This is a genomic window from Paraburkholderia sp. GAS206C, from assembly GCF_050435645.1.
Lineage (GTDB): Bacteria > Pseudomonadota > Gammaproteobacteria > Burkholderiales > Burkholderiaceae > Paraburkholderia > Paraburkholderia phenazinium_B.
Genome location: NZ_JBNDKR010000018.1, coordinates 1 through 115,343 on the forward strand (window position 1 = coordinate 1; position 115,343 = coordinate 115,343).

General features: G+C 61.5%; 97 protein-coding genes and 1 tRNA gene (1 of these 98 running past the window's edge). 38 read left to right on the top strand and 60 right to left on the bottom strand.

The features are described 5' to 3' along the window. Positions 1–57: 57 nt before the first annotated feature. From P3T20_RS35825 to P3T20_RS35835, 3 genes are all read left to right on the top strand, one after another. Entirely contained in the window at positions 58–492 is a 435-nt protein-coding gene (locus P3T20_RS35825) for a DUF1275 family protein (RefSeq protein WP_429289391.1), read from the top strand. Between the two features lie 407 nt (positions 493–899). After that, the gene (locus P3T20_RS35830; RefSeq protein ID WP_429289392.1) at positions 900–2,258 is read left to right on the top strand and encodes an MFS transporter; all 1,359 of its coding nucleotides are present in this window, start codon (positions 900–902) and stop codon (positions 2,256–2,258) included. A 153-nt stretch (positions 2,259–2,411) separates the two neighbouring features. Next, positions 2,412–3,494 carry a porin gene (locus P3T20_RS35835; protein ID WP_429289393.1) on the top strand — a complete coding sequence of 361 codons (1,083 nt, stop codon included), beginning with the start codon at positions 2,412–2,414 and terminating at the stop codon, positions 3,492–3,494. A gap of 67 nt (positions 3,495–3,561) precedes the next feature. Here the strand turns inward: P3T20_RS35835 and P3T20_RS35840 are convergent, their stop codons facing one another. The 7 genes from P3T20_RS35840 to P3T20_RS35870 all read right to left on the bottom strand — a co-directional run bounded on the left by P3T20_RS35840 (position 3,562) and on the right by P3T20_RS35870 (position 9,438). Then, complete coding sequence (locus P3T20_RS35840; RefSeq protein ID WP_429289394.1) at positions 3,562–4,275, bottom strand: chorismate--pyruvate lyase family protein; 714 nt, start codon at positions 4,273–4,275, stop codon at positions 3,562–3,564. A 60-nt stretch (positions 4,276–4,335) separates the two neighbouring features. Continuing rightward, positions 4,336–4,992, bottom strand: a complete 657-nt coding sequence (locus tag P3T20_RS35845) for an isochorismatase family protein (RefSeq protein ID WP_429289395.1) — start codon at positions 4,990–4,992, stop codon at positions 4,336–4,338. 11 nt (positions 4,993–5,003) lie between these two features. Further along, a complete protein-coding gene (locus P3T20_RS35850; RefSeq protein ID WP_429289396.1) occupies positions 5,004–6,047 on the bottom strand; it encodes a 2,5-dihydroxypyridine 5,6-dioxygenase in 1,044 nt (347 codons plus the stop codon). Positions 6,048–6,090: 43 nt separating this feature from the next. After that, entirely contained in the window at positions 6,091–6,918 is an 828-nt protein-coding gene (locus tag P3T20_RS35855; RefSeq protein WP_429289397.1) for an alpha/beta fold hydrolase, read from the bottom strand. A 27-nt stretch (positions 6,919–6,945) separates the two neighbouring features. Beyond that, the gene (locus tag P3T20_RS35860) at positions 6,946–7,698 is read right to left on the bottom strand and encodes a maleate cis-trans isomerase family protein (RefSeq protein ID WP_429289398.1); all 753 of its coding nucleotides are present in this window, start codon (positions 7,696–7,698) and stop codon (positions 6,946–6,948) included. A 34-nt stretch (positions 7,699–7,732) separates the two neighbouring features. Next, complete coding sequence (locus P3T20_RS35865; RefSeq protein WP_429289399.1) at positions 7,733–8,944, bottom strand: FAD-dependent monooxygenase; 1,212 nt, start codon at positions 8,942–8,944, stop codon at positions 7,733–7,735. A 266-nt stretch (positions 8,945–9,210) separates the two neighbouring features. Further along, on the bottom strand, positions 9,211–9,438 hold the full coding sequence (locus P3T20_RS35870; RefSeq protein WP_429289400.1) for a hypothetical protein: 228 nt from the start codon (positions 9,436–9,438) through the stop codon (positions 9,211–9,213). Between the two features lie 1,093 nt (positions 9,439–10,531). On the opposite strand from P3T20_RS35870, the gene P3T20_RS35875 reads away from it, so the two are divergent. Continuing rightward, a complete protein-coding gene (locus P3T20_RS35875) occupies positions 10,532–11,887 on the top strand; it encodes an MFS transporter (RefSeq protein ID WP_429289401.1) in 1,356 nt (451 codons plus the stop codon). A gap of 177 nt (positions 11,888–12,064) precedes the next feature. Here the strand turns inward: P3T20_RS35875 and P3T20_RS35880 are convergent, their stop codons facing one another. Together P3T20_RS35880 and P3T20_RS35885 are read right to left on the bottom strand one after the other, a co-directional pair. Further along, positions 12,065–12,574, bottom strand: coding sequence for a flavin reductase (locus P3T20_RS35880; RefSeq protein ID WP_429289402.1), 510 nt, complete (start codon positions 12,572–12,574; stop codon positions 12,065–12,067). A 17-nt stretch (positions 12,575–12,591) separates the two neighbouring features. Continuing rightward, positions 12,592–13,185, bottom strand: a complete 594-nt coding sequence (locus P3T20_RS35885; protein WP_429289403.1) for a cyclase family protein — start codon at positions 13,183–13,185, stop codon at positions 12,592–12,594. A gap of 100 nt (positions 13,186–13,285) precedes the next feature. Here P3T20_RS35885 and P3T20_RS35890 point away from each other — a divergent pair, with 100 nt between their 5' ends. The 4 genes from P3T20_RS35890 to P3T20_RS35905 all read left to right on the top strand — a co-directional run bounded on the left by P3T20_RS35890 (position 13,286) and on the right by P3T20_RS35905 (position 16,612). Beyond that, positions 13,286–14,056 carry an AraC family transcriptional regulator gene (locus tag P3T20_RS35890; protein WP_429289404.1) on the top strand — a complete coding sequence of 257 codons (771 nt, stop codon included), beginning with the start codon at positions 13,286–13,288 and terminating at the stop codon, positions 14,054–14,056. Positions 14,057–14,464: 408 nt separating this feature from the next. Beyond that, positions 14,465–14,698: a hypothetical protein gene (locus P3T20_RS35895; protein ID WP_429289405.1), complete on the top strand. Its 234-nt coding sequence runs from the start codon at positions 14,465–14,467 to the stop codon at positions 14,696–14,698. Between the two features lie 315 nt (positions 14,699–15,013). Continuing rightward, positions 15,014–15,367 (top strand): hypothetical protein, encoded by a 354-nt coding sequence (locus P3T20_RS35900; RefSeq protein ID WP_429289406.1) that lies wholly within the window; start codon positions 15,014–15,016, stop codon positions 15,365–15,367. Positions 15,368–15,385: 18 nt separating this feature from the next. Further along, entirely contained in the window at positions 15,386–16,612 is a 1,227-nt protein-coding gene (locus P3T20_RS35905) for an alpha/beta hydrolase family protein (protein WP_429289407.1), read from the top strand. A 41-nt stretch (positions 16,613–16,653) separates the two neighbouring features. On the opposite strand, the gene P3T20_RS35910 is transcribed toward P3T20_RS35905, so the two are convergent. From P3T20_RS35910 to P3T20_RS35945, 8 genes are all read right to left on the bottom strand, one after another. Then, positions 16,654–17,652 (bottom strand): glycosyltransferase family 2 protein, encoded by a 999-nt coding sequence (locus tag P3T20_RS35910; protein ID WP_429289408.1) that lies wholly within the window; start codon positions 17,650–17,652, stop codon positions 16,654–16,656. A 287-nt stretch (positions 17,653–17,939) separates the two neighbouring features. Continuing rightward, complete coding sequence (locus P3T20_RS35915) at positions 17,940–18,797, bottom strand: methyltransferase, TIGR04325 family (protein ID WP_074266543.1); 858 nt, start codon at positions 18,795–18,797, stop codon at positions 17,940–17,942. A 443-nt stretch (positions 18,798–19,240) separates the two neighbouring features. Next, a tRNA-Ile gene (locus P3T20_RS35920) sits at positions 19,241–19,328 on the bottom strand. Between the two features lie 165 nt (positions 19,329–19,493). After that, on the bottom strand, positions 19,494–21,878 hold the full coding sequence (rpoD, locus tag P3T20_RS35925; RefSeq protein WP_074266545.1) for an RNA polymerase sigma factor RpoD: 2,385 nt from the start codon (positions 21,876–21,878) through the stop codon (positions 19,494–19,496). A gap of 81 nt (positions 21,879–21,959) precedes the next feature. Continuing rightward, positions 21,960–23,825, bottom strand: a complete 1,866-nt coding sequence (gene dnaG / locus P3T20_RS35930) for a DNA primase (RefSeq protein ID WP_074266546.1) — start codon at positions 23,823–23,825, stop codon at positions 21,960–21,962. A gap of 93 nt (positions 23,826–23,918) precedes the next feature. Then, a complete protein-coding gene (locus P3T20_RS35935; RefSeq protein WP_074266547.1) occupies positions 23,919–24,365 on the bottom strand; it encodes a GatB/YqeY domain-containing protein in 447 nt (148 codons plus the stop codon). Between the two features lie 224 nt (positions 24,366–24,589). Then, the gene (rpsU, locus tag P3T20_RS35940; RefSeq protein WP_074266548.1) at positions 24,590–24,802 is read right to left on the bottom strand and encodes a 30S ribosomal protein S21; all 213 of its coding nucleotides are present in this window, start codon (positions 24,800–24,802) and stop codon (positions 24,590–24,592) included. Between the two features lie 68 nt (positions 24,803–24,870). Beyond that, positions 24,871–26,088 carry an NAD(P)/FAD-dependent oxidoreductase gene (locus P3T20_RS35945; RefSeq protein ID WP_074266549.1) on the bottom strand — a complete coding sequence of 406 codons (1,218 nt, stop codon included), beginning with the start codon at positions 26,086–26,088 and terminating at the stop codon, positions 24,871–24,873. Between the two features lie 79 nt (positions 26,089–26,167). On the opposite strand from P3T20_RS35945, the gene tsaD reads away from it, so the two are divergent. Further along, positions 26,168–27,196 carry a tRNA (adenosine(37)-N6)-threonylcarbamoyltransferase complex transferase subunit TsaD gene (gene tsaD / locus P3T20_RS35950; protein WP_074266550.1) on the top strand — a complete coding sequence of 343 codons (1,029 nt, stop codon included), beginning with the start codon at positions 26,168–26,170 and terminating at the stop codon, positions 27,194–27,196. A gap of 85 nt (positions 27,197–27,281) precedes the next feature. On the opposite strand, the gene folE2 is transcribed toward tsaD, so the two are convergent. The 4 genes from folE2 to P3T20_RS35970 all read right to left on the bottom strand — a co-directional run bounded on the left by folE2 (position 27,282) and on the right by P3T20_RS35970 (position 31,442). Then, positions 27,282–28,088, bottom strand: a complete 807-nt coding sequence (folE2, locus tag P3T20_RS35955) for a GTP cyclohydrolase FolE2 (RefSeq protein WP_074266551.1) — start codon at positions 28,086–28,088, stop codon at positions 27,282–27,284. Positions 28,089–28,265: 177 nt separating this feature from the next. After that, positions 28,266–30,173, bottom strand: coding sequence for a 1-deoxy-D-xylulose-5-phosphate synthase (gene dxs / locus P3T20_RS35960; protein WP_074266552.1), 1,908 nt, complete (start codon positions 30,171–30,173; stop codon positions 28,266–28,268). 85 nt (positions 30,174–30,258) lie between these two features. Next, positions 30,259–31,140, bottom strand: a complete 882-nt coding sequence (locus tag P3T20_RS35965; RefSeq protein WP_074266553.1) for a polyprenyl synthetase family protein — start codon at positions 31,138–31,140, stop codon at positions 30,259–30,261. Further along, the gene (locus P3T20_RS35970) at positions 31,137–31,442 is read right to left on the bottom strand and encodes an exodeoxyribonuclease VII small subunit (protein WP_074266554.1); all 306 of its coding nucleotides are present in this window, start codon (positions 31,440–31,442) and stop codon (positions 31,137–31,139) included. The genes P3T20_RS35965 and P3T20_RS35970 overlap by 4 nt, the downstream gene beginning before the upstream one ends. A gap of 287 nt (positions 31,443–31,729) precedes the next feature. Here P3T20_RS35970 and P3T20_RS35975 point away from each other — a divergent pair, with 287 nt between their 5' ends. Continuing rightward, positions 31,730–32,836: an aromatic ring-hydroxylating oxygenase subunit alpha gene (locus P3T20_RS35975; RefSeq protein WP_074266555.1), complete on the top strand. Its 1,107-nt coding sequence runs from the start codon at positions 31,730–31,732 to the stop codon at positions 32,834–32,836. Between the two features lie 217 nt (positions 32,837–33,053). Further along, a complete protein-coding gene (locus P3T20_RS35980; RefSeq protein ID WP_074266556.1) occupies positions 33,054–33,923 on the top strand; it encodes a sulfurtransferase in 870 nt (289 codons plus the stop codon). Positions 33,924–34,004: 81 nt separating this feature from the next. Here P3T20_RS35980 and P3T20_RS35985 read toward each other — a convergent pair whose 3' ends face one another. The 3 genes from P3T20_RS35985 to polA all read right to left on the bottom strand — a co-directional run bounded on the left by P3T20_RS35985 (position 34,005) and on the right by polA (position 39,303). Then, on the bottom strand, positions 34,005–34,874 hold the full coding sequence (locus tag P3T20_RS35985) for a dienelactone hydrolase family protein (RefSeq protein WP_429289409.1): 870 nt from the start codon (positions 34,872–34,874) through the stop codon (positions 34,005–34,007). A gap of 154 nt (positions 34,875–35,028) precedes the next feature. Further along, positions 35,029–36,384 (bottom strand): NAD(P)/FAD-dependent oxidoreductase, encoded by a 1,356-nt coding sequence (locus P3T20_RS35990; RefSeq protein ID WP_074266558.1) that lies wholly within the window; start codon positions 36,382–36,384, stop codon positions 35,029–35,031. A gap of 165 nt (positions 36,385–36,549) precedes the next feature. Beyond that, positions 36,550–39,303, bottom strand: coding sequence for a DNA polymerase I (gene polA / locus P3T20_RS35995; RefSeq protein ID WP_429289410.1), 2,754 nt, complete (start codon positions 39,301–39,303; stop codon positions 36,550–36,552). 1 nt (position 39,304) lies between these two features. Here polA and P3T20_RS36000 point away from each other — a divergent pair, with 1 nt between their 5' ends. Next, the gene (locus P3T20_RS36000) at positions 39,305–40,048 is read left to right on the top strand and encodes a TIGR00730 family Rossman fold protein (RefSeq protein WP_074266560.1); all 744 of its coding nucleotides are present in this window, start codon (positions 39,305–39,307) and stop codon (positions 40,046–40,048) included. Positions 40,049–40,058: 10 nt separating this feature from the next. Here P3T20_RS36000 and P3T20_RS36005 read toward each other — a convergent pair whose 3' ends face one another. Next, complete coding sequence (locus P3T20_RS36005) at positions 40,059–40,967, bottom strand: transcriptional regulator GcvA (protein ID WP_429289411.1); 909 nt, start codon at positions 40,965–40,967, stop codon at positions 40,059–40,061. Positions 40,968–41,065: 98 nt separating this feature from the next. Between P3T20_RS36005 and P3T20_RS36010 the strand changes: the two genes are divergently transcribed. Both P3T20_RS36010 and P3T20_RS36015 read left to right on the top strand, forming a co-directional pair. Then, complete coding sequence (locus tag P3T20_RS36010) at positions 41,066–41,635, top strand: chromate transporter (RefSeq protein ID WP_429289412.1); 570 nt, start codon at positions 41,066–41,068, stop codon at positions 41,633–41,635. Then, entirely contained in the window at positions 41,632–42,162 is a 531-nt protein-coding gene (locus tag P3T20_RS36015; protein ID WP_074266562.1) for a chromate transporter, read from the top strand. Before P3T20_RS36010 ends, P3T20_RS36015 begins: the two co-directional genes overlap by 4 nt. Positions 42,163–42,178: 16 nt before the next feature. On the opposite strand, the gene P3T20_RS36020 is transcribed toward P3T20_RS36015, so the two are convergent. Then, entirely contained in the window at positions 42,179–43,705 is a 1,527-nt protein-coding gene (locus P3T20_RS36020) for an AMP nucleosidase (protein WP_074266563.1), read from the bottom strand. A gap of 199 nt (positions 43,706–43,904) precedes the next feature. Between P3T20_RS36020 and P3T20_RS36025 the strand changes: the two genes are divergently transcribed. The 6 genes from P3T20_RS36025 to P3T20_RS36050 all read left to right on the top strand — a co-directional run bounded on the left by P3T20_RS36025 (position 43,905) and on the right by P3T20_RS36050 (position 48,956). Next, a complete protein-coding gene (locus tag P3T20_RS36025; protein ID WP_074266564.1) occupies positions 43,905–44,300 on the top strand; it encodes a hypothetical protein in 396 nt (131 codons plus the stop codon). A gap of 178 nt (positions 44,301–44,478) precedes the next feature. After that, positions 44,479–45,474 (top strand): homoserine kinase, encoded by a 996-nt coding sequence (locus P3T20_RS36030; RefSeq protein ID WP_429289413.1) that lies wholly within the window; start codon positions 44,479–44,481, stop codon positions 45,472–45,474. Next, a complete protein-coding gene (locus P3T20_RS36035) occupies positions 45,465–46,271 on the top strand; it encodes a BPSS1780 family membrane protein (RefSeq protein WP_429289414.1) in 807 nt (268 codons plus the stop codon). The genes P3T20_RS36030 and P3T20_RS36035 overlap by 10 nt, the downstream gene beginning before the upstream one ends. Positions 46,272–46,400: 129 nt before the next feature. Then, positions 46,401–46,853: a MarR family winged helix-turn-helix transcriptional regulator gene (locus tag P3T20_RS36040; protein ID WP_429289415.1), complete on the top strand. Its 453-nt coding sequence runs from the start codon at positions 46,401–46,403 to the stop codon at positions 46,851–46,853. Between the two features lie 147 nt (positions 46,854–47,000). Then, positions 47,001–47,420, top strand: a complete 420-nt coding sequence (locus P3T20_RS36045) for an organic hydroperoxide resistance protein (RefSeq protein ID WP_429289416.1) — start codon at positions 47,001–47,003, stop codon at positions 47,418–47,420. Positions 47,421–47,456: 36 nt separating this feature from the next. Further along, positions 47,457–48,956, top strand: coding sequence for a cryptochrome/photolyase family protein (locus tag P3T20_RS36050; RefSeq protein ID WP_429289417.1), 1,500 nt, complete (start codon positions 47,457–47,459; stop codon positions 48,954–48,956). Between the two features lie 80 nt (positions 48,957–49,036). On the opposite strand, the gene P3T20_RS36055 is transcribed toward P3T20_RS36050, so the two are convergent. Together P3T20_RS36055 and P3T20_RS36060 are read right to left on the bottom strand one after the other, a co-directional pair. After that, positions 49,037–49,213 carry a DUF3563 family protein gene (locus tag P3T20_RS36055; RefSeq protein WP_074266570.1) on the bottom strand — a complete coding sequence of 59 codons (177 nt, stop codon included), beginning with the start codon at positions 49,211–49,213 and terminating at the stop codon, positions 49,037–49,039. Positions 49,214–49,344: 131 nt separating this feature from the next. Next, entirely contained in the window at positions 49,345–50,535 is a 1,191-nt protein-coding gene (locus tag P3T20_RS36060) for an extracellular catalytic domain type 1 short-chain-length polyhydroxyalkanoate depolymerase (RefSeq protein ID WP_429289418.1), read from the bottom strand. Positions 50,536–50,957: 422 nt separating this feature from the next. Between P3T20_RS36060 and P3T20_RS36065 the strand changes: the two genes are divergently transcribed. Beyond that, positions 50,958–51,668, top strand: coding sequence for a phosphatase PAP2 family protein (locus P3T20_RS36065; RefSeq protein ID WP_429289419.1), 711 nt, complete (start codon positions 50,958–50,960; stop codon positions 51,666–51,668). Positions 51,669–51,850: 182 nt separating this feature from the next. Here P3T20_RS36065 and P3T20_RS36070 read toward each other — a convergent pair whose 3' ends face one another. Next, positions 51,851–52,234 carry a tautomerase family protein gene (locus tag P3T20_RS36070; RefSeq protein WP_074266572.1) on the bottom strand — a complete coding sequence of 128 codons (384 nt, stop codon included), beginning with the start codon at positions 52,232–52,234 and terminating at the stop codon, positions 51,851–51,853. A gap of 98 nt (positions 52,235–52,332) precedes the next feature. On the opposite strand from P3T20_RS36070, the gene P3T20_RS36075 reads away from it, so the two are divergent. Beyond that, on the top strand, positions 52,333–53,187 hold the full coding sequence (locus P3T20_RS36075; RefSeq protein WP_429289420.1) for a LysR substrate-binding domain-containing protein: 855 nt from the start codon (positions 52,333–52,335) through the stop codon (positions 53,185–53,187). 79 nt (positions 53,188–53,266) lie between these two features. Here the strand turns inward: P3T20_RS36075 and P3T20_RS36080 are convergent, their stop codons facing one another. Beyond that, on the bottom strand, positions 53,267–53,530 hold the full coding sequence (locus P3T20_RS36080) for a hypothetical protein (RefSeq protein ID WP_429289421.1): 264 nt from the start codon (positions 53,528–53,530) through the stop codon (positions 53,267–53,269). 538 nt (positions 53,531–54,068) lie between these two features. Between P3T20_RS36080 and P3T20_RS36085 the strand changes: the two genes are divergently transcribed. Both P3T20_RS36085 and P3T20_RS36090 read left to right on the top strand, forming a co-directional pair. Next, entirely contained in the window at positions 54,069–54,431 is a 363-nt protein-coding gene (locus P3T20_RS36085) for an MbcA/ParS/Xre antitoxin family protein (RefSeq protein ID WP_143787722.1), read from the top strand. After that, positions 54,428–55,129 carry an RES family NAD+ phosphorylase gene (locus tag P3T20_RS36090; protein ID WP_429289422.1) on the top strand — a complete coding sequence of 234 codons (702 nt, stop codon included), beginning with the start codon at positions 54,428–54,430 and terminating at the stop codon, positions 55,127–55,129. The genes P3T20_RS36085 and P3T20_RS36090 overlap by 4 nt, the downstream gene beginning before the upstream one ends. Before the next feature lie 23 nt (positions 55,130–55,152). Here the strand turns inward: P3T20_RS36090 and P3T20_RS36095 are convergent, their stop codons facing one another. The 4 genes from P3T20_RS36095 to P3T20_RS36110 all read right to left on the bottom strand — a co-directional run bounded on the left by P3T20_RS36095 (position 55,153) and on the right by P3T20_RS36110 (position 59,774). Further along, complete coding sequence (locus P3T20_RS36095; RefSeq protein ID WP_429289423.1) at positions 55,153–55,890, bottom strand: metallophosphoesterase; 738 nt, start codon at positions 55,888–55,890, stop codon at positions 55,153–55,155. 165 nt (positions 55,891–56,055) lie between these two features. Continuing rightward, positions 56,056–57,483 carry a c-type cytochrome gene (locus tag P3T20_RS36100; RefSeq protein WP_429289424.1) on the bottom strand — a complete coding sequence of 476 codons (1,428 nt, stop codon included), beginning with the start codon at positions 57,481–57,483 and terminating at the stop codon, positions 56,056–56,058. A 19-nt stretch (positions 57,484–57,502) separates the two neighbouring features. Then, positions 57,503–59,104: a GMC family oxidoreductase gene (locus tag P3T20_RS36105; protein ID WP_074266581.1), complete on the bottom strand. Its 1,602-nt coding sequence runs from the start codon at positions 59,102–59,104 to the stop codon at positions 57,503–57,505. 88 nt (positions 59,105–59,192) lie between these two features. Then, a complete protein-coding gene (locus P3T20_RS36110) occupies positions 59,193–59,774 on the bottom strand; it encodes a sugar dehydrogenase complex small subunit (protein WP_074266582.1) in 582 nt (193 codons plus the stop codon). 276 nt (positions 59,775–60,050) lie between these two features. On the opposite strand from P3T20_RS36110, the gene P3T20_RS36115 reads away from it, so the two are divergent. The 9 genes from P3T20_RS36115 to P3T20_RS36155 all read left to right on the top strand — a co-directional run bounded on the left by P3T20_RS36115 (position 60,051) and on the right by P3T20_RS36155 (position 81,188). After that, on the top strand, positions 60,051–60,713 hold the full coding sequence (locus tag P3T20_RS36115) for a DUF1345 domain-containing protein (RefSeq protein WP_074266583.1): 663 nt from the start codon (positions 60,051–60,053) through the stop codon (positions 60,711–60,713). A 446-nt stretch (positions 60,714–61,159) separates the two neighbouring features. Then, positions 61,160–64,603, top strand: a complete 3,444-nt coding sequence (locus P3T20_RS36120) for a maltotransferase domain-containing protein (RefSeq protein WP_429289425.1) — start codon at positions 61,160–61,162, stop codon at positions 64,601–64,603. Next, a complete protein-coding gene (treS, locus tag P3T20_RS36125) occupies positions 64,603–68,070 on the top strand; it encodes a maltose alpha-D-glucosyltransferase (protein WP_074266585.1) in 3,468 nt (1,155 codons plus the stop codon). Before P3T20_RS36120 ends, treS begins: the two co-directional genes overlap by 1 nt. Further along, on the top strand, positions 68,063–70,279 hold the full coding sequence (glgB, locus tag P3T20_RS36130; RefSeq protein WP_429289426.1) for a 1,4-alpha-glucan branching protein GlgB: 2,217 nt from the start codon (positions 68,063–68,065) through the stop codon (positions 70,277–70,279). The genes treS and glgB overlap by 8 nt, the downstream gene beginning before the upstream one ends. 95 nt (positions 70,280–70,374) lie before the next feature. Beyond that, positions 70,375–72,591 carry a glycogen debranching protein GlgX gene (glgX, locus tag P3T20_RS36135; RefSeq protein ID WP_429289427.1) on the top strand — a complete coding sequence of 739 codons (2,217 nt, stop codon included), beginning with the start codon at positions 70,375–70,377 and terminating at the stop codon, positions 72,589–72,591. 48 nt (positions 72,592–72,639) lie between these two features. Further along, on the top strand, positions 72,640–74,553 hold the full coding sequence (gene treZ, locus P3T20_RS36140; RefSeq protein ID WP_429289428.1) for a malto-oligosyltrehalose trehalohydrolase: 1,914 nt from the start codon (positions 72,640–72,642) through the stop codon (positions 74,551–74,553). Beyond that, positions 74,550–76,778, top strand: a complete 2,229-nt coding sequence (gene malQ / locus P3T20_RS36145) for a 4-alpha-glucanotransferase (RefSeq protein WP_429289429.1) — start codon at positions 74,550–74,552, stop codon at positions 76,776–76,778. Before treZ ends, malQ begins: the two co-directional genes overlap by 4 nt. Continuing rightward, a complete protein-coding gene (gene treY / locus P3T20_RS36150) occupies positions 76,775–79,621 on the top strand; it encodes a malto-oligosyltrehalose synthase (RefSeq protein ID WP_429289430.1) in 2,847 nt (948 codons plus the stop codon). The genes malQ and treY overlap by 4 nt, the downstream gene beginning before the upstream one ends. Positions 79,622–79,700: 79 nt before the next feature. Further along, positions 79,701–81,188 carry a dipeptidase gene (locus tag P3T20_RS36155; protein ID WP_429289431.1) on the top strand — a complete coding sequence of 496 codons (1,488 nt, stop codon included), beginning with the start codon at positions 79,701–79,703 and terminating at the stop codon, positions 81,186–81,188. A 50-nt stretch (positions 81,189–81,238) separates the two neighbouring features. On the opposite strand, the gene P3T20_RS36160 is transcribed toward P3T20_RS36155, so the two are convergent. The 3 genes from P3T20_RS36160 to P3T20_RS36170 form a co-directional block, all read right to left on the bottom strand. After that, positions 81,239–81,961: a sulfite exporter TauE/SafE family protein gene (locus P3T20_RS36160; protein WP_074266592.1), complete on the bottom strand. Its 723-nt coding sequence runs from the start codon at positions 81,959–81,961 to the stop codon at positions 81,239–81,241. A gap of 12 nt (positions 81,962–81,973) precedes the next feature. After that, positions 81,974–83,317: a hemolysin family protein gene (locus tag P3T20_RS36165; RefSeq protein WP_429289432.1), complete on the bottom strand. Its 1,344-nt coding sequence runs from the start codon at positions 83,315–83,317 to the stop codon at positions 81,974–81,976. A gap of 102 nt (positions 83,318–83,419) precedes the next feature. Beyond that, positions 83,420–84,217 (bottom strand): sensor histidine kinase, encoded by a 798-nt coding sequence (locus tag P3T20_RS36170; RefSeq protein ID WP_074266594.1) that lies wholly within the window; start codon positions 84,215–84,217, stop codon positions 83,420–83,422. A gap of 207 nt (positions 84,218–84,424) precedes the next feature. Here P3T20_RS36170 and P3T20_RS36175 point away from each other — a divergent pair, with 207 nt between their 5' ends. Both P3T20_RS36175 and P3T20_RS36180 read left to right on the top strand, forming a co-directional pair. Next, positions 84,425–84,766, top strand: coding sequence for an FKBP-type peptidyl-prolyl cis-trans isomerase (locus P3T20_RS36175; RefSeq protein WP_122157632.1), 342 nt, complete (start codon positions 84,425–84,427; stop codon positions 84,764–84,766). 21 nt (positions 84,767–84,787) lie between these two features. Next, entirely contained in the window at positions 84,788–85,579 is a 792-nt protein-coding gene (locus P3T20_RS36180; RefSeq protein WP_429289433.1) for a helix-turn-helix domain-containing protein, read from the top strand. Positions 85,580–85,618: 39 nt separating this feature from the next. On the opposite strand, the gene P3T20_RS36185 is transcribed toward P3T20_RS36180, so the two are convergent. From P3T20_RS36185 to P3T20_RS36295, 23 genes are all read right to left on the bottom strand, one after another. After that, a complete protein-coding gene (locus P3T20_RS36185) occupies positions 85,619–86,809 on the bottom strand; it encodes an O-succinylhomoserine sulfhydrylase (protein WP_429289434.1) in 1,191 nt (396 codons plus the stop codon). A gap of 332 nt (positions 86,810–87,141) precedes the next feature. Further along, positions 87,142–88,689: an amidophosphoribosyltransferase gene (purF, locus tag P3T20_RS36190; RefSeq protein ID WP_074266598.1), complete on the bottom strand. Its 1,548-nt coding sequence runs from the start codon at positions 88,687–88,689 to the stop codon at positions 87,142–87,144. A gap of 111 nt (positions 88,690–88,800) precedes the next feature. Next, on the bottom strand, positions 88,801–89,295 hold the full coding sequence (locus tag P3T20_RS36195) for a CvpA family protein (protein ID WP_074266599.1): 495 nt from the start codon (positions 89,293–89,295) through the stop codon (positions 88,801–88,803). Between the two features lie 7 nt (positions 89,296–89,302). Beyond that, positions 89,303–90,214, bottom strand: a complete 912-nt coding sequence (locus P3T20_RS36200) for an SPOR domain-containing protein (RefSeq protein ID WP_074266600.1) — start codon at positions 90,212–90,214, stop codon at positions 89,303–89,305. A 29-nt stretch (positions 90,215–90,243) separates the two neighbouring features. Next, entirely contained in the window at positions 90,244–91,557 is a 1,314-nt protein-coding gene (gene folC, locus P3T20_RS36205) for a bifunctional tetrahydrofolate synthase/dihydrofolate synthase (RefSeq protein WP_074266601.1), read from the bottom strand. A 174-nt stretch (positions 91,558–91,731) separates the two neighbouring features. Continuing rightward, a complete protein-coding gene (accD, locus tag P3T20_RS36210) occupies positions 91,732–92,604 on the bottom strand; it encodes an acetyl-CoA carboxylase, carboxyltransferase subunit beta (RefSeq protein WP_074266602.1) in 873 nt (290 codons plus the stop codon). An 82-nt stretch (positions 92,605–92,686) separates the two neighbouring features. Beyond that, complete coding sequence (gene trpA / locus P3T20_RS36215) at positions 92,687–93,502, bottom strand: tryptophan synthase subunit alpha (protein ID WP_074266603.1); 816 nt, start codon at positions 93,500–93,502, stop codon at positions 92,687–92,689. Between the two features lie 106 nt (positions 93,503–93,608). Further along, positions 93,609–94,574: a DNA-methyltransferase gene (locus tag P3T20_RS36220; protein WP_074266604.1), complete on the bottom strand. Its 966-nt coding sequence runs from the start codon at positions 94,572–94,574 to the stop codon at positions 93,609–93,611. An 11-nt stretch (positions 94,575–94,585) separates the two neighbouring features. Beyond that, on the bottom strand, positions 94,586–95,779 hold the full coding sequence (trpB, locus tag P3T20_RS36225) for a tryptophan synthase subunit beta (RefSeq protein WP_074266605.1): 1,194 nt from the start codon (positions 95,777–95,779) through the stop codon (positions 94,586–94,588). Between the two features lie 60 nt (positions 95,780–95,839). Then, positions 95,840–96,568, bottom strand: a complete 729-nt coding sequence (locus P3T20_RS36230) for a phosphoribosylanthranilate isomerase (RefSeq protein ID WP_074266606.1) — start codon at positions 96,566–96,568, stop codon at positions 95,840–95,842. Then, on the bottom strand, positions 96,565–97,377 hold the full coding sequence (gene truA, locus P3T20_RS36235) for a tRNA pseudouridine(38-40) synthase TruA (protein ID WP_074269234.1): 813 nt from the start codon (positions 97,375–97,377) through the stop codon (positions 96,565–96,567). The genes P3T20_RS36230 and truA overlap by 4 nt, the downstream gene beginning before the upstream one ends. A gap of 8 nt (positions 97,378–97,385) precedes the next feature. Continuing rightward, positions 97,386–100,184, bottom strand: a complete 2,799-nt coding sequence (locus P3T20_RS36240) for a FimV/HubP family polar landmark protein (RefSeq protein ID WP_429289435.1) — start codon at positions 100,182–100,184, stop codon at positions 97,386–97,388. 139 nt (positions 100,185–100,323) lie between these two features. Further along, positions 100,324–101,445, bottom strand: coding sequence for an aspartate-semialdehyde dehydrogenase (asd, locus tag P3T20_RS36245; protein ID WP_074266608.1), 1,122 nt, complete (start codon positions 101,443–101,445; stop codon positions 100,324–100,326). A 391-nt stretch (positions 101,446–101,836) separates the two neighbouring features. Next, a complete protein-coding gene (gene leuB / locus P3T20_RS36250) occupies positions 101,837–102,904 on the bottom strand; it encodes a 3-isopropylmalate dehydrogenase (protein WP_074266609.1) in 1,068 nt (355 codons plus the stop codon). Positions 102,905–102,977: 73 nt separating this feature from the next. After that, positions 102,978–103,628 (bottom strand): 3-isopropylmalate dehydratase small subunit, encoded by a 651-nt coding sequence (leuD, locus tag P3T20_RS36255; protein ID WP_074266610.1) that lies wholly within the window; start codon positions 103,626–103,628, stop codon positions 102,978–102,980. 82 nt (positions 103,629–103,710) lie between these two features. Further along, a complete protein-coding gene (leuC, locus tag P3T20_RS36260; protein ID WP_074266611.1) occupies positions 103,711–105,120 on the bottom strand; it encodes a 3-isopropylmalate dehydratase large subunit in 1,410 nt (469 codons plus the stop codon). 326 nt (positions 105,121–105,446) lie between these two features. After that, complete coding sequence (gltA, locus tag P3T20_RS36265) at positions 105,447–106,748, bottom strand: citrate synthase (RefSeq protein WP_074266612.1); 1,302 nt, start codon at positions 106,746–106,748, stop codon at positions 105,447–105,449. Between the two features lie 72 nt (positions 106,749–106,820). Further along, complete coding sequence (locus P3T20_RS36270; RefSeq protein WP_074266613.1) at positions 106,821–107,090, bottom strand: succinate dehydrogenase assembly factor 2; 270 nt, start codon at positions 107,088–107,090, stop codon at positions 106,821–106,823. 83 nt (positions 107,091–107,173) lie between these two features. Then, positions 107,174–107,878 (bottom strand): succinate dehydrogenase iron-sulfur subunit, encoded by a 705-nt coding sequence (locus P3T20_RS36275; protein ID WP_074266614.1) that lies wholly within the window; start codon positions 107,876–107,878, stop codon positions 107,174–107,176. Positions 107,879–107,902: 24 nt separating this feature from the next. Further along, entirely contained in the window at positions 107,903–109,678 is a 1,776-nt protein-coding gene (gene sdhA / locus P3T20_RS36280; RefSeq protein ID WP_074266615.1) for a succinate dehydrogenase flavoprotein subunit, read from the bottom strand. Between the two features lie 4 nt (positions 109,679–109,682). Further along, the gene (sdhD, locus tag P3T20_RS36285) at positions 109,683–110,051 is read right to left on the bottom strand and encodes a succinate dehydrogenase, hydrophobic membrane anchor protein (RefSeq protein ID WP_074266616.1); all 369 of its coding nucleotides are present in this window, start codon (positions 110,049–110,051) and stop codon (positions 109,683–109,685) included. 4 nt (positions 110,052–110,055) lie between these two features. Then, on the bottom strand, positions 110,056–110,472 hold the full coding sequence (gene sdhC, locus P3T20_RS36290; protein ID WP_074266617.1) for a succinate dehydrogenase, cytochrome b556 subunit: 417 nt from the start codon (positions 110,470–110,472) through the stop codon (positions 110,056–110,058). Positions 110,473–110,665: 193 nt separating this feature from the next. Beyond that, positions 110,666–111,469 carry a GntR family transcriptional regulator gene (locus P3T20_RS36295; protein WP_074266618.1) on the bottom strand — a complete coding sequence of 268 codons (804 nt, stop codon included), beginning with the start codon at positions 111,467–111,469 and terminating at the stop codon, positions 110,666–110,668. 511 nt (positions 111,470–111,980) lie between these two features. On the opposite strand from P3T20_RS36295, the gene P3T20_RS36300 reads away from it, so the two are divergent. From P3T20_RS36300 to prpC, 3 genes are all read left to right on the top strand, one after another. Further along, complete coding sequence (locus P3T20_RS36300; protein ID WP_074266619.1) at positions 111,981–112,964, top strand: malate dehydrogenase; 984 nt, start codon at positions 111,981–111,983, stop codon at positions 112,962–112,964. Between the two features lie 181 nt (positions 112,965–113,145). Then, positions 113,146–114,162 carry an HpcH/HpaI aldolase/citrate lyase family protein gene (locus P3T20_RS36305; RefSeq protein WP_074266620.1) on the top strand — a complete coding sequence of 339 codons (1,017 nt, stop codon included), beginning with the start codon at positions 113,146–113,148 and terminating at the stop codon, positions 114,160–114,162. 25 nt (positions 114,163–114,187) lie between these two features. Beyond that, a protein-coding gene (gene prpC / locus P3T20_RS36310) for a bifunctional 2-methylcitrate synthase/citrate synthase (RefSeq protein ID WP_074266621.1) crosses the window boundary here: on the top strand, positions 114,188–115,343 show its 5' portion. Its footprint extends 32 nt past the window's final position; the window shows 1,156 of its 1,188 coding nt (coding positions 1–1,156); it begins with the start codon at positions 114,188–114,190; its stop codon lies off the right edge, out of view.

A 115,343-nucleotide genomic window follows, 5' to 3' on the forward strand; every position in this document is an offset into this window, starting at 1 on the left:
TGATGCCGCAGCATGCGCCACAGCAGCCGGACCGGAGCAGGAAACCGGACATTTCTAATGAGCCAGAACCGGACATTTCTAAAAAGCTCTGACATTGCCAGCGAGTTGCATCACAAAGGGATGCTACGAGAGCCCAACATTATTGTGTTCGGGCTGGTATGTCTGGGCTCATTTGCTGTGTATCTTCAGAACACCGTCGTGCCGTCGACCTCGGGCTTCCCCACGTCAACGATGGTCATGACAGGCAACTACATTTCGCTGCTTACGCATTCCGTGAATATGATTTTGAGCTCCGACGAAAAGGCGAAGGCCCGTCAGGCCGCTAAGCACTTTTCGCTAGTGCACGCTCACTTTTGGAGCGGGGTTGCGGTCATGGCGTGGGCGACACAATACTTCGACTTCCTGGCTCTGTTCGTGCCGTGCCTGGCGCTTGGGTTGCTGATCTGGAAGCTCAAGGGATCAACCGCGCACACTGGCAATACGATCGTGTAGGAGAGCTGCTGCGTTTTCGCTGTCGCGCCGATCGCTTCGAGCGCTCTCTCCAAACAGTATCCGGAGTCTTTTACCCCGCCGAACACCATGTCCTTGCTGGCGTCGCGGGCTGATTGACCACAGCACACCAACCTCAAGGCGCTGCGCCAAAAGCCGCTCTACGCAACGAAACTGAGCTCCAACATATGAGGGTTTACCCCAGCTATATATAATTTTATGGCTATATAATATCAAAGCGACAGCGTTGAAAGCTTTCGCGGGCGGTAAAGACATACTTTCCGTCGATGTGGCTTTAGCTGCCGGGTGTCAGCCGTGTGGCTCGCTGCGCGGCTGGCGCTCTCGCATAAGGCCTGTCCGACCTGTGGGCAGTTCGAACGGCAGACCCAACATCGCAGTGGAGAGAAGTCTTGGAAACACGGAAAGTAAACATTCACGACGTGATCGATGAACATCGTATCGGTCGCACCCAGCGCGTCGCGCTCGCCCTGTGCGCGCTGCTGATGTTGTTCGATGGCTTCAACACGCAGACTATTAGCTACATCGTCCCTGTTCTAGCCAGCGAATGGCATCTTCCTAAATCTATCCTCGGCACCATTTTTTCAGCGGCTTTCGTGGGGCTGCTGATTGGCAATTTCGGCATCTCGCCGCTTTCAAACCGGTTCGGGCCAAAGAAGATGACTGTTTTGTCCACGGCCGCGTTCGGAGTTCTCACACTGCTCACCGTCCTGGTAACTAACGCACCGCAACTCATCGCAATCAGACTCCTTACCGGAATCGCCCTCGGAGCGGCCGCACCCTGCGCGATCGGTCTTACATCCGAATTCAGTCCGAAACGGACCCGCGCAACTTTTGTTCTGCTGATCTATGTCGGCTACTCTCTCGGCTTCACTGTAGCGGGCTTCTGTTGCGGCGCCATGATCCCAAGCTTTGGCTGGGCCGGTCCTTTATGGGTCGGTGGTCTCGGGCCTATTGTGCTGACACTGCTGCTCATTCCCTTCCTGCCTGAGTCCGCCTCTTATCTTGCGCGCCGCCGCTCACCCGTCGATCTGTTGCGTGCTGCCCAGCGGTTCTTTCCCGGGTTCATCTTGCCGAAAGACGCCGTACTGACTTCGAATGAAGACGCAACCAGCGATACACGTGTAAAAGGTCTGTTCTCCAGGAGTCTTCGCCTAGGGACCTTTCTGCTGTGGGGCGTGTTCGTTATCAACCTTGCGGAATTCTATTTCCTTCAGAGCTGGTTGCCGACGGTACTGCATTCGCTGTCCTATCCCTCCGCATTTGTCGTCTGGGCGACCGCTGTGAGCACGATTGGCGGCATGGTGGCCGGTCTCCTTATGGGACCGTTGATGGACCGTATAGGCCCATACATGATCCTGTCGGCCCTCTATCTGTTCGGCGGAATATCCATGCTGGCAATTTCGGTCGCGCTCGGTGCGACGCACTGGATACTCGTGTTCGCGGTGTTCTGTGGCGGGTTCTGCATCAGCGGTGGCCAGAAAGGTGTCGTCGCTCTCGGATCGATTTTCTATCCAGCCGGGCTACGGGCGGCGGGAGTTGCATGGGCGTACGGGGTTGGCCGTCTCGGAGGCGCCGGCGGAACTTACCTGGCCGGCGTCCTGTACGCAGCGAATTGGGCACCCGATGCGATCTTCCGTGTTGCGGCAGCACCGGCCGTCGGCGCCGCGATTTTCGTCGGGATCATGGGGTTGCGTTACAGCGGTGGCCGGGCGCTCGAGCCCTCGGCGGTGGTGCGAAACATCAGATAAGTCACCGGACCGTGCGCAGGCTACGTAATACGCCTGCTGCGGTACGGTGAGGCGGTGAACGCCCGTTAAGCCGGGGACGGGCAGCGCGCCGGCACAGAAAGCACGAACCCCCATTAACCAAGTCAGGTCTTTTAACAATAATTAGGAGTCACGATGAAAAAATCACTGATTGTTTTCAGCTTATGTGCTGTCACAAGCTATGCGAATGCACAAAGCTCAGTCACGCTGTTCGGTCAGATCGATGAGGCGGTCGCGTATATTAACAACGCCGGCACCGGCTCCTCGTATCGCTTACGTAGCGGGACATGGTTAGGTTCGCAATGGGGCCTCGCCGGTACCGAAGATCTCGGCGGCGGCTACAAGGCGTACTTTCACCTTGAGAACGGGTTTGATGTGAACACCGGCAAGCTTGGACAGGATGGCCGCGAATTCGGCCGCCAGTCGTACGTGGGAATTGGTAGCCCCTACGGCAACCTGAGTCTTGGTCGTCAATACGACGAGGTCGTCGATTATGTCGGTCCGATCATGGCGAATGGCCGGGGAACGGCTCCTATCTACGACATCGATAACACTGCTAACGACTGGACCACCAGCAACTCGCTCAAGTACACCAGCCCGACCTACCGGGGTCTTTCGGTGGCCGCGCTGTATGCGTTTGGCGGAGTCCCAGGTCAGTTCTCCAATGACAGCGTGGCGAGCGTCGGCGCCGGATATACCGCCGGCCCTCTCCAGATCGGCGCGGCTTACACGTCGGTGCGTGACCCATACGCGGTGTGGTATGACAGCACCGGCGCGTCAAGCATTCTGGTTTACGGGAAGTACTTGCCTACTGCGCGAGACCTGAATATCGCGGCGGGAGGCGTTGCGTACACGTTCGGTAAGCTGACTGCCCGCGTTGCGGTTTCACATTCCGACCTCACCGATTCGATCAACGGCGCAGATGCCCAGTTCAACATCTATCTGGCGCAGGCTGACTACAGGGTTAATCCATTCCTGCGCCTCGCAGCGGCGATCGATGTGATCAATGGCAGTATCGGTTCGCTAAATCAGCATCCTAAATATCCGGAATACAACCTGGTTGCCGACTATTTCATCTCCAAGCGTACCGATCTATACATGTGGGCTATCTACGGAAAAGCGGATGGCGGTGCAACACAGATGCAGATTGGTCAACTGCCCGCGTCGTCAACCGACAAACAGTTCAATATCAATTTTGGCATTCGACATCGATTCTGAGCGTGCTGCGATCGATATCGGCAGGCTCGTAGAGCTTGCCGGCCAGGTGAGGCATCGACCAGCGAGCTCAGGCTGGCGATACCTCACCCACTCTGTACCGCGTTCGATCCCTCACGACATGAAAGTCAGATTCGCAGCCACACGAGACATGGTATCCATCACACGGCCGCTTATCGGAAGAAACGTTGACAACAGCCGCTTCGGTTTTGCGATGGCGAGTAAGTCGCTCCCAAAACGCTGGCAACATGCATTCCGTCACCATCAGTGGCGCCTGCAGTCGTGTGAATACAGATCGTCGGGCAACGAACAGATACGGCAAGCGGCCTGAAACTTGAGCCGCACCCAAACCGTAAAGTGGATGACGCGCGTTGATGCGTCGACTAGAAAGCGCAGATCGGCTTACGCTAACGTCCCCGTAAAGCAGTTCGCCCAGCGGCCGAGCACGTAACCGCCGCATCGCCTGCCATACGCCAAGGCTAGCTTCGAGGGGCGTCACGCTGTGAGCAGCGACGCAGGGAACACCATCAACGGCAAGCACAACTTCGCGTATCCACGCGCGCTCGCGGGGCGCCAGTTGCAGTGCGTCACGCTCGTCGGACCAGGGCAGCCCAACAACCTCACGCGTGACACGCACATCTACCACTCCAAGCGTGCGCAGATGCGCAGTCAGCGAACCGCCCAGCGTCAGCCAGTGTTTTTGGAAAGCATCGAGGCTGGGCCTGGCGGTCGTGCACCAGCAGCAGCCGCTGGCGGAATCAAGGTGAGTCCGCCTAGCACGCATTGTGGGCTCTTCCCGTGCGCGCAGGTCCACCGATAAGCAATGGCATATCCTGGCTAAGTGTCAGCGAACGTTCCTGCCGCTGCTTTTTTCAATTGCGCCAATTGCGTCGTCGAGCGGCATAACCGCCGCATATTTCTGCGCCATATCGAAGAGATTCGCCTCGTGCGGTGCAATTGCGCGATCTCCCACGCAATCGGCAAGGACCAGCGGTCGGAAACCGTACGACATCGCGTCCACAACGCTTGCACGCACACAACCGCTTGTCACGGCACCGGCAACCAGCAAAGTCTGTACGGCGCGCTCCGTAAGCCACGGGGCGAGTTGCGTGCCGAAAAACGCCGATGGCACCGTTTTCCGCACAACCAACTCACCGCTTTCAGGCGTGAGCTCATCGACGATGGCGCTATTGGGATTGTCTTCGGTAAGCGACGCCATGCCAGGAACCTTTACCGAGAAAACGTTGTTACTGCTTCCGTCGTCGGCATAGACAATCCGGCTGTGTGCAACAGGCCACCGATTTCGACGCGCAAGCGCAAGCGCTTCGACAGTGCGAGCGATTGCGGGACCGATGTTTCCGCCGCCGAACACATCTGGATCCGCGAATCCAATAACGAAATCGACGATCAGGAGTCCGACATTGCCTTGAACCGGCAATGGCGTTCCGAATCCTTGCTTATGGTAAACACCCGCTTCGGCATGTTCTGAAAGATCGGTCATCGTAGTCCTTGTCAGTGTTGGGCCGTATCCGCTACCCGACCATCGGCGACGACCACTTCATCGTCGATTCGCACGGTGCAGTTACGCAGTGGAATGTCAATGTGACACGTGGTGGTGCGGCTGCCTCCGCCTTCGTTGTTAGGTCCGAGTGAGAACAGGAAATTACCCTCGAAGGCGCGCGCGTCCATTCCAATGGTTGCTTCGCGGTCGTACAGACCAAGCGTCGACCAGCGCGCACGACGTTGCAGTCCCCAGCCAATGTGGGAGATCGCGTAGCCTTCGGGATCGTTGAAGGTTTCCATGTAATCGCGCAACAGTGCAGCGTCGATGCCGCCTTCGATCTTCGTCGCATAGCCCTTTTCCACCGTCAGCACGATCGGCTCGCCGACGTAGCGTTTCTGCGGCAGCAGGATGTCGCCGCGATCGATCACGATCGTGCCACTGGCGGTTCGGTCATTCGGGAAGGTCAGTGCAAAGCCGCTAGGCCAGTGGTCCCAGCGACCCGGCTCGTCGACGAAACCATATTCGGCGATCGCAGGAAACTCACCCATGGGGCACACAAGCGATGTGCCTGCTGGCGACGTAACGCGCATCTCGCGCGCGGCGCTTATCTTTTTCGCAGCGGCCAGCACGCGCTCGCGGTCGGCGTATGTCGGTACCAGCCGCGCCAACACTTCGGGCGGCTCAACCGCAAGGAGGATCTTCGTGCCAGACTTGAGGATGTCGTGTTGCTCGGGCGAGAAAAGCAACGTCATCAGATCAAGCACGAGGTCGCTCTCTTTCAGCGCGGCAATCGCCGCGCGGTTGCCTGTCAATGGCGTCGTGCCGAGGTACGCGAGCGAGTCGCGGCTAAATGCCTTCTCGCCATTTACCGGTGGTAAGTCAAGCCGGTTGACGACTGCACCCATCGACTGTGTTGCGATAAGCGCGCAAGCGAGAGTCTGCGGGTGCGTGGAGGAACTCGTCAAGATGGTGACGGTTTGACCGCGTTCGAGGCGGGACAGCGTAAGCACTTCCTTCCAGGCTTCGACCAGTTGATAGTCGCTGATAGGCATGGGCTGCTCCTTTGGGGGCTGAGCAAATGGGGGCTCGGCGAGCCTAGACGAGCGGCGCGCCGAGAAAGTCACCGAACGCCGCGTAAAAGCCCGTCGCGTTGTCCCACGGAATCATGTGGCCCGCGTTCGGCACACGCACATGCTGCATCGACGGCGTCGCACGTTGCAGTTCGGCGACATCCTCGTCACACACAACGTCGCCGCGCTCAGCCGTGATCAGCAGAGACGGCACGTGCAGTTGCGCAGCGTCCGCATGGAAGTCGTCGATGTGAAAGCCTTCAAACGATGCAATGATTGCGCGCTCGTCGCAGGTGTGCAGCCACTCGGCTCGCAACTGGAGCTCCTGATCGGTCCACGTCGGCAAAAACGCGCGCATTGCCTCCGCGCCCACGCCGGCCCGAGCGAGCGCCATCGAATCGACGTACCACGGCAGCTTGCTTGGATACTCGCGACGGCCAGGACCCGACACCGGCGGGTCCACCAGCACGACCGATTCGAGGCCAATGGGCTTGCGTGTCGCCGCGCGCGCTGCAATGCGTGCGCCCATCGAATGGCCTACAAGCGTGAATCGCTTCAGACCAAGCGCGTCTGCGAAAGCCACTACATCGTCGGCTTGCGCGGTCAGGCTGTAGTCAAGCGTCGACGATGCCTCTGACAATCCGCGGCCGCGTACATCGATCACATAGGTGTCGAACTCACGGCCGAACACTTCACACACAAATCCCCACGTAATGGCGGGACTCGTGATGCCTGGAATCAGGATGATCGCGGCGCGCTCACTCCGCGTCCCATGTGTTCCACCGTAGCGGAGATAGTGCTGACGAATACCGTTTGCGGCAACGTTCGCGCCGTACTGAAGAGTCGTAAACATAGGGGCGTCCCTGTGAATTTGCGAGGCTCAGTACGCGCCGGACAGCAACGCGCCCGCACCCGGAACGATACGTTCGAGGTCCAGTTCGCGCAGCATTGCGTACGTGGTTGCGATCGCCGCAGTAATGACCGGCTTTCCTGTCATCGCTTCGACCTTTGCAACAGCCGGCAGCGATGGCATCTGCACACACGCCGACAACACGATCGCGTCGGCATCCTGGTAGCGCAACTGCTGCACGATCGCCGGCAGGTTGGCCGGGTCGTGGCGTCCGACTTCCAGGTTGTCGGGGATTTCGAGTGCACGGTAGTCGAGCACCTCGTAGCCTTCGTTGCGGATGTAGTCGACGACCAGCTCCGTCAAAGGCTTCATGTACGGTGCAACTACAACGATGCGCTTCGCGCCGATGACCTTTAGCGCATCAATCAGCGCGCCGGCGCTGGTCAGCACCGGGGCGTGGGCGTCGTTAGCAGCAGTGTGCTTTGTGAGTCGCTCCTGCGATGCACGATGATAACCGTGGCCCATCGCCATGATCGCAACAAGACATGCGTAGCCGAGCACATCGACGCGCGCGTCAGACAGCTCGACCGCGCAGCGGTCGGACTCCGCATCCATTGCTGCCAGTTCTTCCTTGACGACCTTCTTCATGCGCATCCGGCTCGAATGGAACGTGAAGCGCTCCGGCCGGATGGCCTCCCGCAGGCGCAACATTGCGGGAATCTCTGTTTCCATCGTGGTATTTGAGCTCGGCACAATCTGGCCGATGCGATAAGTCTTGGTCATGTGTGTTTGCCTCGAACTCTAGATTAGCTTCGCGTTAAGCCACCGCTGCTACACGCGGCTGGAAGTCCGCCGCGTTGTATGCGTACACCCAGTCAGCCTGAATGCCCGAAGCGTGCGGATTGATCCACGACTTGAACTGATATATGAGGTCGCGTTTGCGCTGGGCGAAAAGTGTCGGGAGGTGATAGGTCCGTCCACGTTCACGCGACTCCAGCTGTACCCGGCTGGTGCGTGGAATGCGCTCTGCTTCGTAATCGCGCAGGGCCGATGCGACGTCGGTGCCGTGCCCAGCGAGCGAGCGCGCCAGCACATAGCCATCCTCGATCGCCATCGCCGCGCCTTGAGAAAGGAACGGCAGCATGGGATGGGAGGCATCGCCCAGCAAGGTGATCCGCCCTTTCGACCACGTCGTCATTGGATCGCGGTCGAACAAACCCCATTTGAATACGGAGTCAACGCGATCAAACAACTGCGTAATGTTCGGATGCCAGCCAGCGAACGCGGCGAGCAGTTCTTCGCGAGTGCTAGGCGCATTCCACGACTCTTCGACCCACTCGGCGGTCTCATTGACTGCAACGATATTGACTGCCTGCCCGCGACGAACGTAGTAGGTAACGATATGTGATTTCGGGCCCAGCCAGAACGATGAATCAGGGCTCACGAAATCAAAGTTTCCGTCCACCGGAACTACCGCCCTGAAGCACATGTTGCCGGTGAACTTCGGCGCATCGTCGCCGAACAGTTTGTTGCGGACTGTCGATCTCACGCCGTCCGCGCCCACGATCAGATCCGCTTCGAACTCCGAACCGTCTGCGAAGATAGCTGCGGCGCTATCACCCGTTTGCCTGATATCAACACACGCCGACGAAAGCGATGCAACGCCATCTGGCAACGAGTCGACCAGCAACTGATGCAAATCAGCACGGTGAACATGAAAAAACGGGGCATTGTAGAGACGCGGACACTCGTCCGCCAGCGGGATGCGGAAAATCTCCTTTGCCGTGTCCCAGTTGCGGCCAACGATGGCCTGAGGCAGAAACGCAACTTTTCGCAGTGCCTCTCCCAGACCCAACGCCTCAAGTACCTTGACGGCATTTGGCGTGACCTGAATGCCAGCGCCGATTTCACCGAACGCGTTAGCGCGCTCAAAGGCATGCACCTCGATCCCGTGCTGCGCGAGCGCGCTTGTGAGGGCAACGCCTCCGATACCGCCGCCAACCACGCCAACCCGAAGTTTTCTAGTCATCTTGCTTACTCTCCGCTGAATGCTCGAGCCGAATCAGCCATGCGGCCCGCACTATTTGGCCATACAATTAATTTATGCGACGAACCATTCTGTTCAACGGCCACAATCCGGCGGATCGAAACTCAATCACGACACCCTGCAACCGAATTGTTCCGCACGGACCGGAAATGCCACCGCGGATCGCGCTGACCGCTGCGGCCTTCACCTCACTGGCCGGCCACTGTGCCTGAGTCCGCCGCGGCGATTAATTCAAACCGCAACTTTACTCAACGGTGAAGAGAGACGCGCAACGCCCCGCCAATCTGCTGCATGGCAGAGTGCATCGCCTCAGTCACCGTCGACTCGAGACCACTGTCCTTGGTCGCCGCAATCATGTCGTCCAGGACCTCAGCTGCATCCGCCGACGTTTGGTCGGGCAGCACCGCGGCAATCGCATTAAGGGCACCGACAAGACCAAGGATTTGTCCCCGCATCGTTTCGAGCTCATTTTCCATCGACCACTCCTCCATAGCTTCAACGCAACTGCTGTTAGCCGACGAATGACGCCCAGGTCCTCTGCATCCGCCGTTGGTATGTACCTGCAGTTAATTATATGATCGTAAAATTAATAGCGCAAGCCCGATTTTTGCCACGCCGATCACCGAGCATCTACATCGACAAGCCTGCTCGAGCTCGCCGGCAAGTCGACCAATTCCCCCAGAGGCCGCTATGCCAGTGCCGTGACGGGCAACAACGCAATGGGACTTTTCATTGGCCGCGCGGGCGCAAATTCAGCGCGGCGCAAACCGACGTCAGCACGGCCGCAATGAAGGCAATACGATCCGTTCAGCACCGCTCCGTCCTGTCACAAACATGGATAGTGCCCGGTGTGCTGCGTTAGGCAGAATTGAGCGCTCCTCCTGAAGAAGCCTGACCCGAGCCCACGGCCGGTCCTTCCTGCCGAAGCTGCTTTTCGCTGGTCAGACGTAGCCATACAGGGTGAAAAGTAACGAGTAGGGAATTTCGTGTCCCGCAACGTCGTACGCGACAAGGTCCACCTCTTCAACGATAAACATGGATGCGAGAAATTTCCCGATTGAGGAAAGAGTACGAGTTAAAGATGCCGCACAGTTGGGCAATTTAGCTGGGCTCATTTGACTTTGGCCAAGGTAACAATGCATTAAAGAGGGATGACGGTGGTCGCTTTGCCACCAACCCGGAATTGAGTTTCTGGATTTGTATGTTTCGGATACCTAAATTATATGTGTGTCGAAAAATGCAATCCTTGAGAGATACTCTAGCGACAATCGCCCGATCTGGATTTGGCTAAAACGACAACTTACCTCTAAAAACGGTCAACTTCGTTCGGACACGTTCGCCTACGAATTCCCTGGTCGTCGATACGGCGCGGGGCAAGATGACCCTTCGGTCGATACCCCAGACTGTAGTAGGACGTGCGAGCCGTCAGAACGAAACGGGCGAAACCTTCGACCACAAGTCCGGTTTTGAACGATTGTTGGCCGAAGTGAAGCGGCGAAAGGGCAGTACACGCAGATAGACTGACTACATCAAGAATCACGGATCCTGATTTCACAGCGGAGACATGTGATGGAATCACGCAAAGTCTACATTCACGACGTAATCGACCATTCTCGAATCGGCCGCGCCCAGTACGTCGCACTAGCGCTCTGCGCATTGCTCATGCTCTCCGATGGCTTCACCACGCAAGCCTTCAGCTACATCGTGCCCGTTCTCGCAAATGACTGGCATCTTCCAAAGTCCATCCTCGGCAGCATTTTCTCGTCCGTACTCATTGGTCTGATGATCGGAAATTTCGGCATCTCGCCCTTTGCAAAACGTTTCGGCACAAAGAAGATGACGGTATGGTCAACGGCTGCGTTCGGCTTGTTCACGCTGCTAACTGTCTTTGTCACGAACGTGCCGCAGTTGATCGCGCTCCGGCTGCTTACTGGCATCGGACTAGGATCTGCCGTGCCCTGTGCCGTCGGCCTCACATCCGAATTCAGTCCCAAACGGACACGCGCAACGTTTGTTTTATTAATCTACGTCGGCTATTCCCTCGGATTTACTGTCGCGGGCTTCTGCTGTGGCGCAATGATTCCACGCTTCGGCTGGACCGCTCCACTTTGGGTGTGTGGTCTCGGGCCGATTGTTTTAACGTTTCTGCTCATTCCTCTCTTGCCTGAGTCTGCCTCGCATCTTGCGCGGCACAGGTCGCAAAAAGACTTGCTTCAAATGGCGCGCCGATTCTTTCCTAAATTCAACTTACCGGACGGCGCCGTCCTAACCTCCAATGCCCACAAGAATAGCGATGGGGCCGTAAGTGGCTTGTTTTCCGCACGTTTGCGTGTCGGCACGTTTTTGCTGTGGGTTGTGTACAACATCAACCTGGCGGAATTCTATTTCCTGCAGAGCTGGCTACCGACATTTCTGCACTCCCTTTCTTACTCGCCCAGAATGGTCGTCTGGGTAACGGCCATCAGCACTGTCGGTGGCATGGCAGCCGGACTCATTTTGGGTCCGCTGATGGACCGGTTCGGGCCTTATATCATCCTCTCAGCGCTATTCCTGTTTGGCGGTATATCGATGCTGGCAATTTCTATGGCGCTTGGCGCAACACATTTTTTGCTTGTGCTGGCGGCATTTTGCTGCGGCGCATGTACTAGCGGCGGCCAGAAAGGGATTGTCGCATTGGCCGCCCTCTTTTATCCAGCCGACTTACGTGCGCCCGGCGTGGCATGGGCTTCTGGTATTGGTCGTCTTGGCGGTGCCGGGGGCACCTATCTGGCCGGGGTGTTATACGCGTCGAACTGGCGGCCGGAGGACATCTTCCGCGTTGCGGCAGCTCCGGCCGTCGTCGCAGCGATCTTTGTAGGATTCATGGGCTGGCTTTACAGCGGCGACGAGTCTCTCCCGTCCTCCGCATTAACTCAGGATAGCTGACCCGTTTTCAGACGGCGGGGCACGCTAACTCAATCGCAATTCGCAGTTCAAGACAAGCAGAAGTCTTGACGATAGCGATTGCTCTTTCATTTCATACTCCTATATATTCGTCGGGCCTGTATTGCTTTCTGGCATCCTGTCTGGATTTCGGATCAGACCCGACGTGCACAACTTGCTCTACCGATTCACCAAGGAAGTGGCCTGCAACCCGTGGTATCGACGATCAAAGTAGATGAGCCCGCCAATCGTCTCGCCATCGCTCAGTTTTATTTCCTGCACCTCGCAAAAGAAAACCCTGTGAGTGCCTTGGCAGACGGTGTCAATTACCTTGCAGTCGAACGCTACCAGTGCATCCTCCAGCACAGGGGCACCCGTTTTCAGGGTGCTCCACGACGTTCCGGCGAAACGCTCCTCTACGCTGACGCCCGCACCGAACCTACGGGATAGCGCCTCGTGGGAAACACTTAATGTGTTCACGCACAGTACGCCGTTTTCGATCAGCGCGTTGTGTGCCGACGACTGCTGGTTAACGCAAACGAGTAGCGTGGGTGGCGTATCGGTGACGCTGCAAACAGCTGAGGCTGCAATGCCGGCTTTCCCAGCAACGCCATCGCTGGTGACTACGTGAACCGCAGCGCCGAGCCTGGCCATCCCAGCTCTGTAGCTAAGTTGTTCTTGGCTGAGCATGATGATGTCCTTTTACCTTACTGTACCGTGTCGGGCACTTCCGCCACCACGCGGCAGGAGAGCCCGCTGAAGCCGAGGAAACCTGTCCACGCAGTGTGCATCGTGAACTCCGTCTTGCCGACCGCGCTGTAGAGCTCGTCGATCTTGTTCATATTTTCGATGATGAAGCCGCCGCGGCGACCAACCAGGAGATCTGCTGGGCCATGCTGATCACCGCGACGCAGGCCGGCAAAATCCAGACCGATGAAGCCCAGCTTCATTTTCGCCAGCGTTTCGATGAAATCCCAAGACATCTGGGGATGGCCGCGGAAATAGTCACGCGTTCCGTACGAGTACTTCGACAGGTAGCCCGTGTGGAAGATGACGAAGTCGCCTTCGCGAACGTCGTATCCTTCGAGGACCTTTTCCGTGATTTCGGTTTCGCCGACGTCGCCTACATGAACGATTACGCCTCGGCGGACGGCGTATTCAGCCGGCGGACGACCTTGTCCCTCATACACGTCCAGGTGCGTGCCGATGTGCCCCTGGGACATGAAGCTGTTCTGGTCTTGATTGGCCTTGCCAACAACGGGATCGTGCATGTCGATGGCCAACGTGAGATCGAGGAACATATTTTTTTCTCCACTAGAATTGTGAAGTACCAATGTAAGCTCCCGGGCCAGGCAGGCACCCTCTAACATAGGTCACAATCCATTCAAAACAGGACAACCCATGCAACCGAATCCGCCACTTCTCGCGGTACGTCGCGATAACTTTCCTGTCAGCGCGGTGATTCGCGAGGGAGACGCGGTGGACTTCGAGGCGCATGTGCACGCATGCGGACAACTGGTTTTCGCACAGCACGGTCCCATGCTGTTGGAGACACGCAGCGGCATCGTGCGGATGGGACCCGACCGTGCGGCGTGGCTACCTGCTGGAGAGTCGCACGCGGTGTTTCTGGACCGTCGATTCCGATATCACAGCCTTTACATCGATAGCGACTTTTGCTCGCGCGGGACGTGCGGGGTTTTCATTCTCACCCCGCTGCTTCGTGAACTCATAATCGATGTGTCGTTGTGGCCTGAGAGCAATCTGACGGCTGACGAGAAGATGCGGCGCGCGTACGTCATCGTGGACGAAATCGTGCGAGCCCCGCGAACCGGCTCATCCGTTCGCATTCCTGAAGACAAGAAGCTGGGCGTTATTTGCAGGGCAATCGAACGAGACACTTCCATCGAAAAGTCGCTCGAGGATTGGGCCGTCGAGGTTGGCGCCAGCACCAAAACACTACAACGACTTTTTCTGGCGCAAACGGGTATGGCCTTCCAGCAGTGGCGCAATCACGTGAGGATGACAAGGGCTCTTGAAATGCACATGGCTGGCATGCGGGAGCTCGACGTTGCGCTGGCAGTAGGGTACGCCACAGAAGGCTCCTATGCGCAGGCTTTCAAGAAGTTCTATGGCCATCCCCCAAGCTTCCTGAAACGCCGTGCAACGGCCTAGGATTCTGCCAGCGCACGGCAAGAGCCTCCCGTTGGTCTTCCCTTGTGGGAAACACGTGAAACGCACGTCGGTTTGGACGAAAGCCTTCACCGTATCCGTGCAGCGCTAAAGAAAGTACAGCAATCTGCCGATATCCTGGTGTCCTCTCCCTTCAGGTAGCCGACAATGATTGTGAACGGAAACGTAACCACTACGGGACTCGTTCCCCTACCGACGACGAATACCCCTTCTTCGAGCAATGCCGCGTCAAACTCCGCGCAGGGCACCTCCACAACAACGGATGCAAGTAGTGATACATCCGGCACGGCGTCTGGCACGAAGCCGGCTACGGGCAGTACATCTGGAGTCTCGGGCGCCACATCGACTACCTCCTCCAGCGACTCCGGGTCAGCATTGGCCGCAGCTCAAATGCTGAAGCAATTGATCGATCATCTGCAGGCAATGTTGGCGGCGATCCAGGCCCAAATCTCCGCTGCCGCGGCCCGGTCCGGCCACGGGGGCATGCCGAACCCAGCGCTCGGTGCATTGCAAGCTGAAGCCTCGGTCATTCAAGGCCAGATTTCCGCGGCTACAGCGAAGATGGCGGAAATGCTGTTGGCGAATGGGCAATCCAGCGGGACGCTTGTCAACGACCAGGCATGAGCGCATTTCGCATCGGCTTCAAACGGTCAATCTCGAATCCGACTGGTGATCGTTATGTCGATGCGAGAGCACGAGTTCAGTCGCCTCGCCACTCATCTTTCTGCCGGCGGACACTCCATTGGTTCGATCGGAGCTTGCACCGCATGAGGCACATCTGGATTTGGTGCTTATTGGGGCGCATTCCCTTGTCGGGAAGATGCGGTACGGTTTCTTCGACCCTCTCGACTCGCAACTGCGGACAATGAAGACATGGCCGTGATGAATGTCGAGGCGTTCTCGACTATCCACTCCTTCGATTGACCGATAATGTTCTTCATGATGGACTTCAAACGCCGAGGGTGGCTTACCACACGGATCTCGGAGGTCATCTGGGTGTCAAATACCAAGGATGCCATTTCCAAGGGCAGCGCTTTCTGCACGCTTGAGTCCTTAGGGCGCGGCCGCATTCCCTGCCAAGTGACGACAATTGCAGAGTTGGATCGGGTACGAGACGCCCTTGGATACACGCTTCTGTCGCGATGGAGCATTCCGGACCGAACCACCGAAGCGCCAACGGCCAAGGGTAAACAGTTGATAGAATCGATCGGCGAAGCTTGGACCAATAAGGCCATCGCGGAGGAAGCTTCCGCTGGAATCGACACGGACACGTCCCTTTCCCCAGGTTTCTAACAGCGACGAGGCATCCGCATGATCTCTGGAACGCCTTCTTCTTGGGCTCTTGCCGCTTCCGGTCTTGTCGCGCTCGTGGTCGCGGCGGTGATTGGCGTCGCCTGGTATGCAGGGCTTGTCGACCCGAAGGAAATGATCCGTGCCGTGATGTTCCTCGACACGGACAGGCCCCGGTTGGAGGGGCCCTATGCCGTCGGCTTCGCCAGTGTTGATGTGAAAACGGGGAGCGACGGCCCTTCGCTGCCGGTCGACATCTGGTACCCCGCGCAGGCGCCCGGCGATGGCATGGGGCGCTCAATTCTGCAGTGGATCGCAGCAGTCGGACATCCTACCTCACCGCCGTTCACGCGAAATGGAAAGCTGTCCGACGCCCGTGCCAAGTATCCACTCATCATTTACTTTCCATCATGGTTCAGTGTTCGCCAACAGAGCACATTTACGCCAGCAAACCTGGCGAGCCATGGTTTCGTCGTCGCTACGGTGGACGACATCGTGCACGCCCCTCGTCTTCCCGGACGAGAGGGCACAGCTCAGGCATCGGAGATCCCCGGCGATTCGATGGAAAGCTTCGAGGCTTATCGCCCCGTCGCAGCCCTCCGGGCTGAACTGGCGGCGAAATCGGGGTCTGCCATCATCGACGCATTTCAGAATATTCCGGTGTTTGGACAACGTGTGGATATGGCGAAGGTCGGTGCCGTCGGGTTCTCGTTCGGAGGCGCGACGGCAGCGCAGATGAGTAGCGACGATCGACGCATCAAGGCCGTCGTGAATTTTGACGGCTCCTTGTATGGGCGCCCTGAGCGCGGCAGTGTCGAGGTGCCTTACATGATGTTCTATAGTGGTTGGACCTATCCGACTTGCGAGGAACTCCTGCATAGTGACTTCGCCACGCGGATCAACTCGGTTCTGACGGTCGAGTCAGTTGCGCACCAGATTCGCCAGGCCACGCTCCCGAACAACTGGACCTTCACGGTAAAGGGTACGGTACATGATGATTTTGCGGACAAGCTCGCGAAGCCCCCATGGAAGGCCGCATTCGACAAAACTGCAATCAACAGGGCGAAGACCTGGTCCGAGATCAATCGCTATGTTGTTGCATTCTTCACCCGCTTTTTGCTAGGCGAGAATCAGCCCTTGTTGACGGAGCCAGCCCCGTTCGCAGAAATACGGCCTTTCATGGAGAACCAGGCGCCGCCACAAGACCGGGCATCGGCCACTGGTTCCACACAATCCCGCTGTCCTTAGATCACAACGCGTTTTTGCGCGTCTGGTCGACCAGAGTTGATCTATTCGACGCCGACTCCAGCCATGGCTTTGCCACGCCGGTATATTGAGGCGACATCCTCCGCTCGTTCGAAGCCAACGAAACGCGACAATGCCTTGAGATAGGATGGACTTAAGGGCAGGAAGCGTCCGAACATCTGGTCGAGTTGTGCGAGGCGGGTCCGGAACGCCCCGATATCGTATCGATACAACAGCCGCATGTATGACGAGAGGCGTTGCTTGAGCATTTCCTGATCGTCCTCCGACAGCATGTCTAAAGAATGCCGGTGTCCCTCAGTAATCCTGAAGAAGTTCTCCATATATTGTTCTGTTAGGTCTATGGCGTTGTAGCGCGCTCCCCGGAGCCCAAGACGGCGGTGTGGTTGCTGTCTCCACGCGAAGAGCGGGTCTGCGCTCTCGACCGTCAAAACCTTTGCGCCTTTTTTCGCGAGCTTTAGCAGAAAGTCCTGGTCCTCATCTACCTTGATATTCTCGTCGAAGCCGGCCACATCCGCGATCCATTGTCTTCTGAATACGCTCTGGCCCAAATGTATTAGAGGTCCCTTGGCGAGAATTTCCAGTTCGCTCGGCTGTGAAGAAAACGCTGAGCACTCGGCGAGGCGAACCCTTCGCGCAGCATCGCCTTCGACGATGACCTCTTCCCATCGCGACATCACATAGGCGACACCCGGATCAGCAGTCCGGCAGGCGATCGACTGAAGCTGCAGTTTTGTAGGGGCCAGGAAATCGTCGGCATCCAGAAACTGAATCCAGTCTGCTGTCGTCGATTGCCATCCCAGGTTTCGGGCAGCACTAACCCCCTTGTTGGGCTGCGTGAGAATCGTCCACCGATGGCGGCAACCCTCGAGGTGCTCCCGAGCCTTCGAGACGGTATCGTCCGATGAGCCGTCATCGACGATCAGGATTTCAACCTCGTCATGCGTCTGTGACGTTACCGTCTGCAACGTAGTGTCGACATACGCGGAGGCGTTGTAGCAAGGAATGACGATGGCGATTTGCAACGATGCCCCCATTGATGGATAACTTTCGATCTCATCGCGCCAGGATTTGCGAGAGAGTGCGAAGTGTCAGTTAGCGGTCCTCAAAAGTAACGATCCACCGTCAGAGCCGGTGGCTTTCCATGGCTTGCCCCTCAAAGGGGCCTGTTCGCCATCTGTAAAAGGCAGCAACGTCAGCCGGAACAGCGGCTGACTGCTTCGGTTGTAGCGTGGCGGCTGCGCAACCCCGCCCAACCCTTCACGATTAAACGGCTGAAGCCGTCCGCCCTTACATCCCTTTCAATTTCCGGCTACAGCTGTTCAAGCCATAGGCCTGTATAAGCTCCTACACTCGAGGAGGGGCGATCTACGACGGTGAGCCCGAGTTCTGCCGCCTGCCATTCACCCAGCACCTCGTAGCCGAGGCGCTTGAAATCAGCAACGAGTTTCGAACGGTTGTAAACCTTGCAAGCGACACGAATCATTCCCGCATAATCTTGAACGACAGCGAATTCTGGACCTTCTGTCAGCGGTGATCGATTTATCAGGATATATTTTGGACGTTGTTTGATATTTTCAATGAACTCCGGCAATGGTTTGTCGAAGTAGTGAAGAGCCCCGCTCACAATCAATAAATCAAGGCCTTCGGCCTGCTGCAGGTCATCGGTAAATTGAAGGTTGTCTACGTTCTTCTCGCTGGCCAATGCCCGCCCGCGCAGGATATTATCGGGCAGATCGTACACAGTCCAGATTGCGTCCGGTCTCAGGGGCAAATAATCTCGATAGCGATAGTAAAGATTGCCAACATTGCCACCCATATCGAATATCTTTTTTATGCAAGGGATCCGGTCGCGGAGATAATAGAAGGCGGCGTAGTCACTGGGTTTGGCCACGCGGTTGAGCTCGAACTGGTTGAGCTCGAACTGCAAGGCCGAATTTACGGGATGTTCATGGCCTCCTTTCGCATAGGGCCTCACTGCCCTTTCGGCTTCGTCAAGCGTTCGGAAGCTGCGTCTGTATCCCAGCATGCATCCGAAAATCGCGGCTCCTGAGCGAGTGCGTTCGATTCCTTCTATCAATCGGCGGCTATAACCGATCGTTCCGAGAACCCTGAAAACCTTCGCGGTCCTGACGATTTGCATATCGCGCAGCCTGATCTTCGCTTCCATTGATAGACTCCCATGCGAACATGTGCTCGCCGCTCGTAACCAGACGTCTTCCGTGCGCGAAAGTCATCGCGACACACGACCAGATTCGACAAGCCAAGCCAAGTCATCCATCTGGCATAAAGTGTTGCCGATCTTCGCCCTGGCGAATGTTCGGCGTCGCTCATGCCACGCTACTTCGACAAGGATGCCGGGGGTCGCCTCAGAATAGGTCTGAGGGTTTCGAGTAGCGAGGCAATGTACGTCGCCGTCAGCGGGCTAGGCTGGAAGGCTCTTGAGAACGGCGAGGAATTCGACCGGCTGCATCGGCGCGGCGTGCAATCGTGGGAAGAGCACGATCGCACAGTCGGTGGGGCCAGGCTGCGCGCTAGATCTGCCGTAGCCTATGTGTAGCCTGGAAGGAATCGTTGAAGTTGCGACGAAGTATGAAAAACGGCTGAAAGCCTTGGTGGGCCGGGTGGGAGTCGAACCCACGGTGTCCTTTCGGAGGCGGATTATGAGTCCGCTGCCTGCAACCAGCACGGCGTCCGGCCCTGAGATGATGTGAAACCAACAAAAAGACCCGGTCTAAACAGAGGCCGGGCCTATTCGCTGATTGGCCGACATACTACACGAAAAAGGGGCTTCCGTGACCGCTTCTGCGTGAGCAAAACGATCCGAAAGCCCCTATATCCGCATCAGTAGCCGGCTGCTCCTCGATCAGTTCCCTTCGAGGAACGACTTCAGCTTGTCAGAACGGCTCGGGTGACGCAGCTTGCGCAGCGCCTTCGCCTCGATCTGGCGGATCCGTTCACGCGTCACATCGAACTGCTTACCGACTTCTTCAAGCGTGTGATCGGTGCTCATCTCGATACCGAAGCGCATACGCAACACCTTCGCTTCGCGCGGCGTCAACGAGTCCAGCACGTCCTTCACGACATCGCGCATGCTCGCATGCAGCGCCGCGTCGGCCGGGGCAACCGTGTTCGTATCTTCGATGAAGTCGCCCAGATGCGAATCGTCGTCGTCACCGATCGGCGTTTCCATCGAGATCGGCTCCTTCGCGATCTTCATGATCTTGCGGATCTTGTCTTCCGGCATCTCCATCTTTTCCGCCAGCGTTGCCGGATCCGGCTCGAGACCGGTTTCCTGCAGAATCTGACGCGAAATACGGTTCATCTTGTTGATCGTTTCGATCATGTGAACCGGAATCCGGATGGTACGTGCCTGGTCCGCGATCGAACGCGTGATGGCCTGACGGATCCACCACGTGGCGTACGTCGAGAACTTGTAGCCGCGACGATATTCGAACTTGTCCACGGCCTTCATCAGGCCGATATTGCCTTCCTGAATCAGGTCCAGGAACTGCAGACCACGGTTCGTGTACTTCTTCGCAATCGAGATCACGAGACGCAGGTTGGCCTCGGTCATTTCGCGCTTGGCCTGACGCGCCTTCAGTTCGCCAGCCGCCATCTGACGGTTGGTTTCCTTCAGGTCCTTCAGCGGCAGCACGACGCGCGCCTGCAGGTCCAGCAGGCGTTGCTGCTGTTCGCGAATCGCCGGGATGTTACGCGTAAGAATCGCGCTATACGCGTGACCTTCCGTCACAATCTTGTCGGCCCACTCGAGATCCGTTTCGCTGCCCGGGAAACGCGCGATGAACTCGGCACGCGGCATGCCGCACTTGTCGACCACCGTATGCAGAATCTGGCGCTCGACCTGACGCACTTCGTCCACCTGGGCACGCAGCGTGTCGCACAGACGCTCGACGGTACGCGCGGTGAAGCGGATGGTCATCAGCTCGTTCTGGATCGTTTCCTGAGCCTTCAGATACGACTTCGACTTGTAGCCTTCCTTCTCGAACGCACGACGCATCTTGTCGAACCATTCGCTGATGAGGGCGAACTTCTCGAGCGAGGCACGCTTCAACGCTTCCATCTGCGCTGCGTTGGCAGTGGCTTGCGCAGCGCCATCGTCGTCTTCCTCATCTTCCTCTTCACCCTCTTCGACTTCTTCCTCTTCGCTCTCGATCGCTTCCGCTTCCTGCACGGAGAAGCCATCCGCGTCTTCCGCGTTGGCGTCGATCAGGCCGTCGACCAGTTCGTCGATACGGATTTCCTCGTTCGCGACGCGCTCAGCCATCGCGAGGATGTCGGCGATGGTCGTCGGGCACGCGGAGATGGCCATCACCATGTGCTTCAGGCCGTCTTCGATCCGCTTCGCGATTTCGATTTCGCCTTCGCGCGTCAGCAGCTCGACCGTACCCATTTCGCGCATGTACATGCGGACCGGGTCGGTGGTGCGGCCGAATTCGGAATCGACGGTGGACAGTGCAACTTCCGCTTCCTCTTCGACTTCGTCGTCAGACGAGGCCGCCGGGGCATTGTCGTTCAGCAGCAGCGTTTCAGCATCGGGCGCCTGCTCGTAGACGGCCACGCCCATGTCGTTGAACGTGCTGATGATGCCTTCGATCGCCTCGGTCTCGGTGAAGTTGTCCGGGAGGTGGTCGTTAATTTCGGCGTACGTCAGGAAGCCGCGCTCCTTGCCGAGCTTGATCAGCGCGCGCAGTTTCGAGCGGCGCTCTTCGAGTTCTTCGACGGTGCCAGGCTGGGTGGACGCGAAAGCATCTTTCAGCAGCGCTTTTTCCTTCGCGCGGCGGTCGCGTGCCTTGGCCTTTTCGCCTTTGCCCGGAGCTGCAGTAGTTTCCTCGCTCGGGGTTGCGTCGTCATCGACGGATACTTCGTTCAGCTTTTTCGTCATGGAGTTCGCCGTACCGGCTGTAGTCTCGACTCGCGGCTGTTGGACAACAGCCGGCGGAACCGTGGATACTGGAGTCTCGCGCGTTACCGCATCGTCCTGGGCGGCAACGGCTTCCCTTGCGCTTCTGGCACTCGGCCGCTTCGCAACCGGCGTGGCGGCTTTCGCCGTACTCACCGACGCCGCTTTCGCGGCGGAAGTAGTCGAGGATTTCTTCCTCACATCCGGCGTAACGCTTGCGGCAGACGCTCTTTTCGCGGAGGAAGCGGACCTGGCCCCTGTGACCTTGATGGTTGGCTCCTCGGAGCCCGTGCCTGTCCCTTTCTTTCCGCCTGTAGTCTTTGCCATTGCAATCGCCTTTCGCCTTTTGCCTGGAAAACAAACCGCTGAAAACCTTTTATTGTAGCACTCGGCCTCAGCCCACCCTTCTTACAGCCCGAGCTGACGCTTCATGTCAGCCCGTTTCTGATTCAGATCCGTCAGTTCGGCAAATTCCTCGGCGGTATGCCTCGATTGCCGCGAAAGTTGCTCGAGCCGCTCACAATAGGCGTCATAGCGCATCTTCAGGATTGCGGCCTTCAGCTCTTCGCCGACAATCCGTTCCTGCTCGCGCCGTTCCTCAATAACGGCCGCATCCGTAGGGTCCTTCAGCAACAAATCCCGAACGTTTTCATCATAGTCCAGAATTTTGCGAAAGATTTCCTCGAAAGTCGGGGCGTTAGCGCCGTTTCGCAAGAGATCAGACAGCAACTGGAACTCCGCCGCATCGCCGAGCGCGCGGGCGTGCGTCGCCACTTCCTCAAAGAGCTCGCCGTGGCGCGTAATCGTCAGCAGCGCCTGCTCGGCCTCCTCGTCCAGCACCGCGACCGTCCGCGGATGCATCACCAGGTTACGGAGCGTTTTTTCCTCGATTCCGGTCACGCTGCGGCGGTCTTTGCGGGCCGGCGCCTGGCGCGCGGCCGCGGCGATCCGGGAATCGACCTCGCATAGCGCCGCCACCTCGTCGAACGGCACGTCGAGCCGGTCGGCGAACATATGCATGATCTGCGCACGCAGCGCATTGGCCGGCAACGCCTGCAGCAGCGGCTTCGCGTCGAACAGCGCGCGCGCCCGGCCTTCCGGCTGGTCCAGCTCCTTGCCGGCCAGCACTTCGTTCAGCATGAACTGCGACAGCGGCATGGCCCGCTCCACCTGTTCGGCAAATCCCTCTGTGCCGAACTCCCGCACGTAACTGTCCGGATCGTGCTCCGTGGGCAGGAACAGGAAGCGGATGGTCCGGTTGTCCGCCGCGTGCGGCAGGCAGGCGTCGAGCGCCCGGCGCGCCGCGCGGCGGCCCGCCGAGTCGCCGTCGAAGCTAAAAATCACTGTATCCGTCTGACGCAGTAATTTTTGCACGTGAATCGGCGTGCAAGCCGTACCCAGCGTGGCGACCGCGTTCTGGAACCCTAATTGAGCCAGCGCGACCACATCCATGTACCCTTCGACCACCAGCACGTACTGCTGTTCACGAATCGCCAGACGCGCCTCGAACAGCCCGTACAACTCGCTGCCCTTGTTAAATAGAGGCGTTTCCGGCGAATTCAAATACTTGGGCTCGCCGCCGTCCAGCACCCGGCCGCCGAAGCCGATCACCTGGCCTTTAACGTTGCGGATCGGGAACATGATCCGCTCGCGAAAGCGGTCGTAGCGGCGATTCTGGCCCTGTGCGTCCGCCTTTTCGCTGACGATCACCAGACCTGACTCTACCAGCGCGTCGTCCCGATAGTTAGGAAACGCGGTTTCCAGATTCTGCCAGCCGTCAGGCGCGTAACCCAACCCGAACCGGAGTGCGATCTCGCCCGTCAAACCACGCTTTTTCAGGTACTGGATCGCGTTGGGCGCGCCGCGCAACTGCTTGCGGTAAAAATCGGATGCAGTCTGCATCACATCGGACAGCGCCGTTGTGACGGCCTTCGAAACCGCCGGCGCATAACCGCCGCCCCCACCGCCCTGATTCGGCGACGGCTCCTGCGGCACCGTCAGGCCCACTGACTGCGCCAGATCGTTGACCGCCTCGGGAAACGTCAAACCGGCATGCTCCATCAGGAAGCCAATCGCCGTGCCATGCGCGCCGCAGCCAAAGCAATGATAGAACTGCTTAGTCGGACTAACCGTAAATGAAGGGCTCTTTTCGTTATGAAACGGACACAGCCCCATGAAATTGGCGCCGCCCTTTTTCAGTTGCACGTACTTACCGACCACGTCGACGATATCGACGCGGTTCAGCAGATCCTGCAGGAACGAATGCGGAATCACAGTGGGGGGGGCTACCTTTAAAACCTGAAGGCTGCGCGGCCAGCCCGTCCAGAAGCAGACCGCACAGACCGCAAAAACACCGGAAAAGCCGAATTACTTCGCCAGCGCAGCCTTGACCAGCCCGGACACAGCGGTCATATCGGCGCGGCCTGCGAGCTTCGGCTTGAGGACGCCCATCACCTTGCCCATGTCCTGCGGGCCGACGGCGCCGGTTTGCGCGACCGCAGCCTGCACTTCGGCTGCAATTTCCGCGTCCGACAGCTGCTCCGGCATGTACGCGGAGAGGATGGTGAGCTCGGCGCTCTCCTTCTCGACCAGATCCGTGCGGCCGGCCGCTTCGAACTGGCTAATGGAGTCTTTGCGCTGCTTGATCATCTTGTCGATGACCGCGGTGATAGCAGCGTCGTCGAGCACGATGCGCTCGTCGACTTCACGCTGCTTGATCGCGGCGAGCAGCAGGCGGATGGTGCCGAGACGCTCGGTTTCGCGGGCCCGCATGGCGGCCTTCATGTCGTCGTTGATCCGATCCTTGAGACTCATTACTCACCTGAATGCGTTGGAATGTAAAAAGATCTGGCCATGCGCGGTGCATCAACACAAAAACCCGCTTGGGACTGCTTCCTCAAGCGGGTTGGCGCGAATTCGCGGAGTAGATGCGGCTTGACCAGGATGGCCCTCACGGCCAGGTTGTCCGAACGGGGCTGCGTTTAGCGCCGCCACCGGTTACGTGCCGCCGCTCCGTAGGACCCGCAGCGGCGTCAGAATCAGTAAAACTTCTTTGGCAGCATCTGGCTGCGCAGCCGCTTGAAGTGGCGCTTCACCGCCGATGCCTTCTTGCGCTTGCGCTCAGCCGTAGGCTTTTCGTAAAATTCGCGCGCTCGAAGTTCGGTCAGCAGGCCGTTCTTCTCGATCGTGCGTTTGAAGCGGCGCATCGCGACTTCAAAAGGCTCATTTTCTTTTACGCGGATGATCGTCATTTTGCAATAACGGAACTTTGTAAAGGTTGAGGATTATAGCAAACCTTTCTCACAAAGACACGTCCGCGTCAAGCCCCCTTCACGTACTCTGCGGCGGCCTGGCCCGCGGCCACGCCGGAAGCCCACGCCCACTGGAAATTGTAGCCCCCAAGCCAGCCCGTGACGTCGACCGCTTCGCCGATAAAGTACAGGCCCGGTGCCCGGGCGCTCATCATGGTGGTCGACGACAGGTCGCGCGTATCGATCCCGCCGCGTGTGACCTCGGCTTTGCGGTAGCCTTCGGTGCCGTTCGGGGTAAGCGTCCAGCGCGACAGCGCCTCGCCGATGCGGCGCAGCGTCTTGTCAGGCAGATCGGCAATGCGCGCGTCTGCGGGAATCTGGTGCGTTTCCAGCCAGACGTGGGCGAGCCGGGCGGGCACCCATTCGGCGAGCAGGTTGGCAATCTGACGTTTTGTGCTGGTCTTCGCTTCCAGCAGCGCGGCGGTGGCGTCCTGCTCAGGCAACAGATTGACGTGAATCGGCTCACCTGGCTGCCAGTAGCTCGAGATCTGCAGCACACCTGGGCCGGACAGGCCGCGATGGGTCAACAGCAGATCCTCGACGAATTCCGCACCGGTTTTCTTGCTGCCGGTCTCGATCCGCACCTCGAGCGAGACGCCAGATAGAGCCGCAAACGGATCCCAATCGGCTGCCGCAAACGTTAGCGGCACGAGAGCCGGACGTGTGTCGATCAGCTTATGGCCGAACTGCTTGGCCAGCCGGTAAGCAAAGTCCGTCGCGCCGATCTTCGGAATCGACAGACCGCCGGTTGCCACCACCAGCGCACGAGCGCGGATCGCTCCGGCGTGCGTATCGAGCGTATAGCCCGTGGTTGCATCGTGCCGCACCTGCTCGACGGCAAGCGGCCTGCGCCACGCGATACCGCCGGCGTCGCACTCGTTTTTCAGCACCTCGATGACTGCGTCGCTCGACTGGTCGCAGAACAGCTGGCCTTTGTGCTTTTCGTGCCACGTCACGTGATGGCGCTTGAGCAGCGCCATGAAGTCGCGTGGTGTGTAGCGCGCGAGCGCCGAACGGCAGAAATGCGGATTCGCCGACAGGTAGTTGGCCGGTCCCGCGTACAGATTCGTGAAGTTGCAGCGGCCGCCGCCGGAGATGCGGATTTTCTCCGCGAGGCGCGGCGCGTGGTCGATCAGCACGACACGGCGGCCGACTTGCCCGGCCACCGCCGCGCACATCATGCCGGCCGCGCCCGCGCCGATGACCGCGATATCGAAGGATTCCATGGCGCGCATTGTACCTGCGGCCCCTGCCCCGCACTGCTATACTTTAAGGCTTGCTTTTTTACTTTTCGGGCACCTGAACATGCTGGTTCTCGGCATCGAAAGCTCCTGCGACGAAACCGGACTCGCGCTCTACGACACGGAGCGCGGCCTGCTTGCGCACGCGCTGCATTCGCAGATTGCGATGCACCGGGAGTACGGTGGAGTGGTGCCGGAACTCGCGTCGCGCGACCATATCCGGCGCGCGCTGCCGCTGCTCGAAGAAGTGCTGGAGCGTGCCGGCACGGCGCGCACTGAAATCGACGCGATCGCCTACACGCAAGGGCCTGGGCTGGCTGGCGCGCTGCTGGTCGGCGCCAGCATCGCCAATGCGCTCGCCATGGCGTGGGACAAACCCACCATCGGCATCCATCACCTAGAAGGGCATTTGCTATCGCCGCTTTTGGTCGACGAACCGCCGCCGTTTCCGTTCGTCGCCTTGCTCGTCTCCGGCGGCCACACGCAGTTAATGCGCGTGTCGGATGTAGGCGTCTACGAGACGCTCGGCGAGACACTCGATGACGCCGCCGGCGAAGCCTTCGACAAGACCGCGAAGCTGCTCGGGCTCGGTTATCCGGGTGGACCGGAAGTCTCGCGGCTGGCGGAATTCGGCACGCCTGGGGCCGTGGTGCTACCTCGCCCAATGCTGCACTCGGGTGATCTCGATTTCAGCTTCAGTGGCCTCAAGACCGCAGTACTGACGAATGTGAAAAAACTTGGCGGCGCAAATATCTGTGAACAGGCCAAGGCTGACCTGGCGCGCGGGTTCGTCGATGCTGCGGTGGATGTGCTCGCCGCCAAGTCACTGGCCGCGCTCAGGAAGACCGGGCTTAAACGGCTGGTGGTCGCGGGTGGCGTAGGCGCGAACCGGCAGTTGCGTGAAGCGCTTTCGGCGGCTGCAAAGAAGCGTGGCTTCGATGTGCACTACCCGGATCTATCGCTGTGCACCGACAACGGCGCGATGATTGCATTAGCGGGCGCGCTGCGCCTGCAGCGCTGGCCGGCACAATCGGGCAAGGATTACGCGTTCACGGTGAAACCGCGTTGGGATCTGACCTCACTCGCGCGCTAAAAGAGGAATTGCCCAAGGGCGCGTTACATCGCAATTGAAAACGGCCGCTAAAGCGGCCGTTTTCACATCAAAGCAAAGCGCGCAACTAGCTAGCCCGCTTGTCGTGCTCAATCACCGCATACGCGCTGTGGTTGTGGATCGATTCGAAGTTCTCAGCCTCGAGCACATACGCTACGATCCGCGTATCCGCATTCAGACGCTGCGCCACATCACGCACCAGGTCTTCGACGAACTTCGGATTCTCATATGCGCGCTCGGTGACGAACTTCTCATCAGGCCGCTTCAGCAAGCCCCACAACTCGCACGACGCCTCTTCCTCGGCAATCCGAATCAAGTCTTCCGCCGGCACGTCATCGGACAGTTCGGCATTGATCGTCACATGCGAGCGCTGATTGTGCGCGCCGTACTGCGAGATCTTCTTCGAACACGGGCACAGGCTCGTCACCGGCACGAGCACTTTCAGGAACACACGCGTCACGCCGTTGCGGGTATCGCCCGTCAGCGTTACTTCATAGTCCAGCAGACTTTGCACGCCCGACACCGGTGCGGTCTTGTTGACGAAGTACGGGAATGACACTTCGATACGGCCCGCTTCCGCCTCGAGCTTCTCGAGCATCGCGGCCAGCATCTTGCGGAACGTCGACGGCTCCAGCGGAGCCTTGTTCTCTTCAAGCAGCGCCACGAAACGCGACATGTGCGTGCCCTTCTGATCGGCCGGCAGGTGGACGTCGAGGTTCCACGTGCCAACCGTCGGCTGCACATCGCCGCCCTGTGTGCGCACCGTCAGCGGATGACGCACGGCCTTCACGCCAACCCGTTGAATAGGGATCTGGCGGGTGTCGACGGTGCTCTGCACGTCGGGCATCACAAAAGCGGGATTCATTTGATTCATGTTGTTTTCCTCAGCGGCCGAGCGGAACGACCCACGCAACGGCGAACGCCGGCTCGTGCCGGCGTTGCATGATGGGCCCGCAGGCCCATCGATTCAAGTTGGAGATTGCTATAGCCGCAATAGCGCCTGCACACCCGGCGCCCGGCTCGGCCTTGCGGCTCGCTCGCCGGCTCTCTCTTACGCGACGCGCTTGACGGACTTGCCTGCGGCGCCCGTGGCGTGATCCATGAAGCGTTCGCGGATCGACTTGGCAATGCCCGCGCTATCCAGGCCACACTCCGCGAGCAGCTTGGCCGGATCCCCATGATCGATGAAGCGATCGGGGAGGCCCAATTGTAGTACGGGACGCATAACCCCACTGGCGAGCAGGGCTTCGACGCAGGCCGAACCCGCGCCACCCATGATGCAGCCTTCTTCGACCGTGACGACGTAGTCGTGGGACTCCGCAAGTTGGCGTACCAGCTCGGCATCCAGCGGCTTGACGAAGCGCATGTTCGCCACCGTCGCGTCCAGTTGCTCCGCTGCGGCGAGCGCCGGTGCGACCATCGTGCCGAACGCCAGAATCGCGATCCGCTTGCCGGCCGGCTGCGCAGTCTCGCGACGCACTTCGCCCTTGCCGACAGGAAGAGCCGTCATCTGCTTGACAGTCGCCACACCCGATCCAGCGCCGCGCGGATAGCGCACTGCCGTCGGCCCCGGCTGCTGCAACGCCGTGTGGAGCATCTGACGGCATTCGTTTTCGTCAGACGGAGCCATGACGGTCATGTTCGGAATGCAGCGCAGGAACGCCAGGTCGTATGCGCCTGCGTGTGTGGCACCGTCTGCCCCAACGAGACCCGCGCGGTCGATCGCGAAGACCACCGGCAGATTCTGCAAGGCGACGTCATGGATCAACTGGTCATAAGCGCGCTGCAGGAACGTCGAATAAATTGCCACGACCGGCTTCATACCGTCGGCGGCGAGGCCGCCTGCGAACGTCACCGCATGCTGCTCCGCAATGCCCACGTCGAAGTAACGGTCCGGGAAGCGCTTTTCGAATTCCACCAGACCCGAACCTTCGCGCATGGCCGGCGTAATGCCGACGACGCGCGAGTCGAGCTCAGCCGCATCGCACAGCCATTCGCCGAAGACATGCATGTAGGCCTTCTTCGACGGCGCAGTGGCCGGCTTGATCCCTTCCGCCGGATTGAACTTGCCCGGCCCGTGGTACAGCACCGGGTCGGCCTCGGCCAGCTTGTACCCTTGACCCTTCTTCGTCACGACGTGCAGGAATTGCGGACCGCGCAGTTCCTTGATGTTCTGCAGCGTCGGGATCAGCGAGTCGAGGTCGTGACCGTCGATCGGGCCGATGTAGTTGAAACCGAATTCCTCGAACAGCGTAGCCGGCACGATCATGCCCTTCGCGTGCTCTTCGAGCTTGCGGGCGAGGTCGAGCATCGGCGGCGCGACGCGCAGCACGCGCTCCACACCGGCACGCGCGGCAGCGTAGAAACGGCCCGACATCAGACGCGCCAGATGGCGATTGAGCGCGCCCACCGGCGGCGAAATCGACATGTCGTTGTCGTTGAGGATGACGAGCAATGGAACGTCGTCTTCGACGCCCGCATTGTTCATTGCCTCGAAGGCCATGCCGGCGGTCATCGCGCCATCGCCGATCACGGCGATGCCCATGTGGCCCTCACCCTGCAGCTTGCTGGCGACGGCCATGCCGAGCGCCGCGGAAATCGACGTGCTGGAGTGGGCCGTCCCGAACGTGTCGTACTGCGACTCGTCGCGGCGCGGAAAACCGGAGATGCCGCCGTACTGACGCAGCGTGTGCATCTGGTCGCGGCGGCCGGTCAGGATCTTGTGCGGGTAGGTCTGATGGCCGACATCCCAGACGATCCGGTCGCGCGGCGTGTCGAACACATAGTGCAGCGCAATCGTCAGTTCGACCGTGCCAAGATTGGACGACAGGTGTCCACCCGTCTTGGAGACGCTGTCGAGCACGTAGGCGCGCAACTCGTCTGCAAGCGGTTGCAATTGGCGGCGATCGAGGCGGCGGAGGTCAGCCGGGTCGTCGATGGTTTTCAGCAAGTCGTACATCGTCGTTCCATTGTAGGAAAACTTACGCGCCCGCACTTCATTCACGCATTCGTCGTAGCAAATGCGCGGCGGCGGGCTTTCGCGTTCAGCTCACCCGGTTCACCACCAGGTCAGCCAGTTCGGCAAGACGCTGCGCCCGCGCGCCAAACGGCGCGATTGCAGCGTGGGCGTCGGTGCGCAGTTGCGCGGCGAGTTCGCGCGACGCCTCGAGCCCAATAATCGACACGTAGGTCGGCTTGCCGTCCTTCGCGTCTTTGCCTGCCGTTTTGCCGAGCGTCGCGGAATCGGTCGTGACGTCGAGAATATCGTCCACGACCTGGAACGCGAGACCCACAGCGGCCGCGTAGGCGTCGAGCGAACGCATTGCGTCCGCGCCAGGCGCTTCGCCCGCCAGTGCCCCCATGCGAACCGAAGCGCGCAGCAGCGCGCCGGTCTTCATGCGGTGCATCGTTTCGAGTTGCGGCCGGGTCAACGTGTGACCGACGCTCGCCAGATCGATCGCCTGGCCCCCAGCCATGCCGATCGAACCGCTCGCCAGTGCCAGCTCACGCACCAGCGCCGCCTGTTGCGCCGGCGGCAGCACGTCGGCCGTCAGCGTAACGAAAGCTTGCGATTGCAGCGCGTCGCCGACCAGCAGCGCGGTCGGCTCATCATACTGAACATGCACCGTGGGTTTGCCGCGACGCAGCGCGTCGTCGTCCATGCAGGGCATGTCGTCGTGCACAAGCGAGTAGACGTGGATCATCTCCAGCGCTGCCGCGGCCGCGTCGAGGCATTCGACACGAGCGCCGGTCAGCTCGCCGGCGGCGTGGCAAAGCAACGGGCGCACCCGTTTACCGCCGCCCAGCACTGCATAGCGCATCGCTTCGTGCAGTTGTGCCGGCTCGACGGCCGGCTCCGGCAAGTAGTGTCCGAGTGCCGTCTCGACGCGCTCGAGTACCGAGTGCATCCATTGTTCGAAAGTCATAGGTCGTCCCCGCTCTCTGTAGCGGTTGTGCCTGCGCCACTCATGGGCAGCGGTTTGAGGGTCTCGCCGTCGAGGACCCGCACCTGCTGCTCGACCTTTTCCAGTTGTTGCTGGCAAAACGTCACAAGGCTCGCGCCGCGCCGGTACGCGGACAGCGATTCCTCCAGACTCAGACTGCCGCCTTCCATCCGCGCAACGAGCCCTTCCAGCTCCGCCAGCGCCGCTTCGTAATTCTCGGGCAGCGGCGTGCTGTCGACGCCCTCAGGTGTTGCAGCGGTGTCCTTCGATGCGGTCTTCGCCATGAATGGTCGCAAAATTAAAACAAGTCGGACATTCTACGGCAAAAGCGACTTATCCGATCCGCTCGACGCCCTCCGCCCCGCTTGCTCCCCTTACGGCTCAACCAGAGCGTGACAGAAAAAAATCCTTTTTGCTCGGACGAAAGGAGTGAACCATCTTCACAATTTTGACCCAAATCAGACACTTAGTCGCCCCAAGCAAGGGGAAACGGGTATAATCGCGGGCTCCCTAAATCGAATCTTCGATGGTTGGGTTGTTCACTGCTTTCACGTCTTCATCGGGAGTGGGAATGTCCAATCTGAGCAATGCATTGCAGTTGCGGTCTGTTCACAGCCAGCTGCCAGTCACGGCTTACTTTGACGAAGCGCTTCTAACGCGCGAAATCGAAACCCTTTTCAAGAAAGGTCCTCGCTATATCGGCCATGAACTCATGGTGCCAGATGCGGGGAGTTATTTTGCTTTGCCCAGCGAGAGCGAAGGGCGTGTGCTCGTCCGTAACCAGCAGTCAAAAATCGAACTGCTGTCGAACGTGTGCCGCCACCGGCAAGCCATCATGCTGAACGGCCGCGGCCAGACGGAGAACATCGTCTGCCCCCTGCACCGCTGGACCTACGATCTGAACGGTCAGCTCCTCGGCGCACCGCATTTTGCGGACAACCCCTGCCTGAATCTCGGCGCCACGCCGCTGCAGAACTGGCAAGGGCTGCTGTTCGAAGCGCAAGGGCGCAACGTCGCCAAAGATCTGGCACGTCTGGGCACCAAGCAGCACTTCGACTTCTCGAACTTCATGTTCGATCATGTCGAAGTCCACGAGTGCAACTACAACTGGAAGTCGTTCATCGAGGTCTACCTCGAGGACTACCACGTCGCGCCGTTCCATCCAGGCCTCGGCAGCTTCGTCTCCTGTGACGACCTCGAGTGGGAATTCGGCGAGTGGTACAGCGTGCAGACGGTCGGCGTCCACAAGGGACTCGAAAAGCCGGGCAGCCCGACGTATCGCAAGTGGCACGATCAGGTGCTGCGCTTCCGCGAGGGCAAAGCCCCCGACTTCGGCGCAATCTGGATGGTGTACTACCCGGGCCTCATGATCGAGTGGTATCCGCACGTGCTGGTCGTTTCATGGTTGATTCCGCGCGGTCCGCAGAAAACCACCAACGTCGTGGAGTTCTATTACCCCGAGGAAATCGCGTTGTTCGAGCGTGAGTTCATCGAGGCTGAGCGCGCCGCCTACATGGAAACGGCCCGCGAAGACGACGAAATTGCCGAGCGGATGGACGCCGGCCGCCGCGCGTTAATGGAGCGGGGCGAGTCGCAGGTTGGCCCTTATCAGAGCCCGATGGAAGACGGCATGCAGCACTTCCACGAGTTCCTGCGCCGAGAGCTCGGCACGATCTGACCGGTAGCGTCATATGGCGCACGCGGTGATAGCATTGATGGAAAGACGGGCTTCGGCCCGTCTTTTTTTGTTTAGACTTAACACATCAGTCGGTTGAGCGGCTTGGGCATCGCTACATGTCCCCGCTGCACGCACCGAAGTCGTCCGTTCCGCAACTATCTTGCATGGGACCGGGGTAAGCGCTAAAGCGCTCACTCCGGCCGACAGAGGAGCCGTCATGCCGCACACTCATTACACCACGTTGATCTCCGCGACGAATCTCGCGGAACGGCTCGCCGCTGCGCCCGGCAGCGTATTCGTGATCGACTGCCGTTTCGATCTGGCCAATCCCGAAGCCGGTGCAAAGGCCTATGCCGAGGGCCACGTGCCCGGTGCGCAGTATCTGAACCTGGACCACGATCTGTCGGGCCCGAAGACCGGCGCCAATGGCCGCCATCCACTGCCGGACCGCGCCACGCTGGTCGCCGCGCTGGCCGCACTCGGCCTGAAGCAGGGTCAGCAGGTCGTTGCCTATGACGCGCAAGGCGGCATGTACGCCGCGCGCGCCTGGTGGCTGCTGCGCTGGCTCGGGCACGACGCGGTCGCGCTGCTCGACGGCGGGCTGCAGGCCTGGCAGGCAGCGGGTTACGCGCTGTCACAAGATGTTGCGCCGCAAAGCCTTGGTGATTTCAAGGCGGGCGCGCCGCTCGCGGTCACCTTCGACGTGCAGGCGGTGGAGCGCAATCTCAGTACGCACGAGCGGGTGGTGATCGACGCGCGCGCTGCGGATCGCTATCGCGGCGAGAACGAAACGCTCGACGCGGTCGGTGGACACATCCCGGGCGCGTTGAACCGCTTCTTCAAAGACAATCTGACGGCCGACGGCCGCTTCAAGCCGGCTCATTCACTGCGAGAAGAATTCCAGGCGCTGTTGCCGGGCATCGCGCCCGATCACGTCGTGCTGCAATGCGGCTCGGGGGTGACGGCCTGCGTCAACGCATTGGCGATGGAGGTCGCGGGTCTGCATGGCGCAGCGCTTTACGCAGGATCGTGGAGTGAATGGAGTTCCAATCCGGCACGACCGGTTGCGACCGGGCCGAACCCGTAAGAGCAGATGGCGGATGGCGGGCGCGCAGCATGGCCGCCGTCATCCGCCGCGCCTTACCGACCCTTACCGGCAACGCCGACGCTATACCCCGTGCTGCTTGAACCAGACCAGCGCGCGGCGCCAGCCATCTTCGGCGTCGACCTTCTTGTAGCTCGGCCGGTAGTCCGCAAAAAACGCGTGCCCCGCATCGTCATAGACGACGAACTGCGAGCCTCTCCCTGCCTCCGGCCCCTGCGCAATCAGTTGCTTCATCTGCGCCAGGGTGTCCTGCGGAATGCTCTGATCCTGTAGTCCATAGAGGCCCAGCACGGGCGCATGGAGATCGGCCACGCGGTCGATCGGATTCTCGGGCGTCATTGCCGTGTGATCGCCGGCCACCCGGCCGTACCACGCCACCGCCGTCTTCACGCGCGGATTGTGTTCGGCGTACAGCCACGTAATCCGCCCACCCCAGCAGAAGCCGTTGATGCCGAGCCGGTTCAGGTCGCCACCGTTCTGCCCAGCCCACGCGACCGTCGCATCGATATCGGCCAGCACCTGCTCATCGGGAACCTTGCTAACGAGTTGCTCGCTCAGTTGCTGGATCGTCGGATACACCGACGCATCGCCTTCCCGCACATAGAGGTCCGGTGCAATCGCCAGATAGCCCTGCTTGGCGAAGCGCCGGCAGACATCGGAGATATGTTCATGCACGCCGAAAACCTCGTGCACGACGATGATCACCGGCAAATGCGTCTTGCCCGCTGGCTGCGCGCGATAAGCCGGCACCAGCGTGTCACCGGAATGCACGGCGATCTCGCCGGCTTCGAGCCCGTCGCTATCGGTATGGATGGTTTGAGCAGACACCGGCAACACGGCAGCGGCAAATCCACTGCCGAGTGCGGCCTTGATGAAGGTGCGTCGATTGAAGGGGACGTGTGGAACCAGGCTGTCGACTTCGGGCTTCAGCATGCGGCACTCCTTGAGTGATGGGCAGTGAACGGCGGTGACGGACGAGGCAAAGGCCACAGGATACGCTCGTGCGCATCCTCTTGCAGTGGCTTGCCTGATGTCCGTCTGGCGCCCGAATGGCGGCCTCGAGCCGCCCTCTGCCCCAACCTCAGCCTCAGTGCAATTTCACCCGCGGCAGCGTCGTACGACGCAGCCAATGCGCAAAGGTGTCGAGCACCATGCGGGCGTACCCGTGCAGCGCGGCAATATGCAAGCGGTACAACGACATATACATAAAGCGCGCAAAGAGACCTTCGATCAGCATATTGCCGCCGATCACCCCGCCCATCAGGTTGCCCACCGCGCTGAAATGCCCGAGCGAAACGAGCGAGCCGAAGTCCCGATAGGTGAACTCCGGCAGCGGCTTATTTTCGAGCCGCGCTGCCAGCGCAGTCAGCAGAAAACTCGCCTGCTGGTGAGCGGCCTGCGCGCGCGGCGGCACGTTGCGTTCGTTGCCCGGCCACGGGCAAGCGGCGCAATCGCCAAGCGCGAAAATGTTGTCGTCGGTTTCGGTTTGCAACGTGCGGCGCACGACAAGCTGGCCGAGCCGGTTGACCGGCAGGCCGTCGAGCTGGCTCAGGATTGCGGGAGCCTTGATGCCCGCTGCCCACACCGTCAGATCGGCACGAATCGCCTTACCACTGGCAGTTCGCACCACTCCGGGCGCGACTTCGGCTACGGTTTCGCCGGTCATCAACTTTACGCCCAGCTTCGTCAGCAGTTCCGCGGTCGCGGTCGACACGCGCTCCGCCAAGGCCGGCAAGATCCGCGGCCCCGCCTCGATCAGCACAATGCCGACGTCGTGGCGCGGATCGAGCTTATGCAGTCCATACGCGGACAACACCTGAGCGGTGTTGCGCAATTCCGCTGACAATTCGACGCCCGTCGCTCCCCCGCCGACAATCGCCACCTGAATGCGCGGCTCCGTCGACGGGGTCGTCGCGTCCGGCGTCGACTCCACCAGCTCGTGCGCCTGATGCTCCGCACGCACGCAGGCCGCGATCAGGCGTTTGCGAAAGCGCTCGGCCTGACTCACCGTATCGAGCGCAAGCGAGTATTCCGGCGCGCCCTGCACGCCGAAGAAATGCGTGGTGCTGCCGATGGCAATCACCAGCGTGTCGTACTCCAGTTCGCGTTGCGGCAGCAGTTCCGCACCGTCCTCGTCATCCATCACGGCCGCAAGCGTGATGCGTTTCGCCGCGCGGTCAAGGCTCTTCAGTTCGCCCTGCTGAAACTCGAAGTGATGCCAGCGCGCCTGCGCCGCATAGGCGAGTTCCTGCGTGAAGGGGTCCATGCTGCCGGCCGCCACTTCGTGCAGCAGTGGCTTCCAGATATGGGTTGGATTGCGATCGACGAGCGTGACCTGCACACGCTCCTGGCCTTTGTACTTGTGTGAGGCATAGCGATCGCCAAGACGGGTCGCCAGTTCCAGTCCTCCCGCACCTCCACCAATGACGATAAAACGATGCATCGCAGTTCTCCGTATTTGCCGATCGGTTGTGCGTCGAGACGGCCGGCGTCATCCGCGTAGGGGCCGTCTGTCAGAGATTGTCTGCGAGCAGCAGGGTTTGCCACAAGCCATCAAGGCGCATATGTGACATGCGCACGACGATATCGCTTGATAGTCAACTCTGCGTCAATGTGCCTCTTCCCAGTTCATGCCCGCACCCACTTCGGCGACCAGCGGCACTTTCAGCGCGGCTACGCCGCACATCAGCTCAGGTAAGCGCTTGCGTACTTCGGACAGTTCGCTGTCGGGCACTTCGAGGATCAGTTCATCGTGCACCTGCATGATCATGCACGTGCCGACCTTCGACGCCTCAAGCCAGTCCTGCACGGCGATCATCGACATCTTGATCAGATCGGCTGCGGTGCCCTGCATTGGCGCGTTGATGGCAGCGCGTTCCGCAGCCTGACGACGCGGTCCGTTGCCGCCGTTGATTTCCGGCAGCCACAGGCGGCGTCCGAACACGGTCTGGACGTAGCCCTTTTCCTTCGCGCTCGCGCGGGTCTCGTCCATGTAACTTGCGACGCCGGGATAGCGCGCGAAGTAGCGGTCGATATAAAGCTTCGCCGCATCGCGCGTGATGCCGAGGTTGGCAGCCAGACCGAACGCGCTCATCCCGTAGATCAGGCCAAAGTTGATCACTTTGGCGACGCGCCGTTGATCGCTCGAAACTTCGAGCGGCGTCACGCTAAAGATCTCCGCAGCGGTGGCGCGGTGAATATCCTCGCCCTGCGCGAAAGCACGCAGCAGCGACGCATCGCCCGAGATATGCGCCATGATGCGCAGTTCGATCTGCGAATAATCCGCGGAGACGAGCTTGCGACCCGGCGCCGCAATGAATGCCTCACGGATGCGACGGCCTTCCGCCGTGCGCACGGGGATGTTCTGCAGATTCGGATCGTTCGAAGCAAGCCGTCCGGTGACCGCCACCGCCTGCGCATAGTTGGTATGCACGCGGCCCGTCTGCGCGTTGACCATGCGCGGCAGTTTGTCGGTATACGTGGACTTCAGCTTCGACAGGCCACGGTGTTCAAGCAGCAGCTTGGGCAAAGGATAGTCTTCAGCCAGCTTCTGCAGGACTTCTTCATCGGTCGAGGGCGCGCCGCTCGGCGTCTTCTTGACCACCGGCAATTGCAGTTTCTCGAAGAAGATCTGCCCGATCTGCTTGGGCGAGCCGAGATTGAATTCGCCCTCGGCGAGGACATAAGCTTCGGTCTCCAGCTCGATCAGCCGCGCCGCAATTTCATTGCTTTGCTGGCGCAGTTTTTCAGCGTCGATCAGCACGCCATTGCGCTCCATCTTGCGCAATACGCGGGACGTCGGTACCTCGATGTCGCTATACACGCGCTTCAAACCTGCGTCTGCGGCAACCTGCGGATACAACGCCTGATGCAAACGCAACGTGATGTCAGCATCTTCCGCTGCGTATTCCGCGGCCTGTTCGAGCGCGACTTCGTCGAAACCAATCTGCCCTGCACCCTTGCCCGCAACCTCTTCGTACTTGATCGTCTTGATGCCGAGATGACGCAGCGCGAGGCTGTCCATATCGTGCGTGCGATGCGATTCGAGCACATACGATTGCAACAGCGTGTCGTGCTCGATGCCGTTCATCGCGATGCCGTAGTTCGCGAGCACCTGCTCGTCGTACTTCATGTGCTGGCCGACTTTCTTGTGCTCGGCACTTTCGAGCCACGGCTTCAGCTTCGCGAGCACTTCGTCGCGCGGCAACTGCACAGGATGATCAGGCCCGCGGTGCCCCACCGGAATATACGCGGCCGAGTTCGCCTCGACCGACAGCGAAATGCCGACGAGTTGCGCCAGCATCGGATCGAGCGCGGTGGTTTCGGTATCGAACGCGGTCAGTTCCGCCGCATTGATTTTCGCGAGCCACGTGTCGAACTGTTCCCACGTCTGCACGGTGTCGTATTTGCGCTCGCCGTCGATCACAGGCGCCACGTCCACGCCGGCGCCAGGGCCTTCCACGACCTCCGCCACTTCGACTTCACGCAGCCACGTCTTGAAGCCGTAACGCGAGAAAATATCGCGCAGTTCATCGCGCGCTTCGGGACGGCTTGTCAGGCTCTCTTCGATCGATGTGAGATGCGGCGTCAAATCGCAAGCCGTATCCACGGTTACGAGCTTGCGCGCCATGGGCAGGAAATCCAGCGCGCGGCGCAGGTTGTCGCCTACTGCGCCTTTGATCTCATCCGCATGAGCGACGACGCCGTCGAGCGTTTCGTACTGCGTAAGCCACTTGACCGCCGTCTTTGGACCGCACTTTTCGACGCCAGGTACGTTGTCGACGGTGTCGCCGATCAGCGACAGGTAATCGACAATCCGTTCCGGCGGCACGCCAAACTTGGCCACTACGCCGGCACGGTCGAGCGTCTCGTTGGTCATCGTGTTGATGAGCGTGACCTTGTCCGTCACGAGCTGCGCCAGATCCTTGTCGCCGGTCGAGACGATCACCTTCATGCCGCGCTTCTGGGCAGCGACGCTCAACGTGCCGATCACGTCATCGGCTTCGACGTGGTCGATCATCAGCAGCGGCCAGCCCAGCGCGCGCACCGCAACGTGGATCGGTTCGATCTGCCGGGCGAGGTCTTCCGGCATCGACGGACGGTTCGCCTTATAGTCGGGATACCAGTCGTCACGGAACGTTTTGCCCTTGGCGTCGAACACGCACGCGCTATACTCTGCTGTGACTTCCTTGCGCATGCGCCGCAGCATGTTGATGATCCCATACAGCGCACCCGTCGGTCCGCCATCGGGTCCGCGCAGATCAGGCATCGCATGGTAGGCCCGGTACAGATAACTCGAACCGTCAACCAGTAGCAGGGTCTTACCTTCCAGCTCAGCTTCCAGGATTCGTTCTTCAGGCATTATGAACAAGAGAAAAGTGATTCCGAGTCTGCGATCGCTCGCAGATCAAGAGCGCGCGACAGCCAAAAAGGCCCGCGCATCGTGGCAGATGTTCACGATTATGGCAGAGTTTATTGAGGCGACCGAGTACCTCTCGGAGATTCGCCCGGCTGTCAGTATCTACGGTTCGGCGCGTCTGAAACCGGCCTCGCCGTACTACAAACTCGCCACGCAAATCGCACGCAAGCTCTCCGATGCGGGCTTTGCGGTGATCTCCGGCGGCGGCCCCGGCATCATGGAAGCGGCCAACAAGGGCGCTCATGCAGGCAAGGCGCCGTCAGTGGGCCTGAATATCGAGCTGCCGCACGAGCAATCGGGCAACCAGTGGCAAGATATCTCCCTGCGCTTCCGCCATTTCTTCACGCGTAAAGTGACCTTCGTGAAGAACTCGGACGCGGTGATCGTGATGCCGGGCGGCTTCGGCACGCTGGATGAACTGGCCGAAGTGCTCACGCTCATTCAAACCAAGAAGTCGCGCCACGTGCCTATCATTCTGGTGGGTGGCGAGTTCTGGCAAGGCCTGCTGGCGTGGTTCAAGGACTCGCTGGTGCCGATGGGCCTCATCAATCCGGACGACATGAACCTGATGCAGGTGATCGACGATCCGGACCAGGTGCTCGAAGCGGTGCTGAAGTTCTACGAAGACCGCGACGAGGCAGAACCGCATCCTGCGAAGTCCGATGAAGACCGGATGTTCTATCTGTGACGTGAGTTGATCAGGCGGGCGAAGCATCCCCAGCTTCGTCCGCCTGATCGCCCTGCTCCTGCAGCCAGCGGCAAAACTGCTCGACCACCGGCGCGTGCGCGACTTCGCGGCGCGCTACCCACCAATAGCCGCGCGCGTCGGTTCGCGGAGCGTCGAGCGGCATCACGAGGCGTCCCGAAGCCAGTTCATCGGCCAGCATCGGCAATGGTCCGAGGGCGACGCCCAGGCCATCCACAGCCGCTTGCAACGCCAGATAGAAATGATCGAACGACTGCTTCTTGCGGCATTTCGCCTTCACGCCTGCCGCCGTCAGCCAGTTGCGCCACGCATCGGGCCGCGTATCGGAATGCAGCAGCACATGACGCGCGAGATCGTCGGCTACCTTGATCGGCAAGCGCTGTAATAGCGCCGGGCTGCACACCGGCAACTCGCTCTCTCCAAGAAAGTGTCCGCTCACACAGTTCGGCCAATGTTCGGGACCGCGCCTGACCGCGACGTCATAGCCTTCCAGCATCTCGAACGGCACGCTCGACGTCGACAGCCGCAATTCAACGTTGGGCATCTTGCGCTGAAACTGGTTGAGCCGCGGCAGCAGCCATTTCATGGCAAACGTAGGCAGCGCGTTAATGCGCAGCACATGCACGACGCCGCTATCGCGTAGCTGATTGGTCGCGAGGGCGATGCTGTCGAACGCGGCCTGGACGGTTGCCAGGTAGCGGCGGCCGTCGTCTGTTAGCCGCACGCGCTTGCCGATACGATGAAATACCTGCACGCCGACCCACGCCTCGAACGCGGCGACCTGCCGGCTAATTGCACCGTGAGTCACATGGAGTTCGTTCGCAGCAGCGGTGAAACTTTCATGCCGCGCCGCGGCTTCAAAGGCACGTAGCGCCGGAAAGGGGGGAAGATTGCGAACCATGCTTGTGATTCTAGATCACAAAGAAGCGCCCGAAAAATCGTTTTGCCCAAAGATGAATCGGAGTTAACCTCCGCAGCATGGACAACACGGCGCGCACCATGAATCAAAACCTCACTTCAACCGACGCCAACCCTGCGTCACCGCCCACCGTCGGCGAGATATTCAGCGGCTTCCTCGGTCTCGGGCTGATCTCGTTCGGCGGCGCCCTGCCGTTGGCGCGGCGCGCGATCGTCGAGCGGCGCCGCTGGCTCAGCGCCTCGGACTTCACCGATCTGCTCGGCCTGTGCCAGTTCCTGCCGGGCGGCAACGTGATCAACCTTTCGGTGGCGATCGGCATGCGCTTTCGCGGCCTGCCGGGCGCACTGGCAGGCCTGCTTGGGTTGATTGCGGGGCCGTCGCTGGTCGTGATCGGCCTCGGTGTGCTGTACGAGCACACACAGAACGATCCGCATATCCGCCACCTGTTTGCGGGACTCGCGGCAGCGGCCGCAGGCCTGCTGATCGCGATGGCAGTGAAGATCCTGCTGCCGCTATGGCGCAAACCGGCCGCGATCGCTATTGCCGCACTGGGCTTCGTGGCGATCGCGCTGCTGCGTTTCCCTCTGCTGCCCACCATGCTGGTGCTCACACCGCTGAGTATCTATCTCGCATCGAGGGCCGCACGATGAGCAGCACCCTGATTTCACTCGCCATCATTTTCAGCCAGTTATCGCTGCTTGCCTTCGGCGGCGGCAATACGATCCTGCCGGAAATGCAGCGCCAGGTGGTGGACGTGCATCACTGGATGCCGGCCAGCGAGTTCAGCGCGCTCTTCGCGCTGGCACAGGCCGCGCCCGGCCCGAACCTGATGGTCGTGACGCTGGTGGGATGGCACGTGGCCGGATGGGCGGGGATGCTGGTGACTTCGGTTGCGAAGTTCGGTCCATCTTCGATTGTGACGATCCTCGCACTCAAGGCCTGGGAGCGCTTTAAGGACCGCCCGTGGCGGCGCTATGCCCAAGCCGGACTGGTGCCGGTGACGGCGGGGCTAGTGGCGGCAAGTGCTGCGCTGATCGCGCATGCGTCGGATACGACGTTGATTGCATGGGCCATTACCGCCGTATGCGCCGTGCTGGCGATCAAGACGCGCATCCATCCGCTTTGGCTGCTGGCCGCCGGCAGCCTGATAGGGCTAACCGGCCTCGGCCAGTTCTAGAGCGAGCAGGTTACGGTTATTGGAAGGCCACCTCAGCAAAGCTGCGCAGCTTGCGGCTATGCAGACGATGCAGACCGTTCATGCGCAACAACTCCATCGCCTTGACGCCGATCTGCAAGTGCTGATCCACCTGCGCCCGATAGAACTGGTCGGCCATGCCCGGCAGCTTCAGTTCGCCATGCAAGGGCTTGTCGGAGACGCAAAGTAAGGTGCCGTAAGGCACGCGGAACCGGAAGCCATTCGCGGCAATCGTCGCGCTTTCCATGTCCAGCGCAATCGCCCGGCTCTGCGAGAGACGCTGCACCGGTTCGCGGTGATCGCGCAACTCCCAGTTGCGGTTGTCGACGCTCGCCACCGTGCCCGTACGCATCACGCGCTTCAGTTCGACGCCGTCGAGCTGCGTCACCTGCGCGACCGCCCGCTCCAGCGCCACCTGCACTTCTGCGAGCGCAGGAATCGGCACCCAGAGCGGCAGATCGTCGTCGAGCACGTGGTCTTCACGCACGTAGCCGTGCGCCAGCACGTAGTCGCCCAGACGCTGCGTGTTGCGCAAGCCGGCGCAGTGGCCAAGCATGACCCACGCATGCGGGCGCAGCACGGCAATGTGGTCGGTGATCGTCTTCGCGTTCGACGGGCCCACACCAATGTTGATCATCGTGATGCCGCTGCCGTCTGCACGCTTCAGATGGTATGCGGGCATCTGCGGCAAGCGCGGCGGCGCCGTGCCTTCGACGGCCTGTTCGCCGAGATTCTCGTTGTAGGTGATCACGTCGCCCGGCTCGACGAACGAGGTGTATTCGCTGCGATAGGCGCGCAACTCTTCGTCGTCCGTATGTCCCATCATCGTGCGGCCGAGTTTGACAAACTCGTCGATGTAGAACTGGTAGTTCGTGTACAGCACGTAGTTCTGACAGTGCGTAGGCGACGTCGCCGTGTAGTGCTTGAGCCGATGCAGCGAGAAGTCGACCCGCGCGGCCGTGAACAGCGCGAGCGGATGCGGCTCGCCGGGCCCCGGCTCGTAGGTGCCGTTGACAATGCGATCGTCCAGAAAACGCAGATCCGGCGTATCGAACACGTCACGGATGCCAAGCAGCCGCTCGCGATCGAGGTCACCTTCGAGGTGGATCCCTTCGGCAAAGGCAAAATGGACCGGAATGGGCTGATCCGACACGCCCACTTCAATCTGCACGTGATGGTTTTTCGCCAGCAGACGCAGCTGCTCACGATAATAGTTGCCGAACAGGTCGGGCCGCGTCACGGTAGTTTCGAATACGCCCGGGCCAGCCACGAAGCCATAGGACCGGCGCGAATCGATATGCGTGTTGACCTCGGTCGACACCCTGACAAACGGGTAACACGCACGCACCCGGCGCTCGAACAGCTCATTACGCCGGTAACGCGCGAAGGCATCGCGCAGGAATGAGGTGTTGGCTTCGTAGATAGCGGACAGGTGAGTCACGGCATCCGCAGCGTCGTCGAAGGCCTCGGTCGGGAAGTCATTGGCGGGTGTCTGCACCGCGCGCTGATTGGTGTTGTTGTTCATCTTCGTTCGCCTCGAGTGATGAATCCACATTACCACGGAAACCTGACCGTTTGGTCATCCGGGGACGGACCAGCGGGCGTCGGCACGTTTGAGCGCATGCCGCGCACACGAAGCGCGAAAGCGGCGCAAAATAAGCCTGACGCTCCGCGTGGGCAAGGCTGGATTTGCTAGAATCGGGGCACCTTATTGGAGAATGACCATGAAGCCGCTCCTTCCCGTCGCCGTTGCTTTGGCGCTCGCCATCGGCAACACCGCGATGGCTGCCCAGCCCGCAGACGCAACGCCGCCCGCCAGCCCGCCCTTGTCCGCCAATGAACAGGCCGGGCTGCCTGACCTGGCCGCGATCAACCGTCCGGCCGCTGAGGTCAGCTCGAAGGTCGAAATCAACCAGCCGCGTCTGCCGAGTTTCTACGAAAAGAGCCCGAACGGCACTGAAATTACCGAATATCGCGACAAGGGTAAGCCGGTAGAAATCGACGTGCATTCGAATTTCGGCACGAGCTATCACATGGGTGCACCGCTCGACACATCGCCTACCGCAAACAACAGCGGCCATCCGAGCACGCGTCTGCCGTCCATGAGCCTGAGCTACTAATCGATCGTTTGAATGCGGCCCAGCAGCGGAGCGCGGGTGGCTCCGCTTGCATGCAGTGAATCGCCCGCGGCCTGGCGCCCGGGCCTTCAACCGGTTTGTCCCGCTTGCCCTGATTACCCATACCTTGCCGCACTGGCCGCACCGCGCCAGCCCGACCACCTGATCCGACGTTTCCCGCATGGCTGTCTTCACTGCTGTCACCGAACCCCAACTGGCTGAATGGATGCGACATTACGATCTCGGCGAAGTCGTCGAGTTTCGCGGCATTTCCTCGGGTATTGAAAACAGCAACTTCTTTCTGACGACGACGCGCGGCGAATACGTCCTCACGATTTTCGAAAAGCTGACGGCCGGGCAACTGCCGTTCTACCTCGACCTGATGCAGCATCTGGCCGCGCACCAGGTGCCGGTGCCGGACCCGATGCCGCGCGAAGACGGCGCCCTGTTCGGCATGCTGCACGGCAAGCCAGCCGCTATCGTGACCAGGCTTGAGGGTGGACCGGAACTGGCGCCAGGCGTCGAGCACTGCATCGAGGTCGGTCAGATGCTGGCGCGCATGCACCTCGCGGGGCGCGATTACCCGCGTCACCAGCCGAATCTGCGCAGCCTCTCGTGGTGGCAGGAAACCGTGCCGAGCGTGCTGCCGTTCCTCACCGACGCACAGCGTGCGTTGCTCAGCGAAGAACTCGCGCACCAGCAGGCTTTTTTCGCCTCGGCGGACTACGCCGCACTGCCCGAAGGTCCGTGCCACTGCGATCTGTTCCGCGACAACGTGCTGTTCGCCCACGCGGCGCCGGCCAGCGGGCACACAGTGCGTCTGGGCGGCTTCTTCGATTTTTATTTTGCCGGCTGCGACAAATGGCTGTTCGACGTGGCGGTAACCGTCAACGACTGGTGTGTCGATCTGACGACCGGCAAGCTGAACGACGCGCGCGTCGAGGCGATGCTGCGCGCCTATCAGACTGTACGGCCATTTACCCCCGCAGAGAACCGTCACTGGGGCGACATGCTGCGCGCGGGCGCCTACCGCTTCTGGGTCTCGCGCCTGTATGATTTTCATATGCCGCGGGCCGCCGAACTGCTCAAGCCGCACGACCCGGGCCATTTCGAGCGCATTCTGCGCGAACGCCTTTCCGGCGTTGCACTTCCAGGCATCCATACCTCATGCAACTAATTGAAGTTCCCGCGAAGACCGGCTATGTATGGTTTCGGCAAGGTATCTGGCTGTTTCGCAAGAACCCGCTCGCCTTCCTGACGCTGTTCTTTGCGTATCTGCTGGTGATGACGCTGGTCGCGCAGATTCCTTACGTCGGCGGCGTGCTGCCGCTCGCGTTCATTCCGGGCGTCGCGGTGGGCTTTATGGCCGCCTGCCGCGACACGATCGCGGGCAAACCGGTGTTTCCAACCATTCTGGTAGACGGCTTTCGCTCGTACGGCTCGGTCGTCGCCAAACGCCTGCTTCTGCTTGGGGTGCTTTATCTCGTCGCGATGGCGCTCGTGCTGGCCGGCTCGGCGCTCGCCGATGACGGCATGCTGCTCAAGGTCATGCTGGGCACGACGACGATGGACCCGGACACGATCGTCAACAGCAACATCACGATGGGCTTCCTTGCAGCGCTGGTCTTCTATATTCCGGTGGCAATGCTGTTCTGGTTCGCGCCGATCCTCGCTGCGTGGCACGACGTGTCGCCCGTCAAGGCGATGTTTTTCAGCATCGTCAGTTGCTGGCGCAATCGCGGCGCGTTTATTGTGTTTGGCGCGCTGTGGTTTGCGGTGGCCACTACCGTCTCGTTCGGACTGACCGCGCTCATGCAGGCGCTCGGCGCGGGAGATTTCGCGGTCGCCGCGCTGATGCCGGCCACGATCATCGTCACGACGATGCTCTACTGCTCCTTCTACGCGACCTATCGCGGATGTTTTGGGGTGCAAACGTCCGACACGCCTGATCTTCCCACCACGCCGGCTAGCTGAAGTCTTATCTTTACGCGCCGCGCCAGGTTGCTGTTCTTAGCCGGTCGCATGCTGCGCGCACGGCGGAATTACGTCACAATTGGTTTGTGCGCAATCCATTTGCGTGCTTCCTTTTGACTGAGCCGCGTCATGACCCAACGCCCCGCCCTTCCGCTTACGCTCGACGAGCAACTCTGCTTCGCGCTCTATTCGACCTCGCTCGCCATGACGAAGGCGTATAAGCCGTTGCTCGAAAAGCTCGGGCTAACCTATCCGCAGTACCTCGCCATGCTGGTGCTCTGGGAAAGCGACGATGTGACCGTGAAGGACATCGCGGCGCGGTTGAATCTCGATTCCGCCACCGTCACGCCGCTGTTGAAACGGCTCGAAACGCAGGGTTATCTCGAGCGAACGCGCGGCGTCGAAGACGAGCGGCTGGTTTATATCCGGCTCACCAAGCAGGGCGCGGCGCTCAAACGCATGGCGCGCGACGTGCCCGCCGATATTTTCTGCGCTACACAACAGTCTCCGGAATTCCTCATCCAGTTGCGCGACGATCTGACAAAGTTGCGTGGCACGCTCAACGATTATCTCGACCACTAGTTCGCACGACCTGCAGGGTGGCTATCATTTTCATTTGCAATTTCGTTTGCACACTAATGATTAGTGAGCTATCTTTATAGCATGCCGACTCGACGATGGACAGCGCGAAGCACGGCAATCTTCCGACCCAAACCAAGGAGCAGCGAAATGAGCGTACTTTACAAGGCAACGGCAACCAGCACGGGTGGACGCGATGGCCGCGCGGTATCGTCGGATCAGGTTCTGGACGTCAAGCTGGCCGCGCCGCGCGAACTGGGCGGCAATGGCGCGGTCGGCACGAATCCGGAGCAACTCTTCGCCGCCGGGTACTCGGCTTGCTTTCTCAGTGCGATGAAGTTTGTCGCCGGTCAGCGCAAGCAGGCGTTGCCCGCGGACACGACGGTCACGGCAGATGTCGGCGTAGGCCCGAACGACAATGGCGGCTTTGCACTGGACATCGAACTGCGGGTGTCACTGCCGGGTCTCGAGGCCCAAGCGGCCCGCGAACTGGTGGACGCGGCGCATCAGGTCTGCCCGTACTCGAACGCCACGCGCAATAATGTTGACGTGCGCTTGCAGGTCGCCTGACCTGAGACGGCGCGCCCATTCCATCAATCGATACTCATGACGCGCGTCCGACACCTGAATACCGAATTCGACACCGGCCTCGTCTGGTTTCGCCGCGATCTTCGCAACACGGACCAAGCCGCGCTTTACTACGCGCTGAAGCATTGCCGACGGGTCTGGTGCGTCTTCGTATTCGACACGACGATCCTGCAGCCGATCATCGAGACATGGCGTAGCCGCCGGCCGGATCATCTACCCGAAGACCGGCGCGTCGAATTCATCCGCGCCGCGTTGGAGGAACTCGATCAGGCGCTGCGTCAGAATGGCGGCGGCCTGATCGTGTTGCATGACGATGCCCGCCATGCGGTTCCGGCACTGGCGGCGCAACTCGAGGTCGAAGCGGTCTTCACGAACCATGATTACGAACCCGCTGCGATCGAACGTGACGAAGCGGTGCACGAACAGTTGGCGGAGCAGGATCGCCAGTTGATCACGTTCAAAGATCAGGTGATCTTTGAACGCGACGAGATTCTCACGGGACAGGGCAAGTCGTTCACGGTGTTCACACCGTACAAGAATGCGTGGTTGAAGCAGCTAAACGCCTTCGATCTCAAGCCGTATCCAGTGGAGACGTATTTGGCGCATCTGGCCGCTCCGCCGGCTGGGCTGGATCACGGTCTGCCCACGCTCAAACAGTTGGGCTTCGCGCCCAGCAATCTCGCCGAACTGAAATTGCCTACCGGCATGAGCGGCGCCCAGCATCTGTTCGACGATTTCCTCACCCGGATCGCGGGCTACGGCGAGCGTCGCGATTTCCCGGCCGTAAAGGGTCCGAGTTATCTCTCGATGCATCTGCGTTTCGGTACCGTGTCGATCCGCACATTGGCGCGGCTCGCGCACGAGATTTCATTGCAGCCGGATGGACAAGGCGCGGCGACATGGCTCTCTGAGCTGATCTGGCGGGATTTCTATTTCATGATCCTGTCGTATCACCCGAAGCTGTCGAGCGGGTCGACATTCAAGGCCGAGTACGACAAGTTACGTTGGGAAACCGGTCCGCAAGCCGACGCCGCGTTTGCAGCGTGGTGCGATGGCCGCACCGGCTACCCTCTGGTCGACGCAGCCATGCTGCAGCTGAACCAGACGGGCTACATGCACAACCGGCTGCGCATGGTAACGGCGAGTTTCCTGGTGAAGGATCTTGGAATTGACTGGCGCCTCGGCGAGCGCTATTTCGCCGAGCAATTGAACGACTTCGATTTTTCGGCCAATAACGGCGGCTGGCAATGGGCGGCGTCAACGGGCTGCGATGCGCAACCGTACTTCCGGATTTTCAACCCGGTGACCCAATCGGAGAAATTCGATCCGGAAGGGCGCTTTATCAAACGCTACCTTCCGCAATTGTCGAACGTGCCGCCGAAGTGGATTCACGCGCCCTGGCTGGCTGGCGTGGAACGTCTGGCGGACTTCGGGGTGACGCTTGGAAAAAACTACCCGGCGCCGATCATCGATCACGCGGCAGCGCGTGAACGGACCTTGGCCCGATTCGGCAAGTAACTCACTCGGGCGATTCACCCGCTAGTAAGCACTCACATGATCGAACCACAGTAACGCAGGTAAAGCTACCTACAGCCTGCTTAGTGCTGGGTCATCCACGCCGGGTGACGCGTCGCGGCTTCACGGTCGAGCTTGCGCATCCGAAACTCGAGGTCGTACAGGTCCGTGGCTTCAGCCAAGTAAGCGTCGCTACGCTCTTTGGCCATCTGGTCAGCGGATTTCGTCAGGAACAGGAACAAGCGGGTCAAGAGATACATGGTGAACCTCGGACAGTGATCTAGGGTTAATTCCTAGTGGATAACCCGTATTATAGGGAAAACCCTAGGCTCTGCCAAGATATCTTTTCTGAGGTGTTGCTCTACTGTTCTCCGGCTTCGTCTTTTTCCCGCTAAGCCCCGCCCGACGCGGCTCCCACGGAAACACGCTCGGTCTCGCGAGTCGCCGTCGCGCGTCGCTGATATTTGAAAAACTCCCAGATCAGCGCGGTGGCATCGGGTCCTTTGGACGAATGGAACGGCACCGCGTCGTCGCCACCGCTCCACGCATGACCCAGAGCCTGAACGCGGCACATACGCACCACGCGCCGTCCGCCCCGGATATAGTCGCGCGTCACGACACCCGCTTTGCGCTCCTCCCGCTCTTCACCCGCTATGAGCTTGCCCTCGGCATCCACCAACCCGTTCAGGCGCAGAAACTGGGCCGTCAACTGCTCCGCATTGGCCGGCGCGACCACATGATCCGCGTCGCCATGGACAATGACGGCGGGCATACCGGGAAAACCTCGGACATCGACAGCTTCGTCGACCAGCACGATCGGGTCGTGCCGTGTACCGCGCCGCATGACGTCCATTGCCGCGATCCCCGAGCGGGCCTCGCCGAACGCCGGTCCAGAATGCATCGCAACCGCGGCAAACCGTTCGGGATAGTGCGTCGCGAGCAAGGCCGTCAGCCCGGCTCCCGCCGACAACCCCGCCACATATACGCGCTCACCATCGAAGCCATGTTCGGCGACCAGCGCGTCGACCAGCGACACCACGGCGCGCGCCTCGGCGCCGCCGGCGGTGTCACTGGCGTCATACCAGTGCCAGCAAAGGTGCGCGTGGACATGCTTGGACTGCTCGGGGTACACCACTGCAAAGCCGAACCGATCGGCGAGCAGGTTCATGCGAGTGCCCTCGGCGAATTCGTCGATGGACTGCTTGCAACCATGCAGCATCACAACGAGCGGCAGCGGCGCAGACGGCGTCCCCGGCGGTACATACAAGCCATATTGCAGATGATTGACCAGGCGCCCCGGCGCAGCCGGCGCCGAATGGAACGAGCGCGTCCACGATCCGCTCGCCCAGGCCGCTGCCCGCGGACGCACACGCGATTCGCGCGCGCCCGGCCGGGGCGTCTCGCGTTTGGCGGGCGTACGCAGCGTGGGTACGGGTTTGACCGGTTTGAGCTTGGCGGACACTTTGCCCGTCGGCCGGGTTGGCCGCGCGGCCGTGCGCTTGACGTCGCGCGCGTGTTTGGCCTGAATCGACATCAGACGCTTCAGACCGCCGAGCCAGATTTTCGTCAGACTTTTTGCCATCGGATGGTGACCTCGCAAAAAGGGACCGATACTGTTCTACAAAACCTCAGGTTCGAACCGCAGGTCGTTGTGCAATGCACAATAACACCAATTCCGATGCTGCGCCGAACGCCTGGCGCATCCCTATTTCCGGGCTCGCAGTCACGCAGTGTCTGGCTGTCCGCGGTGGTACGGCGCATTGCCAAGACTTTTTGCCCAGGGTTTCATACGTAAGCAGGAGTAACCGGCAGGTCGGCGCTTCCCGCCAAAACGGCGCCAAACGGCCGCCCTGCAAACTCCGTCGGGCACTCCCGTCTATACTGACAGTCAGATAGATTGAACACGTAAACCCTGTCTTGATCCTTGTCGGCCAGATGGACGGCTGGCGCGTTAAATATAACTGCGGTCCTGATTCTACGCGGCGCTTGCCACGTTTCCTTTCCATGCCTGACTTGTCCTATCACCTTTGGTATTCGATCACCAGCCTCGGCGGCGCCGGCCTGACGCTGCCGCTCGCCATTGCGATCGCGCTGTGGCTGGCGCTCGGCTACTCGTGGCGCATGGCGGCGGGCTGGCTGTTGCTGCTGAGTGTGGCAATCGGCGTCGTGACCGTCACCAAGCTGGCTTTTCTCGGCTGGGGCGTCGGCGTGCGCGAACTGGATTTCACCGGCCTGAGCGGTCACGCCATGCTGTCCACTGCCGTCTATCCGGTTGCCCTGTTCCTGATGCTGCTGCCCGCACGGCCCAAGTTTCGCCTTGTGGGCGTGTTGCTCGGACTGGTCGCGGGCATCGCTGTAGGGATGTCACGTGTGGTGCTGAGTGCGCACTCCCCCTCGGAGGCGATCACCGGCTGTATCGTCGGTGCGGTGACCGCGCTGCTGTTCGTGCGCTGGTCGTGGGATGCAGAGCCGGGCCGCTTGTCCGCGGTGCCCGTCGCTGTCAGCCTCATGATGCTGACGGTCGGACTGCACGGCGTCCATGTGCCGACACAGCGCTGGGTGACGCACATTGCCCTCAAGGTATCCGGCCACGATCGGCCGTTCATTCGTGCGCGTTGGAAGGCGGGTCGCTACGACTCTCCGAGTGCCGCGCCGCTGTCGCAGACTCAAAACACATTGGCGCCGCCGGTTCTTTTGAACAACGATAGCGTTTGACGACGCGGCAGCGCTGACCGTCCGGGTCGGGTCGCCGCCATGACAGCAGGCGCAGCCGCTCGCAGCATGTAGAGGAAAGAGGCATAGCCTCTTCCCGGACACGCTACATAGCCCGCAAACGGCCGGGTCGTACCCAAATCAATTCGCCATCCTATGCGCCAGGATCGCCAAACAGCTCGATCCTAGGTCGCGTACTGCCCAATCCCATTACCGAACGACCAGTTTTCCTTCGGCACGTCGACGAGATTCACAAACACGTCTTCCGGCCTCACGCCTGGACTTTCCGCCAGAAGCTCGGCGATCCGCTTGTACAGCGCCTTTTTCAGCTCGACGGTGCGCGTATTGTTCGCGGTGATCTGGATCAGCACGAGATCGTCGCTACGGTTGATGTCCAGGTAGTGCTTGCCATAAAAGAAGTTGTCCTCATCGTGCTCGGTGACGACCATGAACATGTCGTCCTCCGGCACATTGAACACCTCAATCAACGAACGTTGAATGCCTTGTGTGAGGGCCTTCCGGTAGGCCGCCGGCTTGCCGGCACGGACAGCAATTCGGGTGAACGGCATGATGAAAGCTCCTTTCGATGAAGATTGAGTACACAGCTTAGGCCGCATCGATCATAATTAATAGACATTATCGGCTATTTCATATATTTTCAATTGAAATGAAAGTACTCGATCTCGATGCGGTTCGCGCGTTCGTTCTGGTCGCCGATCTGCACAGCTTCACCCGCGCGGCGGATGCGCTCGATACCACGCAGTCGGCCGTAAGTCTGAAGCTCAAGCGGCTGGAGGCCCATCTAGGCAAGCAGCTGGTAGAACGCACGCCGCGTGTCGTACGGCTGTCTGCGGATGGCCACGCGTTTCTCATGGCCGCGCGCGATCTGCTGAACGCACATGAACGGGCGCTTGGTTCGTTGTCGGTGGAACGGCGCAGGCTGGCGTTGGGCTTGAGCGAGCATGTCGCCGGCAGAGACCTGCCGGACTTGCTGGCAAAGCTCAACAGCTACGATCCGGGGCTGGTAATCGAACTGCATCTGGGCATGTCGTCGGCACTGCTGGCACAGTTCGACGAGCGACGGCTCGACGCGGTGATCGTCCGCTACGAGCCTGAGGATGCGCCGCGCGACGATGCGACGGTGCTTTTCAGCGAACCACTCGGCTGGCTCGCAGCGCCGGAGTGGCTGTTGCGGGTCGGCGAGCCGCTGCCGCTCGCGCTACTCACTGCGCCGTGCAATGTGCGCGCTGTGGCAATTCATTCGCTGGACGAAGCGGGCATCGCGTGGCGCGAAGCGTTTGTTGGCGGTGGAGTGGCTGCTGTCGGCGCAGCGGCGGCGGCCGGTCTGGCTGTGGCGCCGTTGGCGCGACGGGTGGCCCCGCGGGGGTTGATCGACGTCGGTGAGAGGCTTGGCTTGCCGCCGTTGCCGGAATCGCGCGTCACGCTGCATTCGCGGTTGCGGGACGCGCGATCGGTGGAGACGCTGAGGCTGCTGGCGGGTGGGTTGGGGAGCGGGGTCTAGAACACCAGGTAAAAGTGCTCGCCACCAACGCCGGCTCAGGCACCACGCCAAAGAGCAAACCCGCTCCAACCACACGAACTCAGTGCAGGATCGGCGGCAGATTGCTGCTCTGGGCTACAGGTCTTGCCGCCGTATCAGCCATCGTGGCAACCGGCTGCGCAGATGCCGGTCTCGGCGCGACGCCCGCCATTGTGGACGCCGGTTGTGTCGAAACTGGTTTTGCAGCGATTTTCTGCTGCTTGCGCGGCATCGCCTTGGGATGTACCGCCGCCATCTGCACATGCCCACCACCGGAGCGCGCCGTCTTGACCGGCTTGTGCGATGCGCTCCTGGCGCCAGCCATTCGTACAGTTCCAGCATGTGCAGACCTACCGGATGCACCGGCAGCAGCAGCGACCCTCACGGGGGACGTCGCCTGACGCGCGAGGTGCGTCTTGGCCCCAGGAGCAACATGGACCGGCGCCACCTTTTTGAGAGGCACCGCCTTGTGCCCCTTACCTGCCGTCACGCCCTTAGCCGCAACCTTCCTCGCATCCACAGGCACAGCCGTACGCCCCTTGGCCCGCTTTACCGGATGCGCCGCCTCAGGCGGATTCCACACCTCCGAATACTGGACCGCCTGCGCTTGCGCCGTCGCCACACCACAAGCTACTGCCACCACAGCTACCGCCACCGCTCGCACCCACATCGCCCGCCGCTCCTCGTCATCTCGTTCGCTTGTTGGGACGCGATTATACCCAATTATCCTTGCAATAATCCACATCTGGACTAATATTGATACAAAGTACAGATAAGGACCAGACCACATGCCTCACGCCGCCCGTCTCACCCCCGACGATCCGCCCCTACGCCGGCCCGTCACGGAACCCTCCCTGACCGAAATGTCGGCGGCGGGCCTGCGCGCCTTCTTCAAGATCGCGCGCGACTGGGATCTGAGCACAGACGAGCAGATCATCCTGCTCGGCTCGCCGGGACGCTCGACGTTCTTCAAATGGAAGGCCGAGCCGCAAACAGCGCGGGTGGGGCGCGACACCGTCGAACGGCTTTCGCTGCTGCTCGGCATTTACAAAGCGTTGCAGATCCTGCTGCCGCAGCCCGCCGCAGCCGACGGCTGGATCAAGCGCCCCAACAGCGCGGCGCCGTTCGGCGGCCGCCGCGCGCTCGACCGGATGCTCGCCGGCAATATCAGCGACCTCGTCGCCGTGCGCCAATATCTCGATGCGATGCGAGGCGGCTGGGCGTGACAGAACTGTATTGGCAGGACCGCTGGCGCGTGGCGCCGCTCGACTGGTCGCCCGCGTATCGCGTCATTCCGACGCGCTTCCCCGCGGTGAATCTGTACGACCGGGTCGCCTCTCCCGAAGACTTCGATGCGCTTTACGCGCTCGAGGCAATGACCAATGACCGCTTACGCACCGAAGTCGGCGAACTCGATCTGGTGCCGCGCGAGGAACGGCGCTTCGGTCCCGGATATGGGCCGATCATGGCCGCGTTCACGCATCTGAATCCGCTTGGCAGCCGCTTTTCGGACGGCAGTTACGGCGTGTTCTACTGCGCCCGTTCACGCGCCACCGCGATCGCGGAGACGCGCTATCACACCGGCAAATTCCTCGCGGCTACCGCCGAGGCGCCGACGCGTCAGCAGATGCGTCTATACACGGTGATCGCAGGCGGCGAGGTGGTCGATCTGCGCGGCGACGCATCGCTAGATCCCGCGGTTTTATCACCGCACGACTACAGCGCCGGGCAAGCGGCAGGTCGCGCAATACGCGAGGCGGGTGCGCCAGGAATCGCCTATCCGTCCGTACGCGATCCCGGCGGCGAATGTCTCGCGGCGTTCAGAACCACGCTGTTGCGAGACTGCCACCACGCGGCCTATCTGGAATACAACTGGAACGGCAGCGCCGTCGATATCGTGTTCGAACTGAATCAGGTGGGATAGGAGCGACCGCTAAAGCGGTTCGCTCAAGGCAACGCGAGCGCTGCGGCGCCTTCGGCGCGCGCCGTCTCGACAGTCACCGACCAGCGCTCGATCTTGCGGGCCTCGACCAAAGTCAGCTTGCCGCCCGGCCCGAACGCCCCGGTGTCGATGAACACCTGCGCACCGATCTGCTGAACTTCACGCATCGGCGTGTGGCCGCAGTAGGTGAGCGACAGACTGCGCTGCCGGCTCGGGTCGCCGTTGCCCATGGCAAGCCGGCGCCCCCACAGCATTTGCTGCCGTTCGTCGGCGGAAAAGTCGGCGAGGTCGAGATCGGTGTCTGTACCGAAGAATTCCGCATGCAGCACATTGAAACGCTCGCGGCCGGTGCCGACCACGCGTGCCAGCGGCAAACGGGACAAACGTTGCGCGTAGTGCCGCAGCTTCTCATCCGGCAATTCCGCCGCCCAGGTGCCGCCAATGCCGTACCACCACTGCCGGCGCAAGCGGCCTTCGGCGACGGCACATAGCGTGTCTTCGTGATTACCAAGCACGGCATAAAACCAGGGCTTGTCGAGTAGCGCCAGCGCCTCCTCGGACTGGGTGCCGCGATCGATCAGATCGCCAACCGAAAACAGCCGGTCCCGCGACGGATCGAACTCCACCTCGCGCAACAGATAACGCAACGCGTCGACGCAACCATGCAGATCGCCCACGACAAAGTCGCGGCCGGTGCGGTTGACGTCGTGATGCTCGACGGTAGTAACGATTGCAGGAGTCATGGGGACCATAATAGAACGCGAACGCAAAGTGCGTATGCGCGCTTTCCATCTTTTCTTAAACGGTTGCTGCGCGGCATGAACTGCCGCGCTCTGCTTTTTTGCTGGATCAGCGATGCAACCCGGAAAGGCATCCCGGACTGCACCGCAATTTTCAGACCTGAGCGGTCATTGTTGCTGCGCCCGCAGTTTCGCCACCTGATCGACGGACAATGTGGCTTGCGGGTTACCAAACTGCTTCGTCACATAGTTCGTGATCGCCGCGACCTGATCGTCGGTGAGTTCTCCGCCGAATGCCGGCATCAGCACATCGGACTGCTTCGTCGTGCGGCTGACGCCGTGCAGGATCACCATCGCCAGATTCGCCGGATCGTTCGCGCCGGCCGTCGAGTTGTGGAGCAGCGAAGGATACGCCCCGGGCGCACTCGCGCCGGTACCTTGCCCCGTCCAGCTATGACACGACGCGCAGTTGGCGACAAACAGTTGCGCGCCGTTCACGCCGGTAACCTCGGTGCCGCGCAGCGCGGTCACGTCGCTGGCGGGCGTACCCAGCTGGTCGCGCGGATGCGTTTCGCCGCCGCTCACCGGTGTAACTGAACGCAGGTACGTCGCGATCGAACGCAGATCTTCAGGCGTCAGATACTGCGTACTGTCCTCGACGACCTGGCCCATCGGTCCCGCCGCGTTTGCACGGCCCGGCACGACACCCGTCGACAAATATTTGACCAGATCATCGTCGCTCCAGTTTCCGATGCCGCTATTTTTATCCGGCGTGATATTGAATGCGTGCCAGCCGGCCTGGGTTGCGCCAGAAAAGCGATCGGTCGACTTCAGTCCTTGCAGGATGTTGCGCGGCGTATGGCACTCCTCACAGTGCGCGAGCCCTACCACCAGATAAGCACCGCGATTCCATTCCGCGCTCTGCCTGGGATCGGGCACGAAGCGCCCTTCGGTGAAATTGAACATATTCCAGAACACCATCAGCCAGCGCTGGTTGAACGGAAAGCGCATTTCGTTGCGCGGCGGCGCGTAATGGATCGGTGGCAGCGTGTTCAGATAGGCGCGGATCGCCTGCACATCTTGCCCGGTGACCCTCGTGTACTCGGCATAAGGGAATGCCGGATAGAGCCGTTCGCCGCCTTTGCCGATGCCCTCATGCATCGCGCGCTGGAAATCGGCGTCGGTCCACTGGCCGATACCGGTGTCCGGGTCCGGTGTAATGTTCGGCGTATAGATCGTGCCGAACGGTGTGGCAATCGGCAAACCGCCGGCAAACGGGCGGCTTTTATCGGCCGTGTGGCACGCCACGCAATCGCCGGCACGCGCGAGGTATTCGCCGCGCTTCACCAGATCCGGATCGGAGGATGCAGTCCCGCTCGGCGCTGCGTCCCCGGATGACGGCGAGTCATCGGCCATCGCCTGGGTAATCGGCGATTCGTCGTCGCGACGCACCGGCGGACCATAGGCGTTGTCCCACGCGAGATACATCGCAAACAGCGAGAAAGCAGCGGCAAGCGTCGCCATCCGGATACGGCGGCGGCGCACGCGCTGTGCGAGCAAACCGGCCGGCTGCACGCGAGACGTTTTGTTCGTCATTGTGGCTCTCCGGCTCGGTTCAGATTTCATGCTTGAGCTTGTCGGCCAGCTTGAGCGACAAGGCCGCAATCGTCAGCGTGCAGTTCACCGAGGCAGCCGTGGGCATGACACCGCTGCTCGCGATAAACAGATTCGAATGGTCGTGCGTACGGCAATCCGCATCGACGACGGAATCCGCCGCATCGTTGCCCATGATCGTGGTGCCCATGATGTGATTGTTCGGCGCGAAGGTATCGTCGAACGAGACCTCGGTGCCGCCGAACAGCGCTGCGATCTGCGCATACAGTTCGTGCGTGTTGGCTGCGCTCTTCTTCACGTAGTCGTTGATCGAGTAGTAGATCTCCGGCTGCGGAATGCCAAGCGAATCCTTTTGATCCGCGGAGGGCACGATACGGTTCTGCGGTTCGGCAAGATGCTCGTGGAAGCTGTTGATGTTTAGCGTGCGCGCCGCGCGGTCACGAATCTGACGGTCCAGTTCAGCGCCCGTCACGCCTTTTTTGATCAGACCGGCGGTGACCGCCATCGTCGGCACACCGTTGGAGAGATGCAGCTTTTTCGCTGCGTATTCGGAGCGGAACGCGCCGTCGCGGAAGTTCACCACCGAGGTCATTTCCATCGGCCCGCGTCCCGGCCACAGCGGTTCGTTGGCAAGGAAAGTCACACCCGTGCCCGGATGGTCCATCAGATTGCGGCCCACCTGGTCGGAGCTGTTGCCGATGCCGTGCGGAAACTTATCGGAGGTCGACATCAGCATCAGTTTGGGTGTTTCGATGCCGTTCGCCGCGAGCACGAACAGCTTGCCGCTCACGCGGGTGCTGTTGCCGTTCGGATCCTTATAGTGGACCGCGGTAATGAGCCCACTGTTGTCCGCTTCGACGCGATACACGACGGCTTCCGGGATCAGCTTCGCCCCCGCCTGCTCGGCCTTCTCCGCATGCACCACGCCGTTATACATGGCGGCGATCGGGCAGATCGGCATGCAGTTGTTGTTGCCGCAACAGGTGGGGCGAGCATCGTAGGGCCGGCTGTTGCGCGCCACCGGCTCGGGCACCACCTTGAAGCCTTGCGCGTTGAGCACGTCGCTAAAGCGCTGATCCATGTACGACAACGGCAACTGACTCATCGGATACGGCTTCGAGCGCGGCGAGCCGAGATCGATCCTGCTGTCCGGACCGGACACGCCGAGCTGCAGTTCAGCGGCGGAATACCAGGGCTCCAGCGTTTCATACGGATAAGGCCAATCGCGGCCCACGCCGTACAGTTTCTTCAACTGGAAGTCCGAGGGCAGCAGGCGCCACGCGGCAGCCGCCCAGTGCCAGGTGGTACCGCCCACCAGCCGCACATACTGCGAGTTGTACGGATACTCGCCCTTCTGGATCAGGTAGTTGTTGGCCGGCGCATACTCGGGATGCGGCGCGTACGGCGTGGAGGGATAAGGTGTCGCAAAGTCGTCTTTGACCGGCGAGTTACGGAAGTTCTCGACGATCTGCCAGCGCGGAATACGCGGCCCGGCTTCGAGCACGATCACCGAAGCGCCGGCCAGTGCCATCTGATGCGCGACCAGACCACCCGCGACGCCCGAGCCGACTACAACGACGTCGGCGGAATTGGAATTTGCCATTGTTGCCCTCTGTTGCTGCTTGCTTATTTATGCATGCCGCAGTCGCAGACGACGCGAGCCACGACACGTTCGAGAGGCATGCTGTGCTTCAAGCGCCGGCTGGCTTTTGTGTCCAGTAGAACGGCACGTCGCGGCAATAGGACGGAATGGTCAACACGTCCTTGACCGGATCGAACATCAACGCGCTTTCGTAGGCCACCACCTGGACATGCGGCATCTCGCCGACAAGTCCGAGGTACCACGCGCGCATGATGGCGCTCACCGTCTTCGCGAGCACCGGTTGATCGGTCTGCAGCGCTTGCGTGACCGTGTCCGATGGCACACCGCCGTGACCTTGCAGCCACGTATTGAGCGCGCTGACGTTCTGCGGGAACTGGGCGTCAGCGTGGACTAACGCATCGTAGACACGCTTGGCGAGGACAGGGTTGAAGCTGGTTCGAGCAGTTAAATGCTGGGACAACGCAAGGAAAGCATCGAGTCCGCCGCCTGCGGGCGCGTCGGCAAAGGCGGAAGGAATGCCGAATGACATCCCGAAGCGTCCAGCGCTCGTGAACGCCAGCGCAGCAGCCGCTGCGCATGCGCCGAGCAGCCACGTTCGGCGGCCGGCTGATTGGACATACGTCACCCTGGGGTGCGCATGATTTTTATCGTTATGTTGGACATCTGTCATGGCGGCTCCACAGATGATGAATCGATTTTCAACCGGCCAACATTGCGGGTAATGGCATACCTACCCTGCAAGTTGTTCCGGTCGCCCGCCCCAAACCTGGTCTGCGCCGCTTAAGCGGTCTCGTCTTGCTGCTGCTGCGATATGAAAAGAAATGACAAAGTGAAAGCCCGGCGCAAGGCCGTTGCGACAGACTATAGCTGCCTCACGAGCATTCGACAATTGGCGCCGGAAGCTCAAGGTAGAATCCGCCACCCTCAATCCTGCTTGATACCGCACATGCCAACGAATTTCTACCCGCAGGTTCTACGCAACCGTCCACGCATGGTTGTCGCGCTTGGAATCGGTATCATCGGCGCGCTGGTGGTGCCCGCCCACATGCGGCCGATGGTGCGCGTGCTGGCTGGATGGGACATCACAGTCTGGTTGTACCTCGTGCTCATCTGGCTGCATATGGCCAAGGCAGATGAACACGACGTCCGCGAATTCGCGCAACGCGACGACGAAAATGCCGGCGTCGTCCTGTTCGTCATCTGCCTGGCGACGCTAGCGAGCATCGCGGCCATCGTCCTCGAACTGGCATCCGCAAAGAATCTCGCCGCCGCGTCGACGCTCGCGCACTACCTGCTCACAGGCCTGACCATGTTCGGCGCATGGTTCCTGATTCCGACCATTTTCACGCTGCACTACGCACGCCTCTACTACACCCCGGATGCGCACGAAAGCGCCTTGCTGTTCCCGGATGACAAGCTCGAACCGAACTATTGGGACTTCCTGTACTTCTCGTTCACCATCGCGGTGGCGTCCCAGACCTCGGATGTGGTGCTGCGATCGCGCACGATCCGGCGTGCCGCATTGGCGCAATCGATCCTGTCGTTCTACTTCAACGTGGCCGTGCTAGGCCTATGCGTCAACATCGCAGCCGGACTGCTCGGCTCGTAACGCAACTGGACCAGCGCACCAGGATGCGCCCATAATCAGACCCGCCGGCATCGTGAATTGTTAACGGTGCCGGCCGCAGAAATCCGTTTCGTGTAAAACCCGCTGGGCGCTCACCCGATTTACACGCCGGCCGCGGGCCAGAAAACCTGCGGCACCGACGCGCTCCCTGAGTACTCGCACTTCCCTCCGTTTTCGCGGCAGCTATAGCCGCTGGCACAGCGTTTGCTGCAGACTTTACATTTATCTGGTCCAGAACCGCGCGACTGGCGCATGCGCGTGCGTAGTGTTCGTTACTGCCCGGCGGGCAAGCGATCTTTGCACTACATTGACCAGTACGCACGTTGAATTCACGCAGCGTGCGGCCTCCGGCTCTGGAAGCCCCAAACAGCGGTGTAATCGCATCCCGATGCATCTACATCGCGGCAGGACGAATCTGGAAACGACCGATGGAACCTTCACAAAGGTATGCGCCGCGGATCTATTTTCTCCACTCTCTCCTCGTCGGGCCGCTCGACGCGTGGCCAGCGCAATTTGCGCACGCCGCCGAGCTAGGCTTCGACCATGTGCTGATCGGCGCGCTGTTCCAGCCCGGACGGGCGGGACACGCGCAGATTGTCAGCGATCACCGTAAGCTGCACCCTGTCTTCGGCACGCAGCAGGACGCGCCCGAGGCGCTACGCGGCCTTACCGCCGCGGCGGGCCAGCACGGCCTGAAAGTGCTGACGGACGTCGTGATCGATCGCTTCGCGGCAGACAGCGCCCTCTTCTCCGAGCACCCCGACTGGTTTCATCCGTTCGAATCGGAAGAGGCGCGCCTCGATCCGCGCCACGCGCATCGCGAGGACAACGTCGCCTATGTGAACTTCGGCAACGAGGGCAGCACCGCCGCCCTTCTCGACTGGTGGACTCGCGAACTGGTCGGGCTCGCCGAAGCGGGCGTCGCCGGTTTTCGTTTCGATTCGCCGCACCGCGTGCCGATCGCATTTTGGCGCCAGCTTGGTGCAGCCGTGCGGGAGCAGTATCCGGAGATCCGCTTTCTTGCGGCCACACCGGGTCTCGCACGCGGCGATCTGCAACCTCTCGACGACGCGGGCTTCGACAGCGTGTTCTCGTCAGTGCGCTGGTGGGACTTCCGCTCCAGCTGGATGACCGACGAGCATGCCGCGCTGATTCGCATCGGCGCACCGATCGCGTTTCCGGAAGCGCCGTATGGCACTCGCCTCGCCGCCGATCTCGACGACGTACACGATGCCGCGATGCTCGAGCGCGCCTATCGCCGCGCGCTGTTCACCGCCGCGTCGACCGGCACGGGCTGGCTGCTGCCGATGGGCTTCGAATACGGCGTCGCGACACCGATGTCGTACACACGTGCCAATGCCGCGCAATACGGCGAGCAGTGCAAGACGGCGCGCTTCGACCTGTCAGGGCCGGTCAAGCACATCAACGAAGTGTTAAGTGCGTCCGAGCCGCTGCAGAGCGTCGGCGAACTGCGCGCGCTGAGTGGTCCGAGCGCGCCCGCGGCGGTGCTGTTGCGCGGCGATCGGCTTGATTTGCGCGACAGTCAGCAGGCGATCCTGATCGTCATCAACCCGGACTTGGGCACGCCGTTGCGGGTCGATCCCGCGCGTTTCCTCGCCGGGGTGCCTGGCAACTTCACGCGCTTCGTACCGCTCGATGCCGCCGCGAACGCCAAACCCGCGACGCTGAGCCCCTTTACGCTCGGACCCGGCGCCTGCCGCCTGTTTGGCGCGCAAGCCGAAAAGCCGGTGCGGCTCGCCCCGCCCATCGACAAGGCGGGCAGCAAACGCAGCGGCCGCAAATCGGTGCTGGAGGCCATCGCTGCCCCACGCGTGGCGATCGAAAGCGTGACACCGTCGGTCGACAATGGCCGCTTCGTCGTCAAACGCAATGTAGGCGAGCGGGTCGAGGTGAAAGCTGCGATCTTCGCGGAAGGGCACGACAAGATCGCCGCCGCCGTGATGTGGCGCGCCGCCGACGAAACCGCCTGGCACGAAACGCCGATGGTCCCCGCGCCACCCGCCGGCAACGACCTGTGGCACGCGCGCATCCCGCTCGAACGGGTGGGCCGTCATGAATTCACGGTGCTTGCTTGGCGCGACGACTTCGCCTCGCTGGTCGAGCACGTGCAGAAGAAGCTGAAGGCCGGGCAAACGGTGGAGCTAGAAATCGCCGAAGCGGGCCATCTGTTCGCGCTGGTGCTGGCCGAAGTGGAAACGGTGGAAGGCGCGGTGACTGAACCGCTCCAACATATCGTCAAGGTCTTCACCAAAGCCGACGCAGACACCAAGCTCGCCCTGCTGCTCGCCCCCACCACGGCCAAAGCAATGGCTGCGGCTCGTCATCGGCCGTTCCAGACACGCGATCCGGTCACGTACCGCATCGATGCCGAACGGACCGCCGCGCGGTTCGCAAGCTGGTACGAGATCTTCCCACGCTCGATGAGCGACGACGAAACGCGGCACGGCACCTTCGCGGATGTCACGAAGAAACTGCCGCGCATCCGCGACATGGGTTTCGACGTGCTGTACTTCCCGCCGATCCACCCGATCGGCGTCGCGAATCGCAAAGGCCGCAATAACACGCTAACCGCGCAACCGGGCGATGTCGGCAGCCCCTACGCAATCGGCGGGGCGGAAGGCGGCCACAGCGCCGTCCATCCAGAATTGGGCACGCTCGAAGATTTCAAGCAGATGCTGGCTGCCGCACACGAGCATGGTCTCGAGATCGCGCTCGACTTCGCGATCCAGTGCTCGCCGGATCACCCGTGGCTGAAGGAGCATCCCACCTGGTTCGCGTGGCGCCCCGACGGCACGCTGAGGTACGCCGAGAACCCGCCAAAGAAGTACCAGGACATCGTCAACCCGGACTTTTATGCGCACGACGCCAAGCCCGACCTGTGGCTCGCATTGCGCGACGTCATCCTGTTCTGGATCGAAGCGGGCGTGCATATCTTCCGCGTCGACAATCCCCATACGAAACCCCTGCCGTTCTGGGAATGGATGATTAACGACGTGCGGGCGCGCTATCCCGACACGATCTTCTTCGCAGAAGCCTTCACACGGCCGCGCATGATGTATCGCCTCGGCAAGATCGGCTACTCCATGTCGTACACGTATTTCACGTGGCGCGAATCGAAGCGCGAGTTCACCGATTACCTGACCGAACTCACGCAAACCAACGTCCGCGATTACTACCGGCCGAACTTCTTCGTCAACACGCCGGACATCAACCCGCGGCATCTGCAGTCCTCAGGACGCGCGGGCTTCGTGATGCGCGCCGCACTGGCCGCGACGCTGTCGGGCCTGTGGGGCGTGTACAGCGGATTCGAGCTTTGCGAAGCAGCGGCGCTGCCCAACAGCGAGGAATACCTCGACTCTGAAAAGTATCAACTGCGCGCGTGGGACTGGGATCGTCCCGGCAACATCGTCGGCGAGATCACTGCCCTGAACCGGATTCGCCGCGCCAACCCCGCGCTGCAATCGCATCTGGGCATCACGTTCCTACCGGCGCACAATGACCATATCCTGTTCTTCGAGAAAGCCACCGAGGCGCGCGACAACGTGATCGTCGTCGCCATCAATCTCGATCCGTTCAACGAACAGGGCGCGGATGTCGAGCTTTCATGGGACACCTTTGCGCATTGGCATTTGCACGATCATGCGGCGCTCGAAGTCGTGGACCAGATGACCGGTGCCCGCTCCGAGTGGTACGGCCGCTGGCAGCATGTACAGCTGAACCCGAGCGTCATGCCGTTCGCGATCTGGCGCATTGCGCCAGCCGGCGGCCTGCCACCCGAGCCCCCCAGCGCAGACGACGATAGCGGCAGCCATGCAGACGCTGGCGCCCAACCCCCGACCGAAGGTGCCTAATGAAACGTGACGACCCGACCGAGAGCACGTCGCAAGCCCTCACCGCAGAAGCTGCAGTTACAGGCACGGGCAGCCGCGCGGCGAAACCGAAGCCAGGCCGCCGCGGCAAGGTTTCGACGCTTAGCGACGATCCGCTCTGGTACAAAGACGCGATCATCTATCAGGTGCACATCAAGTCGTTCTTCGATGCGAATAACGACGGCGTGGGCGATTTCCCCGGACTGATCGCCAAGCTCGACTACATTGCCGAACTCGGCGTGAATGCGATCTGGCTGCTGCCGTTCTATCCATCGCCGCGCCGCGACGATGGCTACGACATTGCCGACTATCGCAACGTCCATCCGGATTACGGCCAGCTTTCCGATGTGAAGCACTTCATTCAGGAAGCGCATGCCCGCGGCATTCGTGTGATCACGGAACTGGTCATCAACCACACGTCTGACCAGCACCCGTGGTTCCAGCGCGCCCGCCTTGCGAAGCCCGGATCGAATCATCGCAACTTCTACGTCTGGTCCGATACCGATGAGAAATACACCGGCACGCGGATTATCTTCATCGATAGCGAGCCGTCGAACTGGACCCACGATCCCGTGGCCGGGGCGTACTACTGGCATCGGTTCTATTCGCACCAGCCGGACCTGAATTTCGACAATCCGGCCGTGCTGAAAGAAGTGCTGCAGGTCATGCGCTTCTGGCTCGACATGGGCATCGACGGGCTGCGTCTCGATGCAGTGCCTTATCTGGTGGAGCGCGAAGGCACCAACAACGAGAACCTGCCGGAAACGCACGCAATCCTGAAGAAGATTCGCGCCACCATCGACGCGGAGTATCCGAACCGCATGCTGCTCGCCGAAGCGAACCAGTGGCCGGAGGATGTGAAGGAGTATTTCGGCGACGAAGACGAATGCCATATGGCATTCCACTTCCCGCTGATGCCGCGCATTTACATGTCGATTGCCAGCGAAGACCGCTTCCCGATCACCGACATCATGCGGCAAACGCCGGATCTCGCCGAGACAAACCAGTGGGCCATTTTCCTGCGCAATCACGATGAGCTGACGCTCGAAATGGTCACGGATTCGGAACGCGACTATCTGTGGAACACCTATGCGAGCGACCGCCGCGCGCGGCTGAACCTCGGCATCCGGCGCCGTCTCGCACCGCTGATGGAACGCGACCGCCGCCGCATCGAGCTGATCAACTCGCTGCTGCTGTCGATGCCCGGCACGCCCGTGATCTACTACGGCGACGAACTCGGCATGGGCGACAACATCCACCTCGGCGACCGCGACGGCGTGCGTACGCCGATGCAATGGTCATCGGACCGTAACGGCGGCTTCTCGCGCGCCGATCCGGAGCAACTGGTGCTGCCGCCGGTGATGGGTTCGCTGTACGGCTTCGATGCAGTCAACGTCGAAGCGCAGAGTCGCGATCCGCACTCACTGCTGAACTGGACGCGCCGCATGCTCGCGACGCGCCGCGCCAAGCAGACCTTCGGGCGCGGCACGATCCGCTTCCTGAAGCCGGCCAATCGCAAGATTCTCGCGTATTTACGCGAATTGCCAGGCGAGCCGACCATTCTGTGCGTTGCGAATCTGTCGCGTGCGCCGCAGGCGGTCGAACTCGATCTCTCCGAATTCGCGGGCTCCGTGCCGATCGAGATGACCGCGGACTCCGTATTCCCGGCGATTGGTCAGCTCACCTATCTGCTGACCTTTCCGCCCTACGGCTTTCTGTGGTTCCTCATCTGTCCGGGGACGCAGCGTCCGACGTGGGCACAACCGCACTCGGAGCCGTTGCCCGAGTTCGTGACGATTGTGATTCGCGAAGGCCAGGCTGGCCCGACGCCGGAAAACGTCCGGCTGCTCGAATCCGAAGTGTTGCCTTCGTGGTTAAGCCGGCGCCGCTGGTTCGCGTCCAAGGATGAGCCGTTGCACGCCGTACGCCTTGCGGCACTGACGACAATCCCGAACGGCGGCTTCGCCTTCACCGAGATCGAAGCCGACGTTGGCGATCACACCGAACGCTATGTGTTGCCGATTGCGATTACATGGGGCGGCGAAACCACCACGCCTCTGTTCATGCAACTGGCGCTGGCGCGCGTGCGCCGCGGCCGCAACGTCGGCCACCTGACGGATGCGTTCGCACTGCCGATTTTCGCCCACAACGTCCTGCGCAAGCTGCGTGAACGCGCGGTCGTGCCGACGGTGCAGAAAAGCGAAATCTGCTTCATCCCGACCGATCGCTTCGACGAACTCGATCTGGGCGACCGCCCCGAGATTCGCTGGCTGGCAGCCGAGCAAAGCAACAGCTCGCTGATCATCGAGGACGCCGTGGTCCTGAAGCTGGTACGGCGCCTCGTGAGCGGCGTCCACCCTGAAGCAGAAATCAGCCGCCATCTGACGAAGATCGGCTACGCGAACACCGCGCCGCTGTATGGCGAAGTGGTGCGTATCGATCCCGCCGGTGTGCCGCACACGCTGTGCATCCTGCAAGGCTTTATCGACAACCAGGGCGATGCGTGGAACTGGGCGCTCGATTATCTGCGCCGCACGATCGACGATCTCGCGCTCGCCGTCGATGCCGACGACGCTGTCCCCGATCCGGAAAAGGAAGCGCAGGCCATCGAAGGCTACCGGGCTATGGCCGGCATCATCGGCAGACGCCTCGGTGAGTTACATGTCGCGCTCGCCGCGCCGTCGGACGATCCAGCGTTTGCACCGGAACCGGCCACACCCGAGCAGATTCGCGCGTGGACCGAAGGCACGCAAAGCATGCTCTCCACGGCGCTCGACCTGCTCTCGCATCGCATCGATCAGTTGACCGACGATACGAAAGAGCTCGCGCAGAGCCTGCTCGATCGTCGTGGAGCCCTCACCGAAGCAGTGGCAAAGCTCGTACCTGCGGATGCGGGCGCCTTGCGCACACGGATTCACGGCGACTTCCACCTCGGGCAAGTGCTGGTCGCCCAAGGCGATGCGTATCTGATCGACTTCGAAGGCGAGCCGGCGCGCACGCTTGACGAACGTCGTCAGAAGTCGAGTCCGATGCGCGATGTCGCCGGTCTGCTGCGCTCTTTCTCGTATGCAAGCGCAGCGGCGCAATCCACTACGGAAAGCGCTCCGCAACAGACCGCAGACCGCAAGCGCGCGCTGTTCGACCGTTTCCGCGTCTACGCTGCGGAAAGCTTCCTTGGCGAATACCGCGCAGCAGTCGCCGCTGCCGCACAACCGCTCGTGGCGCCCGCGTCGGAACAGGGCTTGCTCGATCTCTTCCTGATCGAAAAGGCCGCTTACGAGATCCGTTACGAGGCCGCCAATCGTCCGACGTGGCTCGGCTTGCCGGTGCGTGGTCTCGCCGCGCTCGCGAGCCGGATGCTCGGCGATACGGGTACTCCCCACGACACATCGACGCCAGGCTCCCCTGGCGCCACACCGCCTAACCCGGCTGAGGGCGATTATGAGTGAATACGATCCGACCGCCGACCTGCAACCGCTCGATCTCGACGCACTAGTCGAAGCGCGGCACCCTGATCCCTTTTCGCAACTGGGCCTGCATCAGAGCGACGCGGGAGCCGTGGTACGCGCGCTCTTGCCGAATGCCGCGCATGTCACGGTCATTTCGCGCGCCGACGGCTCGACACTCGGCGAGCTGCAGAAGATCCACCACAACGGACTGTTCGTCGGCCGCGTCAGTGCAGCCGTGCCGTACCGGTTGCGCATCGACTGGCACGGACCGGTGCAGGAAATCGAGGACACCTATTCATTTGGGCCGATCCTCGGGGATGAACCGCTGCACCGCCTGGCCAACGGCGACCCGTATGCGGTGCTCGAGTGCCTCGGCTCGCGTCCGATGGAAGTCGACGGCGTGCCTGGCGTGCGCTTTGCGGTGTGGGCGCCGAACGCACGGCGCGTCTCCGTGGTCGGCGACTTCAACTCGTGGGACGGCCGACGCCATCCGATGCGCCTACGTCATCAGGCCGGCGTGTGGGAGCTGTTCGTCCCGCGTGTCGGTGCCGGCACGCGCTACAAATACGAACTGCTTTCGCGCGACGGCCATCCGTTACCGCTGAAAGCCGACCCCTGCGCGATGCAGACCGAGAAACCGCCGGCGACGGCATCGGTGGTCGCGCACGTCGACGAGATCGAGCAGTTTCCATGGACCGACTCCGCATGGATTCAATCGCGCGGCGCCAATCAGACGCCACGCTCGCCGATCTCGATCTACGAGGTGCACGCTGAATCATGGTTGCGGATTGCCGAGGACGGCCATCGCGGCCTCGACTGGAGCGAACTCGCAGACCGGCTGATTCCGTACGCCCAGGGCATGGGGTTCACGCACATCGAATTCATGCCGATCGCCGAGCATCCGTTTGGCGGCTCGTGGGGCTATCAACCGTTGGGGCAGTTCGCGCCGTCGGCGCGCTTCGGGAAACCCGAACAGTTTGCGCAGTTCGTCAATCGCGCACACGAAGTCGGGCTCGGCGTGATTCTCGACTGGGTGCCGGCGCACTTTCCGAACGACGCGCACGGCCTCATCAATTTCGACGGCACGCCGCTCTACGAACACGCTGATCCGCGTGAGGGCTATCACCAGGACTGGAACACGATGATCTACAACCTCGGCCGCAACGAGGTGAGCGCGTTCCTGGTGGCCTCGGGGCTGGCCTGGCTCAAGCGCTATCACGTGGACGCCTTGCGCGTGGATGCGGTTGCCTCGATGCTGTATCGCGACTACTCGCGCGCCGCTGGCGAATGGGTGCCAAATATCTATGGCGGCAGAGAGAATCTCGAATCCATCGCGTTTCTCAAGCGGCTCAATCATGAAGTCGGCTATGTGCCGGGCGTACCTGGCGCTATCACGATCGCCGAAGAATCCACGGCATGGCCGGGTGTCACCGCGCGCGTCGAAGACGGCGGCTTGGGCTTCGAATTCAAGTGGAACATGGGCTGGATGCATGACACGCTGAACTACATGCACGAGGACCCGGTGTACCGCCGTTACCACCACCACAACATGACGTTCGGGATGGTGTACGCGTATTCGGAGTGCTTCGTGTTGCCGCTCTCGCACGACGAAGTGGTACACGGCAAAGGCTCGCTGCTCGGCAAGATGCCGGGCGACCGCTGGCAACGCTTCGCAAACCTGCGTGCTTATTTCGGCTTTATGTGGACCCATCCCGGCAAGAAGCTGCTCTTCATGGGCGGCGAGTTCGGTCAGATGGCGGAGTTCGATCACGACGGCTCGCCGCATTGGCATCTGCTCGACGATCCGCTCCACCACGGCGCGCAAAAGCTGGTACGCGACCTGAATCACCTGTACTGCGACGAGCCGGCCCTGTACACGCTCGATTGCGAACCCGGTGGCTTCGAATGGCTGATCGGCGACGATAGCGACAACAGCGTGTTCGCTTATCGACGCGTCGATGGCGCCGGCCGCGAACTGGTGGTGGTCTGCAACTTCACCCCGGTGCCGCGTCTGGGCTATCGCCTCGGCATGCCGCTCGCCGGACGCTGGAGCGAAGTGCTCAACACCGACGCCAGCGTGTATGGCGGCTCGAATGTCGGCAATGCCGGGCTGATCTATACCGAGGAGATCTCGAGCCACGGCAAGCCGCAATCGGCCTCGCTGATTTTGCCGCCGCTCTCGACGATCGTACTGCGCGCGGATAATTAGGCTACTGAACCAGGTCAACCGGACTGAGGCGGCTAAGGCAAAGAACGGGTGGGCGGCCCCGCAAGACACGACCAATCAGAACAAGGACGGGAACCATGTCGCATGTATTACCCGACCGGCTGTTGCCGGGCTCGCCCTATCCACTAGGGGCGAGCTGGGACGGCCTCGGTGTCAACTTCGCGGTGTTTTCGGCCAATGCCCAGCAGATCGAGCTGTGCCTGTTCGATCCGACCGGCCGCAAGGAAATCAGGCGCTTCACGCTGCCCGAGTGCACGGACGAGGTCTGGCACGGCTATCTGCCGAACGCGCATCCCGGCACCGCCTACGGCTTTCGCGCGCATGGCCCCTATCAGCCGCAGAACGGACACCGTTTTAACCCGCACAAGCTGCTGCTCGACCCCTACGCGCGCAAGCTGGTCGGACAGTTCCGCTGGTCCGACGCGCTGTTCAGCTACCGCGTGCATTCGAACCGGCTCGACCTTTCGATCGACCGGCGCGACTCGGCGCCAGGCATGCCGAAGTGCGTGGTCATCGACGAAGCGTTCGACTGGTCACACGACGCACGGCCGAACGTGCCGTGGGGCGAGACCGTCATCTACGAAACGCATGTGCGTGGTGCCTCGATGCTGCGGCCCGATCTGCGCACGCATGAGCGCGGCACATTTGCGGCACTGTCCTCGCCGGAATTCATCGACCATCTGCAGAAGCTCGGTGTAACTGCGGTCGAACTGCTGCCCGTGCATGCGTTCCTGAACGACCGCTTTCTGGTGGAGCGCGGGCTGCGCAACTACTGGGGTTACAACACCGCGTCGTTCTTTGCACCGGAGCCGTCGTATCTGAGCACGCACCGGCTCGACGAAATGCGCATTGCCGTGCGGCAGTTGCATGCCGCGGGCATCGAAGTGATCCTCGACGTGGTCTACAACCACACCTGCGAAGGCGGCGAGATGGGCCCGACGGTCTCGTGGCGCGGGCTCGACAACGCCAGCTACTACCGCCTCGTGCCCGGCGACGAGCGTCACCATATCAACGATACCGGCTGCGGCAACACGCTGAACCTGCCGCATCCGCGCGTGCTGCAGATGGTGATGGATTCGCTGCGCTACTGGTCGACGAAATTCAACATCGACGGCTTCCGCTTCGATCTCGGCGTGACGTTAGGCCGCGAGCACTCGGGCTTCGATCCGGGCTCGGGCTTTTTCGACGCGCTGCGCCAGGATCCGATCCTGTCGCAACGCAAGCTGATTTCCGAGCCGTGGGACATCGGCCCCGGCGGCTATCAGCTCGGCAATCATCCGCCGGGCTTCGCCGAATGGAACGACCGCTTCCGCGATACCGTGCGCCGTTTCTGGCGCGGCGACGCAGGGCTGCGGCCCGATCTTGCGGCGCGCCTGACTGGTTCCGCGGATCTGTTTAACCGCCGCTTCAGAAAGCCGTGGGCGTCGGTAAATTTCGTCGCATCGCACGACGGCTTTACGCTCGCCGACATGACTGCGTACGAGCAAAAGCATAACGAAGCCAACAACGAAAATAACAACGACGGGCATAACGAGAACTGCAGTTCTAACTGGGGCGTGGAAGGTCCGACGGACGATCCCGCGATTCTGGAAACTCGCGCGCGCGTGGCGCGCTCGCTAATGGCGACGCTGTTCATGGCGCTCGGCACGCCGATGCTACTGGCCGGCGACGAAGCCTGCCGCACGCAGAACGGCAACAACAATGCCTACTGCCAGGACAACGAACTATCATGGATCGACTGGGAGCGCGCGGGCTCGGAGGAAGGTCGCAGGATGACCGAGTTTGTGGCTCGCGTGATTGGCTTGCGCAAGCAACATCCGCTGCTGCGCGAGACGCGTTTTCTGTTCGGCGACCGCGAAGTGTTGCCCGGCCTCTACGACATCGGCTGGTTCGACGAGCGCGGCGATCCCTTGACCATCGAGGCCTGGCAAGACCCTGAAGGACGCGCGCTAACGTTGCGCCGCGCCGGTCCCGGAATCAATGGCGAAACCGAAGTATTGTTGATGATGCTCAATGCGTCGGGCGACACGTTGCGTTTTTCGCCGCCCCCGCCGCACCTGGAATGGCGCATGCTGCTAGATACCGCGAACCCCGATTCGCCAACTCATCCGCTGGCCATGCCGGAGGTCGAAGTGGCGGCACACGGCCTCGTCATCCTGGCCGCGCAAGCGGTAGGAGATGCGGATTGGCAGGCCGGCTGGAAAGCGGGTCCGCAACACGGTCAGCGGCTATTGACGGCGTTGCCGCCTGATCCGGGCACGCAGTCGCCCACCGACGGCGAATCGCACACGTAATGTTGTGCGGACCCGAGGTGGCGGAGCAAAACCGAATGGTGATGAATCATGTCCGAAAGTCCGATTGATCCTCATGCGCGTCATCATGCGCATTGCCTGCCGTTCGGCGCGCAGTTACTCGGCGCAGCGAGCGCCAGGCCGCGCACGCGCTTTCGCTTCTGGGCGCCGTCGTGCAAGGCGGTACAGGTAGAGATCGAAGGCGCGGCGGCTGCTGCCGGCACGCACGAAATGACGCCGACCGGTAACGGCTGGTTCGAAACTGAGGTCGATTGCGGCGTGGGCACCTTGTACCGCTACCGGCTCGACGGTGAACTGGCCGTGCCCGATCCTGCATCGCGCTTCCAGCCGCAGGACGTGCATGGTCCGAGCGAAGTGATCGATCCGCGCGCCTACACATGGCAGCACGCGCATTGGCATGGTCGGCCGTGGGAAGAGACCGTCTTGTACGAATTGCATGTCGGCACGCTCGGCGGCTATGCCGGCGTGATGAAACGTCTGCCTGCGATTGCCGAACTGGGCGTGACGGCCATTGAATTGATGCCGCTAAACGACTTTCCGGGTGAACGAAACTGGGGCTACGACGGCGTGCTGCCTTACGCCCCTGATTCGGCCTATGGCCGCCCCGACGAGTTGAAAGCGCTGATCGACGCGGCCCATGGTCTCGGTCTTAACGTGTTCCTCGACGTCGTCTACAACCACTTCGGCCCCGACGGTAACTATCTGCATCAGTACGCCAAGCCGTTCTTTCGCGAAGGCACGCATACGCCCTGGGGACCGGCGATCGATTTCAATCGCACGGAAGTCAGCGATTTCTTCTGCGATAACGCGCTCTACTGGATCAACGAGTATCGCTTCGATGGCCTGCGCTTCGACGCCGTGCACGCCATCGACAATCACGATTGGCTGCGCGATCTCTCGGACCATATTCGCGCCAAGGTGAGGCATGGTCGTCATGTGCATCTGGTGCTCGAAAACGAGCACAACTCGGCCAGTCTGCTCGAAACGCATTTCGATGCGCAGTGGAACGACGATGCGCACAACACGCTGCACGTTTTGCTGACCGGCGAAACCGAAGGCTATTACCACGCATTTGCGGATCAGCCGATCCGCAAACTGGCGCGTGTGCTTGGCGAGGGCTTTGTATACCAGGGCGAGCCTTCACCGATCCACGACGGCAAGCCGCGCGGCGAACCAAGCGGACACATGTCGCCCACTTCGTTCGTGATGTTCCTGCAGAATCATGACCAGATCGGCAACCGTGCCTTTGGCGAGCGTCTGCGCAAGCTCAGCACTCCAGACGCGCTGCGAGCTGCCACCGCCCTGTTGCTGCTATCCCCGCAGATTCCGCTGCTGTTCATGGACGAGGAATTCGGCTCCGACCAGCCATTCCTCTTCTTCACCGACTACGCGGGTGACCTCGCCGACGCCGTGCGCGAAGGACGGCGCCGCGAGTTCGCGCGCTTCGCTTCCTTTAGCGACGAAAAACGCCGCGCGCAGATTCCCGACCCCAACGCGCCGCAGACCTTCGCCGCATCGTCACCGCCCGTGGATAACGCTGCACACCCTAACGCTCAGGAACGACTCGACTGGATGCACTTCTACAAATCCGCGCTCGCCGTGCGCGCCAAGCTGATTACACCGCGCCTCGAGCATTCAAAGGCACTCGGCGCAAGCGTGCTCACTGCGCAGGACGGCAGCGACACCAACGCGCTTGTCGCCCGCTGGCGGCTTGGCGATGGCGAGACGCTTTCCATTGCGCTCAATCTGGGTTCCGACGACGTGAAGCTTTCCGACATACCCCCAGGCAAGGTAATCTTCGAGACCCCACCGCGGGCGCGCGATCGTATCGAGGACCATCAGCTGCCGTCGCATACGTGTATCGCGTGGATGACTGGCGACGTCTGCGAATACGCCAACACTCACGATGCGCGCGAGGTGATCGAACGGGAGTGGCACGCATGAGCCCCGCTCGTCGCCCCGCCGGTTCAATCGACAACCTCGCCGCCCGCGCCGGCTTCGAAGTCGAATGGGAAAATGCGCACCACGTTACGCAGCGCGTACCCGAAAGCACGCTCTCCGTGCTGCTCGACCGCATGGGTCTGCCGTGCGGCAACGCGACCCAGACGCGCCAGAGCACCGCGGCGCTCGAAGCAGAACTGTCCGGCCGCAAGCTGCCGCCGCTGATGACCGCCGAGTGCGAGCGCGGCATCGCGCTGCCGCTGGCCGCGATCAAATCCGGCAGCCACTATCGGATCGAACTCGAAAGCGGTTCGCAGATCGATGGCCGCTTCACGGCGCCAAAAGGCGAAGCGGCGCTGCTGTCGCCGATCGATGAACCCGGTTATCACACGCTCATCATCAACGATCACCGCGTCACGCTCGCGGTCGCGCCGGCACGCTGCTATACCGTGGCGGATGCATGGCAGGCGTCGCGGAACGAGCCGATGCCGCCGTTGTGGGGTGTGGCTGCACAACTCTACGGCTTGCGCCGCACCGGCGACGGCGGTATTGGCGACTATTCCGCGCTGGCGCGTCTCGCCGTCGAGAGTGCGAAGCGCGGCGCCCACGCGCTCGCCGTTAGCCCCACGCATGCGATGTTCAGCGCCGAGCCGGAGCGCTTCAGTCCGTATTCGCCGTCGTCACGCTTGTGGCTCAACGTCACGCATATCGATGTCGAGGCTGTGTTCGGCGCGCAAGCGGCACGCGCTGCGATTGAAGCAGCCCAAGCCGGCGATACGTGGACGCAATTGGAAAGGCTGAACCTGATCGACTGGCCGAAGGCGGTCCGGCTGAAGCTGAAGGTGCTGCGCACATTGTTCGAACAGTTCTGCGTGCACGATCGCGCTCAAGACGCGCCGCTTGCGCTCGAATTCAACGCGTTCTGCGTGCACGGCGGCCGCTCGCTGGAAGATCACGCGCGCTTTGAAGCGTTGCAGGCGGTACAGCTTGCCCAAGCCGAGCCCAACGGACACTGGCGTAATTGGCCCGAAGCGTTGCGCGATCCGCGCAGCACGGAAGTCGAAGCGTTTGCCAACGCGAACCGGCATGAGGTGGAGTTTTATCTGTTCCTGCAATGGCTCGCCGCCAAGGGACTCTCGCAAGCCCAGCTCGCGGCCCGCGATGCGGGAATGGCGGTCGGCCTGATCGCGGACCTCGCCGTCGGCTGCGACAGCGCGGGCAGCCATGCGTGGTCGTATCGCGACGACATGCTGCAAGGCGTGTCGGTCGGTGCACCGCCGGATCTGTTCAACCAGGCCGGTCAGGCGTGGGGGCTCACCACGTTCTCGCCGCGTGCCATGCGCACCCAGGGTTTTTCGGCGTTCATCGACATGCTGCGCGCCGCGTTTGCGCATGCGGGCGGCGTGCGCATCGACCACATTCTCGGACTGCGCCGGCTGTGGCTCGTGCCCGATGGCGAAAGCGCGGCTAACGGCGCGTATCTGCGCTATCCACTCGAAGACATGCTGCGGCTAATCGCGCTCGAATCGTGGCGCCATCGCTCGATCGTGATTGGCGAAGATCTCGGCACAGTACCGCCGGGCTTCCGCGAGCGGCTCGACGAGCATGGCATCGAGGGCATTCGCGTGCTGTGGTTCGAAGGCAGCGAATCGGGCAAAGGCTTCAAACCGCCGAATCGTTGGGATCGCAATGCAGTGGGCACGACCACCACCCACGACCTGCCGACCGTCACCGGATGGTGGCGCGGCGCCGACATCACCTGGCGCAACCGCATCGGCCAGACCATGCCGCGCGCCGATGGCCGCGACCCTGTCGAAGTGGCGCAAGCCGAGCGTGCCGAGGATCGCGCTTTACTGTGGGATGCGTTCCAGCAAGCAGGCGTCGCCGCGAAGGATGTGCCCGCGCCGCCGCCCGAAAGCGCACCTGTGGATGAAGCGCTTGCCTTCGTTGCCGCTACGCCGTCGCCGCTCGTCACGTATCCGCTCGAGGATCTGCTCGCGCTCGAAGATCAACCGAACCTGCCGGGCTCGATCGACGAGCATCCGAACTGGCGCCGGCGTCTCGTGCTGCCGATCGATGAGCTGTTCGACGAGCCGGCCTTCAGCGACCGGCTGCTGGCGGTCGACCGGGCGCGCAGCACCGCTGCTTCGGCTGCCACCCCGGCTTCTGCCTCCGCCACTTCAGCTTCCCATTCCACCACCGCTTCTTCGGGGCCCGACACACCATGACAGTCCCGCGTTCCACACTCCGGCTTCAGTTCCACAAGGACTTCACGTTCGATGATGCGCTCGCACGCGTCGAATACTTCGCTGCGCTCGGCGTCAGCCATCTGTACGCGTCGCCGATCACAACAGCCGAGCCGGGTTCGATGCACGGCTACGACACGGTCGACTACACCCAGGTGAGCGCCGAATGCGGCGGCGAAGCGGGCCTCAAACGGCTCGTCGACAAACTGCGCGAATGCGGCATGGGACTGATTATCGATGTGGTTCCGAACCATATGGGTGTGGGCGGATCGAGCAACGCATGGTGGCTCGATATTCTCGAGTGGGGGCGTCACAGCGCCCACGCGCGACATTTCGACATCGACTGGCATTCGCCCGATCCGGCATTGCGCGGCAAGGTGCTGATGCCGTGTCTCGGCGCACCGTACGGCGACGAACTCGCGGCCGGCCGGATCGAGCTGCATTTCGCCGCCGATACAGGACGCTTCTACGTGAGCTACGGACCTCACGTGGGACCGATCTGTCCGATCGACTATGCGTCGATTCTGCAAAGCGCCGAACGCGCCGATCTGGGTGCACTCGCCGAACGCTTTCAGGGCTTGACCACGCAGCCCGCAGACCAGCCCCGCGCCGCCGAAGCGTGCGAGTTGCTACGCGAATTCGTCGCGCAGAACGGTACGGCAGCGATCGACGCGGCGCTGGCAAACTATGCGCCCGGCGAGGCGGTCACACGCGATCGGCTGCATCGTCTGCTGGAACGGCAGCACTTCCGGCTCGCGTGGTGGCGCACCGCGTCGGACGAAGTGAACTGGCGGCGTTTCTTCGACATCAGCACGCTGGCAGGCGTGCGCGTCGAGCGGCCCGAAGTGTTCGACGCGGTGCACGCGCTGCCGTTTCGCCTCTACGCGGAAGGCGTGATCGACGGGGTGCGGATCGACCACGTGGACGGCCTCGCCGAGCCGCGTGAGTACTGCCAGCGGCTGCGGCAGCGGCTCAACGAATTGCGCGAAGGCGAACCGTATATCGTGGTCGAGAAGATCCTCGCGCGCGGCGAGCCGTTGCGCGACGACTGGCCCGTCCACGGCACGACCGGCTACGACTTTATGACCGACGTCGGCGCGCTTTTGCACGATCCGGCCGGCGCCGAACCGCTCGCTACGACATGGGCCGAGCTGAGCGGAAGGAGTGCGAATTTCGCCGATGAAGCAATGATGGCGCGACGCAAGATTCTCGCGGAGAACCTCTCGGCAGAACTGGACCGCGCAGCGCGGGCGTTGCACCGGATCGCGCGCGATTCGCTCGGTACGCGCGACTTTACGTTCACTGCATTGCGCCGCGTGCTGACCGAACTCGTGGTGCACTTCCCCGTGTATCGGGTGTATCCGCAGAATGGTCTGCGTACCGAAGCCGACAACGTCTATTACAACCAGGCGCTGGCTGGCGCCAAACAGACGCTCTCGCCTGCCGATCATGCCACATTGGAACAGGTCGACGCCTGGTTAGGCGGCAGCGCAGCTGAAGATGCCGCGCCGGTTCGTTCAGCCGCCAGCGCGCAGCCTGGTTCGAACAACGCGCCGCTCAGCCACTCGGGATCGTCGCGACGCACTGCGCAGACGTTATTTTCGCAACTGACTGCGCCTGTGGCCGCAAAAGCGGTCGAGGATACGGCGTGTTATCGCTATGGGCGCCTGTTGTCGCGCAATGAGGTGGGTTCGGACCCGGCTGAGTTCGCCATTTCGGTCGATCAGTTTCATACATCCAACCTCGAACGCGCGCGACATTTCCCGCATGCGATGCTTGCGACCGCTACGCACGATCACAAACGCGGCGAGGACGTACGCGCCCGTCTTGCAGTGCTCAGCGAAATCGCTCAGGACTGGAGCGCAACGCTGCGCGCATGGTCGACGCTAAACGCGCCACAGCGCCGCGCGCCCGACGGCAGTGTAAGCACCATGGACCACGACTGGGCGCCCGGTCCAGCGGCCGAGGCGATGCTGTATCAAACGCTGGTGGGCTGCTGGCCGCCCAATCTTTCGCCCGACGACGAAGCCGGCGTCAAGGCCTTGGCTGAACGGGTCGCGCAATGGCAGTTGAAGGCACTGCGCGAAGCGAAACTGCGCACGTCATGGCTTGCGCCTGACGAAGCTTATGAGAACGCCTGCCGCGATTTCCTGTTCGATATCCTCGCACCGCAACGACGCGACGGCTTCCTGAGCGAGCTCTCCGGATTGGTGGCACGCATTAGCCAGGCCGGTGCGATCAATAGCCTGCAACAGACCGTGCTCCGGCTCACGTCACCAGGCGTCCCGGATCTGTATCAAGGCACCGAGTTGTGGGATTTCAGCCTCGTCGATCCCGACAACCGGCGTCCCGTCGATTTCGCACAGCGCCAGGCGTGGCTCGTTGAGACACCGCCGTCCGAGTTTTTGCCAGAATGGCGCAGCGGACGCGTCAAGCTGGGCGTCATACAGCGCTTGCTGTCGTTGCGCGCGCATCTGCCCTCGTTACTGAGCGATGGCGCATATCTGCCGCTGACGGTCACGGGCAAGCACGCGGCACACGTGGTCGCGTTTGCGCGCAGGCATAACAACGCATGGGCCGTGATCATCGTCACGCATCTCGCTGCGGGTTTGCTGGACGCAGATAGCGATTTACCGCTCGTTGATACGGCACAGTGGGACGATACTGCGGTCGCGATGCCGGATGAGTTAACATCACGTGCGCTGTTCGACTGGATGAGCACCGCCGCGCCCAAAGTCGAGGACAATGGCGTGCTCTATCTGCGCGACGCACTGGCGACGATGCCGGTAGCCGTGCTGGTAGAGGACGGGGTGCCGCGAGCTTAGTGTTTTTGCACGCCAGAGCCGACTGATGCTCATCGGCGAGTCTAACGGCCACCTTGCAACCTTGACTGCGAGAAAGCCTATGACGCTGGACTGGTCGAGTATCCGTAGCGGCAAAGCCGATGCACTGCACGGCGCGATCGTCGAACTATCCGGCTGGATGATCCCGCTCGACGCCACAGCGGATAAAGCCGACTATTTTCTTTTGGCGGCGGATGCTCCTTGCTGCGGCGGTTGTTTGCCGCGCGATCCGCTGTCGTCCATCGAGGTGTATGCTGCCGCGCCTTGCGCGCCGCAGGAGCAGGCCGTCACTTTCGCGGGGCGCTTGCAACGACTGATCGACGATCCTGCGGGTTGGCGCTATCAACTCATTGATGCCACACCACTCGATTTGCAGCCTGAACGTGCACCGCGCAGCGCGAGTCGTCGCGCGTTTCTCACTTCAGGCGCTGCGCTGGGGCTCGCGGCCTGCGCGCCTGGGCGCTTCGCCGGTTACACCGAGAAACCGGATGCGGGGGCAGTCCATGCCGGGGCTTCGGACGCCGCTGCGTCGAGCGCTGCTCAAGCGTCGGATAGCACGCTCGCCTGGCGCACTCCCGACACGCTGACCATGGACATGCACAGCCACGCCGGACGCGTAATTGTCTCGCGCGATCCGGCGATCGGCGCGAATCGTCCTTTCCTGCCCCTCGCCGCTCCGATGCGCGCCGGCGGCATGAACGTCATCTGCCTCGCCATCGTCACGGACACTACAGTGACTCACGTCACTGCAGACCACAAGCGTATCGAAGCATGGCGCATTCCTCAGGATGGCGAACTATATGCTCTCGGGCAAGCTGAATTCAAACGTGCCCATGAGCTGGTTGAACGCGAGCAGATGCAGGTTGTGACGAACACGGCGTCGCTGTCTGCGAACGCAAAAGCAGGTCCGTGTGTCATCATCGCCGCTGAGGGTGCGGACTTTCTGGAAGGTCAAGTCGATCGCGTCGATGAAGCCTATACGCTGCATCAACTGCGCCATCTGCAGCTCACACATTACCGGGTCAACGAACTCGGCGATATTCAGACCGAGCCGCCGGTGCACGGCGGGTTGACCGACTTCGGCGCGGACGTGGTGCGCCGTTGCAACCAGCTAGGCATTGTCGTGGACGTTGCGCACGGCACTTACGATCTGGTCAAGCGCGCCGCCGACACAACGACGAAGCCACTCATCCTTTCGCATACCGCCTTGGCGACTCACCCATCAGCGCGTAGCCGTCTTATCACACCTGACCATGCGCGCGTGATCGCAGGCACCGGCGGCGTGATCGGCGTGTGGCCGAGTTCAGGAACGTTCGCCGATCTGCAGGCCATGGCGCACGGCTACAAACGCATGGCCGATGTGGTGGGCGTCGAACATGTCGGGTTAGGCTCGGATATGCTCGGCTTCATCTTGCCGCCGGTGTTTCGCAGCTATGAGCAATTGCCGTCGCTGGCCGATGCGTTGTTGGCGGAAGGCTTCAGCAACGAAGAGGTGGGGATGATTCTTGGCGGTAATTACCGGCGAGTGTTCGAGGCTTCTGTTGGTTGAAGGCGGCAAGCGTCGACCGCGGCCGTTGCCTCACGTTGCAGGGCTACCGTCTACCGCCCGGCCGCCCACAGCAGCGACAGACCCGAGGACAACATCAACCCGTCGACCACCAGCTTGAACGTGTTCGGACTCATGCGCACCACCACGTGGCGCGCGGCAAACGAGCCGGCCATCAGCGCCGAACCTGTAATCAGGCCATCGAATATCACATGCAAGGGCAACGCGCCAAAGTGCTTGAACACAGCGACTTTGGTGCCGTACACCGCCAATGAACCCGCGGCCTCAGTGGCGAGAAACGCACCCTTCACGAGCCCGTACGACATGAACACCGGCACGGTAATCGGCCCGGTCGAAACCACGATGCCCGTCAGGAAACCCACCACGCCGCCAATCAAGGCGAGATGCAACAGCGAGAACTTGATGGAACGACGCGCGAGCCAGCGCCGTGTCGGCACCATCGCCAAGAAGAAGATGCCAAGGGCGAGTTCGACGGCATGAGGCGGCAACGCCAGCAGCGTACGCACGCCAAGCGCAGCGCCCGGCACCGCAGTCGAGCAATATGCCGCGCAGGCTCGCCAGTCGACTTCACGCCACCACGCGAGGACCTTGCCGAGATTGCCCATGATGGCGGCAATCGCCATGATCGGCACCGCTTGCTGCGGACCGAACAGCATGACGAGCACGGGCATCAACATCATCGACGAACCTGTGCCGATCACGCCGCTTAGCATGCCCGCCAGCAGACCTACGCCCAGTACAAGCAGATATCCCATAGCAGGCGCCCCTTAACCGCCCTCATCATCAAAGTGTTTTGGATAAACCCGCACCAGCAGAATGCGCGGCCCCTTCATCTTCTTGACGACGATATCGAAGCGATCGAACTCCACGCGCTTACCCTCCGTTGGAATATCGTTGAGTGCCTGGATCACCAGACCGCCGACCGATTCGGCCCGCCCCTCGTCAATATCGATCCCCAGTGCCCGTTCCAGCGACACCACCGGCAAACTGCCCTTGCCCATCAGCGTGCCGTCGTCCATCCGCGTCCAGTCGGCATCGCCCTGGCGGAATTCGTCGTGAATCTGCCCGACGAGCGCGCCAAGCAGATTGTCGAGCGTGAGAAAGCCGATCGGCGCCGCGTTCTTGTGTCCTACCAGCGCCATATGCGGCGCGCCCTTGCGGAACCGTCGGAACAGCTCAAGCGCGGGCATATCCGGTTTCACGTACTGAACCGGGCGCACATACTTCGAGAGATCGTCGAGCGTGCTCCCTGCCTGGCGTGCCAACAGCAAATCCTTCAAGTGGATCATGCCGGCCACGCGCTCGCCTGAGTCGTCTTCGAACAGCGGATAGCGGCTGAAGCGATGCCGCGCCACCACCTGCATGTTTTCGCGCAACGGCAGATCGCGCCGCAGTCCGACCATCTCGTGAGCCGGCCGCATCAGATCGGAAACCGTCATGCGCGAGAAGTCCAGCGAATGCGCGATCGTGTTCCATTCGTCCTGGCTATACGCGCCTTCAGTCGCGCCCACGCCGGGTGCGATATTGGCATGGCGGCCACGCAGGATCAGTTTCAGTTCTTCGGTGGAGTAATGCGCGTCGCCGCCATGATCCGCCGTCAGGCCCGCGAGACGAAGCACCGCGTTGGCGCTGGTGTTGAGCACCCAGATAGCCGGATACATCGTCCAGTAGAACGCGTACAGCGGCGTGGCAGCCCACAGCGAAAGCCTCTCGGACTGACGGATCGCCAGTGACTTCGGCGCCAGCTCGCCCACCACGATATGCAGGAACGAAATGCACGAGAAAGCGAAGAACAGCGAGACGCCGTGAATCACGTTCTCCGATTCGATCCCCAGCACGCGGAATACCGGCGTCAGCAGATCCGCGAAGGCCGGCTCACCGATCCAGCCAAGGCCCAGCGAAGCGAGTGTGATACCGAGCTGGCACGCCGACAGGTACGAGTCCAGATGCCCATGCACCCTCGCCAGCAAGCGGCCGCGCACGCCGTGTTGCGCGGCGAGACTCTTGACGCGCGTTTGCCGCAGCTTCACCAGGCCGAATTCGGCCGCGACAAAGAACCCGTTGAGCGCAACGAGCAACAACGCGCCGATAAGGGCGAAGACCTGAGTCAAGTGAAAAGGCTCCGGCAACAAAAGTCGTCAGTATAGGGGCGAAAGCAATATGAAAGAGTTTCGGCGGACGACGAAGTTTGCGCGCCGCCTGGCACTGTGCCTTTAAGGCGCGGCGAGCGGAATGCGCAGTGCAAGCGTCGCCGGTTGGCCGTCCTGCATCTCGCCTTGCTCGAAGGTGCCGCCGTGCGCTTCGGCCACACGCTTGCACAGCGCCAGCACCCACGCGATCCGGCCCGCTTCGCGCGGTGCGCGCGCCTGGGTACGTGCGAACGGTTCGAGCAGGTGTGGGAGCGCAGGATCGTCAAGGACGGCCGGACTTGCATCGAAGGTGACCAGCGCGTGCCATGCGGTGGCGTCGGCACTGGACGCAAGCGTGACCTTCGCGCCATCCGCGCTCGCTTCGACCGCGAACGTGAGCATAAGCCACAGCGCCGCGGCGAGACGCTCGCGGTCGCCGCTGAACTGCTCGGTGGAAAGACCCGAGTCGAACGCGACCGACACACCGCGCGACCTCGCGAGTCCCGAACGCACTTCGTCAGCCGAATCCGAGAACAAAGCCTGCAGCGGAAACGGCGAGCGGGCAAGCGCCAGGTTGCGCGTTCCCGCGCGGGTCGTATCGACGATCGATTCCAGCAGCTTGACCTGTTGATCCACCCCGCTACGGATACCGACGATGGCGCGCTGCGCGGCAGGGTCGTTGGCGTCGAGCTTGCGCTCGAGCACATACGCCCAGCTGTGGATCGCATTTAGCGGACCGCGTAAATCATGCGAGACCAGCGACAGCACGTGGTCGCGCATGAACAGCGCAGCCTCTGCGCACAGATGCGCAGTGCGTTCGGACAAGGAAGCGCCGGAAGCGGTCTGCTGGCCGCTGCCGGCTCCGGTGGAAGACGTTGTCACGATCTGGGCCCTCTAGGCAGTGCATATGGATGAACAGAGTCCTCATTATAGGCACGCTCCCTCGCGAATCAGGACGCAGTTGTGTCGCCAATGCGTCGCACTGTCCGCTCATGCGCCGCATGCCCGGCAAGAACCCGGGTGTTCTGGGCGATGCCGCCTCAAACGCCTACAATGTCGGTTTTTACGACTTGTCCCAAGGAGCAACTCATGTCGACCGTGACTACCGATTCCGGCCTTAAATACGAAGATCTGACCGAAGGCACCGGCGCTGAAGCGAAAGCCGGCCAGACCGTCAGCGTCCACTACACGGGCTGGTTGACCGACGGCCAGAAGTTCGACTCCAGCAAGGACCGTAATGATCCGTTTGCGTTCGTGCTGGGCGGCGGCATGGTCATCAAGGGTTGGGACGAAGGCGTGCAGGGCATGAAGGTGGGCGGCGTGCGCAAGCTGACGATTCCGCCGCAACTCGGCTACGGCGTGCGCGGTGCAGGCGGCGTGATTCCGCCGAATGCGACGCTCGTGTTCGAAGTCGAACTGCTCGACGTCTAAGTTTTCCCCGCTTGCCTGCCGATGAGCCACGCTGCCGTCACCGCCCCCAGCGTTTCGTTGCGCCGTTATGGTGCGATTGAAGCCACGGACCTGCACGACTTTCATCAGGTCGTGCTGGGGCTCGACGGCGCGATGGTGATGACGGTGGATGGCATCGGCCAGCAGATCGATTCAGGCTCGGCGTGGCTGATTCCCGCTGGCGCGCAGCATGACTACGCGGGCATCGGCGAGAACCGGCAACTGGTGCTCGATTTGCCCGCGGCGTCGATGGCTGTGCCGGAGCGTTTATTTGACCGCGCGCGGGCGGTGTCGGTGGATGCTTCGTTGAGGCAGCTTGTGCATTGCATTGCCGCAAGTGCGATGGGCCACACACCGGCCGCTGACGATCTGAGCACGCGGCGGTTTCACTGGGATGCCGCCGCGCGTTTGTGCGCGGCCATGCTGGCGGACGCCGGTACGACGCGATCCGCAACGGTCAGTGGCGCGCTGGGCGCAGGTCTCGACTTCGCACGCATCGACCGCTGGTTACGCGCGCATTTGTCGGAGTCGTTACGCATCGCCGATCTTGCCGCGCATTGCGGCTTCGGCATGCGGCGTTTCCATCAGTTGTTCATCGAAGCGTTCGGTGAGACGCCGAATCGCTATCTGCAGCGTCTGCGGCTCGATACCTCGATCACCCTGCTCGCGGATCCCCGGCATTCGTTGACCGATATCGCGCTTGATGTCGGCTTCGGCGATCAAAGCGCCTATACGCACGCTTTTACGCGGCGTTTTGGGCTCGCGCCGGGTCAATGGCGCGCCGTACGCCACTGACCCCAGCTGCGGGCCCGAAAACAACTTACGACCTGAGATTTACCCCGCCAGGCCGCGCGCCAGATCGTTGCGGATATCGCCCGCATTCTCCAGCCCGACCGCCAGACGAATCAGCCCTTCCGAAATGCCCGCTGCCGCACGCGCTTCGGGCGTGATGCGGCTGTGCGTCGTCGTAGCAGGATGGGTGATGGTCGTGCGCGTATCGCCGAGGTTTGCGGTGATCGAACAGATCTTCGTACCGTCGATCACGCGCCATGCATTCGCACGCTGCGCTTCGGGCGTGTCGCCCTTCAACTCGAACGACACAACCGCTCCACCCGCTTTCTGCTGACGTTTGGCAATTTCGTACTGCGGATGCGATTCCAGTCCCGGATAGAACACGCGATTCACCGCCGGATGCGCTTCAAGCCAGCGGGCGATTTCCAGCGCGTTATCGGACTGCTTTTCAACGCGCAGTGAAAGCGTTTCCATGCCCTTGAGCAACACCCACGCGTTGAACGCGGACAGTGTCGGCCCGGCGCTGCGCACGAACGGGAACACCTTTTCCATGATGAACTGCTTCGAGCCGACCAGCGCACCGCCAAGCACGCGGCCTTGGCCGTCGAGGAACTTGGTGGCCGAATGCATCACGACGTCCGCGCCGAGCCTCAACGGCTGCTGCAGCGCCGGGCTGCAGAAGCAGTTGTCGACCACGAACAACGCGTTCGACGCCTTCGCAATCTTGCCGATCGCTTCGATATCGGCGATCTCGGTCAGCGGATTCGATGGCGTTTCAAGGAAGAACATCTTCGTCTCGGGACGCACGGCTTCTTTCCACGCGTCCAGATCCGTCGGATCGACAAACGTAGTCACAATGCCAAACTTGCTGAAGATCTGCGAGAACATGCCGAGTGTCGAACCGAACAGGCTCCGCGAGCTGACGAGGTGATCGCCAGCCTGCAACGCCGACATCACCACCGACATGATCGCGCTCATGCCCGAGGCCGTCGCGATGCAAGCCTCGCCGCCTTCGAGCGCGGCCAGACGGTCCTGGAACATCGTGACCGTAGGGTTCGTGAAGCGCGAGTAGGTGTAGTTGTCCTCGGAATTCTTGAAGCGTTCGGCAGCGTCGGCGGCGCTTGTGAACACAAAGCTCGACGTCAGGAAAATCGCTTCCGAATGCTCGTTGAAGTCGCTACGCAGCGTGCCCGAGCGGACTGCGAGGGTGTCGAAATTCAGGGAGTCGTCCATGTTGGTTCTAGTTCCATTTTCCACGTGTCGTCACGTGTTGCCACGTTTTCCAGACCGGCGCTTAACGCGTATTGCTTGCCGTCCATCGTCAAGCTGGATGAACGTCAAACGCGCCGGCAACAAAAAAGCCCGCTTTGCGTCGGCATAAGCGGGCTTCATGTGCGGGGGAAAGCTGGAGCGGCGGCGGACGGTTGCTACATTTCCACCGTTCGCTTTAGCTGTTTTGGGTTGCCCCGCGTCCGCAAGCTGAGATCAAATCGACGCAAGCCACTATCCTAACATGCGTGGCGCGCGGCGTGCATCTGCATGGCCCACGCGCCCCGTGCGATGGATTACTCCACCGACAGTTGCAGGTGCAGTTGCGAGCGCGCTGCACCACCTTCCATTGCTTCGCTGGCGGTGTCGCGGTCCGATTGCGCGGACGGTGCGAGACGCGCGGTTTCAATGCGGTCGAGGTATTCGGTGGTGACGTCGCCGGTGATGTAGTTGCCGTCGAAGCACGACGCTTCGAATTCCTTCAGCGCCGGGTTGATGTCGCGCACAGCCTGCTTCAGGGCCTCGACGTCCTGGTACACCAGGTGATCCGCGCCGATCATGCGTGCGACTTCATCATCGGTGCGGCCGTGGGCGACGAGTTCACCGCGCGTCGGCATGTCGATACCGTAGACGTTCGGGAATTTCACCGGCGGCGCCGCCGAGGCGAAGATGACCTTGTTCGCGCCGGCGAAGCGGGCCATCTGCACGATTTCGTGCGAGGTCGTGCCGCGCACGATCGAGTCGTCCACGATCAGCACGTTCTTGCCCTTGAATTCGATCGCCATCGCATTGAGCTTCTGGCGCACCGACTTCTTGCGCACAGCCTGGCCCGGCATGATAAACGTGCGGCCAACGTAGCGGTTCTTGAAGAAGCCTTCGCGATATTCAACACCGAGCTTCTTGGCGACCTGCATTGCCGCAGGGCGCGACGAATCGGGGATGGGCATCACCACGTCGATCGGCACATCCGGCAATTCACGCTTGATCTTCTCTGCGAGGTAATCGCCCATGCGCAGACGCACGTTGTAGACCGGCACGCCATCGAGCACCGAGTCCGGACGTGCGAGATACACAAGTTCGAAAATACACGGATTCAGGCTCGCGTTCGGCGCGCATTGTTGCGAATGCAGATTGCCTTCGATGTCGATGAACAGCGCTTCGCCCGGCGCCACATCGCGCACGAATTCGAAGCCGATGCCTTCAATGGCTACCGATTCCGATGCAACGATCCACTCCACGCCATGCGCCGTTTCCTGCTTGCCCAGACACAGCGGGCGGATACCGAACGGGTCGCGGAAAGCCAGCAGGCCGTAGCCGGCGATCAGCGAAACGATCGCATACGAACCATGCACGCGGCGATGCACGCCCGAGACCGCCTTGAACACAGATGCCGGATCGATTTGCAGGCCGGAAGTGGAGAGTTGCAGTTCGTGCGCGAGCACGTTGAGCAGCACTTCGGTATCGGAATTGGTGTTGATGTGGCGGCGGTCGACGCGGAACATCTCGTCTTTCAGTTGCTGCCAGTTGGTCAGATTGCCGTTGTGAGCGAGGATGATGCCGAACGGTGCGTTCACGTAGAACGGTTGGGCTTCCTCTTCACTCGACGCCGAACCGGCCGTCGGGTACCGCACCTGGCCGATGCCAGTGTTGCCGGGCAGGCTGCGCATGTTACGCGTGCGGAACACGTCGCGCACCATGCCGTTAGCCTTGTGCATGTGGAAATTGCTGCCGTTCGCCGTCGCGATGCCGGCTGCGTCCTGACCGCGGTGCTGCAGGAGCAGCAGGCTGTCATAGATCAGCTGATTGACCGGAGATTGGGAAACTACGCCTACGATGCCGCACATGGCATGTCCTTCAAAGGTACGAAATTCGTGACGGCGGCCGGTGCCGGGGAAGCATCCGGGTCGCGCCGATGTCCTGCGTACTTCCTGCAACGCCTCGCCGGCTTGTGATCGTCACACACGGACGTAAGCAGCGAGTGTCTCGGGAAGCAGCGGTTTCAGTTCGTGCACGCCTTGGACCGCGTAGGGCCGCAACAAGGCGTTGCGCCAGAATTCCTGCTGGGGCAGTTCGGTCAGGCCTGCGAGGGCGACCAGAATCAGCACCAGGATGACCCCGCGAACGAGGCCGAACATCAAACCCAGCGAGCGGTCCACACCGCTCAAACCGGACGCCTGCACGAGCCGGCTCAACAGCGCGTTGGCGACACCCACCACCAGCATCACGCCGATCACCAGCAAGGCAAAAGCCAGCAGCCATTGAGTCAAAGCGCCACCCGGCCACCTGGCGGGCATATACGGCACCACATAGCCGACGAAATGGCAGGCAATCAAAAACGCTGCAACCCAGCCGATCAGCCCGAATATCTCGGACAGAAAACCGCGCCAACCGCCCCGCAGGGCCGACAAACCTATCACCGCCATTACAGCGTAGTCGAAGGCAGTGAACATCGCTGACTTACTGTGCCGAGCCGTTGTTCGAGCCCGACGTCAGGCCGGCTTCACGGACCTTCGCAATCGCTGCCGAGGCGGCGGTCCGGTCAGCGAACGGGCCTGCGCGCAGAAGCGTACGGGTCGTGCCGTCAGCCTGTTTCCTGTGCTCGATATATGCGGGCACTCCCGCTGCTTTCAACTTGGACGTCCAGGCTTTCGCGCTCGCGTCGTCCGGGAACGAACCCAGTTGCACCGCGAAACGGCTGCCCGGCGGCGAGGCCGGCGTGCCGGAATCGGCATCTGCGGCGGCCGCGTCGGGGTTGCTTGTGGTCGCGGTGGCGTTCGTATTGTTCGTGTTGGCGGCGCTTTGAGTCGGCGCAGGGGTCGGCTTAGACGGTTTCTTCGAAGCAGGCACTTGCGTCGACGCCACAGCGGACGCTTGCGACTTGCTGCTCTTGCCGGCTTGCGCCGGTGCAGCGGCCGTGCCCTGCTGCGTCATGGTGTTTGTCGGAGCGGGCGCGGCCGGAGCCGGCGCTACGCCGGAGGCTGCGAGGGCGCTATTCGCGCTATCTGGGGCCGGATTATCAGGTGCGACACCTGCCTGGGTGTCTTCATCGGCAGCGGCCGCTTTGGGCGCCGGACGGGTGGGGATATCGATGGCGATATCGTCCGTTACAGGTTTCGGATGCGAATCCAGCACCATGGGCAGGATCACGACCGCTGCCACCACCATGGCTATCGCGCCTACCAGGCGGCGACGCGCGCGCTGTTTTTCAGGCAACGTAGGGTCGAGCAGCATTGCATCAGCGTCAGGCCGTTCCGTGCGGCGGGTGGTTCGCCGCTCCACGCGCTCGCCACGGGCGGCCCGGGTGGAACTCGTATTTGCGCCACGCCGGGTAGGCGTGTCGTCTTTCTTGCCGAACGAGAAAATTCCCATGAATGGCTTGGTTCGAGGCTGCCGCCCGTTCAGTGTTGCTGCGATTTACGGTAGGCCATTACGCCGGCTACCGTATAGAAACTGCCGAAAACCACGATTCTATCATTCTCCGAGGCCCGTTTTAGCGCGTCTTGGAAAGCCTCGGCCGGCGATTCGAACCGCGTGATGCTGCTATCGGGGCCATCCGTCACACCGCACTCGCGCAGGGTGGCGTCGAGAAACTCGGCGGACGCCGCTCGCGGGCTCGGCAGACCGGTTACGCACCAATGGGCGACTTCGCCTTTCAGGTGTTCGATCACGCCAGCGATGTCCTTGTCGCGCATCGCGCCAAATACGGCATACGTGTACGGAAAATAACCCATATTGCCGAGATTCTGCGATAAAACTGCAGCAGCATGTGGGTTGTGACCAACATCGAGGACGATGGCCGGTTTGCCCGGCAGCACCTGAAAACGGCCCGCCAGTTCGACGTTCGCCAGACCCAGACGGATGTCCTGCGCGGAAACAGGCAGACGGTCCCGCAAAGCCTCGAGGCCCGCCAGCGCGGCGGAGGTATTGATGAGCTGATTCGCGCCGCGCAGCGCCGGGTAGGCGAGCGCTGAGCGGCGCAGCGTGCGGCCCACATAGCTCCATTGCTGACGCTCGCTGCCGGCCTGGCCTTCATAGCGAAAATCGCGGCCGAAGAGCCATAGATCGGCTCCGATCGCTTCTGCATGATCAATCAGCGTTTGTGGCGGCACCGGGTCCGCGCAGATCGCCGGCCTGCCGGCGCGGAAAATGCCGGCTTTCTCGAAGCCGATTTTCTCGCGCGTATCGCCGAGGTATTCGGTGTGATCGATGTCGATGCTCGTGACGATCGCACAATCGGCGTCGAGGATGTTGACCGCATCGAGACGTCCGCCGAGGCCCACCTCGAGAATGACCGCATCCAGCCCGCTCGCGGCAAACAGATGCATGATGGCCAGCGTCGTGAATTCGAAGTACGTCAACGAGACCGGTTCCGCGAGGCTCAGGCGCGCCGCTTCGACCGCCTCGAAATGTGCCAGCAGGTCGGCGTCGCTCGCCACCTCGCCGTTTACCCGCGCCCGTTCGTTGAACGTAAGGAGATGCGGGGAAGTGTGGCAACCCACTCGATAACCTGCGCGCAGCAAGATCGTTTCGAGGATCGCACACGTCGAGCCTTTGCCGTTGGTGCCGCCCACCGTGATCACCGGGCAGTCGAACGACAGTTGCAGCGCGTCGCGCACCTTGCTGATCCGCGTCAGCCCCATGTCGATACCGACCGGATGCGCGGATTCGAGGTGCTTGAGCCAGGCGTCGAGAGTCGGGAATGTGGTGGTCATCTGCTGCGTCGGTTAGGCGGTGTTGCGAACTTGCGCGAGACCGCGATTATCCCGGAAATGACAGCGCGCCGCTTGATGACCTCTCGCGGCGCGCTGTTTTTACACTGCCGTGCTGTGTAGCGCGGCATCGAAGGCTTTTGTGGCAGCTGCGTTCGTTACGTTCGCTGCGTTCGTTCAGGCTACCGCGTCAGCCGGCTGGCGGGACATCAGAGCCATCAGACGCGCGATTTCCTCACGCAGCTTGCGACGATCGACGATCATGTCGACCGCGCCCTTCGTCAGCAGGAATTCGGCACGCTGGAAGCCTTCCGGCAGCTTTTCGCGCACGGTTTGCTCGATCACTCGAGGGCCGGCAAAGCCGATCAGCGCCTTCGGCTCCGCGATCACCACGTCGCCGAGGAACGCGAAGCTCGCCGACACGCCGCCCATGGTTGGATCGGTCAGCACCGAGATGAACGGCAGCTTGGCGTCGGACAGCTTGGTCAGCATTGCCGTGGTCTTGGCCATCTGCATCAGCGACAACAGGCTTTCCTGCATCCGCGCGCCGCCCGAAGCGGTGAAGCAGATAAACGGCACGTTCTGCTCGAGTGCGTTCTGCGCGCCGCGTGCGAAGCGCTCGCCGACTACCGAACCCATCGAGCCGCCCATGAACGAGAACTCGAAGCAGGCCACCACGCACGGCAGCGTGTGAATCGCGCCACCCATGACGACCATCGCGTCGGTTTCGTCGGTTTCATCCATCGCCTCTTTCAGGCGTTCCGGGTACTTGCGGCTGTCCTTGAACTTGAGTGCATCGACCGGCAGGATCTCCTGGCCGATTTCGTAGCGGCCTTCCGGATCGAGCAGACCGTCGAGGCGCTCACGTGCGCCGATGCGCATGTGATGGTCGCACTTCGGGCACACGTGCAGATTGGCCTCGACGTCGTTGCGGTACAGCACCGCTTCGCACGACGGGCACTTGATCCACAGGCCTTCCGGAATCCCTTTACGGTTTTTCGGATCGGTTTGCTTGATTTTGGGTGGCAGCAGCTTGTCGAGCCAGCTCATGGTGATTCCTTCTTGGGTCTTCGGTACGCACAACGGCGGGGATAAACCCCGCCGCAAGCCTACAGCAGACAAAAAATAACGGTTATCGGGCGGTCGCGCCAATGCCGTCGAGCGCCTCGCGGATCTCCGCGATGAAACGCGTCAGCGTCTCGGCGGCTGCCTCCGGTGCGGCTTTTTCGAGCAATTGCACGATACGGCTGCCGATCACGACGGCATCGGAGACTTCGGCCACCAAGCGCGCTGTCTGGGCGTCCCGGATGCCAAAACCGACGCCCACCGGCAGGGGAACGCGCGACTTGATGGCGGGGATTTTACTCGCGATGCTGGAAACGTCCAGATTTGCCGCTCCGGTGACCCCTTTCAGCGACACATAGTAGACGTAGCCGCTGGCGATTTTGCCGACTTCAGCGATGCGATCGTCAGTCGACGTGGGGGCGAGCAGGAAGATAGGGTCGATGCCAGAAGATCGCATCTTTTCGGCGAAGATCACAGACTCTTCCGGCGGATAATCGACCACTAGCACACCATCCACGCCGGCTTCCTGCGCCGCTGCAGCGAACGCCTCAACGCCCATCCGTTCGATCGGATTGGCATAGCCCATCAGCACGACCGGCGTCTTGTCATCGCGCTCGCGAAACTTCTTCACGTCGGCCAGCACGTGGCGCAGCGAGACGCCATGCGCCAGCGCGCGCTCCGACGAGGCCTGGATGACCGGGCCGTCGGCCATCGGATCGGAGAACGGGACACCCAGTTCGATCACGTCCGCGCCGCCGGCGGCCAGCGCGTGCATGAACTCGACGGTGCGAGCCGGATCCGGATCGCCCGCCGTCATGAATGGGATCAGTCCTTTCTTGCCTTGCGCAGCCAATGCTGCAAATGTGTTCTTGATACGGGACATGGAAATTTTCTCGAAAATAGTTAGCTGCGCGTTCGTTGCTTTTTGGAGCCTATTCCCTGATTTTTACAACCTGTTCGGCGCTATATACGCGCTTAGGGGCGTTAGCTCAGGTTTCAACATCCACAGATGCAACGGGCGTGGCGGGTTCGGTCAGCGCAACCGGCGCGGCCGCGCTGACGCGTTCACGCGCTATCGCGCAGTAACTTTCATTAATTTCATAGCCGACGAATTCGCGCCTCTGACGTGCGCAAGCGACTGCCGTGGTGCCGCTACCCATGAACGGGTCAAGCACGCGGCCGCCCGGCGGGCAGCTCGCGAGCACCATCCGCTCGACGATCTCCAAAGGTTTCTGGGTCGGGTGATCGACCCGCTCGGCATGCTGCCGATGCAGGCGCGATACCGACCAGACATCCTTCGGGTTATAGCCTTGCTCCAGCCACTTGCTGCCTTCGAACAACTTGCGCGAACGCGCCTTCTTCGTGATGGCATCGTACGGGATGCGGACGGGATCGAGATCGAAGTAGTAATCCTTCGACACCGCGAAAAAGCCGACGTTGTCGTGCACGGACGTGAAGCGACGGGTGGTGCCGCCCATGCTCGGCACGCGCCGGTCCCAGATGATCTCGTTGACCATCGTGAGACGAGTCTTCAGGAAGCAGAAGATTTCCGGTGCGTATTGCCACGTGCAAAAGATATACAGCGAACCGGACGGCTTGAGCTTCGGGATCGCCAGCTCAAGCCAGCTACGCGTCCAGGCGATAAAGTCGTCGCCCGAACGCATATCGGAGTCGTTGCCGTAGTCCTTGCCGAGCCCATACGGCGGATCGGCAAGGATCAGGTCGATCGACGCATCCGGCAGGTTCGCCACATCGGTCAGAAAATCGCGGTTCAAGAGCTGAATACCGGCGGGCACCACAGGCAAAGCAGCCGGAGACGCCAATGCAGGCGCCTCGGTTGCTTCGACCTGGGGCGTTTCGGCTTGAGCTGTTACAGCCTCGGCCATCGCGGCCTCAGTCGCTCCAGCCTCGGGGTCGTCGATCGCCGGTTGCGGCTCGTCGAACTCGTCGCGCATCGTCGCGGCGCTCAGAACGTGATACCCGATCGCTCAGCGACCGTGTGCATGTCCTTGTCGCCGCGACCCGACAGGTTCACCAGAAGGCACTTGTCCTTCGGCAAGGTCGGCGCGAGTTTGGCCGCATAGGCCAGCGCGTGGCTCGATTCGAGCGCCGGAATGATGCCCTCGATCCGGCAGCAATCGTGGAACGCCTTGAGCGCTTCTTCGTCGGTGATGCCGACGTATTGCGCACGGCCAGTTTCGTGCAACCAGGCGTGCTCCGGGCCGACGCCCGGATAGTCGAGACCCGCCGACACCGAATGCGTCTCGATAATCTGGCCGTTTTCGTCCTGCAGCAGATAGGTGCGGTTACCGTGCAAGACTCCCGGGCTACCGCCGATCAGCGAAGCCGCATGGCGACCCGTGTCGAGGCCATCCCCGGCAGCTTCAACGCCGATCAACTGCACTTCTTTGTCATCGATATATGGGTAAAAGATGCCCATCGCGTTAGATCCACCGCCCACGCACGCGATTACCGCATCCGGCTGACGGCCGACCAGTTCGGGCATCTGCACCTTGCACTCATCGCCGATCACGCGCTGGAAATCGCGCACCATCATCGGATACGGATGCGGACCCGCGACCGTGCCAATGATGTAGAACGTGCTTTCGACGTTGGTGACCCAGTCGCGCATTGCTTCGTTGAGCGAGTCTTTCAGCGTTTTGGATCCCGATTCGACCGGCACAACGGTAGCGCCAAGCAGTTTCATGCGATACACGTTGGCGGCCTGCCGGCGTACGTCCTCCGAACCCATGTAGACCACGCACTCCATGCCGAAGCGGGCAGCAATGGTCGCCGTGGCGACCCCGTGCTGCCCCGCGCCGGTTTCCGCGATCACTCGCTTCTTGCCCATGCGTTTGGCGAGCAGGGCCTGGCCGATTACGTTGTTGATCTTGTGGGCGCCAGTGTGATTCAGGTCTTCACGCTTGAGGAAAACCTGAGCGCCGCCAAGCAGTTCGCTCCAGCGCTGAGCATGATAAATCGGGGAAGGACGGCCAACGAAGTGCTTCAGTTCGCGTTCATATTCAGCAACGAACTCGGGGTCTTTCTGGAATTTTTCGTAGGCTTCACGCAGCTCGTTGAGTGCATGGACCAACGTTTCAGCGACGAACACGCCGCCAAATTGGCCGAAATGGCCTCGTTCATCGGGCAAGTTATACATGGTGTCACTCTTCTCAGTGTACCGGACCGCCCGCTTCGTGCGAGGCCGGCTCCGGCGGAATCACTCTGCGTCCGCCGCGCGCACTGCGCGTACGAACGCCGCCATCCGGGCATGATCTTTCACGCCCTTGGCGCCCGCTACTTCGATGCCGCTCGAGACATCGACCGCGTACGGGCGCACGCGATGAATCGCATCACTGACGTTTTGCGCGTTCAACCCACCACTCAAAACGGCCCGACGCGCGAGCTCTGCTGGAATAAGTGACCAATCGAAAACCTTCCCGCCGCCGCCATAGCCTTCGACATGGGTGTCGAACAGAAGAGCGCTGGCAGCTGCATAGTTAAGTGCCGATTTTACCAAATCGGCTTGCTGAGTATCGGCCTCAACCCGCAAAGCGCGCAACCAAGGCAAACCCGCAACGCTGGCGAGCGCCTCACACTGCTGAGGCGTCTCGTCGCCGTGGAACTGTAGCAGGGTGAGCGGAACGTTGCTTACCACCTCGCGCATCCACTCGGGCGACGCGTTCACGAACAGCCCTACCACCGACACGAACGGCGGGACGTCCCGCACCAGTTCGAGCGCCTGCGCTACGTTAATCGAGCGCGAACTGGGCGGATAGAAATTGAGGCCGATAGCATCCGCGCCGAGGTCGATGGCGTGGGCCACGTCCTCGGGCTTCGACAACCCGCACAGCTTGATGCGGGTCCGATGGGGCGCCGCGGCTTGCGTCGCGCCCTCCTGCTGGGGTGCGCCGGCCGCGGCCGGCTGGTTCAAGGTGGTTGAATTCATGATTGCGCTGATTCGGTCCAAACGGTACTCCACGGCACACTGGCCGCCTGCGCAGCGGGCACCGCGAATTCCTGAGGATAGCCCACTTGCGCGAGATATAGGCCGTCAGGCATGAAAGTAGGGGCGGCCTGATTGCGATCGCGGCTCGCCAGCACATCGGCCATCCACGCCGCAGGATAGCGCCCACGTCCGACTGCCACGAGACAGCCCATCAGATTGCGCACCATGTGGTGCAGGAAGGCGTTGGCGCGGAAGCGGAAGTGGATGAAGTCGCCCTGCTGCCGCACGTCGATCTGGTACAGATGCTTGACTGGTGTTTTCGCCTGGCATTCCGACGAACGGAACGCTGAAAAATCGTTCTCGCCGATCAGATAAGCGGCGGCGGCGCGCATCGCCTCGACGTCGAGCGGCGTGTGCACCCAGCCGGCGCGTTCGGCCAGCATCGGCGAGCGGACCGGGTGGACGTACAGCGCGTAGTAATAGGTCCGCTCGAACGCCGAAAAGCGCGCGTGGAACGTCTCCGGCATCGGCTTCGCCCACTGAACCGCGACCGTTTTGGGCAGAAACGCATTGGTGCCGCGCACCCACGAGAAATCCGTACGATCCAGTTCGGTGTCGAAATGCACGACCTGTCCGAGGCCGTGCACGCCGGTATCGGTACGGCCGGCCACCACGGTCTGCAGGGGCGTCTGCGCAAATTCGCGGAGCGCTCTTTCGAGCGCATCCTGGACCGTCTTGCCATGCGGCTGCGACTGCCAGCCGCAAAATGCCGAGCCGTCGTACTGGATTCCTAGCGCAATCCGTGTCACGGCGGGCATTACGACAGAGGCCGCAGCGTCGACAGCAACGCCCGCGCTTCGCTGCGCGTGGCAGCGTCGTTCGTATCAATCACTTCCTGGATCAGCGCTCGCGCGCCGGCCAGATCGCCCAGTTCGATGTACTCGGAGGCCAGATCGAGCTTGTTGCGGGCAATCCGGACCAGGTCATGCGGCGTGAACGACGGCAGCGGTTGCGCGGGACTCGGCGGCAACTCCAGATCGAAGTCCAGATTCAGCGCGCCGAAGCCGGCAGCGCCTAGCCCGGCGACGGCCGCTGGGCCTGCCGTGCCTGCAGCGATTTCTTCGGCGACAGGGAGTGAGCCCGCGGAACCGTGCATGAAGGCGTGCTGCGCGGTGATTACGGGCTCCACAACCGGCTGCGTCGACAGCGAAGCAGGTGGCGTTACCGGCGTGGCTGGCGATACTGGCTCCGTGCGCGGCGGCAAAGCCATGTCGAGGCTGCCGAAGGCGTCGACTGCGTCGCGGGGGAAGCTGCTTGCGGCGGCCGGCTCAGATGGGGCGTCGCTGAGGGGCTGCTCTGCCGGGGATGCGTTTTCCTCGACCTGCGGCGCCTGTTCGAATGTTTCGGGCGCGGAGGGCTGTTCGTGCGCCGATGGGGAAAATGCCTCGGGCGACAGCGATTCTCCGTGCGGCACCGGTTCAGATGCCTCGGGTGTCAGCGGCTCGCCCCACTCCGGCTCAAGTTGCGGCGGCGAGGGGAGCGGCTGCGGGGCTCCTGCGTGATCGAGCGACGGCTCGGCGGGATGTTGGCCGAATGGCGACCCCGCTTGCGGCTCGCCAAGCGGCGCCGGTGCACCGAAATCCATCTGCGGATGCGGCGGTTCGTTGCGTTCAAGCGGCGGCTCTTCGGCAACACTCTCCTCAGAGGGATGCGCCGCGGGCTCGGTCCATTGATTCGGGCCGGCCGGCGCAGGGTGGATCGGATGCTCGATCGCTGGGTGGAACTGGTCTGGACGCAATACGTCAGTCCCGGGTTCTATGACCGGGGCGTGATCGGCCGAGGCGGTGGTGTCTTCGAAGGAGAACGGTGCAGAAGTGTGCTCGGCCGGTTCGTACGTCGCTGTTTCGCTCTCTGCTGACTTCCGTACTGCGGCCTCGTGCTCTTCCACTTCATGCGAGGCCGCTTCTTCATGAGATGCCGCGTCATGAGCCGCTGCCTCGTGCTCTGCGATCTGCCGGGCCGTTGCCTCCCGATCCGCCAATTCACGTGCAGTTGCTTCCTCGTGCGCAGCAGCCTCGCGAGCCGCTGCTTCGCGCTCTGCAGCCTGTTGGGCTGCCGCCTCACGCTCCGCGGCTTCACGTGCAGCCGCTTCCTCGTGTGCCGCAGCCTCACGGGCTGCTGCCTCGCGCTCTACGGCCTGCTGGGCTGCTGCCTCCCGCTCCGCCGCTTCACGGGTAGCCGCTTCTTCGTGTGCCGTAGCCTCGCCAGTTGCGGCTTCGCGCGCCGCGTACCCACCGGCAACCACTGGGTCAGACGTACCAATCTCATCATGCGGCGCGAAGTTATCCCGCGCCAGCACAGTCTCCGGCCCCGCCACGGCTTCAGTTTCAGACGCCCCGGCAACCTCCGCCGACGTCACGCGACTCTTACGCCGACGCATCCCTAGCGCAGCCAGCAAGGCGACCGCCGCTGCGCCGATTGCAGCGGCAAAGCCGAGGTTCACCGGGGACAAGTCGAAGCCGCCACTCTGAGTGTGCGAACTCGCCACAGCACCCGTGCTCTGCACATGAGTCCCGCTGGCAACGACCGCCGGACTGCTCTCAACCGTCGCAGGACCGCTCGCCGAAGCAGGCTGCGCCGGCTTGCCGCCGATGCCATGCTTTTGCAATTCCAACAGCACGCGGCTCTTCAGCGCGAGCAACTGTTGCAGACTGGAAACCTGCGTCGGAGCCTGCAAGGCCTGCGGAGCGGAGGAAGGCGTAACCGGCAGCGTCGCAGACGCAGACGCCGCGGAGGCGACCGATGCGCCGGTCGCCGGCTGGATCGAGCCCGTCCAGACATGCGCACCCACCGTTTGCGAGGCAGACGGCGCGACGGCTGTCGACGAAACGCCGGCAGGCGCCGAAGCCGCGCCAGACACCGCGCCGGACGCGGCCATAGCGGCCCCACTGCCGGCCAACGGCGCGCTAACGCCAGCGCCAGCAGCGGTGGCCGAACTCGCCTGAACCGCTGCACTCGCGAGCCCAGAGACGGCCGGAGCAGCCTGCATGGCAGCACTCGCTGCATTCGCCTGCCCACTGGCAGGCTGCGACGCAGCGCTGACCGCAGTACTTGCCGCGGTTGCCGTGGCCGCCGTAGCGGGTGAAGCCGCCGACGACGACGAACTCGCCGCTACAGCCGAACTTGCTGCCGCCCCCGATGGTGCCGAGGCCCCCGCGGCATCCGAAGCCACGATCGCCGCGCCCGTCGCATCCAGCGCCGGAATCGTCAGCACTGACCCCAGTCTCAGCCGGCTCGGGTCGTGCGACATAAACGCGTTCGGGTTTGCGTCGAACAAGGCCTTCGAGGCGCGCGCCAGCGTCGCGCGATCGTGCGACTGCGTGGCCGCGATCGCTACGTCATTCAGCGATTGCCCCGGATGAATCGAATACTGGCTGCCGGCGGCGAGCGGCGCGGAAGCACCGGCTGGCGCGCTGGCCGCGTCGACAGTCGCTGCCTGAGCGCCGGTTGCACCCCCACCCAGGCCGCCCAGCACGAAGGCCAGGCTAGCCGCGGCGGCGAACCGGCACACACGGCTGCGCGCGATAGCGCGACGGTAAGCGTGTCGGACGGTCATCTGGACCACGGGCGCGTCAGCGCTCAGCCCTTGTTTGCGGTTGGATTGAGACAAGATTTTGGGAGCACACCAATGAAAAAAGCGCCGCGCGAGCGCGACGCTTTTTGAGTTTTTACGCGTCGTAGCCGCGTAGTTTACTTTACTTGTCGAGCAGAATGCGCAGCATCCTGCGCAGCGGCTCTGCGGCGCCCCACAAGAGCTGGTCGCCAACCGTGAAAGCCGACAGATATTCGCCGCCCATCGCCAGCTTGCGCAGACGTCCAACCGGCACCGTCAGCGTGCCCGTGACCACCGCCGGTGACAGATCGCGGATCGACGCTTCGCGCTCGTTCGGCACAACCTTGACCCAGTCATTGGCCGAGGCGAGGATGCTGCTCACCTCGTCGAGCGGCACGTCTTTCTTCAGCTTGATCGTCAAAGCCTGCGAGTGGCAGCGCATGGCGCCGATGCGCACGCACAATCCGTCCACCGGGATCGAACCGGGCGTGCCCATGGCCGGCTTGCCGAGGATCTTGTTGGTTTCCGCGCCGCCCTTCCACTCTTCCTTGGACATGCCGTTGCCGAGGTCCTTGTCGATCCACGGAATCAGCGAACCGGCGAGCGGCACGCCGAAATGCTCGGTCGGCATGCGGTCGCTGTTCATCGCGGCGAGCACGCGGCGGTCGATATCCAAGATCGCCGACGACGGATCCGCCAGATCTTCCTTGGCCGAGCCATACAGCGTGCCCATCTGTTGCAGCAATTCACGCATGTTCTGCGCGCCCGCGCCCGATGCAGCCTGATACGTCATGGCCGTCATCCAGTCGACGAGGTTTTCGCGGAACAGGCCACCCAGCGCCATCAGCATCAGGCTGACCGTGCAGTTGCCGCCGATAAAATTCTTCTGACCCTTCACCAGCGCGTTCTTGATCACGTCGAGGTTGACCGGATCGAGAATGATGACGGCGCCGTCCTTCATACGCAGCGACGAAGCCGCGTCGATCCAGTAGCCGTTCCAGCCCGCTGCGCGCAGCTTCGGGAACACGTCATTGGTGTAGTCGCCGCCCTGGCAGGAGATGATGGCGTCGCACTTCTTCAGGTCGTCGATGCTCGAGGCATCTTTGAGCTTGGTCTCGTTTTTAGCGAACGACGGCGCGTTGCCGCCCGCGTTGCTGGTGCTGAAAAACACCGGTTCGATCAGATCGAAATCGCCTTCCTGCTGCATACGCTGCATCAGGACGCTGCCGACCATGCCGCGCCAACCTACGAGACCTACGTTCATGACACTTACCCTTCGAGTGGAGGCTTCCCCGCATCTTTGCCCGCAGTGACCGCGCGGGGAAGATGGGCGGGCACGACGGACGATCAGCGAATCGTGATCGTTTTCGGGGTAATTGCTTTAATCAGCGTTTTGACGCTAATGGCGAGCTCAACCACACGGGCCGTTTTGCCGTGATGGTTAGAAATCGAGGTGATTTGGTGAGCGCTAGCCATTTCTACAGTCTACACGAAAACCGGATTTGGGCGGCCTGATTCGCCGCTTTTGCGCGCGAATGGGCCGGATTTCGGGCCATTCGCGCGTGTGCGCGTGTCGGACTTACGACATCGTCACTACGTCTTTACGGGCCACGAAACGTTCGCGGCCCGGGTAAAACACAACGCCAACAACAGCCTTAAAGCGCGGCGACGACAGCATCGCCCATCGCCGCAGTACCGACCTGCTTGCAACCCGGCGTGAGGATGTCGCCAGTACGGAAGCCTTGCTCCAGCACCTTCTTCACGGCGGCTTCGATGCGATCGGCCTGTTCGGCCTTGTTCAGCGAATAACGCAGCATCATCGCGGCGGACAGGATCGTGGCCAGCGGATTCGCCACGCCCTTGCCGGCGATATCCGGCGCCGACCCATGCGACGGCTCGTACAAGCCCTTATTGTTCTTGTCGAGCGACGCCGACGGCAGCATGCCGATCGAACCCGTCAACATAGCGGCTTCATCGGAAAGGATGTCGCCAAACATGTTGCCGGTGACGATTACGTCGAACGACTTCGGCGCCTTCACCAGTTGCATGGCCGCGTTGTCGACGTACATGTGCGACAGCTCGACGTCCGCGTATTCCTTCGAGACATCGATCATGATGTCCTTCCAGAATTGCGACGTTTCGAGCACGTTGGCCTTGTCGACCGAAGTCAGTTTCTTGCCGCGCTTTTGCGCTGCCTGGAAAGCAACGTGCGCGATGCGGCGCACTTCCGGCTCCGAATACCGCATCGTGTCGAAACCTTCCTTCGCGCCGGCAAACGGGCCGTCCGGTGCGTCACGCAGACCGCGCGGTGCGCCGAAGTAAATATCGCCATTCAGTTCGCGCACGATCAGGATGTCGAGGCCCGAAACGATCTCTTCCTTCAGCGACGACGCACCCGTCAATTGCGGATAGCAGATCGCCGGACGGAAGTTCGCGAACAGTTGCAGATGCTTACGCAGACCCAGAATGGCCTGCTCGGGACGCAGCGCGCGTTCGAGCTTGTCGTACTTCCAGTCGCCGACGGCGCCGAACAGGATCGCATCGGCTTCCTTCGCGAGCGCGAGCGTCGAATCGGGCAGCGGATGGCCCTTGGCTTCGTAACCCGCGCCGCCAACGGGCGCTTCTTCGAGCTCGAATTTCTCGCCGAGCACATTCAGAACCTTGACGGCTTCCTTGACGATTTCCGGACCGATGCCGTCGCCGGGCAACACTGCGATCTTCATGCGAATTTCCTTGATTGTTTTCTTTTAAACCTGGGCACGCAAAAGCGCTACCGCCTCAAACTCAGGCGTGCACTTAACCGACGATACGGTGGCCCAGCCACGGCTGCTTCGTCAGACGCTCTGCTTCGAACTGACGAATCTTGTCAGCGTGACGTAGCGTCAGGCCGATATCGTCGAAACCATTCAGCAGGCAGTACTTACGGAAGCCGGCAACTTCGAACGGGTACTCGGTGCCGTCGCCGATGCGCACGGTCTGCGCTTCGAGATCGATGGTCAGCTCGAAACCGTTGAACGCGTACGTTTCGTTGAACAGATGATCCACCTGTTGCTCTGTGAGCACGATCGGCAGCAGACCGTTCTTGAAGCAGTTGTTGTAGAAGATGTCTGCGAAGCTCGGCGCGATGATCGCGCGGAAGCCGTACTGCTGCAGCGCCCACGGTGCGTGCTCACGCGAGCTGCCGCAGCCGAAATTCTTGCGCGCCAGCAGGATCGACGCGCCTTGATAGCGCGGCTGGTTCAGCACGAAGTCGGGATTCAGCGGGCGCTTCGAATTGTCCTGACCCGGCTCGCCGTGGTCGAGGTAACGCCATTCGTCGAACGCATTCGGACCGAAGCCCGTGCGCTTGATCGACTTCAGGAACTGCTTCGGAATGATCGCGTCCGTGTCGACGTTTTCGCGATCCAACGGCGCCACGACGCCGGTATGTACGATGAATTTATCCATGGCCCATCACCCATCAGAGTAAAGACCGGCGGCTGCGCCACTGGGCGCGCCGCCGGTGGAATCGAAACAGAATCGCAGCGGCTTAGCCGAGCTTGCGAATATCGACGAAGTGACCTTCGATGGCAGCAGCAGCAGCCATCGCCGGACTCACGAGGTGAGTACGCCCACCTGCGCCCTGACGGCCTTCGAAGTTGCGGTTAGACGTGGACGCGCAACGCTCGCCCGGATCCAGCCGGTCCGCGTTCATTGCGAGGCACATCGAGCAGCCTGGCTCGCGCCATTCGAAACCGGCGTTGGTAAAGACCTTATCCAGCCCTTCACGCTCAGCCTGCGCCTTAACCAGACCCGAGCCCGGCACGACCATCGCCAGACGGATGTTCGGCGCGACGCGGCGGCCCAGCTTGCGCACGACATACGCTGCGGCGCGCAAGTCTTCGATACGCGCGTTGGTGCACGAGCCGATAAAAATCTTGTCCGGCTTGATGGATTCGATCGGCAGATTCGGTTCGAGCGCCATGTACTTCAGCGCACGTTCCATCGCGTCGCGCTTGACCGGATCTTTCTCGCGTTCCGGATCCGGCACGCGGCCATCGATTGCGGTCACCATCTCCGGCGACGTACCCCATGTGACTTGCGGCACGATTTCCGCAGCATTCAGTTCGACGACGCGGTCGAACTTCGCACCGTCATCCGATTTGAACTGCTTCCAGTATTCGACTGCGTGATCCCACTCGACGCCTTCCGGCGAGAACGGACGACCCTTCAGATATTCGATTGTCGTGTCGTCAACGGCGACCATGCCAGCCCGCGCGCCGCCTTCGATCGCCATGTTGCAGACGGTCATGCGGCCTTCCATGCTGAGCGCGCGGATTGTCGAACCGCCGAACTCGATGGCATAGCCCGTACCGCCTGCCGTACCGATCTTGCCGATAATGGCGAGCACGATGTCCTTCGCGGTACAACCGCGCGGCAATTGCCCTTCGACCTTCACCAGCATGTTCTTGCTCTTCTTCTGCAAGAGCGTTTGCGTAGCCAGCACGTGCTCGACTTCCGAAGTGCCGATACCGTGCGCGAGCGCCCCGAACGCGCCGTGCGTGGACGTATGCGAGTCGCCGCAGACGATCGTCATGCCCGGCAGCGTAGCGCCCTGCTCCGGCCCGATGATGTGCACGATGCCCTGGCGCAGGTCGTTCATCTTGAACTGCGTGATGCCGTAGGAATCGCAATTCGTATCGAGCGTGTCGACTTGCAGCTTCGACACCGGATCGGCGATGCCATGACTGCGGTCCGTAGTGGGCACGTTGTGGTCGGACACGGCCAGATTCGCGCTGATCCGCCACACGGGACGCTCAGCCAGCTTCAGGCCTTCAAACGCCTGCGGGCTGGTGACTTCGTGCAGCAGGTGACGGTCGATGTAAAGAATCGTCGTACCGTCTTCTTCCGTGTGGATCACATGTGTGTTCCACAATTTGTCGTAGAGAGTCTGTGCCATGGTATGCGGGGTAGTGATGACTGCGGGCAAGCTGTGTGTGCGATTGATTATGCCACGCTGATCCGCGATTTTGCGCACCGTTTAACGGAAAAACCCAGAAAAAACAGGGAGTTGGGTGGTAGTGGCGATACCTGTATCGATGGCACCCGGCAAGGTGCGGCGCACAAAGTCACGCCTGATCTGACCCGCCATCAACCCCAAAAGCAAAACGCCCCAACGTTTAACCCGTTGGGGCGTTTCCTTAACCGCAGCGCAGCATCACGCGTAGTACACAGCAGTCTGAATCGCTTAACCGCTAACTACACTACGCGACAATCTACACCTGCTTACCGGTCCGAAATAGCCTTCGCTTCACGCGGCGTATCGCCAACAAACAGCTGACGCGGACGGCCGATCTTCTGTTCCGGATCGGCAATCATTTCGTTCCACTGCGCAATCCAGCCCACCGTACGTGCCATCGCGAAGATACACGTGAACATCGACGTCGGGATGCCCAGCGCGCGCTGCACGATGCCCGAGTAGAAGTCAACGTTCGGGTACAGCTTGCGCGACACGAAGTACTCGTCTTCCAGTGCGATCTTTTCCAGCGCCATGGCCAGCTTGAACAACGGGTCGTCGTGCAGGCCCAGCTCTTCCAGCACTTCGTGGCAGGTTTCGCGCATCAGCTTGGCACGCGGGTCGTAGTTCTTGTACACGCGGTGACCGAAGCCCATCAGCTTCACGCCCGAGTTCTTGTCCTTCACCTGCTTGATGAACTCAGGAATGTTGTCGACCGAGCCGATCTCTTCCAGCATGTTCAGCGCCGCTTCGTTCGCGCCACCGTGTGCCGGGCCCCACAGGCAGGCGATACCGGCTGCGATACACGCAAACGGATTTGCACCCGACGAGCCGGCCAGACGCACCGTCGACGTGGACGCATTCTGTTCGTGATCCGCATGCAGGATCAGGATACGGTCCAGCGCCCGCACCAGCACGTCGTTGACCTTGTACTCTTCGCACGGGTTCGAGAACATCATGTGCATGAAGTTCGCGCTGTACGACAGTTCGTTCTTCGGGTACGCAAACGGCTGGCCGATGCTGTACTTGTACGCCATCGCCACCAGCGTCGGCAGCTTCGCGATCATGCGAATCGCCGACACGTCACGGTGACGCGGGTTATTGATGTCCAGCGAGTCGTGATAGAACGCCGACAGCGCGCCGACTGCGGCCACCAGAATCGCCATCGGATGCGCGTCGCGACGGAAGCCACGGAAGAAGAAGTGCATCTGCTCGTGCACCATCGTGTGCTTCGTGACGGTCTCGACGAACTCTTCTTTCTCAGCTGCGTTCGGCAGTTCGCCCTTCAGCAGCAGAAAGCACGTTTCGAGGAAGTCGGCATTCTGTGCGAGGTTGTCGATCGGGTAGCCGCGGTACAACAGCTCACCCTTGTCGCCGTCGATGTAGGTGATGGCCGAGTTACACGCCGCCGTCGACATAAAGCCCGGGTCGTACGTGAACTTGCCGGTCTGGCCGTACAGTTTGCGGATGTCGATCACGTCCGGGCCCATCGTGCCCTTGTAGATCGGCATTTCAACGCTCGGCGAGTTGTCGCTGAACGATAGCGTGGCTTTAACATCTGACGGGGTCATGGCACATCCTCAATCGAAGTATGGAAACAGGGTTTCGATAATTGCACGCGTGGAACAACGGACTGGCTTTACTCAAGCAGTGCGCAGCAGCTCCAGCAACCGGATCACATCCGGCTCTGCAAGGTCGCCTTCTGGTTCCTTGCGCGCGAGGAGCAAGTCCATCAGGTCGTTATCGCTCAGCTCTAGCAGGCGCGTAAGTGCGCCTACGTCGGCATCGCTGAGGTCATGCTCGTATTTGCTGAAAAAACGCTCGAAAATCAGATCGTTTTCCAGCAGGCCGCGGCGGGCGCGCCAGCGAAGGCGCGCCCGCCGAAGCGGGTCAGCTTGATGCGATTCTTGCATGTCAGTACGCGCCGGGCCGCCCCAAGTGTACTGACCGCCCCCTTGGGGGGCAGCGAACGAAAGGGAGCGTGGGGGTTGTTTCATTAGACTGCACGGCGAACCATCAATTCCTTGATCTTGCCAATCGCCTTCGTCGGGTTCAGTCCCTTCGGACACACATCGACGCAATTCATGATCGTATGGCAACGGAACAGACGGTACGGGTCTTCCAGATTGTCGAGACGCTCGCCGGTCGCCTGGTCGCGGCTATCCGCGATGAAACGATAAGCTTGCAGCAAACCAGCCGGACCGACGAACTTGTCCGGGTTCCACCAGAAGCTCGGGCACGACGTGGAGCAGCTTGCGCACAGAATGCACTCGTACAGGCCGTCCAGCTCTTCGCGTTCTTCCGGCGACTGCAGACGTTCCTTTTCGGGCGGCGGCGTATCGTTGATCAGGTACGGCTTGATCGAGTGATACTGGTTGAAGAACTGCGTGAAGTCGCAGATCAGGTCACGCACGACGGGCAGACCCGGCAGCGGACGCAGCACGATCTTCTGCGGCAGGTCGTTCATGTTAGTCAGGCACGCCAGACCGTTCTTGCCGTTGATGTTCATTGCGTCCGAACCGCACACGCCTTCGCGGCACGAGCGACGGAACGACAGCGTTTCATCCACTGCTTTCAGCTTGAGCAGCGCGTCGAGCAGCATGCGTTCGTGCGAGTCGATTTCGATCTCATACGATTGCATGCGCGGAGCTGCGTCCTTGTCCGGATCGTAGCGGTAGATTTCAAATGTACGCTTGGCCATTTCTGAATTCCTTTGACTTGTGCCTTAGAAGGTACGCGCTTTCGGCGGCACCGATTCGACGGTCAGCGGTTGCATGTGAACCGGCTTGTAGTCGAGGCGATCGCCTTCGCTGAACCATAGCGTATGGCGCAGCCAGTTTTCGTCGTCGCGATGTTCGAAGTCGTCCTGTGCGTGCGCACCACGGCTTTCCTTGCGCGCTTCTGCCGACACCATCGTGGCGCGTGCCACTTCGATCAGGTTCGCCAGTTCCAGCGCTTCAACGCGGGCCGTGTTGAACACCTTCGACTTGTCCTTCAGATGCACGTTATCGACGCGCTCGGCCACTTCGCGGATACGCTCCACGCCTTCGGAAAGCAGCTTCGAGGTACGGAACACGCCGGCGTGTGCCTGCATCGTGGCGCGGATGTCGTTGGCCACGTTCTGCGTGTATTCGCCCGACGAGGACTTGTCGAGCTTGTCGAGACGCGAGAGCGCGAAATCAGCGGCGTCAGCCGGCAACGGCTTATGTTCCTTGATTTCCCGCACGTGCTTGACGATATGGTTGCCGGCCGCGCGGCCGAACACCACCAGGTCGAGCAGCGAGTTCGTGCCCAGGCGGTTCGCGCCGTGGACCGACACGCACGAGCATTCGCCCACTGCGTAGAAGCCGTTGACCGGCTCTTCATGACCCTTCGACGTACCCACGACCTGGCCGTGAATATTCGTAGGAATGCCACCCATCTGATAGTGGATGGTCGGCACAACCGGGATCGGCTCTTTAATGCAATCGACGTTCGCGAACTTCAGCGCGATTTCGCGGATCGACGGCAGACGCTTCAGGATCGTCTCAGCGCCGATGTGCGACAGGTCGAGCAGCACGTGATCCTTGTTCGGACCTACGCCGCGACCTTCCTTGATTTCCTGGTCCATCGAACGCGAAACGAAGTCACGCGGAGCCAGATCCTTCAGCGTCGGCGCGTAGCGTTCCATGAAACGCTCGCCGTTCGAGTTGCGCAGAATGCCGCCTTCGCCACGCACGCCTTCGGTAATCAGCACGCCCGCACCCGCCACGCCAGTGGGGTGGAATTGCCAGAATTCCATGTCTTGCAGTGCGATGCCCGAACGCGCGGCCATACCCAGGCCGTCACCGGTGTTGATGAACGCGTTCGTGGATGCCGCGAAGATCCGCCCTGCACCGCCCGTAGCGAACAGCGTGGTCTTGCCTTCGAGGATGTAGACGTCGCCCGTTTCCATTTCCAGCGCCGTCACGCCGAGCACGTCGCCTTCGGCGTCGCGGATCAGGTCTAGCGCCATCCATTCGACGAAGAATTGCGTCTTCGCTGCTACGTTCTGCTGATAAAGCGTGTGCAGCAGCGCGTGACCCGTACGGTCGGCAGCCGCGCAAGCGCGTTGCACTGGCTTTTCGCCGTAGTTGGCCGTGTGGCCGCCGAACGGACGCTGATAGATCGTGCCGTCCGCATTGCGGTCGAACGGCATGCCCATGTGTTCCAGTTCGTAGACTGCGTTCGGTGCTTCGCGGCACATGAACTCGATCGCGTCCTGGTCGCCGAGCCAGTCGGAACCCTTGATCGTGTCGTAGAAGTGATAGTGCCAATTGTCTTCGCTCATGTTGCCGAGCGATGCGCCGATGCCGCCCTGAGCAGCCACGGTGTGCGAGCGCGTCGGGAACACCTTGGACAGCACGCAGACCGACAGGCCGGCGCGTGCGAGTTGCAGCGAAGCGCGCATCCCCGAGCCGCCTGCGCCGACGATAACCACGTCAAACTTGCGACGCGGCAGAGAATTCTTGATTGCAGCCATTCTTTTATACTCTCCAGAGAATCTGCGCAGCGTAGCCGGCACACGCCAGCAGCCAGACGATCGTCAGGGCCTGAAGGAGGAGACGCACACCGACGGGCTTGATGTAGTCCATCCAGATGTCGCGAATACCTACCCACGCGTGGTAGAACAGGGACAGCAGCGTCACGAAGGTGGCGAGCTTCATCCATTGCGTCGCGAAGATCGACGCCCAGCCGTCATACGAAAAGTCTTGTGCGCCGAAGAACCACGCGAGCAGGATGATCGTGTAGACCGCCATGATCGTCGCGGTAATGCGCTGTGCGAGCCAGTCGCGCAGACCGTAGTGCGCGCCGACGACGAGACGCTTCGGACCGATTCGGTTATTAGCTGACATTTTTTTAGAATGCTCCGAAGAGTTTGAGCGCGAATGCAATTGTCAGAAGCGACGAAACGACCAGTACGATGATGGAGGTTTGCTTGCCCTTCTCTTTCGTCGTGAGGCTGTGGCTCGTGTCCATGAACAGGTGGCGCACGCCAGCGCAGAAGTGAAACAGGAAGGCCCACGCGAGAACCAGCGTGATGAGCTTGACGATGATGTTGGAGAGGAAGCCCTTGAAGACGTCAAAGCTGAGCTCTGAGGTAAGGCTTTGATCGAAGAGGTAAAGCAGGAACGGAAGAAAAACAAACAGCAGCCCACCGCTGACGCGATGGAGAATCGACACACGCCCCGCTAGTGGGAGGCGATACGCCGTCAATATCTGCCCGATACCGATGTTCCGGAACTCCGGCCTCGGTTTTTTTACGGCTTCAGCCATGCTAGACCCCTACTATGTAGTAACACTAATCCTGAATTTTAGCGCCTTTTCATATCGCGCTGCAGCGAAAAACCCCAACGGTCCTTTCCTGCGCACGCGAGAATGGCGTTCTCAAGCGGGTTCCGCGCGTTATGCCCATCACCCTTAAACACATCGATCCAGCTCGAACTTCCGGGTCTCCGACAGCCCGGTTTTAGCTGAGATCGTTCTGATAGTAGTACCCAGTTGTGACATACCATCCGCGCCGCACTTCGACAGGGCGGTCCCCATAGGTATAGGACACGCGATCCACCGACAGCAACGGAAATCCGGGCGGCACCTTCAGCAGGTCGGCGACCGTGGGGTCGGCCGCCACCGCCCGAATCTTCTCGGACGCCCGGATCATACGGGTTCCGAACTCAGTCTCGAACATCGCATAGAGCGGACCCTTGTACTCGGAAAGCCGCTCGAGAGTGAGTCCGCGGAACACGACGCCGGGCAACCAGATTTCGTCGAGAACCGTAATTTCACCATCAAACTGCAAAAGGCGCTTTATAAGCACCACTGGGTCGGCTGGTTTGAGATCGAGCTGGCGAGCGATATCGGCCGACGCGCGCAGGCGGCGGCATTCGAGCAGGCGGCTAACATGAGGGTGTTCGGCGCCGTCATCGGCCAGTAACCTGAGGAAGCGAAACTGGGCGCGATCCTCATTGTGCGTTGCAACAAAAGTGCCCTTGCCCTGACGGCGCACCAGCAGGTTATCCGCCGCCAGTTCGTCGATCGCCTTGCGCACCGTCCCCTGACTCACCTTGAAGCGGGCAGCCAGTTCAACTTCACTGGGAATGATCTCACCCGGCTTCCACTCACCCGACTCGAGGCTGTGTGTAATCAACGCCTTGATCTGCTGATACAAGGGGCTGAAAGTGGGCGATGTAGCGGGCGCAGCAGCAGCGGACGCACCCTCGCCCGGCCCCCCAGGGCCGTTAGGATTCGGAGTGCTCGCCGGGTTCGAATTCATGCGCGCATTTCATCATAAAGGCCCGTCTGCCGTCTATTACTTTCCCGGCAACAGATATGTCTTATATAAGACATAAGATACTGTTGACTTTGCGTGTGCCGACTCCTACACTCCTTGGCGAGCAAGGGTTCGAGGGTTGTTCAACGGCTTTTTCCAGGGTATCCACAGGTACTCCTGGCAGGCCGCCCGGCACCTAAAGCCGCTCTGCATCACGCTGTTGTCCCTCGCGGTCCCGCTTTCGATTCGCCGGTCTTTGTCCCGTCAGACGCTTCGGAAACACACCCTTGCAGGAGCCCGGCACCATGCAGCGGCCACCGGTGTCCCAAGCACCCGCTCCGCTGTACAGGTTTCCGGCATGGCGGTCTTGCCGCAACGCGCTTCCAGCCTCGGCTTTCGGCCTGAGGCGCCCCGCGTAACAGTAAATTCCGCCCTGTTTCACAACGCTTCGCCTAACGCGCATATAGAATGGCGTTTTCCCTAGCGTCTAACGCATCGTCCTGGAGAATTCTCAATGGCTAAGCCCGCAAAGCGCGTTGCCGTCACCGGCGCCGCAGGTCAAATCGCTTACTCCCTGCTATTCCGCATCGCCAACGGCGACCTGCTCGGCAAGGATCAACCGGTGGTCCTGCAACTGCTCGATCTGCCGCAAGCGCAAGGCGCCGTCAAAGGCGTCGTGATGGAACTGGATGATTGCGCATTCCCGCTGCTGCAGGGCGTCGTGATCACCGACGATCCCAAGGTTGCGTTCAAGGACGCTGACGTTGCCCTGCTGGTCGGCGCGCGTCCGCGTTCGAAAGGCATGGAACGTAAGGATCTGCTGTCGGCGAATGCTGAGATCTTCACGGTGCAAGGCAAGGCGCTCAACGAAGTCGCCAGCCGCGACGTGAAGGTGCTGGTGGTCGGCAACCCGGCCAACACCAATGCTTACATCGCGATGAAGTCGGCACCGGATCTGCCGAAGAAGAACTTCACCGCCATGCTGCGCCTGGACCACAACCGCGCTCTGTCGCAACTGGCTGCCAAGTCGGGCAAGCCGGTCGCTTCGATCGAGAAACTGGCTGTGTGGGGCAACCACTCGCCGACGATGTACCCGGATTTCCGCGTTGCAACGGCAGAAGGCCAGGACCTGACCAAGCTGATCAACGACGACGAATGGAATCGCAACACGTTCATCCCGACCGTCGGCAAGCGCGGCGCAGCGATCATCGAAGCGCGCGGCCTGTCCTCGGCAGCGTCGGCAGCTAACGCCGCCATCGACCACGTGCGTGACTGGGTGCTCGGCACGAACGGCAAGTGGGTCACCATGGGTATCCCGTCGGACGGCTCGTACGGCATTCCGGAAGACATCATTTACGGTGTGCCGGTAACATGCGAAAACGGCGAGTACAAGCGCGTTGAAGGCTTGGCAATCGACACGTTCTCGCGCGAAAAGATGGACGCTACGCTGAACGAGTTGCTTGAAGAGCGCGAAGGCGTTCAACACCTGCTCGGCTAAGCGCCTGATGTAGACCAGCCGGGACTCTGTTGCTTGCCGACGGGTTCCGGTTTTTTACGTCCGTATTTGATCCGAACGCGTTTTGCGCCGCTTGATGCGCTGTTCCAGCCCGTCAGGCAACACCAGGCAGAACGCGGTCGAATCCGATTCTCAACGAGCCAATACGCCCCTGACGCCGAAGATGCGCGCCCTCACACCCGCCGAAGTGCTGTTTGACGGCGAAGCGCCGCCCACAGTCCTGCCTGCCTGCGATCACTACGCCGGCAGTGAAAAGCTGATGCTGAAATCGCTCGCTTTGCAGCAGGAGTTGGGGCCGGTGTTCGACATCACGCTCGATTGCGAAGACGGCGCCCAGGTGGGCCGCGAAGCCGAGCATGCGGAGCTGGTGGCGTCGCTGCTGGGCAGCGAGCACGACCGCTTCGGCCGCGTGGGCGTACGGATCCACGATTTCAATCATGCGCACTGGCGCGACGACGTGCGCCTGATCCTGCGCGCCGCCAAACGCGCCCCTGCGTATATCACCCTACCGAAGATCCGCAGCGTTCCCGATGCTGCCGAAATGTGCGCGTACATCGAAGCGACGCGGTGTGAGCTCGGCATCGCTCAAGCCGTGCCGGTGCAGTTGCTGGTCGAAACCCATGGCGCACTGGCGCGAGCGTTCGATCTGGCCGCCCTGCCGGGCGTCGAAGCGCTCAGCTTCGGCCTGATGGACTTCGTCTCCGCGCATGACGGCGCGATCCCCGATACGGCGATGCGCTCGCCCGGCCAGTTCGATCACCCGCTGGTGCGGCGCGCCAAGCTCGAGATCGCCGCGGCCTGTCACGCGCATGGCAAGGTACCGTCGCACAACGTCAGCACCGAAGTGCGTGACATGAGCGTGGTAGCCAATGACGCCACCCGCGCCCGCAACGAGTTCGGCTATACGCGGATGTGGAGCATCCATCCGTCGCAGGTGCCGGTTATCGTGGCCGCCTTTTCGCCGCGCGATGAAGAGATCGCCACGGCCGCCGAAATCCTGCTGGCGGCGCAGGCCGCCCAGTGGGGCCCGACGCGCCATCACGACACCCTGCACGACCGCGCGAGCTATCGCTACTACTGGTCGGTGCTGCGCCGCGCGCGCTCGACGGGACGCACGGTGCCGGCTGAAGCCGCGCCGCTCTTTGCTAAAACCGGTTCCACCAAAGAGTCCGCATCATGAGCGGACATACAGGAGACTGCTGGAGATGAGCGAAAAGACGCAAGCCGCAGCGACACCAGGCGAGAGCGGAGCCCCGAGCGCCTTCAAACCGAAGAAATCCGTTGCACTGTCTGGCGTGACGGCGGGTAACACTGCCCTGTGCACGGTCGGCAAGACCGGCAACGACCTGCATTACCGCGGCTATGACATTCTCGACATCGCCAGCACCTGCGAATTCGAGGAAATCGCCTACCTGCTGGTGCACGAAAAGCTGCCCACGCAGGCTGAACTGACGGCCTACAAGGCCAAGCTGAAGGCGCTGCGCGGCCTGCCCGCCAACGTCAAGGCCGCGCTGGAATGGATTCCGGCCGCAGCCCATCCGATGGACGTGATGCGCACCGGCGTCTCGGTGCTCGGTACGGTGCTGCCCGAGAAGGACGACCACAATCTCCCCGGCGCACGCGATATCGCCGACAGGCTGATGGCCTCGCTCGGCTCGATGCTGCTCTACTGGTACCACTACTCGCATAACGGCAAGCGCATCGAGGTGGAGACCGACGACGATTCGATCGGCGGCCATTTCCTGCATCTGCTGCACGGCGTCGAGCCGTCGAAGTCGTGGGTCGAGGCGATGCACATCTCGCTGAACCTGTATGCGGAGCACGAATTCAATGCATCGACCTTCACCGGCCGCGTGATCGCCGGCACCGGCTCGGACATGTACTCGGCACTGACCGGCGCGATTGGTGCGCTGCGCGGCCCGAAGCACGGCGGCGCCAACGAAGTCGCGTTTGAAATCCAGTCGCGCTACCAGAGTCCCGACGAGGCTGAAGCGGATATCCGCCGCCGCGTCGACGCCAAGGAAGTCGTGATCGGCTTCGGCCACCCGGTGTACACGATCTCCGATCCGCGCAACAAGGTCATCAAGGAAGTCGCAAAGAAGCTCTCGAAGGAAGCCGGCAGCACGAAGCTGTTCGACATCGCCGAGCGGCTCGAAACCGTGATGTGGGACGCCAAGAAGATGTTCCCGAACCTGGACTGGTTCAGCGCGGTGTCGTACCACATGATGGGTGTGCCGACAGCGATGTTTACACCGGTGTTCGTGATCGCCCGTACGGCGGGTTGGAGCGCGCACATCATCGAGCAACGCATCGACAACAAGATCATCCGGCCGAGCGCGAACTACACCGGCCCAGAGAATT

Bases quoted from the DNA above. Each gene is read 5' to 3' on its own strand.
- P3T20_RS35825 (WP_429289391.1), top strand. From the start codon at position 58: ATGAGCCAGAACCGGACATTTCTAAAAAGCTCTGACATTGCCAGCGAG.
- P3T20_RS35835 (WP_429289393.1), top strand. From the start codon at position 2,412: ATGAAAAAATCACTGATTGTTTTCAGCTTATGTGCTGTCACAAGCTAT.
- P3T20_RS35840 (WP_429289394.1), bottom strand. From the start codon at position 4,275: ATGCGTGCTAGGCGGACTCACCTTGATTCCGCCAGCGGCTGCTGCTGG.
- P3T20_RS35845 (WP_429289395.1), bottom strand. From the start codon at position 4,992: ATGACCGATCTTTCAGAACATGCCGAAGCGGGTGTTTACCATAAGCAA.
- P3T20_RS35850 (WP_429289396.1), bottom strand. From the start codon at position 6,047: ATGCCTATCAGCGACTATCAACTGGTCGAAGCCTGGAAGGAAGTGCTT.
- P3T20_RS35855 (WP_429289397.1), bottom strand. From the start codon at position 6,918: ATGTTTACGACTCTTCAGTACGGCGCGAACGTTGCCGCAAACGGTATT.
- P3T20_RS35860 (WP_429289398.1), bottom strand. From the start codon at position 7,698: ATGACCAAGACTTATCGCATCGGCCAGATTGTGCCGAGCTCAAATACC.
- P3T20_RS35865 (WP_429289399.1), bottom strand. From the start codon at position 8,944: ATGACTAGAAAACTTCGGGTTGGCGTGGTTGGCGGCGGTATCGGAGGC.
- P3T20_RS35870 (WP_429289400.1), bottom strand. From the start codon at position 9,438: ATGGAAAATGAGCTCGAAACGATGCGGGGACAAATCCTTGGTCTTGTC.
- P3T20_RS35875 (WP_429289401.1), top strand. From the start codon at position 10,532: ATGGAATCACGCAAAGTCTACATTCACGACGTAATCGACCATTCTCGA.
- P3T20_RS35880 (WP_429289402.1), bottom strand. From the start codon at position 12,574: ATGCTCAGCCAAGAACAACTTAGCTACAGAGCTGGGATGGCCAGGCTC.
- P3T20_RS35885 (WP_429289403.1), bottom strand. From the start codon at position 13,185: ATGTTCCTCGATCTCACGTTGGCCATCGACATGCACGATCCCGTTGTT.
- P3T20_RS35890 (WP_429289404.1), top strand. From the start codon at position 13,286: ATGCAACCGAATCCGCCACTTCTCGCGGTACGTCGCGATAACTTTCCT.
- P3T20_RS35895 (WP_429289405.1), top strand. From the start codon at position 14,465: ATGCTGAAGCAATTGATCGATCATCTGCAGGCAATGTTGGCGGCGATC.
- P3T20_RS35900 (WP_429289406.1), top strand. From the start codon at position 15,014: ATGATGGACTTCAAACGCCGAGGGTGGCTTACCACACGGATCTCGGAG.
- P3T20_RS35905 (WP_429289407.1), top strand. From the start codon at position 15,386: ATGATCTCTGGAACGCCTTCTTCTTGGGCTCTTGCCGCTTCCGGTCTT.
- P3T20_RS35915 (WP_074266543.1), bottom strand. From the start codon at position 18,797: ATGGAAGCGAAGATCAGGCTGCGCGATATGCAAATCGTCAGGACCGCG.
- rpoD (WP_074266545.1), bottom strand. From the start codon at position 21,878: ATGGCAAAGACTACAGGCGGAAAGAAAGGGACAGGCACGGGCTCCGAG.
- P3T20_RS35935 (WP_074266547.1), bottom strand. From the start codon at position 24,365: ATGAGTCTCAAGGATCGGATCAACGACGACATGAAGGCCGCCATGCGG.
- rpsU (WP_074266548.1), bottom strand. From the start codon at position 24,802: ATGACGATCATCCGCGTAAAAGAAAATGAGCCTTTTGAAGTCGCGATG.
- P3T20_RS35945 (WP_074266549.1), bottom strand. From the start codon at position 26,088: ATGGAATCCTTCGATATCGCGGTCATCGGCGCGGGCGCGGCCGGCATG.
- tsaD (WP_074266550.1), top strand. From the start codon at position 26,168: ATGCTGGTTCTCGGCATCGAAAGCTCCTGCGACGAAACCGGACTCGCG.
- folE2 (WP_074266551.1), bottom strand. From the start codon at position 28,088: ATGAATCAAATGAATCCCGCTTTTGTGATGCCCGACGTGCAGAGCACC.
- dxs (WP_074266552.1), bottom strand. From the start codon at position 30,173: ATGTACGACTTGCTGAAAACCATCGACGACCCGGCTGACCTCCGCCGC.
- P3T20_RS35965 (WP_074266553.1), bottom strand. From the start codon at position 31,140: ATGACTTTCGAACAATGGATGCACTCGGTACTCGAGCGCGTCGAGACG.
- P3T20_RS35970 (WP_074266554.1), bottom strand. From the start codon at position 31,442: ATGGCGAAGACCGCATCGAAGGACACCGCTGCAACACCTGAGGGCGTC.
- P3T20_RS35975 (WP_074266555.1), top strand. From the start codon at position 31,730: ATGTCCAATCTGAGCAATGCATTGCAGTTGCGGTCTGTTCACAGCCAG.
- P3T20_RS35980 (WP_074266556.1), top strand. From the start codon at position 33,054: ATGCCGCACACTCATTACACCACGTTGATCTCCGCGACGAATCTCGCG.
- P3T20_RS35985 (WP_429289409.1), bottom strand. From the start codon at position 34,874: ATGCTGAAGCCCGAAGTCGACAGCCTGGTTCCACACGTCCCCTTCAAT.
- P3T20_RS35990 (WP_074266558.1), bottom strand. From the start codon at position 36,384: ATGCATCGTTTTATCGTCATTGGTGGAGGTGCGGGAGGACTGGAACTG.
- polA (WP_429289410.1), bottom strand. From the start codon at position 39,303: ATGCCTGAAGAACGAATCCTGGAAGCTGAGCTGGAAGGTAAGACCCTG.
- P3T20_RS36000 (WP_074266560.1), top strand. From the start codon at position 39,305: ATGAACAAGAGAAAAGTGATTCCGAGTCTGCGATCGCTCGCAGATCAA.
- P3T20_RS36005 (WP_429289411.1), bottom strand. From the start codon at position 40,967: ATGGTTCGCAATCTTCCCCCCTTTCCGGCGCTACGTGCCTTTGAAGCC.
- P3T20_RS36010 (WP_429289412.1), top strand. From the start codon at position 41,066: ATGAATCAAAACCTCACTTCAACCGACGCCAACCCTGCGTCACCGCCC.
- P3T20_RS36015 (WP_074266562.1), top strand. From the start codon at position 41,632: ATGAGCAGCACCCTGATTTCACTCGCCATCATTTTCAGCCAGTTATCG.
- P3T20_RS36020 (WP_074266563.1), bottom strand. From the start codon at position 43,705: ATGAACAACAACACCAATCAGCGCGCGGTGCAGACACCCGCCAATGAC.
- P3T20_RS36025 (WP_074266564.1), top strand. From the start codon at position 43,905: ATGAAGCCGCTCCTTCCCGTCGCCGTTGCTTTGGCGCTCGCCATCGGC.
- P3T20_RS36030 (WP_429289413.1), top strand. From the start codon at position 44,479: ATGGCTGTCTTCACTGCTGTCACCGAACCCCAACTGGCTGAATGGATG.
- P3T20_RS36035 (WP_429289414.1), top strand. From the start codon at position 45,465: ATGCAACTAATTGAAGTTCCCGCGAAGACCGGCTATGTATGGTTTCGG.
- P3T20_RS36040 (WP_429289415.1), top strand. From the start codon at position 46,401: ATGACCCAACGCCCCGCCCTTCCGCTTACGCTCGACGAGCAACTCTGC.
- P3T20_RS36045 (WP_429289416.1), top strand. From the start codon at position 47,001: ATGAGCGTACTTTACAAGGCAACGGCAACCAGCACGGGTGGACGCGAT.
- P3T20_RS36050 (WP_429289417.1), top strand. From the start codon at position 47,457: ATGACGCGCGTCCGACACCTGAATACCGAATTCGACACCGGCCTCGTC.
- P3T20_RS36055 (WP_074266570.1), bottom strand. From the start codon at position 49,213: ATGTATCTCTTGACCCGCTTGTTCCTGTTCCTGACGAAATCCGCTGAC.
- P3T20_RS36060 (WP_429289418.1), bottom strand. From the start codon at position 50,535: ATGGCAAAAAGTCTGACGAAAATCTGGCTCGGCGGTCTGAAGCGTCTG.
- P3T20_RS36065 (WP_429289419.1), top strand. From the start codon at position 50,958: ATGCCTGACTTGTCCTATCACCTTTGGTATTCGATCACCAGCCTCGGC.
- P3T20_RS36070 (WP_074266572.1), bottom strand. From the start codon at position 52,234: ATGCCGTTCACCCGAATTGCTGTCCGTGCCGGCAAGCCGGCGGCCTAC.
- P3T20_RS36075 (WP_429289420.1), top strand. From the start codon at position 52,333: ATGAAAGTACTCGATCTCGATGCGGTTCGCGCGTTCGTTCTGGTCGCC.
- P3T20_RS36080 (WP_429289421.1), bottom strand. From the start codon at position 53,530: ATGGCTGGCGCCAGGAGCGCATCGCACAAGCCGGTCAAGACGGCGCGC.
- P3T20_RS36085 (WP_143787722.1), top strand. From the start codon at position 54,069: ATGTCGGCGGCGGGCCTGCGCGCCTTCTTCAAGATCGCGCGCGACTGG.
- P3T20_RS36095 (WP_429289423.1), bottom strand. From the start codon at position 55,890: ATGACTCCTGCAATCGTTACTACCGTCGAGCATCACGACGTCAACCGC.
- P3T20_RS36100 (WP_429289424.1), bottom strand. From the start codon at position 57,483: ATGACGAACAAAACGTCTCGCGTGCAGCCGGCCGGTTTGCTCGCACAG.
- P3T20_RS36105 (WP_074266581.1), bottom strand. From the start codon at position 59,104: ATGGCAAATTCCAATTCCGCCGACGTCGTTGTAGTCGGCTCGGGCGTC.
- P3T20_RS36110 (WP_074266582.1), bottom strand. From the start codon at position 59,774: ATGACAGATGTCCAACATAACGATAAAAATCATGCGCACCCCAGGGTG.
- P3T20_RS36115 (WP_074266583.1), top strand. From the start codon at position 60,051: ATGCCAACGAATTTCTACCCGCAGGTTCTACGCAACCGTCCACGCATG.
- P3T20_RS36120 (WP_429289425.1), top strand. From the start codon at position 61,160: ATGGAACCTTCACAAAGGTATGCGCCGCGGATCTATTTTCTCCACTCT.
- treS (WP_074266585.1), top strand. From the start codon at position 64,603: ATGAAACGTGACGACCCGACCGAGAGCACGTCGCAAGCCCTCACCGCA.
- glgB (WP_429289426.1), top strand. From the start codon at position 68,063: ATGAGTGAATACGATCCGACCGCCGACCTGCAACCGCTCGATCTCGAC.
- glgX (WP_429289427.1), top strand. From the start codon at position 70,375: ATGTCGCATGTATTACCCGACCGGCTGTTGCCGGGCTCGCCCTATCCA.
- treZ (WP_429289428.1), top strand. From the start codon at position 72,640: ATGTCCGAAAGTCCGATTGATCCTCATGCGCGTCATCATGCGCATTGC.
- malQ (WP_429289429.1), top strand. From the start codon at position 74,550: ATGAGCCCCGCTCGTCGCCCCGCCGGTTCAATCGACAACCTCGCCGCC.
- treY (WP_429289430.1), top strand. From the start codon at position 76,775: ATGACAGTCCCGCGTTCCACACTCCGGCTTCAGTTCCACAAGGACTTC.
- P3T20_RS36155 (WP_429289431.1), top strand. From the start codon at position 79,701: ATGACGCTGGACTGGTCGAGTATCCGTAGCGGCAAAGCCGATGCACTG.
- P3T20_RS36160 (WP_074266592.1), bottom strand. From the start codon at position 81,961: ATGGGATATCTGCTTGTACTGGGCGTAGGTCTGCTGGCGGGCATGCTA.
- P3T20_RS36175 (WP_122157632.1), top strand. From the start codon at position 84,425: ATGTCGACCGTGACTACCGATTCCGGCCTTAAATACGAAGATCTGACC.
- P3T20_RS36180 (WP_429289433.1), top strand. From the start codon at position 84,788: ATGAGCCACGCTGCCGTCACCGCCCCCAGCGTTTCGTTGCGCCGTTAT.
- P3T20_RS36185 (WP_429289434.1), bottom strand. From the start codon at position 86,809: ATGGACGACTCCCTGAATTTCGACACCCTCGCAGTCCGCTCGGGCACG.
- purF (WP_074266598.1), bottom strand. From the start codon at position 88,689: ATGTGCGGCATCGTAGGCGTAGTTTCCCAATCTCCGGTCAATCAGCTG.
- P3T20_RS36195 (WP_074266599.1), bottom strand. From the start codon at position 89,295: ATGTTCACTGCCTTCGACTACGCTGTAATGGCGGTGATAGGTTTGTCG.
- P3T20_RS36200 (WP_074266600.1), bottom strand. From the start codon at position 90,214: ATGGGAATTTTCTCGTTCGGCAAGAAAGACGACACGCCTACCCGGCGT.
- folC (WP_074266601.1), bottom strand. From the start codon at position 91,557: ATGACCACCACATTCCCGACTCTCGACGCCTGGCTCAAGCACCTCGAA.
- accD (WP_074266602.1), bottom strand. From the start codon at position 92,604: ATGAGCTGGCTCGACAAGCTGCTGCCACCCAAAATCAAGCAAACCGAT.
- trpA (WP_074266603.1), bottom strand. From the start codon at position 93,502: ATGTCCCGTATCAAGAACACATTTGCAGCATTGGCTGCGCAAGGCAAG.
- P3T20_RS36220 (WP_074266604.1), bottom strand. From the start codon at position 94,574: ATGCGCGACGAGTTCGACGAGCCGCAACCGGCGATCGACGACCCCGAG.
- trpB (WP_074266605.1), bottom strand. From the start codon at position 95,779: ATGTATAACTTGCCCGATGAACGAGGCCATTTCGGCCAATTTGGCGGC.
- P3T20_RS36230 (WP_074266606.1), bottom strand. From the start codon at position 96,568: ATGAATTCAACCACCTTGAACCAGCCGGCCGCGGCCGGCGCACCCCAG.
- P3T20_RS36240 (WP_429289435.1), bottom strand. From the start codon at position 100,184: ATGACCGTCCGACACGCTTACCGTCGCGCTATCGCGCGCAGCCGTGTG.
- asd (WP_074266608.1), bottom strand. From the start codon at position 101,445: ATGAACGTAGGTCTCGTAGGTTGGCGCGGCATGGTCGGCAGCGTCCTG.
- leuB (WP_074266609.1), bottom strand. From the start codon at position 102,904: ATGAAGATCGCAGTGTTGCCCGGCGACGGCATCGGTCCGGAAATCGTC.
- leuD (WP_074266610.1), bottom strand. From the start codon at position 103,628: ATGGATAAATTCATCGTACATACCGGCGTCGTGGCGCCGTTGGATCGC.
- leuC (WP_074266611.1), bottom strand. From the start codon at position 105,120: ATGGCACAGACTCTCTACGACAAATTGTGGAACACACATGTGATCCAC.
- gltA (WP_074266612.1), bottom strand. From the start codon at position 106,748: ATGACCCCGTCAGATGTTAAAGCCACGCTATCGTTCAGCGACAACTCG.
- P3T20_RS36270 (WP_074266613.1), bottom strand. From the start codon at position 107,090: ATGCAAGAATCGCATCAAGCTGACCCGCTTCGGCGGGCGCGCCTTCGC.
- P3T20_RS36275 (WP_074266614.1), bottom strand. From the start codon at position 107,878: ATGGCCAAGCGTACATTTGAAATCTACCGCTACGATCCGGACAAGGAC.
- sdhA (WP_074266615.1), bottom strand. From the start codon at position 109,678: ATGGCTGCAATCAAGAATTCTCTGCCGCGTCGCAAGTTTGACGTGGTT.
- sdhD (WP_074266616.1), bottom strand. From the start codon at position 110,051: ATGTCAGCTAATAACCGAATCGGTCCGAAGCGTCTCGTCGTCGGCGCG.
- sdhC (WP_074266617.1), bottom strand. From the start codon at position 110,472: ATGGCTGAAGCCGTAAAAAAACCGAGGCCGGAGTTCCGGAACATCGGT.
- P3T20_RS36295 (WP_074266618.1), bottom strand. From the start codon at position 111,469: ATGAATTCGAACCCGGCGAGCACTCCGAATCCTAACGGCCCTGGGGGG.
- P3T20_RS36300 (WP_074266619.1), top strand. From the start codon at position 111,981: ATGGCTAAGCCCGCAAAGCGCGTTGCCGTCACCGGCGCCGCAGGTCAA.
- P3T20_RS36305 (WP_074266620.1), top strand. From the start codon at position 113,146: ATGCGCGCCCTCACACCCGCCGAAGTGCTGTTTGACGGCGAAGCGCCG.